Source organism: Saccharothrix luteola, assembly GCF_020859565.1.
GTDB lineage: Bacteria > Actinomycetota > Actinomycetes > Mycobacteriales > Pseudonocardiaceae > Actinosynnema > Actinosynnema luteola.
Window position 1 is genome coordinate 57,672 of sequence record NZ_JAJHUO010000024.1, and the last position, 112,076, is coordinate 169,747.

General features: G+C 72.3%; 108 protein-coding genes and 1 pseudogene (1 of these 109 only partly in view). 52 read left to right on the top strand and 57 right to left on the bottom strand.

All coding sequences use genetic code 11. The features are described from left to right. From deoC to LNK82_RS30825, 5 genes are all read right to left on the bottom strand, one after another. Positions 1-882, bottom strand: partial view of a deoxyribose-phosphate aldolase gene (deoC, locus tag LNK82_RS30805; RefSeq protein ID WP_230570396.1) — the 5' portion only. It extends 84 nt beyond the left edge of the window; the window shows 882 of its 966 coding nt (coding positions 1-882); the start codon lies at positions 880-882; the stop codon falls past the left edge of the window. Between the two features lie 266 nt (positions 883-1,148). Continuing rightward, positions 1,149-1,805 carry a DUF1707 SHOCT-like domain-containing protein gene (locus tag LNK82_RS30810; protein WP_230570397.1) on the bottom strand — a complete coding sequence of 219 codons (657 nt, stop codon included), beginning with the start codon at positions 1,803-1,805 and terminating at the stop codon, positions 1,149-1,151. Between the two features lie 34 nt (positions 1,806-1,839). After that, a complete protein-coding gene (locus LNK82_RS30815; RefSeq protein ID WP_230570398.1) occupies positions 1,840-2,286 on the bottom strand; it encodes a hypothetical protein in 447 nt (148 codons plus the stop codon). Continuing rightward, positions 2,283-2,450 carry a DUF397 domain-containing protein gene (locus LNK82_RS30820; RefSeq protein WP_230570399.1) on the bottom strand — a complete coding sequence of 56 codons (168 nt, stop codon included), beginning with the start codon at positions 2,448-2,450 and terminating at the stop codon, positions 2,283-2,285. The genes LNK82_RS30815 and LNK82_RS30820 overlap by 4 nt, the downstream gene beginning before the upstream one ends. A gap of 17 nt (positions 2,451-2,467) precedes the next feature. Further along, entirely contained in the window at positions 2,468-3,304 is an 837-nt protein-coding gene (locus tag LNK82_RS30825) for a helix-turn-helix domain-containing protein (protein ID WP_230570400.1), read from the bottom strand. 95 nt (positions 3,305-3,399) lie between these two features. On the opposite strand from LNK82_RS30825, the gene LNK82_RS30830 reads away from it, so the two are divergent. After that, positions 3,400-3,588 (top strand): hypothetical protein, encoded by a 189-nt coding sequence (locus tag LNK82_RS30830; protein WP_230570401.1) that lies wholly within the window; start codon positions 3,400-3,402, stop codon positions 3,586-3,588. Here LNK82_RS30830 and LNK82_RS30835 read toward each other — a convergent pair. Beyond that, the gene (locus tag LNK82_RS30835) at positions 3,576-4,559 is read right to left on the bottom strand and encodes a Gfo/Idh/MocA family protein (RefSeq protein WP_230570402.1); all 984 of its coding nucleotides are present in this window, start codon (positions 4,557-4,559) and stop codon (positions 3,576-3,578) included. The two genes, LNK82_RS30830 and LNK82_RS30835, sit on opposite strands and share 13 nt — an antisense overlap. A 1-nt stretch (position 4,560) precedes the next feature. Further along, positions 4,561-9,690: a trypsin-like peptidase domain-containing protein gene (locus LNK82_RS30840; protein WP_230570403.1), complete on the bottom strand. Its 5,130-nt coding sequence runs from the start codon at positions 9,688-9,690 to the stop codon at positions 4,561-4,563. Positions 9,691-9,719: 29 nt separating this feature from the next. Between LNK82_RS30840 and upp the strand changes: the two genes are divergently transcribed. Continuing rightward, a complete protein-coding gene (upp, locus tag LNK82_RS30845) occupies positions 9,720-10,346 on the top strand; it encodes a uracil phosphoribosyltransferase (protein WP_230570404.1) in 627 nt (208 codons plus the stop codon). A 149-nt stretch (positions 10,347-10,495) separates the two neighbouring features. On the opposite strand, the gene LNK82_RS30850 is transcribed toward upp, so the two are convergent. Next, on the bottom strand, positions 10,496-11,335 hold the full coding sequence (locus tag LNK82_RS30850) for an NmrA family NAD(P)-binding protein (protein WP_230570405.1): 840 nt from the start codon (positions 11,333-11,335) through the stop codon (positions 10,496-10,498). Between the two features lie 196 nt (positions 11,336-11,531). On the opposite strand from LNK82_RS30850, the gene LNK82_RS30855 reads away from it, so the two are divergent. Next, positions 11,532-12,842 (top strand): glycoside hydrolase family 18 protein, encoded by a 1,311-nt coding sequence (locus LNK82_RS30855; RefSeq protein WP_230570406.1) that lies wholly within the window; start codon positions 11,532-11,534, stop codon positions 12,840-12,842. Between the two features lie 67 nt (positions 12,843-12,909). Here LNK82_RS30855 and LNK82_RS30860 read toward each other — a convergent pair whose 3' ends face one another. Continuing rightward, positions 12,910-13,506 carry a TetR/AcrR family transcriptional regulator gene (locus tag LNK82_RS30860; RefSeq protein ID WP_230570407.1) on the bottom strand — a complete coding sequence of 199 codons (597 nt, stop codon included), beginning with the start codon at positions 13,504-13,506 and terminating at the stop codon, positions 12,910-12,912. A gap of 75 nt (positions 13,507-13,581) precedes the next feature. On the opposite strand from LNK82_RS30860, the gene LNK82_RS30865 reads away from it, so the two are divergent. From LNK82_RS30865 to LNK82_RS30885, 5 genes are all read left to right on the top strand, one after another. Then, complete coding sequence (locus tag LNK82_RS30865) at positions 13,582-13,788, top strand: type II toxin-antitoxin system VapB family antitoxin (protein ID WP_015105038.1); 207 nt, start codon at positions 13,582-13,584, stop codon at positions 13,786-13,788. Positions 13,789-14,196: 408 nt separating this feature from the next. Beyond that, a complete protein-coding gene (locus tag LNK82_RS30870) occupies positions 14,197-14,580 on the top strand; it encodes a type II toxin-antitoxin system death-on-curing family toxin (RefSeq protein WP_053718933.1) in 384 nt (127 codons plus the stop codon). Between the two features lie 84 nt (positions 14,581-14,664). Further along, on the top strand, positions 14,665-15,048 hold the full coding sequence (locus LNK82_RS30875; protein ID WP_230570408.1) for a MerR family transcriptional regulator: 384 nt from the start codon (positions 14,665-14,667) through the stop codon (positions 15,046-15,048). A 44-nt stretch (positions 15,049-15,092) separates the two neighbouring features. Then, positions 15,093-16,001 (top strand): aldo/keto reductase, encoded by a 909-nt coding sequence (locus LNK82_RS30880; RefSeq protein WP_230570496.1) that lies wholly within the window; start codon positions 15,093-15,095, stop codon positions 15,999-16,001. Positions 16,002-16,069: 68 nt separating this feature from the next. Further along, positions 16,070-16,999 carry an aldo/keto reductase gene (locus LNK82_RS30885; RefSeq protein ID WP_230570497.1) on the top strand — a complete coding sequence of 310 codons (930 nt, stop codon included), beginning with the start codon at positions 16,070-16,072 and terminating at the stop codon, positions 16,997-16,999. A gap of 3 nt (positions 17,000-17,002) precedes the next feature. On the opposite strand, the gene LNK82_RS30890 is transcribed toward LNK82_RS30885, so the two are convergent. Both LNK82_RS30890 and LNK82_RS30895 read right to left on the bottom strand, forming a co-directional pair. Further along, the gene (locus LNK82_RS30890; RefSeq protein WP_230570409.1) at positions 17,003-17,428 is read right to left on the bottom strand and encodes a TM2 domain-containing protein; all 426 of its coding nucleotides are present in this window, start codon (positions 17,426-17,428) and stop codon (positions 17,003-17,005) included. 88 nt (positions 17,429-17,516) lie between these two features. Then, positions 17,517-17,966 carry a flavodoxin family protein gene (locus LNK82_RS30895; RefSeq protein WP_230570410.1) on the bottom strand — a complete coding sequence of 150 codons (450 nt, stop codon included), beginning with the start codon at positions 17,964-17,966 and terminating at the stop codon, positions 17,517-17,519. Between the two features lie 121 nt (positions 17,967-18,087). On the opposite strand from LNK82_RS30895, the gene LNK82_RS30900 reads away from it, so the two are divergent. Further along, a complete protein-coding gene (locus tag LNK82_RS30900) occupies positions 18,088-18,420 on the top strand; it encodes a hypothetical protein (protein WP_230570411.1) in 333 nt (110 codons plus the stop codon). Between the two features lie 4 nt (positions 18,421-18,424). Here LNK82_RS30900 and LNK82_RS30905 read toward each other — a convergent pair whose 3' ends face one another. Beyond that, positions 18,425-20,041: a phospho-sugar mutase gene (locus LNK82_RS30905; RefSeq protein WP_230570412.1), complete on the bottom strand. Its 1,617-nt coding sequence runs from the start codon at positions 20,039-20,041 to the stop codon at positions 18,425-18,427. Further along, the gene (locus LNK82_RS30910) at positions 20,038-20,850 is read right to left on the bottom strand and encodes a purine-nucleoside phosphorylase (RefSeq protein WP_230570413.1); all 813 of its coding nucleotides are present in this window, start codon (positions 20,848-20,850) and stop codon (positions 20,038-20,040) included. Before LNK82_RS30910 ends, LNK82_RS30905 begins: the two co-directional genes overlap by 4 nt. Positions 20,851-21,119: 269 nt before the next feature. On the opposite strand from LNK82_RS30910, the gene LNK82_RS30915 reads away from it, so the two are divergent. After that, positions 21,120-22,331, top strand: a complete 1,212-nt coding sequence (locus LNK82_RS30915) for an MFS transporter (protein WP_230570414.1) — start codon at positions 21,120-21,122, stop codon at positions 22,329-22,331. 41 nt (positions 22,332-22,372) lie between these two features. Here the strand turns inward: LNK82_RS30915 and LNK82_RS30920 are convergent, their stop codons facing one another. Further along, positions 22,373-24,043 (bottom strand): serine/threonine-protein kinase, encoded by a 1,671-nt coding sequence (locus LNK82_RS30920; RefSeq protein ID WP_230570415.1) that lies wholly within the window; start codon positions 24,041-24,043, stop codon positions 22,373-22,375. A gap of 119 nt (positions 24,044-24,162) precedes the next feature. On the opposite strand from LNK82_RS30920, the gene LNK82_RS30925 reads away from it, so the two are divergent. From LNK82_RS30925 to LNK82_RS30950, 6 genes are all read left to right on the top strand, one after another. Further along, on the top strand, positions 24,163-26,130 hold the full coding sequence (locus LNK82_RS30925) for a methylmalonyl-CoA mutase family protein (RefSeq protein WP_230570498.1): 1,968 nt from the start codon (positions 24,163-24,165) through the stop codon (positions 26,128-26,130). Then, entirely contained in the window at positions 26,127-28,322 is a 2,196-nt protein-coding gene (gene scpA, locus LNK82_RS30930) for a methylmalonyl-CoA mutase (protein ID WP_230570416.1), read from the top strand. The genes LNK82_RS30925 and scpA overlap by 4 nt, the downstream gene beginning before the upstream one ends. After that, complete coding sequence (meaB, locus tag LNK82_RS30935) at positions 28,315-29,316, top strand: methylmalonyl Co-A mutase-associated GTPase MeaB (RefSeq protein WP_230570417.1); 1,002 nt, start codon at positions 28,315-28,317, stop codon at positions 29,314-29,316. Before scpA ends, meaB begins: the two co-directional genes overlap by 8 nt. A gap of 104 nt (positions 29,317-29,420) precedes the next feature. Then, positions 29,421-29,744 carry a hypothetical protein gene (locus LNK82_RS30940; RefSeq protein WP_230570418.1) on the top strand — a complete coding sequence of 108 codons (324 nt, stop codon included), beginning with the start codon at positions 29,421-29,423 and terminating at the stop codon, positions 29,742-29,744. 201 nt (positions 29,745-29,945) lie between these two features. Then, entirely contained in the window at positions 29,946-31,112 is a 1,167-nt protein-coding gene (locus LNK82_RS30945) for a M20 family metallopeptidase (RefSeq protein ID WP_372470693.1), read from the top strand. Beyond that, positions 31,109-32,371 (top strand): amidohydrolase, encoded by a 1,263-nt coding sequence (locus LNK82_RS30950; RefSeq protein ID WP_230570420.1) that lies wholly within the window; start codon positions 31,109-31,111, stop codon positions 32,369-32,371. The genes LNK82_RS30945 and LNK82_RS30950 overlap by 4 nt, the downstream gene beginning before the upstream one ends. 40 nt (positions 32,372-32,411) lie before the next feature. Here LNK82_RS30950 and LNK82_RS30955 read toward each other — a convergent pair whose 3' ends face one another. Next, on the bottom strand, positions 32,412-34,142 hold the full coding sequence (locus tag LNK82_RS30955; RefSeq protein ID WP_230570421.1) for a glycerol-3-phosphate dehydrogenase/oxidase: 1,731 nt from the start codon (positions 34,140-34,142) through the stop codon (positions 32,412-32,414). 182 nt (positions 34,143-34,324) lie between these two features. Here LNK82_RS30955 and LNK82_RS30960 point away from each other — a divergent pair, with 182 nt between their 5' ends. After that, positions 34,325-35,065: an MIP/aquaporin family protein gene (locus LNK82_RS30960; RefSeq protein WP_230570422.1), complete on the top strand. Its 741-nt coding sequence runs from the start codon at positions 34,325-34,327 to the stop codon at positions 35,063-35,065. A gap of 14 nt (positions 35,066-35,079) precedes the next feature. Then, the gene (glpK, locus tag LNK82_RS30965) at positions 35,080-36,585 is read left to right on the top strand and encodes a glycerol kinase GlpK (RefSeq protein ID WP_230570423.1); all 1,506 of its coding nucleotides are present in this window, start codon (positions 35,080-35,082) and stop codon (positions 36,583-36,585) included. A 46-nt stretch (positions 36,586-36,631) separates the two neighbouring features. On the opposite strand, the gene LNK82_RS30970 is transcribed toward glpK, so the two are convergent. After that, the gene (locus tag LNK82_RS30970) at positions 36,632-38,035 is read right to left on the bottom strand and encodes an NAD(P)H-quinone dehydrogenase (RefSeq protein WP_230570424.1); all 1,404 of its coding nucleotides are present in this window, start codon (positions 38,033-38,035) and stop codon (positions 36,632-36,634) included. Between the two features lie 136 nt (positions 38,036-38,171). On the opposite strand from LNK82_RS30970, the gene LNK82_RS30975 reads away from it, so the two are divergent. Further along, positions 38,172-38,621, top strand: coding sequence for a gamma-glutamylcyclotransferase family protein (locus LNK82_RS30975; protein ID WP_123745455.1), 450 nt, complete (start codon positions 38,172-38,174; stop codon positions 38,619-38,621). Positions 38,622-38,722: 101 nt separating this feature from the next. Here LNK82_RS30975 and LNK82_RS30980 read toward each other — a convergent pair whose 3' ends face one another. The 9 genes from LNK82_RS30980 to LNK82_RS31020 form a co-directional block, all read right to left on the bottom strand. Further along, positions 38,723-39,640 (bottom strand): DUF559 domain-containing protein, encoded by a 918-nt coding sequence (locus tag LNK82_RS30980; RefSeq protein WP_230570425.1) that lies wholly within the window; start codon positions 39,638-39,640, stop codon positions 38,723-38,725. Between the two features lie 173 nt (positions 39,641-39,813). Beyond that, positions 39,814-40,608 (bottom strand): ESX secretion-associated protein EspG, encoded by a 795-nt coding sequence (locus LNK82_RS30985; protein WP_230570426.1) that lies wholly within the window; start codon positions 40,606-40,608, stop codon positions 39,814-39,816. Continuing rightward, a complete protein-coding gene (locus LNK82_RS30990) occupies positions 40,608-41,915 on the bottom strand; it encodes a PPE domain-containing protein (protein ID WP_230570427.1) in 1,308 nt (435 codons plus the stop codon). Before LNK82_RS30990 ends, LNK82_RS30985 begins: the two co-directional genes overlap by 1 nt. A 28-nt stretch (positions 41,916-41,943) precedes the next feature. Further along, positions 41,944-42,321 carry a transcriptional regulator gene (locus tag LNK82_RS30995; protein ID WP_230570428.1) on the bottom strand — a complete coding sequence of 126 codons (378 nt, stop codon included), beginning with the start codon at positions 42,319-42,321 and terminating at the stop codon, positions 41,944-41,946. 114 nt (positions 42,322-42,435) lie between these two features. Beyond that, positions 42,436-43,023: a DUF3558 domain-containing protein gene (locus LNK82_RS31000; protein WP_230570429.1), complete on the bottom strand. Its 588-nt coding sequence runs from the start codon at positions 43,021-43,023 to the stop codon at positions 42,436-42,438. Positions 43,024-43,029: 6 nt separating this feature from the next. Beyond that, complete coding sequence (locus LNK82_RS31005) at positions 43,030-43,470, bottom strand: GNAT family N-acetyltransferase (protein ID WP_230570430.1); 441 nt, start codon at positions 43,468-43,470, stop codon at positions 43,030-43,032. A gap of 53 nt (positions 43,471-43,523) precedes the next feature. Beyond that, positions 43,524-44,396 carry an HAD family hydrolase gene (locus tag LNK82_RS31010; RefSeq protein ID WP_230570431.1) on the bottom strand — a complete coding sequence of 291 codons (873 nt, stop codon included), beginning with the start codon at positions 44,394-44,396 and terminating at the stop codon, positions 43,524-43,526. After that, positions 44,393-44,782 (bottom strand): DUF1707 SHOCT-like domain-containing protein, encoded by a 390-nt coding sequence (locus tag LNK82_RS31015; protein WP_230570432.1) that lies wholly within the window; start codon positions 44,780-44,782, stop codon positions 44,393-44,395. The genes LNK82_RS31010 and LNK82_RS31015 overlap by 4 nt, the downstream gene beginning before the upstream one ends. A gap of 10 nt (positions 44,783-44,792) precedes the next feature. Next, complete coding sequence (locus tag LNK82_RS31020) at positions 44,793-46,574, bottom strand: acetyl/propionyl/methylcrotonyl-CoA carboxylase subunit alpha (protein WP_230570433.1); 1,782 nt, start codon at positions 46,572-46,574, stop codon at positions 44,793-44,795. A 313-nt stretch (positions 46,575-46,887) separates the two neighbouring features. Here LNK82_RS31020 and LNK82_RS31025 point away from each other — a divergent pair, with 313 nt between their 5' ends. Further along, positions 46,888-47,364 (top strand): hypothetical protein, encoded by a 477-nt coding sequence (locus LNK82_RS31025; protein ID WP_230570434.1) that lies wholly within the window; start codon positions 46,888-46,890, stop codon positions 47,362-47,364. 125 nt (positions 47,365-47,489) lie between these two features. On the opposite strand, the gene LNK82_RS31030 is transcribed toward LNK82_RS31025, so the two are convergent. After that, the gene (locus tag LNK82_RS31030) at positions 47,490-48,812 is read right to left on the bottom strand and encodes a dicarboxylate/amino acid:cation symporter (RefSeq protein WP_230570435.1); all 1,323 of its coding nucleotides are present in this window, start codon (positions 48,810-48,812) and stop codon (positions 47,490-47,492) included. Positions 48,813-48,990: 178 nt separating this feature from the next. Then, positions 48,991-49,599 carry a Maf family protein gene (locus LNK82_RS31035; RefSeq protein WP_230570436.1) on the bottom strand — a complete coding sequence of 203 codons (609 nt, stop codon included), beginning with the start codon at positions 49,597-49,599 and terminating at the stop codon, positions 48,991-48,993. An 85-nt stretch (positions 49,600-49,684) separates the two neighbouring features. On the opposite strand from LNK82_RS31035, the gene LNK82_RS31040 reads away from it, so the two are divergent. After that, positions 49,685-50,086, top strand: coding sequence for a hypothetical protein (locus tag LNK82_RS31040; protein ID WP_230570437.1), 402 nt, complete (start codon positions 49,685-49,687; stop codon positions 50,084-50,086). 15 nt (positions 50,087-50,101) lie between these two features. On the opposite strand, the gene LNK82_RS31045 is transcribed toward LNK82_RS31040, so the two are convergent. Continuing rightward, complete coding sequence (locus LNK82_RS31045) at positions 50,102-50,314, bottom strand: acyl-CoA carboxylase subunit epsilon (protein ID WP_230570438.1); 213 nt, start codon at positions 50,312-50,314, stop codon at positions 50,102-50,104. Next, complete coding sequence (locus LNK82_RS31050) at positions 50,311-51,942, bottom strand: acyl-CoA carboxylase subunit beta (protein WP_230570439.1); 1,632 nt, start codon at positions 51,940-51,942, stop codon at positions 50,311-50,313. Before LNK82_RS31050 ends, LNK82_RS31045 begins: the two co-directional genes overlap by 4 nt. A 220-nt stretch (positions 51,943-52,162) precedes the next feature. Here LNK82_RS31050 and LNK82_RS31055 point away from each other — a divergent pair, with 220 nt between their 5' ends. The 9 genes and pseudogenes from LNK82_RS31055 to LNK82_RS31095 form a co-directional block, all read left to right on the top strand. Beyond that, on the top strand, positions 52,163-52,951 hold the full coding sequence (locus LNK82_RS31055; RefSeq protein WP_230570440.1) for a biotin--[acetyl-CoA-carboxylase] ligase: 789 nt from the start codon (positions 52,163-52,165) through the stop codon (positions 52,949-52,951). A gap of 45 nt (positions 52,952-52,996) precedes the next feature. Then, positions 52,997-53,542 (top strand): PH domain-containing protein, encoded by a 546-nt coding sequence (locus LNK82_RS31060; protein ID WP_230570441.1) that lies wholly within the window; start codon positions 52,997-52,999, stop codon positions 53,540-53,542. After that, positions 53,529-54,458, top strand: coding sequence for a hydroxymethylglutaryl-CoA lyase (locus tag LNK82_RS31065; protein WP_230570442.1), 930 nt, complete (start codon positions 53,529-53,531; stop codon positions 54,456-54,458). The genes LNK82_RS31060 and LNK82_RS31065 overlap by 14 nt, the downstream gene beginning before the upstream one ends. Positions 54,459-54,466: 8 nt before the next feature. Continuing rightward, on the top strand, positions 54,467-55,027 hold the full coding sequence (locus LNK82_RS31070; protein WP_230570443.1) for a GNAT family N-acetyltransferase: 561 nt from the start codon (positions 54,467-54,469) through the stop codon (positions 55,025-55,027). Further along, positions 55,024-55,689, top strand: a complete 666-nt coding sequence (locus LNK82_RS31075) for an adenosylcobinamide amidohydrolase (protein WP_230570444.1) — start codon at positions 55,024-55,026, stop codon at positions 55,687-55,689. The genes LNK82_RS31070 and LNK82_RS31075 overlap by 4 nt, the downstream gene beginning before the upstream one ends. Positions 55,690-55,705: 16 nt before the next feature. After that, entirely contained in the window at positions 55,706-56,185 is a 480-nt protein-coding gene (locus tag LNK82_RS31080) for a YbaB/EbfC family nucleoid-associated protein (protein ID WP_230570445.1), read from the top strand. Continuing rightward, positions 56,182-56,490 carry a WXG100 family type VII secretion target gene (locus LNK82_RS31085; protein WP_230570446.1) on the top strand — a complete coding sequence of 103 codons (309 nt, stop codon included), beginning with the start codon at positions 56,182-56,184 and terminating at the stop codon, positions 56,488-56,490. Before LNK82_RS31080 ends, LNK82_RS31085 begins: the two co-directional genes overlap by 4 nt. 14 nt (positions 56,491-56,504) lie before the next feature. Then, a complete protein-coding gene (locus LNK82_RS31090; RefSeq protein ID WP_230570447.1) occupies positions 56,505-59,222 on the top strand; it encodes a TNT domain-containing protein in 2,718 nt (905 codons plus the stop codon). Continuing rightward, positions 59,219-59,467, top strand: a pseudogene (locus tag LNK82_RS31095) (hypothetical protein); the annotation flags it as partial. The gene LNK82_RS31090 and the pseudogene LNK82_RS31095, both read left to right, overlap by 4 nt. 64 nt (positions 59,468-59,531) lie before the next feature. On the opposite strand, the gene LNK82_RS31100 reads toward LNK82_RS31095, so the two are convergent. Both LNK82_RS31100 and LNK82_RS31105 read right to left on the bottom strand, forming a co-directional pair. Continuing rightward, positions 59,532-60,806: an ATP-binding protein gene (locus tag LNK82_RS31100; RefSeq protein ID WP_230570448.1), complete on the bottom strand. Its 1,275-nt coding sequence runs from the start codon at positions 60,804-60,806 to the stop codon at positions 59,532-59,534. Further along, a complete protein-coding gene (locus LNK82_RS31105; protein WP_230570499.1) occupies positions 60,806-61,471 on the bottom strand; it encodes a response regulator transcription factor in 666 nt (221 codons plus the stop codon). The genes LNK82_RS31100 and LNK82_RS31105 overlap by 1 nt, the downstream gene beginning before the upstream one ends. A 39-nt stretch (positions 61,472-61,510) precedes the next feature. Here LNK82_RS31105 and hisN point away from each other — a divergent pair, with 39 nt between their 5' ends. Next, a complete protein-coding gene (gene hisN, locus LNK82_RS31110) occupies positions 61,511-62,296 on the top strand; it encodes a histidinol-phosphatase (protein WP_230570449.1) in 786 nt (261 codons plus the stop codon). Between the two features lie 7 nt (positions 62,297-62,303). Here hisN and LNK82_RS31115 read toward each other — a convergent pair whose 3' ends face one another. From LNK82_RS31115 to LNK82_RS31125, 3 genes are read right to left on the bottom strand one after another with little or no spacing between them, the layout of a single operon-like run. Further along, complete coding sequence (locus LNK82_RS31115; protein ID WP_230570450.1) at positions 62,304-62,858, bottom strand: GtrA family protein; 555 nt, start codon at positions 62,856-62,858, stop codon at positions 62,304-62,306. A gap of 36 nt (positions 62,859-62,894) precedes the next feature. After that, positions 62,895-63,410 (bottom strand): GtrA family protein, encoded by a 516-nt coding sequence (locus LNK82_RS31120; protein ID WP_230570500.1) that lies wholly within the window; start codon positions 63,408-63,410, stop codon positions 62,895-62,897. Positions 63,411-63,446: 36 nt separating this feature from the next. Next, complete coding sequence (locus LNK82_RS31125) at positions 63,447-65,693, bottom strand: sigma-70 family RNA polymerase sigma factor (RefSeq protein WP_230570451.1); 2,247 nt, start codon at positions 65,691-65,693, stop codon at positions 63,447-63,449. Between the two features lie 228 nt (positions 65,694-65,921). Here LNK82_RS31125 and LNK82_RS31130 point away from each other — a divergent pair, with 228 nt between their 5' ends. Beyond that, positions 65,922-66,647, top strand: a complete 726-nt coding sequence (locus LNK82_RS31130) for a GGDEF domain-containing protein (protein ID WP_230570452.1) — start codon at positions 65,922-65,924, stop codon at positions 66,645-66,647. 158 nt (positions 66,648-66,805) lie between these two features. On the opposite strand, the gene LNK82_RS31135 is transcribed toward LNK82_RS31130, so the two are convergent. Continuing rightward, positions 66,806-67,288, bottom strand: a complete 483-nt coding sequence (locus LNK82_RS31135; protein ID WP_230570453.1) for a ricin-type beta-trefoil lectin domain protein — start codon at positions 67,286-67,288, stop codon at positions 66,806-66,808. A gap of 262 nt (positions 67,289-67,550) precedes the next feature. On the opposite strand from LNK82_RS31135, the gene LNK82_RS31140 reads away from it, so the two are divergent. The 7 genes from LNK82_RS31140 to LNK82_RS31170 all read left to right on the top strand — a co-directional run bounded on the left by LNK82_RS31140 (position 67,551) and on the right by LNK82_RS31170 (position 73,432). Then, positions 67,551-67,994: a GntR family transcriptional regulator gene (locus tag LNK82_RS31140; RefSeq protein WP_230570454.1), complete on the top strand. Its 444-nt coding sequence runs from the start codon at positions 67,551-67,553 to the stop codon at positions 67,992-67,994. Beyond that, positions 67,991-68,863 (top strand): ATP-binding cassette domain-containing protein, encoded by an 873-nt coding sequence (locus LNK82_RS31145; RefSeq protein WP_230570455.1) that lies wholly within the window; start codon positions 67,991-67,993, stop codon positions 68,861-68,863. The genes LNK82_RS31140 and LNK82_RS31145 overlap by 4 nt, the downstream gene beginning before the upstream one ends. Next, positions 68,860-69,840 carry an ABC-2 membrane transporter-related protein gene (locus LNK82_RS31150; RefSeq protein WP_230570456.1) on the top strand — a complete coding sequence of 327 codons (981 nt, stop codon included), beginning with the start codon at positions 68,860-68,862 and terminating at the stop codon, positions 69,838-69,840. The genes LNK82_RS31145 and LNK82_RS31150 overlap by 4 nt, the downstream gene beginning before the upstream one ends. 130 nt (positions 69,841-69,970) lie before the next feature. After that, a complete protein-coding gene (locus tag LNK82_RS31155; protein ID WP_230570457.1) occupies positions 69,971-71,167 on the top strand; it encodes a 5-(carboxyamino)imidazole ribonucleotide synthase in 1,197 nt (398 codons plus the stop codon). Between the two features lie 17 nt (positions 71,168-71,184). Then, positions 71,185-71,670 (top strand): 5-(carboxyamino)imidazole ribonucleotide mutase, encoded by a 486-nt coding sequence (gene purE, locus LNK82_RS31160; RefSeq protein ID WP_230570501.1) that lies wholly within the window; start codon positions 71,185-71,187, stop codon positions 71,668-71,670. Positions 71,671-71,722: 52 nt separating this feature from the next. Next, the gene (locus tag LNK82_RS31165; protein ID WP_230570458.1) at positions 71,723-72,886 is read left to right on the top strand and encodes an acyl-CoA dehydrogenase; all 1,164 of its coding nucleotides are present in this window, start codon (positions 71,723-71,725) and stop codon (positions 72,884-72,886) included. 216 nt (positions 72,887-73,102) lie between these two features. After that, positions 73,103-73,432: a hypothetical protein gene (locus tag LNK82_RS31170; RefSeq protein WP_230570459.1), complete on the top strand. Its 330-nt coding sequence runs from the start codon at positions 73,103-73,105 to the stop codon at positions 73,430-73,432. Between the two features lie 24 nt (positions 73,433-73,456). Here the strand turns inward: LNK82_RS31170 and LNK82_RS31175 are convergent, their stop codons facing one another. The 4 genes from LNK82_RS31175 to LNK82_RS31190 form a co-directional block, all read right to left on the bottom strand. Further along, positions 73,457-73,654 (bottom strand): hypothetical protein, encoded by a 198-nt coding sequence (locus LNK82_RS31175; RefSeq protein ID WP_230570460.1) that lies wholly within the window; start codon positions 73,652-73,654, stop codon positions 73,457-73,459. Positions 73,655-73,663: 9 nt separating this feature from the next. Next, on the bottom strand, positions 73,664-74,725 hold the full coding sequence (locus tag LNK82_RS31180) for a VanZ family protein (protein ID WP_230570502.1): 1,062 nt from the start codon (positions 74,723-74,725) through the stop codon (positions 73,664-73,666). Between the two features lie 111 nt (positions 74,726-74,836). After that, positions 74,837-75,316 (bottom strand): SRPBCC family protein, encoded by a 480-nt coding sequence (locus LNK82_RS31185; RefSeq protein ID WP_230570461.1) that lies wholly within the window; start codon positions 75,314-75,316, stop codon positions 74,837-74,839. Beyond that, positions 75,306-75,644, bottom strand: a complete 339-nt coding sequence (locus LNK82_RS31190) for an ArsR/SmtB family transcription factor (RefSeq protein WP_230570462.1) — start codon at positions 75,642-75,644, stop codon at positions 75,306-75,308. Before LNK82_RS31190 ends, LNK82_RS31185 begins: the two co-directional genes overlap by 11 nt. 143 nt (positions 75,645-75,787) lie before the next feature. Here LNK82_RS31190 and LNK82_RS31195 point away from each other — a divergent pair, with 143 nt between their 5' ends. Further along, the gene (locus LNK82_RS31195) at positions 75,788-76,195 is read left to right on the top strand and encodes a DoxX family protein (protein WP_230570463.1); all 408 of its coding nucleotides are present in this window, start codon (positions 75,788-75,790) and stop codon (positions 76,193-76,195) included. Between the two features lie 2 nt (positions 76,196-76,197). Here the strand turns inward: LNK82_RS31195 and LNK82_RS31200 are convergent, their stop codons facing one another. From LNK82_RS31200 to LNK82_RS31215, 4 genes are all read right to left on the bottom strand, one after another. After that, the gene (locus LNK82_RS31200) at positions 76,198-76,893 is read right to left on the bottom strand and encodes a TIGR03089 family protein (protein WP_230570464.1); all 696 of its coding nucleotides are present in this window, start codon (positions 76,891-76,893) and stop codon (positions 76,198-76,200) included. Between the two features lie 280 nt (positions 76,894-77,173). Then, the gene (locus LNK82_RS31205) at positions 77,174-78,046 is read right to left on the bottom strand and encodes a hypothetical protein (protein ID WP_230570465.1); all 873 of its coding nucleotides are present in this window, start codon (positions 78,044-78,046) and stop codon (positions 77,174-77,176) included. A 69-nt stretch (positions 78,047-78,115) separates the two neighbouring features. Next, positions 78,116-79,306: an LCP family protein gene (locus LNK82_RS31210; protein ID WP_230570466.1), complete on the bottom strand. Its 1,191-nt coding sequence runs from the start codon at positions 79,304-79,306 to the stop codon at positions 78,116-78,118. 84 nt (positions 79,307-79,390) lie between these two features. Next, positions 79,391-80,842: an LCP family protein gene (locus LNK82_RS31215; RefSeq protein ID WP_230570467.1), complete on the bottom strand. Its 1,452-nt coding sequence runs from the start codon at positions 80,840-80,842 to the stop codon at positions 79,391-79,393. A 251-nt stretch (positions 80,843-81,093) separates the two neighbouring features. Between LNK82_RS31215 and rfbB the strand changes: the two genes are divergently transcribed. The 4 genes from rfbB to LNK82_RS31235 are packed head-to-tail and all read left to right on the top strand — an operon-like array spanning position 81,094 to position 84,684. Continuing rightward, complete coding sequence (gene rfbB, locus LNK82_RS31220; RefSeq protein WP_230570468.1) at positions 81,094-82,086, top strand: dTDP-glucose 4,6-dehydratase; 993 nt, start codon at positions 81,094-81,096, stop codon at positions 82,084-82,086. Continuing rightward, complete coding sequence (gene rfbD / locus LNK82_RS31225) at positions 82,086-82,979, top strand: dTDP-4-dehydrorhamnose reductase (RefSeq protein ID WP_230570469.1); 894 nt, start codon at positions 82,086-82,088, stop codon at positions 82,977-82,979. The genes rfbB and rfbD overlap by 1 nt, the downstream gene beginning before the upstream one ends. 56 nt (positions 82,980-83,035) lie before the next feature. Next, positions 83,036-83,773: a hypothetical protein gene (locus tag LNK82_RS31230; protein ID WP_230570470.1), complete on the top strand. Its 738-nt coding sequence runs from the start codon at positions 83,036-83,038 to the stop codon at positions 83,771-83,773. Between the two features lie 44 nt (positions 83,774-83,817). Further along, positions 83,818-84,684, top strand: coding sequence for a GNAT family N-acetyltransferase (locus tag LNK82_RS31235; protein ID WP_230570471.1), 867 nt, complete (start codon positions 83,818-83,820; stop codon positions 84,682-84,684). On the opposite strand, the gene LNK82_RS31240 is transcribed toward LNK82_RS31235, so the two are convergent. From LNK82_RS31240 to LNK82_RS31275, 8 genes are all read right to left on the bottom strand, one after another. After that, positions 84,681-85,121 carry an Imm1 family immunity protein gene (locus LNK82_RS31240; RefSeq protein ID WP_230570472.1) on the bottom strand — a complete coding sequence of 147 codons (441 nt, stop codon included), beginning with the start codon at positions 85,119-85,121 and terminating at the stop codon, positions 84,681-84,683. The genes LNK82_RS31235 and LNK82_RS31240 overlap by 4 nt on opposite strands. Before the next feature lie 237 nt (positions 85,122-85,358). Continuing rightward, a complete protein-coding gene (locus tag LNK82_RS31245; RefSeq protein WP_230570473.1) occupies positions 85,359-85,571 on the bottom strand; it encodes a DUF397 domain-containing protein in 213 nt (70 codons plus the stop codon). Next, on the bottom strand, positions 85,480-85,761 hold the full coding sequence (locus LNK82_RS31250; RefSeq protein WP_308257342.1) for a Scr1 family TA system antitoxin-like transcriptional regulator: 282 nt from the start codon (positions 85,759-85,761) through the stop codon (positions 85,480-85,482). The genes LNK82_RS31245 and LNK82_RS31250 overlap by 92 nt, the downstream gene beginning before the upstream one ends. Before the next feature lie 206 nt (positions 85,762-85,967). Continuing rightward, positions 85,968-87,053, bottom strand: coding sequence for a glycosyltransferase family 4 protein (locus LNK82_RS31255; RefSeq protein ID WP_230570474.1), 1,086 nt, complete (start codon positions 87,051-87,053; stop codon positions 85,968-85,970). Beyond that, the gene (locus LNK82_RS31260) at positions 87,046-89,538 is read right to left on the bottom strand and encodes a glycosyltransferase (RefSeq protein ID WP_230570475.1); all 2,493 of its coding nucleotides are present in this window, start codon (positions 89,536-89,538) and stop codon (positions 87,046-87,048) included. The genes LNK82_RS31255 and LNK82_RS31260 overlap by 8 nt, the downstream gene beginning before the upstream one ends. Positions 89,539-89,585: 47 nt before the next feature. After that, positions 89,586-90,020: a CU044_2847 family protein gene (locus LNK82_RS31265; RefSeq protein ID WP_230570476.1), complete on the bottom strand. Its 435-nt coding sequence runs from the start codon at positions 90,018-90,020 to the stop codon at positions 89,586-89,588. 27 nt (positions 90,021-90,047) lie between these two features. Further along, on the bottom strand, positions 90,048-93,875 hold the full coding sequence (locus LNK82_RS31270; protein WP_230570477.1) for an nSTAND1 domain-containing NTPase: 3,828 nt from the start codon (positions 93,873-93,875) through the stop codon (positions 90,048-90,050). A 12-nt stretch (positions 93,876-93,887) separates the two neighbouring features. Continuing rightward, positions 93,888-94,802, bottom strand: a complete 915-nt coding sequence (locus tag LNK82_RS31275) for a glycosyltransferase family 2 protein (RefSeq protein ID WP_230570504.1) — start codon at positions 94,800-94,802, stop codon at positions 93,888-93,890. Positions 94,803-94,828: 26 nt separating this feature from the next. Between LNK82_RS31275 and LNK82_RS31280 the strand changes: the two genes are divergently transcribed. The 5 genes from LNK82_RS31280 to LNK82_RS31300 all read left to right on the top strand — a co-directional run bounded on the left by LNK82_RS31280 (position 94,829) and on the right by LNK82_RS31300 (position 101,678). Beyond that, positions 94,829-95,866: a glycosyltransferase family 4 protein gene (locus tag LNK82_RS31280; protein ID WP_230570478.1), complete on the top strand. Its 1,038-nt coding sequence runs from the start codon at positions 94,829-94,831 to the stop codon at positions 95,864-95,866. Positions 95,867-95,942: 76 nt separating this feature from the next. Further along, entirely contained in the window at positions 95,943-97,070 is a 1,128-nt protein-coding gene (locus LNK82_RS31285; RefSeq protein ID WP_230570505.1) for a glycosyltransferase family 4 protein, read from the top strand. Positions 97,071-97,155: 85 nt separating this feature from the next. After that, positions 97,156-97,581 carry a DUF4396 domain-containing protein gene (locus LNK82_RS31290; protein ID WP_230570506.1) on the top strand — a complete coding sequence of 142 codons (426 nt, stop codon included), beginning with the start codon at positions 97,156-97,158 and terminating at the stop codon, positions 97,579-97,581. 10 nt (positions 97,582-97,591) lie between these two features. Continuing rightward, the gene (locus tag LNK82_RS31295; protein ID WP_230570479.1) at positions 97,592-98,443 is read left to right on the top strand and encodes a glycosyltransferase; all 852 of its coding nucleotides are present in this window, start codon (positions 97,592-97,594) and stop codon (positions 98,441-98,443) included. A 40-nt stretch (positions 98,444-98,483) separates the two neighbouring features. After that, entirely contained in the window at positions 98,484-101,678 is a 3,195-nt protein-coding gene (locus tag LNK82_RS31300) for an NACHT domain-containing protein (RefSeq protein ID WP_230570480.1), read from the top strand. Here the strand turns inward: LNK82_RS31300 and LNK82_RS31305 are convergent. Together LNK82_RS31305 and manB are read right to left on the bottom strand one after the other, a co-directional pair. Beyond that, positions 101,663-102,553, bottom strand: a complete 891-nt coding sequence (locus LNK82_RS31305) for a DNA-3-methyladenine glycosylase family protein (RefSeq protein ID WP_230570481.1) — start codon at positions 102,551-102,553, stop codon at positions 101,663-101,665. The genes LNK82_RS31300 and LNK82_RS31305 overlap by 16 nt on opposite strands. A gap of 20 nt (positions 102,554-102,573) precedes the next feature. Continuing rightward, a complete protein-coding gene (gene manB, locus LNK82_RS31310; RefSeq protein ID WP_230570482.1) occupies positions 102,574-103,650 on the bottom strand; it encodes a mannose-1-phosphate guanylyltransferase in 1,077 nt (358 codons plus the stop codon). Between the two features lie 158 nt (positions 103,651-103,808). On the opposite strand from manB, the gene LNK82_RS31315 reads away from it, so the two are divergent. Continuing rightward, positions 103,809-104,201 (top strand): hypothetical protein, encoded by a 393-nt coding sequence (locus tag LNK82_RS31315; RefSeq protein WP_230570483.1) that lies wholly within the window; start codon positions 103,809-103,811, stop codon positions 104,199-104,201. Positions 104,202-104,396: 195 nt separating this feature from the next. On the opposite strand, the gene LNK82_RS31320 is transcribed toward LNK82_RS31315, so the two are convergent. The 4 genes from LNK82_RS31320 to LNK82_RS31335 are packed head-to-tail and all read right to left on the bottom strand — an operon-like array spanning position 104,397 to position 108,005. After that, positions 104,397-104,939, bottom strand: a complete 543-nt coding sequence (locus tag LNK82_RS31320; RefSeq protein ID WP_230570484.1) for an NUDIX hydrolase — start codon at positions 104,937-104,939, stop codon at positions 104,397-104,399. Continuing rightward, positions 104,936-106,270, bottom strand: coding sequence for a coenzyme F420-0:L-glutamate ligase (locus LNK82_RS31325; RefSeq protein ID WP_372470694.1), 1,335 nt, complete (start codon positions 106,268-106,270; stop codon positions 104,936-104,938). Before LNK82_RS31325 ends, LNK82_RS31320 begins: the two co-directional genes overlap by 4 nt. Beyond that, entirely contained in the window at positions 106,263-107,228 is a 966-nt protein-coding gene (cofD, locus tag LNK82_RS31330) for a 2-phospho-L-lactate transferase (protein ID WP_230570486.1), read from the bottom strand. Before cofD ends, LNK82_RS31325 begins: the two co-directional genes overlap by 8 nt. A gap of 24 nt (positions 107,229-107,252) precedes the next feature. Next, entirely contained in the window at positions 107,253-108,005 is a 753-nt protein-coding gene (locus LNK82_RS31335; protein ID WP_230570487.1) for a site-2 protease family protein, read from the bottom strand. Between the two features lie 269 nt (positions 108,006-108,274). On the opposite strand from LNK82_RS31335, the gene LNK82_RS31340 reads away from it, so the two are divergent. Together LNK82_RS31340 and LNK82_RS31345 are read left to right on the top strand one after the other, a co-directional pair. Then, complete coding sequence (locus tag LNK82_RS31340) at positions 108,275-108,580, top strand: WhiB family transcriptional regulator (protein ID WP_053723270.1); 306 nt, start codon at positions 108,275-108,277, stop codon at positions 108,578-108,580. Positions 108,581-108,667: 87 nt separating this feature from the next. Beyond that, on the top strand, positions 108,668-111,937 hold the full coding sequence (locus LNK82_RS31345; protein ID WP_230570488.1) for a glycosyltransferase family 2 protein: 3,270 nt from the start codon (positions 108,668-108,670) through the stop codon (positions 111,935-111,937). Positions 111,938-112,076 lie beyond the last annotated feature (139 nt).

Genomic DNA, 112,076 nt, shown 5'->3' on the forward strand with positions numbered 1-112,076 from the left:
GGAGGCACCGAAGCGGAACAGGGTCGGGGTCAGCCACTCCGGTCCCGCGACCTCGTGCACCGCGACCAGGTACTTGATCGCGTCCTTGGTCGTGCGGATGCCGCCGGCGGGCTTCACGCCCCTGAGCTCGCCCGTCCGGGCGTGCCAGTCGCGGACGGCCTGCAGCATCACGTGCGTGACCGGCAGCGTCGCGGCGGGGGACACCTTGCCGGTGGACGTCTTGATGAAGTCGCCGCCCGCGAGCAGGCCGAGCCACGACGCGCGGCGCACGTTGTCGTAGGTCCCGAGCTCGCCGGTCTCCAGGATCACCTTGAGGTGCGCGTCCCCGCAGGCGTGCTTGACCTGCACGATCTCGTCGAACACCTGCCCGTACCGGCCGGACAGGAACGCGCCCCGGTCGATCACCATGTCGATCTCGGTGGCGCCCGCGTCGACGGCGTAGGCGGTGTCCTCCAGCTTGACCTTCAGGCTCGACCGGCCGGACGGGAACGCGGTCGCGACGCTGGCGACGTCGATCCCCGTGCCCCGGAGCTCCTCGACGGCCGTCCCCACCATGTCCGGGTACACGCAGACGGCGGCGACCTTCGGCACGTCCGGGCTGTCCGGGTCGGGCCGCCGGGCCTTCGCCGCGAGCGACCGGACCTTGCCGTGGGTGTCCGCGCCTTCCAGCGTGGTCAGGTCGACCATGCTGATGGCGGTGTCGATGGCCCACATCTTGGCGGCCTTCTTGATGCTGCGGGTGCCCAGACCGGCCGCGCGCTGTTCGACGCCGACCTGGTCCACACCGGGCAGTCCGTGCAGGAACCGGCGCAGCGACGCGTCGTCGCGGACGGCGTCCGCGAGCGCCGGGGGCAGCGACGGCGATGTCGATGGAGCAGCCATGTCCCCGAGTCTAGGCGGACTGGGACGGCCGTCCTAAACGAGCGACTCGGCGTCGATTCGGGAGGCGCGGACCGACTCGTCCGGTGGGTGGTGGAGTCGAATACCTCGAATGGATCGGAATGCCCATTCCATCGGGCGGGTAATTCCGCCGGGTCGATGCGACGGAGGGGAGTGAGAATGGCCGGGGTGAATCGTCGGCAGTGAGGTTCCGCGGTGAAGGGCTCGGCTCACGAGCGCGTTCCTCCGGTGGGCCCCGGTGCCCGCGACTAGCCCTCCAGTTCGCCGTGGTTGCGACCCTTGAGTTTCTTCTTCTTCGGGTTCTTCGGGCGTCGCACCTCGACCGCGCCCATCATCGCGAACCCGGTGATCTTCACGACCGGTCCGCCGGGGATCGTCGGCGCGCCCTTGTGCGTGGAGTCCTCGAACGCGCCCATGAAGCCGATGCCGGTCACGTGGACGGTGACGTCCTCCGGCACGATGATCTCCACCGCGCCCATGAGCGCGTAGGCGTTGATCGTCGTCTCGCCCTGCGCGAAGCGGGCCCGGGTCAGGTCCAGCTCGACACCGCCCATGACCGCCACCGCGGTGTGCGTCGGCGGCACGACCCACTCGCCGCGACGTTCCACGCCGGACCAGAAGGCGACCGAGACCGCGGTGCCGGGCGTGCCGCCGATTCGGGACGCCGGGGCGTTGTGCTGCACCGGCACGGGCATCACGGACGGCGCGGGCACGCCGAGGTCGGCGGTCAGCGGCACCAGGTCGCCGTAGGTCTTGGCCGAGTACACGGCCGCCAGGCGTTCGTCCAGCTCGTGCAGGTCCAGCCGACCCTCGCCGTGCGCCTGCTGGAGCACTCGGGCGACCGTCTCGCGGTCGGCGTCCGAGGCACGCATCTGACGGGGATCCGGCACCAACTCGTCGCTCACACGGGTGAGTCTAGGAGGGCGGTCGTCGGTTTGGTCAGTTTCCCGTCGCGACGAGGACCAGCTCGCCGGAATCCGCGTCCAGGTAGGCCGACACGTGCCACCGCTCGTGGTCGAACGCCGCGTCCAGCGCGTCCCCGGTCAGGAACGGCCCGTCCGGCAACTCCGCGCGCATGCCCTCGACCACGTCGGGCGTCCCGCCCTCGGCCGTCGGCGCGTGGGCGGTCATCAGCTGCTCCGCCGCGGCCGGGTCGAGCGCGACCACCGCGTCGATCCAGTAGGTGGACGGCCCGGGCACGTCGGCGCGCCCGAACGTGCCGGACATCCACCGCGCCCCGGTCGGCGCGCCCAGCACGGGGAAGCGGGAGAGCAGCGGGTCGAGGTCGGTCCGCAACTGGCCGGTCCCGGCCTTCACCGCGGGCTCGGCCCGCGCCTGGCACCCGACCAGCGCCACCGCCGCGACGAGCGCCACGAGCCACTTCACCTCGCGAACGCCGACCAGTCGACCTTGCCGAAGAACAGGACCGGGCCGTCGGGGTTCTTGGAGTCGCGGACGGCGGTGCGGTCGGCGACGCGGGCGACCTCGACGCAGTTGGCCTGGCCACTGCTGCGGTTGCTCTTGCGCCAGTGCGCGTTGGTGAGGTCCATCGGGTGCGCTCCTCGCATCACGTCAACTTGTCGGCGAGCTCGGCCATCAGCCCGACCGACTCCTCGGGGGACAACGTCAAGTCACGCAGCTTCTGCCAGGCAAGCGTAGCGTCGTTCAGGTAGCGCTCCTCCTCGAGAAAAGTGCTGGTGCTCCGGCTCTCCACGTAGACGAGCCCGGGCTGGTCGGCGAACTCCAGGCGAACGAACGGGCCTTCCAAGCCGGGGTGCGCCGCCGCCTCGAACGGCACTACCTGGATCAAGATGTTCGCCCGCCCGGTCAGCGCGGTGAGGTGGCTCAGCTGGGCCCGCATCATGGTGGGATCGCCGAAGTGGCGGCGGAGTGCGCCTTCGTCGATCAGCAGGTGCACCTGTGCGCGCCCCAGCACGACCTGCCTGCCCATGCGCGTGGCCACCAGGGTGTTGACCTCGGCTTCCGACAACCCGTCGTGAGTGCCTCGGATGATGGCGCGGGCGTAGTCGGGGGTCTGGGCGAGACCTGGCACGAGGAGCGGTTCGTAGTTGTAGAGGGCCGTCGCCTCCGCTTCGAAACCGATGAGGTCCTTCCAGTTGCTGGGGAGCTTGCCGTGGATGGCGTGCCAGTTCCGGTGCTCTCCGGCGCGGACCAGGTCGACCAGTTCTTGCCGCAAGGCGGCCGGCGCGCGCAGGTAGCCGAGGATCGCGGCCACCTCGTCGGCGCGGAGCCCCCGCGTCCCCGTCTCCATCCGGCTGATCTTGCTCTCCGAGCAGCCGATCGCGCTTGCCACGTCGGCGCAGCTCAGACCCCTGGCCAAGCGCATCGCGCGCAGTTCCGTCGATACCCGCCGTTGTCGGACGGATGCCCCCTTGCGTGTCATGGCGCGACTGTTCCGCCTTGCCACGTGGGCACGGAAGTCGTGTCACCCGAAGGGGAGCGTTGCGGGACCGCGCGGCAAGGCGCGACCGTTCCGGTGTGGAGAAGACCTGGGAGATCACGGGCGTGACCGGCACCTGGAAGATGACCGTGGTCCTCGACCCCGAGGACACCGACCTACCGCCGCCGCCCGAGAGGGCCGAGCCGGATTTCGACGGGCTGGTCGAGCACTTCCGCACGCTGGTCGACCTGAGCGACGCGCACTGGCGACTGGATCAGCTGGGCTGACGGACCGGCAACCCGGCGGCGCGGTAGATGTCGTCCACGACCCGCATCGTGGCCACCGCGTCGTCCGCCGTCGTCGGGAACGGCTTGCCGTGCAGCACGGCGTCCGCGAACGCCTCCAACTGGTACTCGTACGACGGCCGACGGTCGAACCGCTCGACCCGGCGGTGCCCGTTCACCCTCACGACGAGCCGGTGGCCGAACTGCGGCGCGAACGGGTTGAACACGCGCAGCTCGCCGTTGGCCCCCAAGACCTTCGCCGACAGCCTCAGCAGCGATCGCGACCACATCGACGTGACCACCGTCCCGGTGTGCCCGGCGGGGAACTTCAACTCCGCCCGCATCGCCCGGTCGACGCCGTCGCCCTTCAGCAGCGCCCGCGCCGACTTCACCTCCGGCTCGGCTCCGCCCAGGTAGCGCACGGCGTTCACCGGGTAGCACCCGGCGTCCATCAACGCCCCACCGGCCAACTCCAGCGAGTACCGGATGTCGCCGAACCTCGGCAGCGGGAAGCACATGCGCGCCTCCACGTGCCGCAGTTCGCCCAGCTCCGCGACCACTTCCGCCAACCGCGGCGCCAAGGGGTGATACCGGTAGTGGAACGCCTCCATCACCACCAGCCCGCTGCTCTTCGCCGCCGCCGCGACCTCGGCCGCCTCGTCCGCGTTGGCCGCGAAGGGCTTCTCGCACAACACGTGCTTGCCGGCCGCCAACGCCGCCGTCGTCCACTTCCCGTGCAACCCGTTGGGCAGCGGGACGTAGACGGCGTCCACGTTCGGGTCGTCCAACAACTCCTCGTAGCTCCCGTGCACGCGAGGGATCCCGTGCCGGTCGGCGAAGTGCTGCGCCCGCCCGACGTCGCGCGCCGCCACCGCCGCCACCTCGACCGACGCCACCGACCGCCCCGGTCTCACCAACGCCGCCGGCACGATCCGCGCCGCCCCCAAAACCCCGATCCGCACGTGGTCGGCCATGTCAGGACGTTACCCCCGGGAGCACGTCGTCAACCCCGAGCCGCCTGATGTCCGGGTAGTACGGATCCAACTCCCCGACCTCGAACCGCACCTGCTTCACCGCCCACCACAACCGGTCACCGACGTCGCCGGAGACCTTGTACGACCCGTCGGGCAGCACCACCGCCGTCCCGCCGACGCCGTGCACCAGCACCGCCAGCTCCGCACCGGTCCCGGCGTCCCAGATCCGCGCCGTGCCGTCGTCGGCCGTAGTCGCGATCCGCGAACCGTCCGGCGAGAACGCCACGCTGCGCACGTCACCGGTGTGGCCGGTCAACGTCACCAGGTGCTCACCGGTCTCGCTCCAGATCCGCGCCGTCCCGTCCGAGGACGCCGTGGCGATCCGCCGGCTGTCGCGGGAGAACACCACGTCCAGGACCATGCCGTCGTGCCCTTCCAGCCTCGCCGTCTCGCGCCCGTCGAGGCGCCAGACGCGCGCGGTGCCGTCGGCGGACGCGGTGGCGACGCGGTGGCCGTCGGGCGAGAACGCCACGCCCCACACGTCGCCGGTGTGACGCGCCAACTCCACCCTGCCGGTCATCCTGATGTCCCAGACGTACGTGAGGCCGTCGCGGTGCGCGGTCGCGAAACGGCCGCCGGCCGGGTGCATCGCCACGGCGTTGATCGCCGCGCCGTCGTGCTCGAACCGGGTGAGGGGAACCTGCTCGGGCAGATTCCAGCACGTCACCACGTCGGCAGAGGAGGCGACCAACCGGTGGCCGCCGGTGGACAGGGCAAGCGAGTGGACCACCCCGTCGACGGGGATCAGCTCCTCGCCGGATCCGATGACCTTGATGCCGGACGGGACGGCGAACGCCATCGTCGTGCCCGCCGACGAGAACGCCGCGAGTCGCCTGAACCCCATCTCGCCGTCGAACTCGCTCCGAACCGCGCCCGTCCGCAGGTCCCACACGCGGACCATCCCGTCCACGGACGTAGTGATCAGCGACCGGCCGTCGGGCGAGTACGACGCGGAGCCGACCAGGTGCGGGTCGTCGTTCAACCACTGCGACCGCCTGTCGTCCGGGGTGCGGATGACGGCCAGCCCGTCGTCGGCGGTCACCGCGAAACGCATGCCATCACCGGTCGGCCTGATGTGGGTTACTCGACTCGTACGCGACGAGCTGGCCACGAGGGCTCCGTTGGTGGTGACGATGGAGTACTGGTCGCCCTGAGTGAGAGCGAGCCGACGCTCGTCCAGGAAGACCATCCCGTCGACGCGGCTCAGGTAACTGGGAATGACGGCCAGCTCGTCGCCGGAACGCGCGTCCACGACGGTCAGGTTGGTCGTCGCGCCGTGGGCGACCGTCGCGCCGCTGCGCGAGACGGCCAACCTGGCGCCGGCCACCGGTGCGAACGCCGCGACCAACTTCAGGTTGTCCGTGCGTCGAACCTCCACCTCGCGGCCCGCTCTCGTGACGATCACGCGCCCGTCGGCCGAGGCGACGAGGTCGTGGTGGAACCCCGGCAGCTCGCGCACGACCTCCCCGGACCTCGCGTCCCACAACCGGATCGCACCCTGCGGGCCCTTGGTGACGAAACGATTGCCCCCCGCCACGAAGTAGCCGTGCCCGACCTGGGCCTGCGGCAGTCGGGTGACCAGCTCACCGGTCTCCGCATCCCACATGTACGCCCCGCCGTCCGCTTCCAGCGTGGCGATCAGGCGGCCGTTCTGGGCGTAGGCGACGTCGACGATCGGGTGCGCGCGTCGGCGCCAGACCCGCACCGGCTGGTTGGCGCCCAGGTGTCGCAGCTCCACCACGTGCCGGTGCGCCACCGCGGCCAGGTCGCCGTCCGGTGAGAACGCGACCGCCGCCACGTCCGCACCGAGCGGCGCGAGGGTCGGCGTCGCCGGGTCACGCCCGCTCACCGCCGCCTCCTCCGGCGTCGGTCCGGCGACGCCCAGCAGGGCGGCCCGGCGCCACCGGCTGCCCGTCAGCACGGCACCGGTCAGGTCGCCGCCGACCAGCCGTACGCCGGTCAGGTTCGCGCCGGACAGGTTCGTCCCGGCGAAGTCCTTGCCGTGCAACCGCTGTCCCGACAGATCGGCCTCGCTCAGGTCGGCGCCACGCAGGTCCAGGTGGCCGAAGTCGAACCCTCGCAGGTCCGTGCCGGCCAACGACAGGTGGACCCGCGCCTCCAGCCGCCTCGCCACCTCGGTCGCGTTGTGCTTGGCCGCATCCGGCGCGTCGACATCGGCCAACACCCCGCGCGCCCAGCTCAACGCGGCCTCGTGACCGGCCAGGTCGCACAGGAAGTCGACCATGAGCCGGGACATCTTCCGGTTGACGATCTCCGTGCCGGGCAGCTCGTCCGCCGCCACCTTCGCCACCAGCCACTCCATCACCGACTGGTGGACGAACGCGAACCCGCCCGCCTCGGTCCGCACCAGCAGCGACCCCGACCCGACGGCGTGCGCGGCCTGGTCGATCGAGTACCCGCGCTCGGTCAACCGGGTCAACGTCCGCACCACGGTGTCCTCCAGGTCGGCCTTGTCGATGGTCGTCGCCGTGGTCTGCCACAGCCGCAACGCCAACGCCGTGCACGCCGACAGCCGCTCTGCCCCGTCGAATGACGGCGTCCCGTGCCGGTGCCGTTGCCGGTCCACCTCCTGCACCAGCCAGAAGTCCACCAGCTCCCGGTACAGCTCCGCCGCGCTGATCCGGCCGTGCTGCCGGCGCACCTCGTGCAACCGCTCGTCGTCCAGGTCGGCGATGAACGACAGCATCCTCGGGTTCCGGGACAGGCCCAGCAGGTCGTTGATCGCGCCCAGCAGCTCGAACCGCGCCGCCGCACGGGCCGCGTCACCGCCGTAGTGCCTGGTCAGGAAGTCGCGGATCTGGTCGTCGGTGAAGTCCTCCAGCACCGCGACCCGGCTGGCGGTCAACGCCGACACCCGCCGGCCGAGCGCGTTCAGCACCTGGTCCGTCGACTGGAAGTGCTGGCTGCGGCTCGTCAGCACGACCTTCGCCCGATCGGTCACGGCCTGCAGCAGCGTGGACAGGTAGTCGGCCGCGTTGTCGTAGCCGACGCGCAGCTCGAGCTCGTCGAACCCGTCGAACAGCAGCGCCAGCCGACCGCTGCGGATCATGTACCGCAGCTTGGCCACCTCGACCGCGTCCACGCCCTCGCCCACGAGGTGCTGCGCCAAGAGCTCGTCCAGCGACGGCCCCTTCTCCAGGCTGCGCAGCTCCACCAGCACGGGCAGCAGGCCCGGGTGCTCGGCGGGCAGGGCCCGGGTCAACTGCCGCAGCAGGAACGACTTGCCGCGCCCGAAGTCGCCGAGCACCACCACGAACCGGGCGACGTCCTCGCCGAGCCAGGCGAGCACCCGTCGCAGCAGGTCGTCGCCCTTTTCCTGGGATCCCGCCAAGCCGAACCGCTGCGGCACGTACAGGTCGGCCGGGTAGACCCCGTCACCGGCCAGCCGCCGGGTCTGCCGCTCCGCCAACGACCGCAGGTCCAGCAGTCCCTGGTACTCCACGAAGCTGCGCAGCCGCACACCGCGCCGTCGTGCCGCGGCCACCAGCTCGGGCGCGGCGGGTGGTCCGCTGTAGACCAGCTCGGACGGCACGGCGGGGTCCGCCGCGGCGAAGGAGGCGTGCACGTGGTCGGCGAACGCGTCCACCGCCGCGATGTCCGCCTTCGTGGCCACGCCGACCGGCCACTGCTCGAAACCGCCGCCCGCCCGGGGCTTCGACACCCGGATGTAGTGCGCTTCGGCGCGCGGTGTGACGGTCGCCGTCGGGTGTGCCACGCGGGTGGCTTCCAGCACGCGGTCGAAGAAGGTGTCCACGCTCCTGGCCGACCGGACAGGCGACGCGGTCCACTGGGCGACGCCGTGGGCGGGCACCGCGACGAGCGACCAGGTGGCGGGCTCGTCGCGGAGGCTCGTGAGCGGGAGGTCGACGTCCACCGGGACCTGCACCCCGAGCGGTCCCTGGACCGCGCTCAGCCGCTTGACGGCCCCGTGCCGGAGATCCCGCAGGAGCTCGCCGAACCGCTCGACCTGCCGCTGGCCCAGGCCGAGGCCGTCGCCTCGGTGGGTGATGTCGACGGTCGAGTTGAGGCCCGCGACCACGAGGTCCAGCTCGGGGTAGTCGAACAGGGTCCACGGCTCGTCCGGCGTGAAGCTGAACCGCGCGCCGTGGAACTCCTCGAACGCCGCGGCGAACGGTCCCCACTTCGGCCAGTACGGCGGCTTCGGGATCCGGCCCCACGCCTCCTCCTGCCGGAAGTACGCCTCGCACGCCAACCGGTTCACGTCCCGCGACCCGGGCACGACGACCACCCGTTCGCGTGGCAGCTTCACCGCGTCGGCGAGTTCGGCCAGGAACCGGAAACCGCGCTCGAACTCGTCCGGCCTGCCGTGCTCGGTCAGGTCGCCGGTGAACACCACCAGGTCGGGGCGTGCCTCGGCGAAGTCGGTCGGAGACCAGGTGGCCTGCCCGGAGCCGAAGCGCGTGCCGGCCAGGTGCAGCACGGTCAGCTCATCCGGCCCGCCGGGCAGTTCCTCGCGCAGGCGGTCGGCGGCGATGGCGTAGCTGTCCTGGGAGGCGGCCGTCGCGACGATGCCGACCACCCGGCCCGTGCGGTGGTCCCACACGGGGCTGCCGCTGTACCCGCGTTGGACGGCCAGGGCGGACTCGCTGTCCAGCTGCACGAGCCGTCCGCCGACCCGGCCGCGGACCACGGCACGCGTCCACGCGCCGTCCGGCCGGTTCGCCGGGTAGCCGAACACGTCGACCGTGCTACCGGCGAGCAGGGGCGTGGTGGCCAGCCGCGCGGGCGTGACGCCGCCGGGCAGGTCGAGGTCGAGCGTGGCGATGTCGTCGCCCGGGCTGCCTTCCCGCGGCGGCGGTGGTGTCCAGGTGCGCACGCGTGCCGTGGCCGTTTCGCCGTTCAGCGCGGGGAAGTCGACCTCGACGGTCTCCGCCGGTCGGGCCGCCGAGCGCGGGTCCAGGCCCAGCGCGAGGTTGACGACGTGGGCGCACGTGACGACGTGACGGCCCAGCACGACCCCCGCCCCGACGGTCCGGCCCGCCGCGTCGGTGAAGCGGACGACGGAGCTGGGTAACGAGCCGTCGGGCATCGGTTAGAGGTACCACATACTGTTCGACCATGGACGTCCTCGTTGTCGATCACCCACTGGCCCGGGCGCGGCTGACCACCATGCGCGACGCCCGCACGGACAACGCGGCGTTCCGCGCCGCGCTGCACGAGCTGACCGTGATGCTCGTGTACGAGGCCACGCGCGACCTGCCCGTGGCCGAGGAGCGGGTCCACACGCCCGTCGCCCGGACCACCGGCTACCGCCTGGCGAACCCGCCGCTGCTGGTGCCCGTGCTGCGGGCCGGCCTCGGCATGGCGGACCAGGCGCACAAGCTGATCCCGGACGCGCAGATGGGCTTCGTGGGCCTCGCGCGTGACGAGGAAACCCTCCAGCCGACCCCGTACATGGAGTCGCTGCCCGACTCCCTGGCCGGCCGTCCCGTCTTCGTGCTGGACCCGATGCTGGCCACGGGCGGCTCGATGGCGTACACGATCCGCCTGCTGACCGACCGCGGCGCCACCGACGTGACCGCGATCTGCGCCCTGGCCGCCCCCGAGGGCATCAAGCACCTCGAAGAGTCCGCCAACGCGATCCGCCTGGTCACCGCCAGCATCGACGAACGCCTGAACGACTCGGGCTTCATCGTCCCGGGCCTGGGCGACGCCGGCGACCGCCAATACGGCGCCGTCCACTGACGCCGCGAGAGTCCTACGTTCAGCGGCCGAGAGTCCTACGTCCAGAGGCCCTGAGTTCAACACTCGACCGACCGAGTGGTCTGGCTGAGCGTTGAACTCAGGGTGCGTGAACGTAGGACTCTCGCGCCGCGAACGTAGGACTCTCGCGGTTAGGTCAGGGTGGTGGAGTGGTCGGTGGCCCAGGTGGAGAGGGTGCGGCCCTGGCGGCCCGTGACAGTGGTGAAGTCGGCGGTCACGGTGGCCGGTTCCTCGTTGTGCTGGGCCATGTAGCCGAGCAGGTACTCGGCGACGTCGTAGGGCAGGCCCTCGTCGCAGATCAAGGTGGCACGGGCCTGGCCGTAGGTCAGGCGTTCGAAGCGGATCGGGCGGCCCAGGCCCCGGCTGATGGCCGCGACCTGCTCGACGTGCGTCAGGGCCTCCGGCCCGCTCAACGTGTACGCCTTGCCCGCGTGCCCGTCACGCAGCAACGCGTGCACCGCCACCTCGGCCACGTCGTCCTCGTGCACCGGCGCCCCGACCGACTCCGGGAACGGCGCCCGCACCACCCCCTCCTCCTTGATCGTCCGCGCCCAGATCAGCTTGTTCGCCATGAACTCGCCCGGCCGCACGTGCGTCCACGCCACCCCTGACGCCTCGATCACCCGCTCCACGTCGCGGTGCAGCTCGTAGCTCCCCGGCCGCTCCACGGTCACCGCGCTGCTCGACAGGAACACCACCCGCCGCAGGTCCGGCGCGAGCTCCAGCAACGCCTGGGCGTGCTCCGCCGCGTCGTCCGACTCGATCGCCGCCAGCAGGAACACCGCCGTCACCCCAGCCAACGGCAGCTCGGCCGGCCGCGTCAGATCACCTCCCACCACCTCCACGCCCGCGGGCACCACGGCCCGAGCCGGGTTCCGCGTCAACGCGCGCACCGGCACACCCGCCTCCGCCAACTGCCGCACGACCGCGCCGCCGATCGTTCCGGTCGCCCCGGTGACCAGGATCGTCACAAGCCCTCCCCAGACGGTTACTCAAACTTGAACAGCGCCGAAGCTAGCGCGATCACCACCCACCGCGCACATGCAAAAGTTTGCAACGCACGTGAGGACAATTCGCATTACCGGATTCGGCCGAACGGCCGTAGAGGTGGTCTAGACCTCATCACTACCGTGGTCCAGACCACACCCGGAGCCCGCGAGGAGAAGCATGTCGAGCAGGAGATGGGTGCTCCCGGCCCTCCTGGCCACCGCGATGACCGTGTCGCTCGCGCCGCACGCCGCCGCCCACGGAGGACACGGCGGGCAAGGCGGCCACGGCGGGCACGGGAAGGCCGAGCGCGTCGTCGGCTACTACACCCAGTGGAGCGGCTACGACCGCAACTTCCTGGTGCGCGACCTCGTGGCCAACGGCACCGCACCGCGGCTCACCCACCTCAACTACGCCTTCGGCTTCCTCGACGAGTCCGGCAAGTGCGTCAGCGCCGACCCGTGGGCGGACTACCAGCGGCCCTTCACCGCCGAGCAGAGCGTCGACGGCACGGCGGACGTCGCCGGCCAGCCCCTGTCCGGCAACCTCAACCAGCTCAAGCAGCTCAAGGCCGAGCACCCCGAGCTGCGGATCAACATCTCGCTCGGCGGCTGGACCGGCTCGAAGTACTTCTCCAACGCCGCCCTCACCCCCGAGTCGCGCGCCGCGCACGTCGCCTCGTGCCTGGACCTGTGGCTCAAGGGCAACCTGCCCGGCGCCGCGCCCGGTGCGGCGGCCGGCGTGTTCGACGGCGTCGACCTCGACTGGGAGTGGCCGTCGTCCGAGGCCGCGCCCGGCAACGTCGTGCGGCCCGAGGACAAGCAGAACTTCACCGCGCTGCTCGTCGAGTACCGCAAGCAGCTGGGCAAGCTGACCTGGCGCACCGGCAAGCGCTACGACCTCACCGCGTTCCTGCCCGCCAACCCCGCCCAGGTCGACCGCGGCTTCGAGGTGAAGAAGGTCTTCGAGCTGCTGACGTTCGGCACCATCCAGGGCTACGACTACCACGGCGCGTGGGAGCCGCTGACCAACCAGCAGTCCGCGCTCCGCACGCCCGCCGCCGACCCGACCGCGCCGCCGTTCAGCTCGCAAGTCGCGATCGACCACTACCTGCGCAACGGCGCGCCGAAGAGCAAGGTCGTGATGGGCGTGCCGTTCTACAGCCGGGGCTGGACGGGCGTGCGCGACGAGGGCAACGGCCTGTTCCAGCCCGCCACGGGTCCCGCGCCCGCGACCTACGAGGCCGGGTACGAGGACTACCGGATCCTCAAGGCGCAGCTGGCGAAGTTCACCGTGCACCGGGATGCCAAGGCCGGTCACGCGTGGTTGTTCGACGGCACCACGTTCTGGACCTGGGACGACCCGGTCGAGATGAAGCGCAAGGGTCGCTACGTGGCCGAACGGCGCCTTGGCGGCGCGATGATCTGGTCGCTCGACGGCGACACCGCCGACGGCGAGCTGATCAAGGCGCTCACGAGCGGACTGTCCTGAGCTGGACGGTCCACGGGGTCCGGGGAGGTTTCGCGGCGGCCACCTCCCCGGGCCCCACCCCCGGCCTTCACGCGACGCGCCACCCGTCCGCCTGCGCACGCAGGGCGCGCTCGTAGACGGGGGCGATCTCGACCCCGGGCGGCAGGTTGCCGTTGAGCTCCAGGCTCACCAGGCCGTGCACCGTGCCCCACATGGCCAACGCGATCTGCTCGGGCGGCGGTTCCCGCGTGAACACGCCGGACTCCACCGCGCGGCCGACGTCCCGCACGACCGGCAGGAACGTCTGCACGGCCGCCTCCTTCGTCTCGTCGGACGGCTCGAAGTTCGGCACGACCTTGCTGAACATCACCAGGTAGAACTGCGGGTCGGCCAGCGCGCTCTCCCGGTACGCCAGGCCGATCTGGACCAGGTCCTCCACCGGGTCGTCGGTCTGCGGCACGGTCGCGATCCGTTCACCGAATCGGCGGAACGCCTCCTCGTACACGGCGTTCAACAGCGCCGGCTTGCCGCCGAACAACGAGTACACGGCCGTGGTCGAGGTGTTGACATCCGCCGCGAGCCTGCGCAAGCTCAAAGCGCCCGGGCCTTCGGTGGACAGCAGTTCGCCCGCCCGCTCGAGCAGCCGGCCGCGGAGCGCATCGTCGTGTGTCTTCGGTCGTGGCACCGGGGCATCGTATCGCAACAGTGTTATAATTCGCGGCCTGGCCATCGTGGTATCAAGTTGGTACCGTCATTCTCCATGGCGATGACTCTGCGTCTGAGCGACGAGGAGAACCGGCGGCTCGACGAGCTCGCCGCAGCCGAGGGCCGTTCGAAGCAGGAGGTCGTGCGCTTGGCCTTGGCCGAGCGGTGGGCCAGATTGCAGAAGGAAGAGCAGCTTTCCGAGGTCCTCGGACGCGTGCTCCCCAAGTACCGGGGCCTGCTCGACCGCCTCGGCTCCGCCTGATCGGGGCCGACCCCGTTTGCGGGTTCCCGTACTCAGGGCGCCCGACCGATTACTCAGCGACCACGACGACACACCTTCGGGTGATCGCACCCTGGCGCCCTCGCTGTTCGAACATATGTTCGATACGATCAATCCATGCAGCTCAACCGGTGCGGCATAGGCCGTTCACCCATATACATGTGTGAACGTCCACGGCGGTCCGAAGCGCACCGGTATGGTGCGCCGTTGAAGATCGGGCTGCGTCCAGGTTGCGCTTCGGTGCACAACGCGGCCGACAACATCCTCGCCGCCTCCAGGGCGGGGAGGCGATACGGACCTGAGGGGGTGGGTGGTGGCGCCGGAGACGTCCCGGATGCGGCGTGGCCGCGCCGGAGTCCCCGCCCCTCAGGACAGGGAGCGCGTCAAGCAGTGGTCAACTACCTCGACGCCGGCGACTTGCTCGTGCTGGCGACCGCCGTCACCGGCGGGGATCTGGTCGTGCGCGACTTAGGTCTCCTCGACTCCGCAGCCCACCGCCCCAGGGCCACAGTGCTGGGGGTCGAGGCGTACGACACGCTCTGGCTCAAAGCTTCCGCGTTGCTCGACTCCATCGTCCGCACGCGCCCGTTGGCCGAGGGCAACTGGCGGCTGGGCTGGGTCGCCGCCGTGACGTTGTGCGACATCAACGGCTGGTGGATCGACGCCGAGGAGGACGAAGCCCTCGACCTGGTGCGCGCGCTCGGCCGGGAGCAGATCGACGTGGGCGGCATGGCGGCCCACCTGGAGGCGTGGGGCATGCCCAAGGACGACTGAACGACGGCCCCGACGACGGGCGGCGGCGCCGACACCGCGAATCGGGTTGACCTGGAGTGCACTCCAGCTCCTACGGTCGACACCGTGACTTACTCGATCGCTCAAGCGGCCGAGCGCAGTGGGTTGTCGATCGACACCCTGCGCTACTACGAACGGATCGGCCTGGTCGACCCGCCCGCCCGGGACTCCGGCGGGCGGCGCAGCTACAGCGACGACGACCTCGGCTGGCTGGCGTTCCTGACCCGGCTGCGCACCACCGGCATGCCCATTCGCATGATGCGCGAGTACGCGCAGCTCAGGCACCGCGGCGCGGCCACCGCCGGCCGCCGCAAGCAGATGCTGTTCGAGCACCGCGCCGCCGTCCGCGAGCGCATCGCGGAGCTGCAGTCGTGCCTGGAAGTGCTGGAGTACAAGATCACGCACTACGAGCAGATCGAGCACACCTTCGTCGAGGGGATCACCGCGTGAGGTCGTTGGGCGAACTCCGGGTCGGCAACCAGGGCCTGGGCTGCATGGGCATGAGCCAGTCCTACGGCACGGGGGACGAGGTCGCGTCCGTCGCCACCATCCACCGCGCGCTCGACCTCGGCGTCACGCTCCTCGACACCGCCGACGTCTACGGCGCCGGCGCGAACGAGGAGCTGGTGGGGCGGGCGATCAAGGGCCGCCGCGACGAGGTCGTGCTCGCGACCAAGTTCGGGCTCGGCGACCCGGACCGCAGGCCGCGCGGTGACGCCGCCTACGTCAAGCAGGCCGCCGACGCGTCGCTGGGCCGCTTGGGCGTCGACCACATCGACCTCTACTACCAGCACCGGGTCGACCCGGACGTGCCGATCGAGGAGACCGTCGGCGCGATGGCCGAGCTGGTCGCCGAGGGCAAGGTCCGCCACCTCGGCCTGTCCGAGGCGAGCGCCGCGACGATCCGCCGCGCGCACGCCGTGCACCCGATCAGCGCCCTGCAGAGCGAGTGGTCGCTGTGGACGCGCGACATCGAGGCCGAGGTCGCGCCCACGTGCCGCGAGCTGGGCATCGGCATCGTGCCGTTCTCGCCGCTCGGCCGGGGTTTCCTCACCGGCCGCGTCACGTCCGTCGCCGACCTGGCCGAGGACGACATGCGGCGCGGCCTGCCCCGGTTCGCCGAGGAGAACTTCGCCCGCAACACGGCCATCGTGGACGCGCTGCGCGCGCTGGCCGCCGAACGCGGCGTCACGGCCGGTCAGCTGGCGCTGGCCTGGGTGCACCACCAGGGCGAGCACGTCGTCCCGATCCCGGGCACCAAGCGGGTGAAGTACCTGGAGGAGAACGTCGCCGCCGCCGAGCTGGAGCTGGACGCGGACGAGCTGCGCGCGATCGAGGCCGCCGCACCCGCCGTCGCCGGCGACCGGTACCCGCCGGAGTTCCTCCGGCTGTCGAACAAGTGAGAGGGGAGGCGACCGTGGAGAACCGCCGGTTGGGCGCGCTGGAGGTGAGCGCGCAGGGTCTGGGCTGCATGGGCATGAGCGACTTCTACGGCCCCGGTGACGAGTCCGAGTCGACCGCCACCATCCACCGCGCCCTCGACCTGGGCGTCACGTTCCTCGACACGGCCGACATGTACGGGCCGTTCACCAACGAGGAGCTGGTCGGCCGGGCGATCAGGGACCGCCGTGACGAGGTCGTGCTGGCGACGAAGTTCGCCATCGTCCGCGACCCGGGGCTGCCGCGGTCCCAGTGGAGTCTGCGCGGCGACCCGGAGTACGTCAGGCAGGCCGCCGACGCGTCGTTGCGCCGCCTGGGCACGAACCACATCGACCTGTACTACCAGCACCGGGTCGACCCGAAGGTGCCGATCGAGGACACCGTCGGCGCGATGGCCGAGCTCGTCGAGCAGGGCAAGGTCCGCCACATCGGCCTGTCGGAGGCGGGCGCGGAGACGATCCGGCGCGCGCACGCCGTGCACCCGGTCGCGGCAGTGCAGACCGAGTGGTCGCTGTGGTCGCGCGACATCGAGGACGAGGTCGTGCCCACGTGCCGCGAGCTGGGCATCGGCATCGTCGCGTACTCGCCGCTCGGCCGCGGCTTCCTCACCGGCCGCTACACGTCGAAGGACGACTTCGCGGCCGGTGACTTCCGCCTGGTCGGCCAACCGCGGTTCGCGGACGGGAACTTCGACCGCAACCTCGCGCTGGTGGAGTCGCTGCGCGAGGTTGCACGGGAGCACGACGTGACGGCGGCGCAGATCGCGTTGGCGTGGGTCCACCACCAGGGCGCGGTGCCGATCCCCGGCACCAAGCGGGTGAAGTACGTGGAGGAGAACGCCGCCGCCGCGGACCTCCGGCTGACCGAGGCGCAGCTGGCCCGCATCGCCGCGGCCGTGCCGCCCGACGCGGTCGCGGGCACCCGGTACCCGACCGAGGTGCTGCCCTCGCTCGGCCGCTAGGCGCTACCGGACCACGATGCCGTTGCGCCGGTTGAAGTCCTTCGCGCCCTGCATGGCCAGCACGATCGACACGATCACCAGCACCACCCACACGGGGAACGCGATGATCAGCCCGAGCACCGTCATGGCCAGGAGGATCAACGGGAAGTTCGCCAGCAGGAGGATCACGCCGAGCACCGTCTGCCCCGCGTAGAGGTTGCCGGCCCCGAGCCACAGCAACGACAGCAGCACCGCGACGCCGGGGTTCTTGGCGGTCACCACGCCGCGCACCGGCATCCCGTAGGGCACGGGGTGCGCGGGCGGGTGCGGCGGCGGGGCCTGCGTCGACGGCCACTGCGTCGCACCGCAGACGGCGCAGTTGACGCTCGGCGGCTGCAGGTACGCGCCGCAGGAACCGCACATCGGCGGGGGACCGACCGGTTGGGTCATCGACTTCCTCCACATGTCGTCGCGGCAGTCTGTCGGACGAGGGAGGCGGAGCGTTACCGATCACATCGGAGCGTGATGGATCACCCGATCACAGCAACGTGGCCGCGACCGTGGCGCCCAACTCCCGGCACCGCTCCCGGGCGTCGCCGTCCGGCGCGCCGGTGAGGCACACCGTCTCGACCACCGGCCGCCACTTCAACCCGGTCGTGATGTCCCGCACCGCCTTCACCGCGCCCTCCGTGCCCAGGTTGCCGTGCACGTAGGCCCCGAACGGCCGGCCGCGCGTGGCGTCCAGGCAGGGGTAGTAGATCGTGTCGAAGAAGTGCTTCAACGCGCCGCTGATGTAGCCGATGTTGGCGGGCGTGCCCAGGATGAACCCGTCGGCCTCCAGCACGTCCGTCACCGTCGTGCCCAGCGCCGGCCGCCGCACCACCTCGACACCGTCGAGCTCCGGGTCGTTCGCGCCCTCGACCACCGCCTCGAACAGCTCCTGCATGGCGGGCGACGGCGTGTGGTGGACGATCAGCAGGCGTGGCACGCGGCCCAGGTTGCCGGGATCGGCACGGCGCGGCAACCGCTCGGTAGCATGGCGCCAATCCCAGTGACGGAACCCGCTGGGTCGTCGCGCGTCCTTATGGGTAGTGACACGGGAGGGAGTCATGGAAACTCGCAGCATCGCCACGATGAAGCGGAACCGGCGGATCACCTGGGGCGCGGGGGTCGGGATCGGGGTCGGGTTGATCGGCCTGCCGCTGGTGTTCATCGCCCTGTGGCCGGGTGTCGACCACAGCCCGTGGGACGTGAACACGATGATCCTCGCGACCGGCGTCGCGCTGTGCACCGTCAGCTACATCTCCGGCCGCATCTCGGTCGCCGCCGTCACGCAGCACCGGTCGCGGCCGGTGAGCCCGCCGACCAGGCGGCCTTACCTGGTGGCGGGCGGTGCGCTCGTCGTCGCCGTGCTGTGCCTGCTGCTCGCCCTGGCCTCGTGACCGCTCAGTCCGCGAGCAGCTCGGACACCTGAGCCCGCAGTCCGGCCAACCGGTCCCGAGCGCGCGCCCGGGCGGCCGGCAGGTCGTCGGACACCGGTTCCACGACCTCCAGGTACGCCTTGAGCTTCGGCTCGGTGCCGGACGGCCGCACGACCACCCGCACGCCTTCACGGGTCAGCCTGACCACGTCGGCCTCCGGCAGCAGGTCCTCGAACGCGAACCCCTCCGGCGGCCGGCCGCGCAGCCGGGCCATCAACGCGCCGATCCTGCTCAGGTCGGTGAACCGCAGCGAAACCTGGTCGGTCACGTGCAGGCCGTGGTCGACGGCGAGCTGGTCCAGCGCGTCCAGCAGGGTGCGGCCGGACGCCTTCAACCCGGCCGCCAGGTCGCACGCCACCACGGCCGCCGAGATGCCGTCCTTGTCGTTGACGTACGCGGGGTCGACGCAGTTGCCCAGTGCCTCCTCGTAGGCGAACACCAGGCCGTCGCCCGCGCGCACCAGCCACTTGAACCCGGTCAACGTCTCCGCGTAACGCGCGCCGTGCGCCCGCGCGATCGACTTCAGCAACGAGGACGACACGATCGTGGTGGCCACCAACGGGTCCGCGCTCTCCACAGTGGACAGCACCAGGGAGCCGAGGAGCACGCCGGTCTCGTCGCCGCGCAACATCCGCCACGACCCGTCCCGCTCGCGCACGCCCAGCGCGCACCGGTCGGCGTCGGGGTCCAGGGCGATGGCCAGGTCGGCGTCCTCCGCCGCCGCCAGCGCCAGCAACCGGTCCGCCGCGCCCGGCTCCTCCGGGTTCGGGAACGCCACGGTCGGGAACCCCGGGTCCGGCACGGCCTGCTCGCGCACGACCCGCACGTCGGTGAACCCGGCCCGCCGCAACGCCTCCACCGCCGTCGCGCCGCCGACCCCGTGCATCGGCGTCAACACCACGCGCAGGTCGCGGTGGGCGCCGCGCGGCAGCGACGCGACCCGTTCCAGGTACTCGTCCACCTCGGCGTCCGACACCGGCAGGTAGTCCTCTGACAACGGCACCGACACGGCCGCGGGCACGCCCCGGATCGCCGCCTCGATCTCGCGGTCCTCCGGCGGCACGATCTGCCCGCCACCGGCCAGGTACAGCTTGTAGCCGTTGTCCGCGGGCGGGTTGTGCGACGCGGTGATCTGCACGCCCGCCACCGCGGCGTGCCGCTTGACCAGGAACGCCAGCACCGGCGTCGGCAACGGCCCCGGCAGCACCCGCACGGTGAACCCCGCGCCCGCCAGCACACCGGCCGCCGCCGCCGCGAAGTCCTCCGACCCGTGCCGCGCGTCCCGGCCCACGAACACCGTGCCGACGTGCCCGTGCGCCTTGAGCCACGCGGCGAGGCCGGCCGTGGTGCGGATGACCACGGCCCGGTTCATCCCGTTCGGCCCGGCCCGCACGGGACCGCGCAGCCCCGCCGTGCCGAACGCCAGCGGGCCCGCCATCCGGTCGGCCACCTCGTCGGCCGCGGCGGCGTCACCGCCCATCGCCCGCGCCACGACGGTCTGCAGCTCCAGGCGCGTCGCCGGGTCGGGGTCGTCGGCGATCCAGCGGAACGCGGCGTCGCGCAGGGCCGGGGCGAGGGTCATGCCCGCGTCACCAGCTCGCGCAGCAGCGCGCCCATCCGGCTCGCCGCCGCCTGGCCCGCCTCCAGCACCTCTTCGTGGTTGAGCGGCTCGCCGGTGATGCCTGCGGCCAGGTTCGTCACCAGGGACAGGCCGAACACCTCCACACCCTCCGCGCGTGCCGCGATGGCCTCCAGCACGGTGGACATCCCGACCAGGTCCGCGCCCATCGTGCGCAGCATCCGGATCTCGGCGGGCGTCTCGAAGTGCGGCCCGGGCAGGCCCGCGTAGACGCCGTCCTCCAGCGACGGGTCGATCTCCCGGGCGAGGTCGCGCAGGCGTGGCGAGTAGAGGTCGGTGAGGTCCACGAACCGGGCCCCGACCAGCGGCGACGACGCGGTCAGGTTCAGGTGGTCGCTGATCAGCACCGGCTGGCCGACCGTCATGCCCTGCCGCAGCCCGCCCGCCGCGTTGGTCAGCACGACCGTGCCGACACCCGCCGCGGCGGCCGTGCGCACGCCGTGCACGACCTTGGCCACGCCCTTGCCCTCGTACCCGTGCGTCCGGCCGAGCATGACCAGCACGTGCTTGTCGCCGACGCTCACCGACCGCACCGTGCCGCCGTGGCCGACGGCGGTGGGCGCCTCGAACCCGGGCAGCTCGCCCATGGGCACCTCGGCGTCGGGCTCGCCGATGAGGTCGGCGGCGGGGCGCCACCCCGACCCGAGGACGACGGCGATGTCGTGCCTGCCCACCCCGGTCCGCTCGGCCAACGCCTTGGCCGCGTCGGTGGCCAGGGCCTCAGGGGTGGTGTTCTCATCGATACCGGTCACGGGCGCGAGCCTAATAGCCGCCTCGCGCCGGTGCCCGCAGTGCCGCGGTCCCACTGGCACCGCGACGGGCGGAGCGGTTGACGGGTGGAGCGGTGGGACGTGGCATCCGACCGATCGGCGATCCGCCGTGCCTTGCACGACCTGTGCGGCTCGACCGCGGTCACGTGTGCGCTGCGGAATTCGAAGACCCGAAAGACCACGCCGTTCGCCGAGCGAATGGTCGAGAATCCGCCGGCATCCGGACTGGTGCGTCCGTACGGTCGATTCCTGTGAATGTTCTCCCTGCCGCCAAGAATCCGATCGCCACCCGACCGCGCGGATCCGCGGTGTGGTTCATGTCGCTCGCGGCCGCGCTCGGGACGTCCACCATCTACCCGCTGCAGCCCGCGATCGCGGATGTCGCGGATTCCCTGGGCTCTTCCATCGCCTCGGTCGGAATCGCGCTCGCGTGCGGCCCGGTCGGCTATCTGGTCGGACTCGGCCTGCTCGTTCCGCTGGTGGACCGCTTCTCCCCGAGACGGGTGCTCGCGGCCCAGTTCGGGGTCCTGGCAGTCGCGTTGGCGGCGGGTGCCGCGGTGGGCAGCGCAGTGGTGTTGGGACTGGTGATCGGCGTGATCGGAGCCTGTTCGGCGGTGGGCGCGGGCCTCAGTTCGCTGGCGGGCCGGCTCGCCGCCGAACGTCGACGCGCGACTGTCCTGGGAATCGTCACCGCCGGGATCTCGGCCGGGATCCTCGCCGGCAGGATCGTGGGCGGTCGGCTCGCCGACGAGATCGGCTGGCGCGGGACGCTCCTCGTGTTCGCTGCCGCCTGCGCGCTGGTCGCGCTGTGCTCACTGGCGGTGCTCCCGGCCGCGCGGGGCGGCGTCGGTCACGGCTACCTCGCCACCCTGCGCTCGGTTCCGGGGTTGTTCGCCCGGCACGCGCCGCTCCGGCTCGCGGCAATTCGCGGCGCGCTGTGGTTCTTCGGGTTCTGCGCCGTGTGGTCCGGGCTCGCGGTAGCCCTCTCCGCGCCGCCGCACTCGTACCCGGCCGATCGGATCGGCCTGTACGCGCTGGCCGGCCTCACCGGTGTCCTCGCGACACAGGTCGCCGGCGCCTGGACCGATCGAGTGGGCGCGCGGCGCGTCGTCCTGGCGGGCTTGGCCGTGGCCGGGACCGCCGCGGTCGTCCTCGGCTTCACGCTCGCGAACACCGTCGTGACCCTTGTGTGCCTGGCCCTGTTCGACGCCGGTCTCTTCGCCGCCCAGGTCGCGAATCAGAGCACCGTTCTGTCCATCGACCCGGCGGCGCCCGCGCGTTTCAACAGCGCGTACATGCTGGTGTACTTCGTGGGCGGAAGCCTCGGCACCGCTTTCGGCGCGACCGCCGTCGAATGGTTCGGCTGGCCGATCACCGCCGCGATCACGACCGCCGTCATCGGAATAGCGGCCACGATCACCGCTCTCGCGCGCCAGGGCGCGACCGCGCGTTCGGTTCCGTGATGGAGCGACCGGTATTCGGCGGCGGATGTCGCCGCATTCACCTAGTCGGTCACCCGGAACGTCGGCGCGATCGTGTCGAACAGCCGACTGCGCCCCGTCTCCTCCTGCTCGGTCGGCACGACGACCTCGACCACCCACAGGTCGTTGCCGCGGGGCAGCACCCGCGAGTACCGGCTTCGGCGCAGGTCAGGGCCGGGGGAGACGGTGCCGCGGGTCAGCGGGGTGGCCCGTTCCACGGTCCGGTAGCTGTACTGGACGCCCGGCTCCTTGCCGCCCGGCGGCAGGACGTCGGTCGCTTCCAGGGCCTCGCCGAAGTACTGGTCCTCCGCCCACCGCGACCGCACCAGCCGCAGGTAGTCCTCGATCGTGTTGCGCTCGTAGTAGTCCGGGAACCGCTGCACGGTCACCTCGTACCACCCGTTCGGCGCGACCAGGTGCACCACCGTGCTCGGGCCGAGCCCGTTGTTCGCCCGCTGCTCCAGGAAGCTGGTCCAGTCCGGCCCGACCTCGATGGTGAACTCCGCGCCCTGCTCGCCGTTCGCCGCCGCGGCCGACGCGGTGGTCGGCAGCAGCGGCGGCGTCTCGGTGATCGCGGGCGGTGACGGCGCCTCCTGGGTCGGCGGCGGCAGGAGGGACGCGCCGGCGACCGTCCTGGTCAGGGCGAAGCCCGACACGCTGCCGATCGCGAACAGCACCACCGCCGACAACGCCACCAGCACCGTCAGCCCCGGCCGCCGGGTCAGCTCGCGCGTCGGCGCCTCCGCCACCATGAACGGCAGCGGCCCGGGATCGGCGGCCAGCGGCGTCTCCGGCGGTATCGGCGGCTTGACCGGCGCCGGCCGGACGACCTCCACCACCGGCCGGGTGGCCGACGACGCCGGGAACACGTCGACGCCCGGCTCCGGCAGCAACGGCCGGACCAGCCGCCGCACCTCGGCCAACGTGATCCGCTCGTCCGGCGCCTTCACCATCAGCCCCGCGACCACCGCCTCCAGCGCACCGCAGGCCGACGCCGACGGCACGTCGCCGTGCACCACCTGGTTGATCGTCTGCAGCACGTTCGCGCCCTCGTACGGCTGCTGCCCGGTCATCGCGGCGAACAGCGTCGCGCCCAACGACCACTGGTCCGCCGCGAACGACACCGCTCCGCCCGCCGCCACCTCGGGCGCGATGAACGCGGGCGTCCCCAACGTGATCCCGCGGCTGGTCAGGGTGGCCTCGGCGACGTTGCGCGCGATGCCGAAGTCGGTCAGCTTCACCCGGCCGTCGTCGGCCACCAGCACGTTGCCCGGCTTCACGTCCCGGTGCGTGATCCCGGCCCGGTGCGCGGCCTCCAGCGCGGCGGCCACCGCGTCCGCCACCACCGCGCCCTGCACGTCGGTCAACGGACCGCGCTGCCGCACGACCTCCGCCAACGACGACGACGGCACCAGCTCCATCACCACGTACGGGTCGCCGTCGACCTGCACCACGTCGTACAACGTGACCAGGTTCGGGTGCGCGAGCGCCGCGGCCGAGCGCGCCTCCCGGAGCGTGCGCTCCCGGAGCACCTCGCCCTCGTCGTCCGGCCCGCCCGCCGGGCGCAGGATCTCCTTCACCGCGACGTCCCGCCGCAACACCTCGTCGTGCGCCGCCCAGACGGTGCCCATCGAGCCACGCCCCAGGACGTGCCGCAGGCGGTAGCGGCCGGCGATCAGTCGCTCGGATTCCACTGCGCCATCATCCACACTGGGTCATCATCCACCAGCGTGGAAGACTGGCATCTGCATCGTTCACGGCGGTGAACCTCACATAGCCGCCGAACTACCGGTGAGTAACACTGCGGAGCATGATGGAGCCGTCAGGCGAGTTGGCGTTGGCCGCCGAATTCACCACCCCTGACCGCGACCAGTGGCTGGACCTGGTCCGAGGCGTGCTGCGCAAGTCGGGCGCGGACTTCGGGTCGCTGATCACCACCACCTACGACGGCATCGCCGTGCAGCCGCTCTACACCGCCGCCGACGGGGCGCCGGACGCCGGTTTCCCCGGCCTGGCCCCGTTCACCAGGGGCGGTCGGCCGCAGGGCGCGGTCGAGGGCTGGGACGTCCGCCAGCAGCACCGGGCCGCCGACCGCGAGGCGGTGATGGCAGACCTGGAGAACGGCGTCACGTCGCTGTGGCTCAAGGGGCTCGACCCGGCTGCCTACGACGACGTGCTGGCCGACGTCTACCTGGACCTCGCGCCGGTGGTCGTGGACGCGGGCGCGGACTTCCTCGAAGCCGGGCGGGCCATGCTGCGGGTCTGGGACCAGCGACCCGTGCTCGCCAGTGAGGTGCGGGGCAACGTCGGCGCGGACCCGTTGGGCGTGCAGGCGCGCACGGGGCAGCCCGCCGACCTCGCCGCCCTGACCGACCTGCTCGGCAAGGCGCGTGAGTTCCCCGGGCTGCGCCTGGTCGTCGTGGACGGCCTGCCGTTCCACGAGGCCGGCGGCTCGGACGCGGAGGAGCTGGGCGCGTCCCTCGCGGCCGGCGTGGCGTACCTGCGGCACCTGACCGAGGCCGGGCTGGACGTCGCGGAAGCCGTGCGGCTGCTGGAGTTCCGGTACGCGGCGACCGCCGACCAGTTCCTCACCATCGCCAAGTTCCGGGCCGCCAGGCGGCTGTGGGCGCGGGTCACCGAGGTCGCCGGCGCGCCGAGCCCGCAACTGCAGCACGCGGTCACGTCGCCCGCGATGATGACCCGCCGCGACCCGTGGGTGAACATGCTGCGCACCACCGTGGCGTGCTTCGGCGCCGGCCTCGGCGGCGCGGACGCGGTGACCGTGCTGCCGTTCGACCACGCGATCGGCCTGTCCGACGACTTCGCCCGGCGCATCGCCCGCAACACGCAGTCGCTGCTGCTGGAGGAGTCGAAGCTGGCCGCCGTGATCGACCCGGCGGGCGGCTCCTGGTACGTGGAACGGCTCACCGACGACCTCGCGCGGGCCGCCTGGGCGTGGTTCCGCGAGATCGAGGCCGCCGGCGGGCTGCCCGCGGCGTTCGACCTGGTCGGCGACCGGATCGCGGCCACCTGGGAACGGCGCCGGGCGAACCTGGCCGACCGGACCGACGCGCTGACCGGCGTCAGCGAGTTCCCGAACCTCGGCGAACAACCCGTGACCCGCCCGCCCGCACCCGAAGACCGACCCGCGCCCGGCGTGCCGCCGGCCTCCGAAGACCCGCCCGCACCCGAAGACCCGCCCGCACCCGAAGACCCGCCCGCACCCGAAGGCGCGTCCGCCCCCGCAGGACCCGGCAACGGCCACGCTCCGCAGGAGTCCCCCTCGGGGGATCCCCGGTCTTCATTCTCCCAGAAGGGTCCGACAATCCCGGGGCGCCGAACCCGGCCCCTCCCGCGCATCCGCTACGCCCAGGACTTCGAGGCGCTGCGGGACGCGGCCGACGCGAGCCCCGAACGCCCGAAGGTCTTCCTGGCCACCCTGGGCCCGGTCGCCGCGCACACCGCGCGGGCCTCGTTCGCGGCGAACCTGTTCCAGGCGGGCGGCATCGAGACGCCGGACGCCGGTCCCACCAGCACGGTGGACGACGTGGTCGCGAAGTTCCGCGAGAGCGGCGCCCGGATCGCCTGCCTGTGCGGCAGCGACGCAGGCTACGCCGAACTGGCCGCACCCGTGGCGCGAGCGCTGCGCGAAGCGGGCGCGGAGCGGATCCTGCTGGCCGGCAAGCACCCCGCCGTCGACGTCGACGAGCACGTCTTCACCGGCTGCCCGGCCCTGGAAGTGCTGGAGCGCACGTTCGAATCCCTTGGAGTCCAGCGATGATCCCGAACTTCGCCGACATCGACCTGGGCGAACCCACCACCGCCGGCGACGCCGCGCAGTGGCACGCCGCGCTCCAGGAGGCGACCGGCAAGGGCGCGGACGCGTTGACGTGGGAGACGCCCGAGGGCATCGGCGTCAAACCCGTCTACACCGCCGCCGACACCGAGGGCCTCGACTTCCTCGCGACCTACCCGGGCATCGCGCCGTTCCTGCGCGGCCCGTACCCGACGATGTACGTCAACCAGCCGTGGACGATCCGGCAGTACGCCGGGTTCTCCACCGCCGAGGAGTCCAACGCCTTCTACCGCCGCAACCTCGCGGCCGGCCAGAAGGGCCTCTCCGTCGCCTTCGACCTGGCCACCCACCGCGGCTACGACTCCGACCACCCCCGCGTGGCCGGTGACGTCGGCATGGCGGGCGTGGCCATCGACTCGATCTACGACATGCGCCGGCTGTTCGACGGCATCCCGCTCGACAGGATGAGCGTGTCGATGACCATGAACGGCGCGGTCCTGCCGATCCTGGCGCTGTACGTCGTCGCGGCCGAGGAGCAGGGGGTGGCGCCCGAGCAGCTCGCCGGGACCATCCAGAACGACATCCTCAAGGAGTTCATGGTCCGCAACACCTACATCTACCCGCCGAAGCCGTCCATGCGGATCATCTCGGACATCTTCGCGTTCACCTCGCGGCGGATGCCGAAGTTCAACTCGATCTCCATCTCCGGCTACCACATGCAGGAAGCCGGCGCGACGGCCGACCTGGAGCTGGCCTACACGCTCGCGGACGGCGTGGAGTACCTGAGGGCGGGCCGTGACGCGGGACTGGACGTCGACGCGTTCGCGCCGCGGCTGTCGTTCTTCTGGGCGGTCGGCATGAACTTCTTCATGGAAGTCGCCAAGATGCGGGCCGCCCGGCTGCTGTGGGCGAAGCTGGTCAAGACGTTCGACCCGAAGTCGCCGAAGTCGCTGTCCCTGCGCACGCACTGCCAGACCTCCGGCTGGTCGCTGACCGCGCAGGACGTGTTCAACAACGTCGCGCGCACGTGCGTCGAGGCGATGGCCGCCACGCAGGGGCACACGCAGTCGTTGCACACCAACGCGCTGGACGAGGCGTTGGCGCTGCCGACGGACTTCTCCGCGCGCATCGCCCGCAACACCCAGCTGCTGCTCCAGCAGGAGTCCGGCACCACGCGGGTGATCGACCCGTGGGGCGGCAGCGCGTTCGTCGAGCGCCTCACGCACGACCTGGCGCACCGCGCGTGGTCCCACATCACCGAGGTCGAGGCCGCGGGCGGGATGGCGCAGGCCATCGAGGCGGGCATCCCGAAGCTGCGCATCGAGGAGGCCGCCGCGCGCACCCAGGCGCGCATCGACTCCGGTCGGCAGCCCGTGATCGGCGTGAACAAGTACCAGGTCGAGTTCGACGAGAAGATCGACGTGCTCAAGGTCGACAACGCCGGGGTGCGCGCGCAGCAGCTGGCGAAGCTGGCCCGGTTGCGCGAAGAACGCGACCAGTTCGATGTGGACTCCGCGCTGACCGCGCTGACCGACGCCGCGGGCTCCGACGGCAACCTGCTGGAGCTGGCGATCGCCGCGGCCCGCGCCAAGGCCACCGTCGGGGAGATCAGCGAGGCGCTGGGCAAGGTGTGGGGCAGGCACTCCGCGCAGATCCGCACCATCACCGGCGTCTACCGGGAGGAGGCGGGGTCCGTGTCCAACGTCGTGGCCACCCGCGAGGTGGTGGAGGCGTTCGCCGAGGCCGAAGGGCGTCGGCCGCGCATCCTGGTCGCCAAGATGGGCCAGGACGGGCACGACCGCGGCCAGAAGGTGATCGCGACCGCGTTCGCCGACCTCGGCTTCGACGTGGACGTCGGCCCGCTGTTCCAGACGCCGGAGGAGGTCGCGCGCCAGGCCGTCGAGGCCGACGTGCACATCGTCGGCGTGTCGTCGCTGGCCGCCGGCCACCTCACGCTGGTGCCCGCGCTGCGCTCGGCGTTGGCGGGAATGGGCCGCGAGGACATCATGATCGTGGTCGGCGGCGTGATCCCGCCCCAGGACTTCGACGCGTTGCGCGAGGCGGGCGCGGCGGCGATCTTCCCGCCCGGCACGGTCATCGCCGACGCGGCGGGCGACCTGCTGCGCGGGCTCGCCGAGCAGCTCGGCCACGACGACCTGCCGGGACGAGATGGCTAAGCCCGTCGACGTCGGCGAGTACGCCAAGGGCGTGCTCGCCGGCAACCGGGGCACGCTGGCGCGCGCCATCACGCTGGTCGAGTCCACGCGCCCGGACCACCGCGCGTCGGCGCAGGAGCTGCTGGTCGAGCTGCTGCCGCACTCGGGCAACGCGCACCGCGTGGGCATCACCGGCGTGCCCGGTGTCGGCAAGTCGACGTTCATCGACGCGTTCGGCTCGATGCTGACCGCGCAGGGCCACCGGGTGGCGGTGCTGGCGGTCGACCCGTCGTCCACCCGCACCGGCGGCTCGATCCTGGGCGACAAGACCCGGATGGCCCGGCTCGCGGTCGACGAGGCGGCGTTCATCCGACCGTCGCCGACCTCCGGCACGCTCGGCGGCGTGGCCAGGGCGACCCGCGAGTCGATCGTGCTGGTCGAGGCCGCGGGTTACGACGTGGTGCTGGTCGAGACGGTCGGCGTCGGCCAGTCCGAGGTCGCGGTGGCCAACATGACGGACTGCTCGCTGCTGCTCACCCTCGCCCGCACCGGCGACCAGCTCCAGGGCATCAAGAAGGGCGTGCTCGAGCTGGCCGACGTGATCGCGGTCAACAAGGCCGACGGCCCGCACGAACTGGACGCCCGCAAGGCCGCCCGCGAGCTGGCCGGGGCGCTGCGGCTGCTGCGCCCGCCGGACGCCCGGTGGCACCCGCCTGTGCTGACGTGCAGCGGGCTGGACGGCTCCGGGCTCGACACCGTGTGGCAGCAGGTCGTCAAGCACCGGGAGACGCTGGAGGCGGCCGGTGACCTGGCCGAGCGGCGACGTCGGCAGCAGGTCGACTGGACCTGGGCCATGGTGAACGACCAGCTGCTCACGAGCCTGCGCGCGGCGCCGGGCGTGCGCTCGGTGGTGCCCGAGGTGGAACGGCAGGTGCGCGCCGGCGAGGTGACCGCCACGCTGGCCGCCGAACGCATCCTGGCCGCGTTCCGCGCCGACGCCGAACAGGGCAGGTAGCGGGCACGTTCCGGCCCCGTTCGCTCACAGCACGTGAACGAAAGCCGGTTTGGATGACCACCGACAGTGGTAACCACGAAAGGCGGTGGCTAGGCTTGGCGACCATGTGGCGATCTGTGCTCGCGGTGTGCCTGTTCGTGCTGGCCGGTGTCTTCACCGCGTCGGGCACAGGCGCCGCCGTGACGCCGGCGCCGCACCTCGCGGCCCAGCCCACGGAGACCCTGGCGCCCGGCGGCACCATCCAGCCCGAGGGCACCGTGCCGCCCGGCCCGGACATCAACGCGCCCCAGGAGGAGCAGCCCGCCTCCAGCGGGGAGACGCGCCGGAAGCTGTGGCTCGGCGGTATCGCGGTGCTGCTGTTCGCCCTCGTCTACTGGCGCAACAAGAAGCGCTGGTCGAAGTGGAAGGCCGGCCGCAAGTCCGGGTGATTCCCACTGGCTGGGAAAACGGGGGCGACATGTGGTCGCCGTCTAGCATGGCCTGCGCGAACGCGCACGACGCGCGGGCGTGATCGTCTGATCGGTCTGACCGAACATCGGGCACCGCTCGGCGCATCGCCGCGACCGGTTGCCGGTTGATCAACCAGGGGTGCGACGTGCCCGCCGGACCGTGATGCAGGATGGACGCAAATGGGTACCGACTTCAAGATGAGCACACGCTCCGCCGTCGAGCGGTACTCGAATGCGCTGGTGGACCTCTCCCGCAGCATCCACGCGGAGCCCGAGCAGGCGTTCGCCGAGCACCGCAGCGCGGCCAAGGTCGCCGACCTGCTGGCCGCCGAGGGCTTCGAGGTCGAGCGCGGCGTCGCGGACCTGGAGACGGCGTTCACCGCGTCGTTCGGCTCCGGCGAGCTGGTGCTGGGGCTGTGCGCGGAGTACGACGCGCTGCCCGAGGTCGGCCACGCGTGCGGGCACAACGTCATCGCCGCCGCCTCGGCCGGAGCGGCCCTCGCCCTGCGTGACCTGGCCGACGAGCTCGGCCTCACCGTCCGGGTGATCGGCACCCCGGCGGAGGAGGTCGGCGGCGGCAAGGTGCTGATGCTCGAACGCGGGGTATTCGACGACGTGGCGTTCTCGATGATGGTGCACCCGGCCCCGTACGAGGCCGTGGCCGCGCGATCGCTCGCCATCACCGACGTCGAGGTCCACTACACGGGCAAGCCGTCGCACGCCGCCGCCGCGCCCCACCTGGGTGTGAACGCCGCCGACGCGATCACGGTCGCCCAGGTCGCCATCGGGCTCGCCCGCCAGCACCTGGAGCCGGGCCAGATGGTCAGCGGCATCGTCACGCGCGGCGGCACCGTGCCCAACGTCGTGCCGGCGCGCACGTCGGCGATGTTCGACCTGCGTGCCGACGACCTCGAATCGCTGCGCCGGCTGGAGGAGCGGATGAACCGCTGCTTCGAAGCGGGCGCCGTCGCCACCGGCTGCACCCACGAGGTCGTGAAGGTCTCGCCGGTGTACGCCGAGCTGAGCCCGGACCCCTGGCTCGCGGACGCCTACCGGCGTGCCGCGATCGAGCTGGGCAGGCATCCGTTGAGCCCCGAGGAGGAGCTCAAGGAGAAGATCGGCAGCACCGACATGGGCAACATCACCCGTGCGCTGCCGGCCATCCACCCGACCATCGCCATCGACTGCGGAGACGCGGTGAACCACCAAATCGAGTTCGCGACCGCCTGTGCGTCGGCCTCGGCCGACCGAGCCGTCCTCGACGGGGCGCTCGCACTCGCCTGGACCACAATTTCCGCTGCCACCGACGGTGCGCAGCGCTCTCGACTGCTGGCGGGTGTGGCATGACGGTCCTGGACTCGCGTCTGCCGGAGGAGGGTGCCGAGGTGCTGTTGACCGATCGTGGGGTCAGCATTGCCCCTGTGGATGATCCCGGTGAGGGTCGCGGACCCTCGTGGCTCGACGACTGGCTGGCGGCCAACGCCTCCGAGGTCGTCGCCTGGCGCCGGCACCTCCACGCGCACCCGGAGCTCTCCCGGCACGAGTTCGCCACCACCGAGCTGATCGCCGACGTGCTGCGCTCGGCCGGCCTCAAGCCGCGCATCCTGCCCGGCGGCACCGGCCTGGTCTGCGACGTCGGCTCCGGGCCGCGCTGCGTGGCGCTGCGCGCGGACATCGACGCGCTGCCGCTGCCGGAGAGCACCGGCGCCCCGTACTCGTCCACTGTGGACGGCGTGGCGCACGCGTGCGGGCACGACGCGCACACCACCGTGCTGCTGGGCGCGGCGCTGGCGCTGGCCTCGGCCACCGAGCTGCCCGGACGGGTCCGCCTGGTGTTCCAGCCCGCCGAGGAGGTCATGCCGGGCGGTGCGCTGGACGTGCTGGCGGCGGGCGGTCTCGACGGCGTGGAGCGCATCTTCGGCCTGCACTGCGACCCGCGGCTGGAGGTCGGCCGCGTCGGCACCCGGATCGGTGCGATCACCTCGGCCAGCGACATGCTGGAGCTGCGCCTGACCTCGCCCGGCGGCCACACGTCCCGGCCGCACTTGACGGCGGACCTGGTGCACGCGCTGGGCACCGTGATCACGGGCCTGCCGGGCCTGCTGTCGCGCCGCGTGGACCCCCGTTCGGGCACTGTCCTGGTGTGGGGCGCGGTGCACGCGGGGGAGGCCCCGAACGCCGTGCCGCAGGACGGCGTGCTGCGCGGCACGCTGCGCACCGGCGACCGCGACATCTGGGCCGAGCTGGAGCCGTTGATCAAGGAACTGGTGGGCGCGCTGCTGGCGCCGACCGGCGTCGGCTTCGACCTGCACCACCGGCGCGGCGTCCCACCGGTCGTGAACGACCGGGAGAGCACGATGCTGCTGCGCGCGGGCGTCGAGGCGGCCTTGGGCGAGGACGCGCTGGCCGGCACGGAGCAGTCGTCGGGTGGCGAGGACTTCGGCTGGTACCTGGAGCACGTGCCGGGCTCGTTCGCGCGCCTGGGCGTCTGGGACGGCGTCGGCAAGCAGAAGGACCTCCACCAGCCGGGCTTCGACCTGGACGAACGCGCCCTGCTCGTGGGCGTGCGCGTGATGGTGCACGCGGCCCTGGCGGCCTTGGCCTGACCGCACGGCGGCGCCCGGCTCCGTCCGGGCGCCGCGTCGGTCAGCTCACCGGCTCCACGATCTCCGGCCGGGCCTCCGGCGCGGACGAGCGGACGGCGTCGGCGGCCTGGTCGTCCGGCTCCGCCTGGGACGCCCGCTCGGCGTCGACCCGGGCCGTGTAGACCGACACCTCGTGCGCCACCATGGCGTCGTCCCAGCCGTGCACACCGGCGATCAGGCGGGCCACCGGCAACGCGCACTCCACGCCCCGGTGCGGGTACTCGATCGAGATCCTGGTCCGCCGGGTCAGCACGTCCTCCAGGTGCAACGCGCCCTCGTGCGACGCCGCGTAGACCACCTCCACCTGCAGGTAGTCCGGCGCACCCGGCACTGGCTTGAGCAGCTCCGCGTCCGCCGACCCCAGCACCTCGTGCACCAACGACCCGTAGCGGTCCAGCAAGTGCCTCACCCGGTACGGGTGCAGGCCGTACCGGGTCGCCAACTGGTCCGCCTGGTTCACCAGCGCGTGGTAGCCGTCCGCCCCGATCAGCGGCACCTTGTCCGTGATCGACGGCTGGATCCGCCCCGGCAGGTCGACCGACGCCGCGTCCACCGCGTCGGCGCCCATCACCCGGTACGTCGTGTACTTCCCGCCCGCGATCGCGACCAACCCGGGCGCCACCCGGGCCACCGCGTGCTCGCGCGACAGCTTCGACGTCGACTCGCTCTCACCCGCCAGCAACGGCCGCAGCCCGGCGTACACGCCCTCGATGTCGTCGTGCGTCAACGGCGTCGCCAGCACCGAGTTGACGTGCTCCAGGATGTAGTCGATGTCCGACCGGGTCGCCGCCGGGTGCGCCAGGTCCAGGTTCCAATCGGTGTCGGTCGTTCCCACGATCCAGTGATTCCGCCACGGGATCACGAACAGCACCGACTTCTCCGTGCGCAGGATCAACCCCGACTCGGAGACGATCCGGTCCCGCGGCACGACGATGTGCACGCCCTTCGACGCGCGCACCCGGAACCGGCCGCGACTGCCGGACAGCCGCTGCAGCTCGTCGGTCCACACCCCGGTCGCGTTGATCACCGCGTGCGCCCGCACGGACGTCTCCCGCCCGTCCTCCACGTCGCGCACCCGCACGCCCGACACCCGGTCCGCCTCCCGCAGGAAGCCCACCACCTGCGTGGACGTCCGCACGACCGCCCCGTAGTGCGCCGCCGTGCGGCCGACCATCATGGTGTGCCGCGCGTCGTCCGCCTGCGCGTCGTAGTACCGGATCCCGCCGATCAGCGCCGACGGCTTCAACGCGGGCACGAGCCGCAGCGCGCCGGCCCTGGACAGGTGCTTCTGCCCGGGCACGGACCGCGCGCCGCCCATCGTGTCGTACATCAGCAGCCCGGCCGCGGTGTACGGCCGCTCCCACCCGCGGTGCGTCAGCGGGTACAGGAACGGCACCGGCTTGACCAGGTGCGGGGCCAGGCGGGTGAGCATGAGTTCGCGTTCCCGCAGCGCCTCGCGCACGAGCCCGAACTCCAGCTGCTCCAGGTACCGCAGCCCGCCGTGGAACAGCTTGGACGACCGGCTCGACGTGCCCGAGGCCAGGTCGCGCGCCTCGACCAGCGCCACCCGCAGGCCGCGCGTCGCGGCGTCCAGCGCGGCGCCCACGCCGACCACGCCACCACCGATGATCACCAGGTCGAACGTCTCCGCGCCGAGCCGGTCCCAGGACCGCGAGCGTTCGAGCGGCCCCAGCCGGCCCGCGGTGGAGGGGTACTGCTCGCGCGTGGCCACTGACGCCTCCCTGATGCTCGAACCGACCGGGCGGACCAGGACTGACTCGACCACGTTACCCGCTGGTACGCCACCCGTGGACAACCGATCCGGCCGGAACTAGCGTCAACCACCGTTGTGGGGTGGGCAGCGCCGCCGGACCCGGACCGCGCTGCCTCCTGCCAAGGCGAGGAGGTCGGCGAGTGAGCAGTGGCTCGATCTTCGTGTGGGAAGTGCTGGGCACCGCGATCCTGATCCTGCTGGGTGCGGGTGTCGTCGCCAACGTGGTCCTGAAGGACACGCTGGGCAACGCCGGCGGCTGGCTCCTGATCAACATCGGCTGGGGTTTCGCGGTCTTCGCGGGCGCCAGCATCGCCGCGCCGAGCGGCGCGCACCTCAACCCCGCGGTGACCCTCGGCCTGGCCGTCGCGGACAAGACGCCGTGGGACCAGGTGCCGGTCTACTTCGCCGGTCAGATGATCGGCGCGTTCATCGGCGCCGTGCTCGCGTGGCTGGCCTACAAGGCGCAGTTCGACGCGCACGACGACCCGGCGGGCACGCGCGGCATCTTCTGCACCGGCCCGACCATCCCCAAGGCCGGCTGGAACGTCGTCACCGAGGTGATCGGCACGTTCGTGCTGGTCGCGTGGGTCCTGCTGAGCCCGGCCGCGAAGGGAGCGGCGGACGGCGTGCCGCAGCTGGGCAACTCCGCCCTCGGCTACGCCGGCGTCGCGTTCGTCGTCATCGGCATCGGCGCCTCGCTCGGCGGGCCGACCGGCTACGCCATCAACCCGGCCCGCGACCTCGGGCCGCGCATCGCCTACGCGATCCTGCCCATCCGAGACAAGGGCAGCGCCGAGTGGGGCTACGCCTGGGTGCCGGTGGTCGGACCGCTGGTCGGCGGCCTGCTCGCCGGTCTCCTGTACCTGGTTCTCCCGGTCTGAAAGGACTCCAGCGCATGACGAAGTACGTGGCCGCGATCGACCAGGGCACGACCTCGACCCGGTGCATGATCTTCGACCACTCGGGCCGCGTGGTCTCCGTCGACCAGATGGAGCACGAGCAGATCTTCCCCAAGGCCGGGTGGGTCGAGCACGACGCGAACGAGATCTGGGCCAACACCCGGCAGGTGGCCGCGGGCGCGTTGGCCAAGGCCGACCTGCACACCGCCGACATCGCCGCCGTCGGCATCACCAACCAGCGCGAGACCGCGCTCGTCTGGGACAGGACCACCGGGCAGCCGGTCTACAACGCGATCGTCTGGCAGGACACCCGCACCGACAAGATCTGCCAGGACCTGGCGGCGCTCGGCGGCGGTCAGGAGCGGTACCGGGACAAGACCGGCCTGCCGCTGGCGACGTACTTCTCCGGTCCCAAGATCCGCTGGATCCTGGACAACGTGGAGGGCGCGCGCGAGCGTGCCGAGGCCGGTGACCTGCTGTTCGGCAACATGGACACGTGGGTGCTGTGGAACATGACCGGCGGTGTGGACGGCGGCGTGCACGTCACCGACCCCACCAACGCGTCCCGCACGCTGCTGATGGACCTCGACACGCTGAGCTGGGACGAGGGCATCGCGGCCGACCTGGGCGTGCCGCTGTCGATACTGCCGGAGATCCGGTCTTCGTCCGAGGAGTACGGCAAGGTGCGGGCCCGCGGCGCGCTGGCCGGCGTGCCGATCGCGGGCATCCTCGGCGACCAGCAGGCGGCGACGTTCGGGCAGGCGTGCCTGTCGCCGGGCGAGGCCAAGAACACCTACGGCACCGGCAACTTCGTGCTGCTCAACACGGGCACGGACAAGGTGATGAGCGATAACGGCCTGCTCACCACCGTCTGCTACAAGATCGGCTCGCAGGCGCCGGTGTACGCGCTCGAAGGTTCCATCGCGGTGACGGGCTCGTTGGTGCAGTGGCTGCGCGACAACCTCGGGATGATCACGACGGCCGCCGAGATCGAGGAGCACGCCCGCACGGTGGAGGACAACGGCGGCGCGTACTTCGTGCCCGCGTTCTCCGGCCTGTTCGCGCCGTACTGGCGTTCGGACGCGCGTGGCGCGATCGTCGGCCTGACCCGGTTCGTGAACAAGGGCCACCTGGCCCGCGCGGTGCTGGAGGCGACGGCGTTCCAGACCCGTGAGGTGATCGACGCGATGAACGCCGACTCGGGCGTGCCGCTGAAGGCGTTGAAGGTCGACGGCGGCATGGTCGTGAACGAGCTGCTGATGCAGTTCCAGGCGGACATCCTGGGCGTGCCGGTGATCAGGCCGGTGGTCAACGAGACGACCGCGCTCGGCGCCGCCTACGCGGCGGGGCTGGCGGTCGGGTTCTGGGAGTCGGAGGACGACATCCGGCAGAACTGGGCGCAGGACAAGCAGTGGGACCCGGCCATGGACGACGACACCCGGGCCCGGACCTACGCGCAGTGGAAGAAGGCCGTGACCAGGACCTTCGACTGGGTCGACTAGGTGAGCGGAGGGGCGTCACCCCCGGGCGACGCCCCCCGCTCCCGGCTCAGTCGAGGTCGTCGTGGCGCATGAGCTGGCGACCGGCCTCGGTGATCGAGCCGGTCAGCGACGGGTAGACCGAGAACGTGGTCGCCAGGTCGTCCACCGTGAGCTGGTTCTGCACGGCGAGCGTGATCGACAGGATCAGCTCGCTGGCGTTCGGCGCGACCACGACGCCGCCGATGACGACACCCGTCGCCGGGCGGCAGAACAGCTTCACGAAGCCGCGCCGCAGGCCCTCCATCTTGGCCCGCGGGTTGGTGGCCAGCGGCAGCATGATCGTGCGCGCGGGCACCTCGCCGGAGTCGATCGCCTGCTGGCTGATGCCGACGGATGCGATCTCGGGGTTGGTGAACACGTTCGCCGCGACCGTCTTGAGCCTGATCGGGCTCACGCCCTGGCCCAGCGCGTGCCACATGGCGATGCGGCCCTGCATGGCGGCGACGGACGCGAGCAGCAGCAGGCCCGTGCAGTCGCCGGCCGCGTAGACGCCTGCGATGTTCGTCCGCGACACGCGGTCGACCGGGATGTAGCCGCCGCGGCCGAGTTCGATGCCGATCTTGTCCAGGCCGAGGTCGGCGGTGTTCGGGACGGAGCCGACCGTCATCAGGGCGTGGCTCGCCTTGATCGTGCGACCGTCTTCCAGGTGAATCAGGACGCCGTCGCCGACGTTCTCGACCCGGTCCGCGCGGGCGTGCTTGACGACCGCCGTGCCGCGTTCGGCGAACACGTCCTCCAGCACCACGGCCGCGTCGGCGTCCTCGTGGGGGAGCACCCGATCGCGGCTGGAGACCATGGTCACCTTCACGCCGAGTTCGGTGTACGCGGAGGCGAACTCCACACCGGTGACACCCGATCCGATGACGGCCAGGTGCTCCGGCAACTCGGGGAGGTCGTAGATCTGCCGCCAGGTCAGGATCCGCTTGCCGTCGGGCTCGGCGCCGGGCAACACGCGCGGGGTCGCACCGGTCGCGATGAGCACCACGTCGGCCGGGAGGACTTCCTTCGTGCCGTCCTCGGCGATGGCCACGACCTCGTGCTGGGCGAGGCCGGGCGCGTTGTCGCAGAACTTGCCGACGCCGTTGACGATCCGCACGCCCTCGCGCTGGAGGCGGGCCCGGACGTCGGCGGACTGGGCGAGCGCAAGGCCCTTCACCCGTCCGTGGACGACCGGCAGTTCGACCGCCGCTTCCGCGTTGTCGGTGCGAATGCCCAGCTCACCGGCGTTGCGGAAGGCGCTTCGGCCACCCGCGGAGGCGATGAACGTCTTCGACGGCACGCAGTCGTAGAGCACGCAGGCGCCGCCGAGGCCCTCGCGTTCCACGATGGTCACGTCGGCCCCGTGCTGGGCCGCGACCAGTGCCGCCTCGTAACCTGCGGGGCCACCGCCCATGATGACGATGCGGGTCACGACACGTCCTCCTCGTGGTCTTCGGCGCTGTTTGCGCCGGTTGCAGCCGCTGGTAACCGTACGCGGTCGGGTGTCGGGGTGTGTCGTCCGGTCTTCTGGTACCTCGCGGTGATCGCGAGGTCGCTAGGCTGTCGTCGTGCCGCTCTATGCCGCGTACGGGTCCAACATGGACCCGAACCAGATGATGGAGCGAGCCCCCTACTCCCCGATGGCGGGGACCGGGTGGCTCGCCGGATGGCGTCTGACGTTCGGTGGCGAGGACCTGGGCTGGGAGGGCGCGCTCGCCACCATCGTCGAGGACCCCGACTCGCAGGTGTTCTGCGTGCTCTACGACGTGAGCCCGCGTGACGAGTCCCGCCTCGACCGCTGGGAAGGCGCCCTCGGGCTCTACAAGAAGATCCGCCTGCGCGTCCAGACCCTGGAAGGTTCGGTGACCGCCTGGCTCTACGTCCTGGACGCCTACGAGGGCGGCCTGCCCTCGGCCCGCTACATCGGCGTCGTGGCCGACGCCGCCGAAGCCGCGGGCGCCCCTGACGACTACGTCTCCGACCTCCGCACCCGCCCCTGCCAAGGCATCGGCCCCTGACCCCCGGCGTGTCGAACCTTCAGGTCCCGCGTGTCGAACACTCGGGACCGGCGTGTCGAACGCTCAGGTCCCGAGTGTCGAACGCTCAGGTCCTGTGAGTTCTACGTTCGGAACGCGCGAGCCCTGCGTTCAGGGCTGCCGAGCTCGACACTCAGCTGCCGGAACAGGCGAACGGGGTTCCTCAGGTCCGAAACGTCGGCCCGGAGCACTTTCCAGCCGCGCCGCCGCAAGTCCTCGTCACGGGCTTGGTCGGCTTCGGCTTTGCCGACGTGTGCCGCGTAGCCGTCGTACTCCACGGCCACGCGGTGGTCGGGCCAGGCGAAATCCAGCCGCCAGATCTCCCGGTCGCCCAGATCGCGGACCGAGTACTGCGGCTCGGGCAGCGGGAAGCCCGCTTCGGCGATCATCAGCAGGAGCGTGCTCTCCGGCGGGGACTCGGGCAGGCCCGTGGCCAGGTCCAAGAGGAACACGCCTTGGCGTCGGCCGCGGTAATCACGGCGTGCCGCGATGCGGACGGTGAGGTCGGCCTTGAACGCGGCTCGTTGCTGCGGCGGCAGGGCGCCGAGTGCTTGATCCGCGCAGGCCAGGGCCGTGGAACGGTGGCGTCCCCGGCACAGCAGGTCGGCGAGGGCGTAGTCGAGCACCATGGTGCGCAGACCGTCGATCTCGACCACGTCCGCAGGGTCGTAGCTGTCGTAGTGGACCGCGACGTCAGGGCGTGGTCGGAGTTTGCGCTCGTAGCCCATCATCAGGTGGACGCGATTCGTGTCCGCCGCCGTGCAGCCGTGCAGCCACACCGCCGTGTGGCTCGCCAGCGCGGCGCCTTGCCCAGCCATGAGCAGTGCCGCGGCGGCCCGGGTGTGCAGGCTCGTCATCCGTTCCCGCTGGATGACGACCGTGCGGCAGTAGCTGACCAGCCGGCCGTCCGCGATGGCGTTGCGCAGCGACTTGGCGCCGAGGTGGTTGTGCAGACGGGTGCGCGAGTAGGCCCCGTGGAGGCCTGGAGGTAGGTCGATCATGCATAACCGAGGGGCGGGACTGTCGATCCGTACACGGTTCACCCGACCGTGGGACGCCGCTCGACCTGAGTGTTGAACTCAGGGGTCCTGAGTGTTCGACACGCGGGACCTGGAGGTTCGACACGCGCGTTCTGGAGGTTCGACACGCGGGACCTGAGTGTTCGACACGCCGGTTAGGGGGTGGTCAGGGATTCCAGGTGGTGGATCAGGCGGCGGGTGTCGACGGGGGAGACGGTGCTCCACGGTTGTTGGCCCGGGGTGGCCCGGCGGAGTTGGACGTAGCGGCCGTGGGGGTTGTCGAAGAACGACACGACGTGCTCGTGGCGGACGCGCTTGCCCCACTTGTCACGGCTCGCGCCGCCGAACTGGCCCCGGTTGCCCACGTCGCGGAACATGTCGGCGAGGGTGCGGGCGTCCTCCTGGCGGATGCCGCGCCCCAGCAGGGCCTGGTACAGGTCGTCCGGGGTGTTGGCATGAGCCGCGGCGGCGTCGAGGTCGGCGCTGGGCAGGGTCACGGAGTGGCCCGGACCCGCGGCCAGCGGCGGGAGGACGGAGAGCGCTTCGCGCGGGAGGCCCTCGGCCGACGCCGGGCGCAGGGTCAGCTGGTCGTGCGCGAGGACCGCCAGGACGCCGGACTGCCCCTTGGCCGCGGCCAGCACGCGCACGCTGTGGCCGAGCCACAACCGCCCGTCCACCTCCTGCTGCGGCCGGTTCAGCAGGTGCAGCAGGTCTTCCAGCACCGGGTCCAGCGACACGGGCCGACCCAGGCCGCGGCGGTCCAGGTCTGCCCACGCCCGCTGCTCCAGCTCGGCACGCTCCGCGTGCGTCTTGCCCGGTGACGGCACCTTGAGCACCAGCGGCATGGTCTCCAGCCGCAGGTGCTCCCAGAGCACGTCGAACTCCAGCGCCGAGATCGTCACCGGTTCGCGCAGGTCGTTGCTGCCCAAGTCCAAGCCGAACGTCGTCATCAGTGGGTGGTGCTCTCCCCGATCACCGGAGGCGAGATGATCCCGCCAATGCCGTAGATGTCGTCCGTCTCCCGAAGGTAGTCGGCGGCGTCGTGCGTGGCATCTTCTTCCTCCTCCGCGCCACGAGCCGCACCCAGACCGCCGAACGGGTCGAACGCGGGCTGCGGCGGCGCCGCGACGGTGCGCTTGTGCACGGTGTCGTTGCCGCCGACCTGGCCGCCGGCGCCGAGCATCGAGCCCGTCGACCCGCCTGGCCCCGCCGTCGCCGCGTGCTGCGTGCTGGCCGCGAACGCCCCGATCTCCACCGAGCTCACCGACGTCGTGCCGCTGGGCAGCAACGGCCCACCGCCCGCACCGGGCAGCAACTGCTGGTTGGCGCCCGCGGCGTGCTGCCCGTTCGTCGTGTCGGAGGAGGAAGAGGACGACGACGACGCCTTGCGCCGGTCCTTGTCCTGCTGACCACCCGCACCGCCACCACCGACCACGCCGCCGGGCCCGAACACGCCCGAACCCGACGTCGACGGGGGTAACGCGGCCGACGAAGTCCTGGTGGAACCGGCCGTCCCGGCCGAAGACGTGCCCGTCGACCCGCCGAACGTGGGCTGCGCCGCCGGACGCTGACCCGAGTAGCCGCCACGACCACCGCCGCGACCGCCACGCCACCCGCCCCGACCGCCGCCACGGCCACCGCCACGTCCACCGCGCGGACCGCCGTAACCCCAACCGGGCGCGGACACGCCCGCCGAGTCGTTGCGCACCACCTCGGGCGTGCTGATCACCAACTGCGGCGGCTGGTGGAACTGCCCCAACGTGCTGGTGTTCGACACCGTGCTGGAGGCGTAGGTCGTCATGACCTCGCGCGCCCGCTGCTCGGCCGCGTTGCGCGCCTTCTCCTGCTGCTCGTAGTCCGTCTGCCCGCCGACCAGGTTGGTCAACGCGCTGACGAGCAGGTTCGGCTCCTCCGCGGTCACCTTCACCGGCGGCGGCATGTCCGCGCGCGCCTTGGCGATGTAGTCCGCCTGCAGCTCGGCCGAGATGCGCATCACCTCCGCGCCGGCACGGGCGTCGTCCGCCCACGCGGCCAGCGGGTTGATGCCCGTCCGCGCCTTGTCCGCGGCCGAACCCTCCCAGGACGCGCCGGACCTCAGCACGCCCCGGTGCAGCTCGGCGTTGATCTCGGTCAACGCGGCGGAGACGCCCTGCCACCGCTCCATCGAGGCGTGCGAGGCCTTGGGCCCCGGCCCCGAGTTGATCTGCTCGTACAGCTCTTCGTGGCTGTACCCGCTCCAGCGGTGTCCATCGGGCATGAACGCTCCCCTTGCCTGCGCCGGGCGCTCAGCGGCTGCCCTGCTGTCCCATCAACCCGGTGTTGTCTTCTTCGATGGACTGGTACTGCTGCTCGACCAGGGTGAGCGCGTCCATGGCCGACTTGAGCTGCCGCTGGTAGTTCTCCAACGCGATCAGCGCCGAGTCGCCCGATTCGAGCGACCGCTCGTTGAACCGCTCCGCGGCGTCCTGGCTCACCGGGTCACCCGCCCACGGGCGCACCCTGACCTCGGTGATGGCCTGCTCGATCTGCTCGTCCAGCTTCGACAACGCGCCCGCGAACGCGTTGCGGAGACTGGGGATCGCGCTGGGTTCGACGTTCAACGTGTGCGACAGGGGCGGTGGTGAGCCCGTGTCAGCGCCGTGGCCGTGGTCTTCCGACGGCATGGACAACCTCCCGCCTTCCTCGTTCCCGTCGCGCCATTCCGTTCTCGCGCAAGGTCACTCTAGCCACCCGGTCCGACAGCGGGGAGTGGGTGGAGCGCACATCCCCCGCCTGGATCAGCGCCGTTGCAGCAAACCGGCTACCGCCGCTTCTGCCGCCCGTTGCGCCCCTTGGCACAGAGTGTCTTGCTTCGCCGCTCTTTCGTTACCGCCGTCGCGGAACATCACGTCGAGGAACTGCCCCTCCGCGACGTCCACCTCGACGTTGCACACGTTGTCCATGCCGGGCGTCCGCACGGTCAGGCCGGGGAATCCGGCCACCGTGGTCTGCTCGGCGTGCACCTGGGCGTTCTCGCTGAGCCAAACGCCCACGCCCTCCACTGTGACGAGCGCCAGCCGCACGACGTTCCCGCTGATGTTGCTGCGCATGGTGCACGCCTTCGCGTTGCCGAAGCTCGCTTCCACGTACGCGCTCGGCGGGTTGTCCAGGCTCAGCGCGATGCGCTGTTCGGGTGAGAGCACCGCGCACGGGTCCACGTCGTCCAGCCGCACCTCCTGCGGCCTCGGTGGCAACGACGGCGCGGTGGTCGTCGTGGCGGGCAGCGGTTCGTCGACCCGGCCGTCGGCCTTCTTGTCCGGAACGGGCGTGCAGGAGGCCATCGCCAACGCGCAGAGCGTGGCGGTGAGCAACCGAGCAGCCCTCATGGACACCTACCGTAGCCGGGTCCACACGCCAAGTGGACCCTCGGCTGTGAAGCCGCACTTCGCGGCCACGTGACGGGCCGCGTCGTCCGGGGGTCTGGCGGTGATCAGCGGTAGGTCGAGGAACCCGAAACCGAACCGCAGCACGGCGGCGATCACGTGTGTCGCGATGCCCTTGCCGCGCAGGTCAGGCGTGATCCAGCAGTGCAGCTCGCCGGTGCTGGACAGGGAGGTCTCGCCGACGGCCGTCCCGGTGAGCTGGTCGCACACGGCCCAGGAACAGGATTCGTCGGCGCGCCACTGGTCCGCGCGTTCGGCGATGTGCGCGCCGGCCGCGTCGAGATCGGGGTAGAGGCCACCGCCCACCAACGCCGGCCGGTCGTCGACGCGGTCGTCCGCGCGGAGTTGGCGCAGGTAGAACTCACCCGCGTTGATCTCGACGGCCTCCATGCCGAATGTCCTCGCTCCGCTCGGACGGGCAAGGTCGCCCGGAAGTCGGGAGACTAGTCCGTGACGAACCCGTCGTAGCGCCCGGCCAGTTCTTCGAGCAGGCCGCGGTGGGCGGACGCGGGCCGGTCGTCGGGACCGGTGGTCAACTCCACGACCCAGTCGGCGTCTTCCAGGTCGTCCTCGCCGGCCAGCACGTCCTTGTGCACCGCGCACGGCGACCAGCCGGCCTCGGCCAGTTCCCGCGCGGCTTCCTCCGCGTCGTCGCGGTCGTGCAGGACCAGCAACAACGGACCCGCGGTCCCGGGCGAACCCGTGCCGACGCCGTCGTCCAACAAGCCGCGCGACGCCAGCGCCTCGTGCAACGCGGGGAAGTCCGGCGTGTGCACGGCGTCGATGCCGATCGTCCGCGCCGCCTCCGCGTTCACCGCGTTGTCATCGCAGAACAACGTCCCCGACGGCGAGTGTTGCAGCACCCGCAACGCGCGTCGGAACGCCTCGGGCGACGGCTTGGCCACCCCGAGCCGCGCGGACGACACGACCGCGTCGACCTCGCGGTCCAGCCCCAACGCCGCCAGGTCGCGCGGCAGCCGGTCGGTCGCGTTGGACAGCAACGCCACCCGGCACCGCTTGCGGACCCGCCGCACGAGGTCCAACGCCTCGCCGATCACCTCGCCGGTCCGGGTCCACGCCGCCACCGCGTCCGCCGCGCGTGCCGGCGGGAGCCCTTCGACGACCAGCTGCTCCCGCACGGCCGCGCGCCACTCCTCGTCCGTGGCACGGCCGGCGGTCGCGGGACCGGCCAGGGCGAACGACACCCGCGCCAACGTGCCGCGCGGCAGGCCGAAACCGTCCTCGATCGGCCCGTCCGGCGGGAACCGCCGCAGCACGCCGTCCAGGTCGAGCAGCAGCAGCGACGGCGCGCTCAACGCCTGCCCATCCGGCCGATCAGCAGCATCGCCGCGGGGATCAGCAGGAACACCAACGGCGTCTTGGCCAGGAAGAACAACGCCACGCTGATGATCGCGACCGCCGTGACGGCCGCGCTGCTCACCCGGAACTCGAGCGGGAACCCCCGGCGCGCGGACACCGCCGAACCCGACGGCGGCGGCTCGACCTGCGTGAACCGCGGCCGTGGCGCGGGCAGGTCGCTGAACAGCGCGTACAGGTCGCCGCGGGTCTTCGCGGTGGCGATGCGGGCGGAGCGGTCGCCGTACTCGTCCATGCTCAGCCGCCCCTCGCCGAGGTGCGTGCCGAGCAGTTCGAGCGCGTGCTCACGCTCCGCGTCGCCGATCCGGATGTCCCGCTCGCTCACACGGGTGAGCCTATTCCTTGATCTCGCAGATGACCGTGCCCTGGGTCACCGCCGCGCCCGGCTCGGCGGCCAGCCCGGTGACCACGCCGGACTTGTGCGCGGTGACCGGGTTCTCCATCTTCATGGCCTCCAGCACGACGATCAGCTCACCCGCCTCGACCTGCTGGCCGTCCTCGACCGCGACCTTGACGATCGTGCCCTGCATGGGCGCGGCCACCGCGTCGCCGGAGACCGCCGCGCCGCCCTTGCCGCCGCCCCGCTTGCGCGGCTTGGCCTTCACGCCCGCCTTGGCCGCGCCACCGCCCCCGCCGCCACCGCCGACGAACGCCAGGTCACCGGGCAGCGAGACCTCCAGCCGACGTCCGCCGACCTCGACCACCAGGGTCTGCCGCGGCTCGTCCTCCTCGGCCTCCGCGCCGTCGGTGAACGGCGCGATGGTGTTGTCGAACTCGGTCTCGATCCACCGCGTGTGCACGGTGAAGCCGTCCTCGGAGCCGACGAACGCCGGGTCGCGCACGATCGCGCGGTGGAACGGCAGCACGGTCGCCATGCCCTCCACCACCATCTCGTCCAGCGCGCGCCGGGCCCGCTCCAGGGCCTGCGCCCGGTCCTCGCCGGTGACGATCAGCTTGGCCAGCAACGAGTCGAACTGGCCGCCGATGACCGTGCCGCTCTCCACGCCCGCGTCCACCCGGACACCGGGACCGGACGGCGAGGTGAACGTGGTGACCGTGCCGGGCGCGGGCAGGAAGTTGCGGCCCGCGTCCTCGCCGTTGATCCGGAACTCGATCGAGTGGCCGCGCGGGGTGGGGTCCTCGGTGAACCGCAGCACCTCGCCGGCGGCGATCCGGAACTGCTCGCGCACCAGGTCGAGGCCCGCGGTCTCCTCGCTGACCGGGTGTTCGACCTGAAGACGGGTGTTGACCTCGAGGAACGAGATCGTGCCGTCCACCGCGACCAGGTACTCGACCGTGCCGGCGCCGTGGTAGCCGGCCTCCTTGCAGATGGCGCGCGCCGACCGGTGGATCTCGGCCCGCTGCTCGTCGGTCAGGAACGGCGCGGGCGCCTCCTCGACCAGCTTCTGGTGGCGGCGCTGCAACGAGCAGTCACGCGTGCCGACGACGATGACGTTGCCGTGCTGGTCGGCCAGGACCTGCGCCTCGACGTGCCGCGGCTTGTCCAGGTAGCGCTCGACGAAGCACTCGCCGCGGCCGAACGCCGTGACGGCCTCGCGCACCGCGCTGTCGAACAGCTCGGGGATCTCCTCCAGCGTGCGCGCCACCTTGAGACCACGACCGCCGCCGCCGAACGCCGCCTTGATCGCGACCGGCAGGCCGTGCTCCTCGGCGAACGCGATGATCTCGTCCGGGCCGGAGACCGGGTCCTTGGTGCCGGGGACCAGCGGCGCGCCCGCGCGCATCGCGATGTGCCGCGCGGTGACCTTGTCGCCGAGGTCGCGGATGGCCTGCGGGGTCGGCCCGACCCAGATCAGGCCCGCGTCCAGCACCGCCTGGGCGAAGTCCGCGTTCTCGGACAGGAAGCCGTAGCCGGGGTGGACCGAGTCCGCGCCCGCGCGCTTGGCCACGTCGAGGATCTTGTCGATGGAGAGGTAGCTGTCCCCGGGCGTGCTGCCGCCCAGGGCGAACGCCTCGTCCGCCAACCGGACGAACGGGGCGTCCCGGTCCGGGTCGGCGTACACGGCGACGCTGGTCAGGCCGGCGTCTCGGCAGGCACGGATGACCCGGACGGCGATCTCACCGCGGTTGGCGACGAGGACCTTGCGCAGCGACACGACGTCCTACCTCCTGGCAACGCTGGGACTGGGAGCGGCAATGGTCGTGGAGTTTAGTGACCCGCCAGTACTCGGAGACCGAGAGACAAGTCACGCTTGGGTGGAACAATCGGAAATCGTGACACGCCCGCCCGCCGCCGCGCTTCTGACAGCTTGCGCAGCTGTGCTCATCACCGTTGCGGGACTGGTCATGGCCTGGTCACTGCGGCCCACCGCGGCCACCGACCCGGGCGCCGTGACACCGCAGGACGAATTGCGGTGCGGGACGACGGCGTGCCGTTCGGTGGTGAAACAGGAGGTCGGTGTCGATTCAGTGGAATTGGTCGTCGGCGAGGGCGCGGGCCGGATCCGGACCAGCGGCGCGTCCGGGCCGAACATCTTCGAGCTGACCATCGCGACTTCGGGTGCCCGGATCGACGCGTCGTCGCTGCAGTGCGTGGACGCGGAGGTGGCGGTGTGCCTGGTGCGGGGCGAGGTCGGCGGCGAGGTGCTCGGGGAGGTGCTGGTGCGCCGGTCGGGCGCCTGGTCGCGGGCGCAGGTGCCGTACGTGGCCAGCGGGGCGTACTTGGCGCTGCACGACGTGGACCACGACGCGGTCGCCGATGTGGTGGCCGTGCAGCGGGGGTGCCAGGCGGGCGTGGACTGCGCGCGGTGGTTCGCGCAGGTGTTCTCGCTCGCGGGTGGCGGCGGTGAGCTGGGGTGCACGCCGGTCGTGCGGGCGGCGGAGTCGTTGCCGGGCTGGCCGACCGTGACGCCTGACCCGTCCGACCTGCGCCACTGCGGCGCGTGACCGTCCTGAACGTTGAACTCGGGTGTTCCGAGTGTTCGACACGCGGGCCCTGAGTGTTCGACACACGCGCGTGTCGAACACTCAGGTCCCGCGTGTCCCACGTTCAGGACCCCCGAGTTCTACCGTCAGGCGGGGACCGGGGTCGGGCGGGGGCCCGTCAGCAGGGGCGGGTCGCTCGGGGTGTTGAGGACCTCGTCGTCCAGCAGGCCCTCGGAGCGGGCGACCAGGACCGGGACGGTGATCTGGCCGGTCACGTTGGTGGCCGTGCGGACCATGTCCAGGATCGGGTCGATCGCGTAGACGACGGCGACACCGGTGGCGATGACCTCCGGCGGCATGTTCACCGCGCCCAGGGTCAGCGTCAGCATGGTGAACCAGCCGGTGGTGCCCGCCGTGGCCAGCGCGCCGAACACGGCGACCGCGACGATCGCCACGTACTGCCACACGCCCAGCTGCACGCCGAACAGGTTCGCGATGAACACCGTGGCGATGGCCGGGTACACGGCGGCGCAACCGTCCATCTTCGTGGTCGTGCCCAGCGGCACGGCGAACGACGCGTAGTCGTCGTCCACGCCGAGGTTGGCGGCGGTCTGCCTGCTCAACGGCAGCGTCGCGCCCGACGAGCGGGACACGAAGGCGAACTGGATCGCGGTCCACGCCTTGGCGAAGAACGTCACCGGCGACACCCGGCCGACGAACCGCAGCAGCAGCGGGTACACCACGAACAGCACCAGCAGCGACCCGCCGTACACCGACGCGATCAGCGAGAACAGCGGCTGGACGAACGAGTTGCCGTACGTCGCGAACGCCGTGCCGATCAGGCCGAACACGCCGATCGGCGCGAGCAGCACGATCCAGCCGACGATCTTCTGGATCAGGTCGAACGCCGACCGGGTCAGCGTGACGAACGGCGTGGCCTTCTCGCCCAGCGCGTACGCGGCGAAGCCGACCAGCACCGCGATGAACACGACCTGGAGCACCTCGCCCTCGGTGAAGGCGCTGAACAGGTTGGACGGGATCAGGGTCTCCAGCAACGTGCTCCACGAGCCCGGGTCACGCGCGGCGAGCTTCTCCACCGCCGCCGCGGACGGTTCGACCTGCACGCCCGCGCCCGGCTTGAAGATCAACGCGATGGCCAGGCCGATCAGCACGGCGATCAGGGACGTGATGGCGAACCACAGCAGCGTCTTCCCGCCCAGCCGCGCGGCGCGCGAGCTGCCGAGCCTGCGCAGGCTCGTGATGCCCACCACGATCGCGGTGAACACGAGGGGGATGACGGTGAACTGCAGGAGGCTGGTGAAGACGTCGCCGATGGAACCGAGGGTGGTGGTGAGCCACGCCTGGTCCGTGCTCTTGGCGACGTACCCCGCCAGGGCGCCGAGGACGAGCGCGGCGAGGACGGTGAAGCCGAACACCTTCGGCTTCGTATAACTGCGGACGAACGACACGACTGCTCCGGGTTGGCTGCGCAGGGGTGGACGACGGGGGCGGCGTCAGCCGCGACAGCCCGTGTTGGTCCTGCGCCCGAAGTCGATGTGACGGCGGCGCGTCAGCAGTTCACCCACAGCTCCCCCAACGCGAAAGCCCTTCGAAGAGCTTCCCGGATCAGGGAAAATGTGACAACGGCTACCAGATGTCGGACACCTTGACGTCGACTTGACGCAGCAGCTTGCGCGTGAGCGGCAGGCTGATCCCGATGACGCTGGACGGGTCGCCGTCGATGCGGTCCACGAACCAGCCGCCCAGGCCGTCGAGCGTGAACGCGCCCGCGACCGCCAGCGGCTCCCCGGTCGCGAGGTAGGCCTCCAGCTCGTCGTCGGTCGGGCGGCCGAACCTGACCAGGGTCGTCTCGTGCCCGACGGCGCGCGCCACGACCCGCCCGCCGCTCAGCCGCAGCACGGCGTGCCCGGTCAGCAGGGCGCCGGTGGTGCCGGCCATCTTCTTCCACCGCTCGCGCGCGACCTCGACCGTGCCGGGCTTGCCGTGCACCTCGCCGTCGGCGGTGCGCAGCATCGAGTCGCAGCCGACGATGACCGCGTCGTCGTCCTCGTCCCGGGCGATCGCCTCGGCCTTCGCCGTCGCCAGGGCCGTGACCAGCTCTTCGGGTGTGGGGTCGGCGAGGGAGGCGGCGAGTGCGTCCTCGTCGACGCCGGACACGCGCACGACGGGCTCGACACCGGCGGCACGCAGCACGGCCAGGCGGGCGGGGGACTGGGAGGCGAGGACGAAGCGCACGACGTGCAGCCTAAAGGCCTCGTCGGAACGCCGGTGCGTAGAACTACCGATGCGCGCTGTGACGACGTTCGGCACCCTCGGGGTTGTGCAGCGTTTGGCTCTGGTGGTCCGCCGGACCGACCGGGGTCGTGGCCGGTACCGGTGGCTCGTGGTGGTGCCGGCCGTCCTGATCCTGGTCCTGTCGGCCCGGGTGGTGTCGACGGACCCGGTGGGGTACGGCGTGCCGTTCTGGCCGTTCGCGAACGGCAGCGACCGCGTCGAGTACCAGGTGATGGACCAGGTGACGTCGATCGCGCGGGCGTTGCGGCGGCTCGACGAGGTGCCCTCGGCGGTGGCCGCCGAGGGCGTCGAGGTGCTGGAGGCGCGGGTCGGCGTGGGCGCGGTGTGGATGCGCGTGCGCGTGCACGTGCCGGACGGGTCGCGCTGCCGCGAGGTGTCCGTGCTCGGCGACGGCGCCCAGGTCAACTCACGCCGCGTGAGTTGTTGAGTGCGGTGTGGCGGTTCAACCCGGCAGTGCGGAAGACCGCCATGCGCCCGGGCCGTGCGGCAGTGGTCGCCTGACTTGCCTGGACTTGTCCGACCACGCCGAGCGGCGCGGCTCGTCCTCGACGGGACCGCCGGCCGTTGCCAGGCCGACCACGACCGCCGTCACGGCGGCCAGCTCGACGTCGTCCGGGTTGCCTCGCACCACCCGGAGGTGCGGCGCCGCGCTCACAGCGGGATGTTCCCGTGCTTCTTGGGCGGCAGTGCCTCGCGCTTGTCGCGCAGCACCGCCAGCGCCCTGGCGACGTACGAACGCGTGAAAGAGGGAGGGATCACACTGTCAACATAGCCGCGTTCGGCCGCCACGTAAGGGTTGCAGAGGGTGTCTTCGTATTCTTGCTGCAAACGGGCCCGAAGCGCGTCCACGTCCTCCCCCGAAGCCGCGGCCGCCGTCAACGCCTTGCGGTGCACGATGTTCGCCGCGCCCTGCGCGCCCATGACCGCGATCTGCGCCGTCGGCCACGCCAGGTTGATGTCCGCGCCCAGGTGCTTGGACCCCATCACGTCGTACGCGCCGCCGTAGGCCTTCCGGGTGATCACGGTGACCAGCGGCACGGTCGCCTCGGCGTAGGCGTAGATCAGCTTCGCGCCGCGCCGGATGATGCCGTTCCACTCCTGGTCGGTGCCGGGCAGGAAGCCGGGCACGTCCACGAACGTCAGCACCGGGATGTTGAACGCGTCGCAGGTCCGGACGAACCGCGCCGCCTTCTCCGAGGCGTCGATGTCCAGGCAGCCCGCGAACTGGGTCGGCTGGTTGGCCACGATGCCGACCGAGTGGCCGTCCACCCGGCCGAAGCCGACCAGGATGTTCGGCGCGAACAGCGGCTGGACCTCCAGGAACTCGCCCTCGTCCAGCACCCGGGTGACGACCTCGTGCATGTCGTACGGCTGGTTCGCCGAGTCGGGGATGAGGGTGTCGAGCTCGCGGTCGGAGTCGGTGATCGAGTCCTCGACCGAGCCGTGCACCAGGTCGTCCGGCGCGTCGAAGACGGGCGGCTCGGACATGTTGTTGGCGGGCAGGTAGGACAGCAGCTCCTTGACGTAGGAGATGGCGTCCTCTTCGTTGTCGCCGAGGTAGTGCGCGTTGCCGGACTTGGTGTTGTGCGTGCGCCCGCCGCCGAGCTCCTCGAAGCCGACGTCCTCGCCGGTGACGGTCTTGATCACGTCCGGGCCGGTGATGAACATGTGCGAGGTCTGGTCGACCATGACCACGAAGTCGGTCAACGCGGGCGAGTAGACGTGGCCGCCCGCGTTCGCGCCCATGATCAGCGAGATCTGCGGCACGACGCCGGACGCGGCCACGTTGCGGCGGAAGATCTCGCCGTAGAGGCCGAGCGAGACGACACCCTCCTGGATGCGCGCGCCGCCGCCCTCGTTGATGCCGACGATCGGCCGGCCGGTCTTGATCGCCAGGTCCATGACCTTGACGATCTTCTCGCCGTACACCTCGCCGAGCGAGCCGCCGAAGATCGTGACGTCCTGGCTGAACACGCACACCGGGCGGCCGTCGACGGTGCCGTAGCCGGTCACCACGCCGTCGCCGTAGGGCCGGTTGCGCTCCTGCCCGAAGTTGGTCGAGCGGTGCCGCGCCAGCTCGTCCAGCTCGACGAACGAGCCCGGGTCAAGCAGCAGCTCGATGCGCTCGCGGGCGGTCTTCTTGCCCTTGGCGTGCTGCTTCTCGACCATGCGCGCCGAACCGGCGTGCACGGCCTCCTCGTTGCGCCGGTAGAGGTCGGCGAGCTTCCCGGCCGTGGTGCGGACGTCCGGCTCCTCGCCATCGGGGGTGGTCGCGCTGCTCATAGCGCCGCAGCTTAACCAGCCGGTAACGTCCGCGCGTGGCGTAGTAGCCCAGGTCACTGGACGCCGAAGTTGACCTCCAGCGCGGTGGAGGTTGCAGGCTTGTCCCCGCGGCCCGCCCCACGATCCACACCGCTCCGACAAGCGCGTGGGGCGGGTCGCGACTCCCGACGCGGACCCGCGGACCCTGCGGGCCGGCCGCGTCACTCCTAAGGTGCGAGCCGTGACCTTGGATGCCACCGCCCTCCGCTCCGCTCTCATCGGCCCCTACGCGACGGTCGACGTCGTCGCCGAGACCGGTTCCACGAACCACGACCTGCGTGACGCGGCGAACCGGGGCGCGCACGACCGCACCGCCCTGATCGCCGAACGGCAGACCGCGGGCCAGGGTCGGCGCGGCCGCGGCTGGACGTCGCCCGCCGGCGGCCTTTACGTGAGCGTGCTGTTCCGCCCGACCAACGTGCCGCCGGCGAGGTTGCCGTGGGTGACGCTGCTCGCGGGCGTGGCGCTGGTCCGCACGGCGCGGAGCGTCGGCGTCGAGGCGTCCCTGAAGTGGCCGAACGACCTGCTCATCGGCGACGCCAAGGCGGCGGGCGTGCTGGCCGAGACCAGCGCGGGCGTGGCGCAGGCGGCGGTCGTCGGCATCGGGCTCAACGTGGCGAAGCTGCCCGAGGACGTCGAACCGGGTGCGGGCGGTCTGCGGCCGACCAGCCTCGAGGACCACGCCGGACCGCTGGACCGCACCGAGCTGGCGATCACACTGCTGCGCGAGCTGGCCGCGCTGGAAGACCAGTGGCGGCGGGCGGACGGCGACGAGCCGTCGTTGCGCGACGAGTACCGGCGGCACTGCACCACGCTCGGCAGCCAGGTGCGGGTGGAGCTGGCCAGGGGCGAGTCGCTGGTCGGCACGGCCCGGTACCTGGAGACCGACGGCACTCTGGTGGTGCGCGACCACGCGGGCGCCGACCACTCCGTTTCCGCCGGGGACGTGGTGCACCTCCGGGTACGGTGAGGCGAGCCGCACCCGAGGCGAGCCGAGCCACCGAAAGGGACCGTCGTGGCCTACCCGGACGACCTGCTCAGCACCGGCGAGCACGTCGTGATCCACCGGCACCCGCACTGGAAGACGCTGGTCGTCCCGGTGCTCGTGCTCCTCGTCGCGGTCGGTGTCGGCGCCTACCTCGCGGTGCAGGTGTCCGACTTCGGCTGGGCCTCGATCGCCTGGATCGCGCTCGCGGCGATCGTCGCGGTCCTGGTGGCCTGGCTGACCCTGGCGCCGGTCATCCGCTGGCGCACCACGCACTTCATCATCACCAGCGAGCGCGTGATGTACCGGATCGGCGTGTTCAAGCGCACCGGCCTGGACATCCCGCTCGGCCGCGTCAACAGCGTCCGCTTCGAGCACACCCTGGTGGACCGGCTGCTCGGCTGCGGCACGCTGATCATCGGGTCGGCCTCGGACGAGCCGTTGGAGTTCGACGACATCCCCCGGGTGGAGAAGGTGCACTCGCTGCTCTACCGGGAGATCAACGACAACCCCGCCGATGACAGCACGATCGACGACCACCGGACGGAGGACAGGGTCACAGATGGGCGCGCGTGAAGTCGGTCTGCCGGACACGGTCGGCGCGGGCGGCCTGCCCGACCGCGTGACGATCTGGGAGGTCGGGCCGCGGGACGGGCTGCAGAACGAGTCCGAGGTCGTGCCGGTCGACACCAAGCTGGAGTTCCTGGACCGGCTGGCCGACGCGGGCGGCACGGTGCTGGAGGCCACGAGCTTCGTGCACCCCAAGTGGGTGCCGCAGCTGGCCGACGCCGAGGAGCTGCTGGCCGGCCTGGTCAAGCGCCCCGGCGTGAGCTACCCGGTGCTGGTGCCCAACGAACGCGGGCTGGAGCGGGCGCTGCGGGCGGGCGTGGACCACGTCGCGATCTTCGCCAGCGCCACCGAGACCTTCGCCCGGCGCAACCTGAACCGGTCGCTGGACGAGCAGTTCGCCATGTTCGACCCGGTCGTGTCCCGCGCCAAGGCCGAAGGCCTGGCGGTGCGCGGGTACGTGTCGATGTGCTTCGGCGACCCGTGGGAGGGCGCCGTGCCGCGCGAGCAGGTCGTCGGCGTCGGCAAGCGGCTGCTGGACATGGGCTGCGACCAGCTCTCGCTGGGCGACACGATCGGCGTGGCCACGCCGGGCCAGGTGACCGCGCTGCTGGCCGGTTTCGACGACGTCGACCGGCTCGCCGTGCACTTCCACGACACCTACGGGCAGGCGTTGGCGAACACGCTGGCCGCGATGCAGGCGGGCGTGCGCACGATCGACTCGTCGGCGGGCGGGCTGGGCGGCTGCCCGTACGCCGAGTCCGCGACCGGCAACCTCGCCACCGAGGACCTGGTGTGGATGCTGGACGGGCTGGGCGTGTCGCACGGCGTCGACCTGGACAAGCTCGCCGACACCAGCGCGTGGATGGCCGAACGGCTGGGCCGGCCGAGCCCGTCGCGGGTGGTCCGGGCGCTGCGGGGGTAGCGGTGCGGGTGGTCGAGCTGACACCGCGGACCTGGCCGTCGCTGGAGGAGCTGTTCGGGCCCAACGGCGCGCAGTCCGGGTGCTGGTGCACGTGGTTCCTCCAGACCAACGCCGAGATGCGGGCCAACGGTTCGGCGGGCAACAAGGAGCTGCTGCGCTCCCGCGTCGGGTCCGGCGTGCCGGTCGGGTTGCTGGCGTTCGACGACGACGACGACCGGCCGGTCGGGTGGGTCGCGGTCGCGCCCCGGCTCGGCTACGCCCGGTTGGCGCGCACCAGGGTGGCGGCCCCGGTGGACGACGACCTGACCGACGTGTGGTCGGTGACGTGCTTCTTCATCCACCGCACGGCCCGCCGACGCGGCTTGGGCTCGGTGTTGCTGGAGCACGCCGTCGGGTACGCGCGGGAGCGCGGCGCGCGGTCCGTCGAGGGTTATCCCGTGGACACCGCCGGTGCGAAGAAGGGCTCCGGCGACCTCTACCACGGCACGCTCGGCATGTTCACCGACGCGGGGTTCGAGCTGGTGGACCGCCGGGGCGCGAACCGGGCGCTCGTGCGGCTCGCGACGTGATCGAACGACACCCGGGCGTCCTGGTCTGGCGGCTGCCGAAGCCGCTGCTGGCGATCTCGTCCGGCCCCCACGGCGGCGGGCTCGGCGTGCGGCACTGGGCGCTGAACGCGACCGTGCCCAAGGACTACGCGCGCCTCGACCCGGACGTGCACGTCGCCGAGATCGCGGCCGACCTCGGGTTGACCGGGCCCGGCACCGGGCTGCTCACCGCCGTCGACGTGCGGGACGTGGTGCCGGAGGCCGACGGTGGGGTGCGGTCGTGGGTGACGACCGGGATCGGCGCGCACCCGACGTGGGCCGCCGGACCGCCCGCCGACGGCCTGCCGAGCGTCGGCACGATCAACGCGGTGTGCGTGCTGCCGGTGCGGTTGGCGGACGCGGCCCTGGTCAACGCGGTCGCCACGGTCGCCGAGGCCAAGGCGCAGGCGTTGGGGGAGGCGGGCGTGCCGGGCACCGGGACGGTCACCGACGCGGTCGTGCTGCTGTGCCCGGCGGACGGCCCGGCCGAGCCCTACGGCGGGCCGCGGTCGGTGATCGGCTCGGCGTTGGCCCGAACGGTCCACCGCGCCGTACACACCGGGATTTCGCTGGAACGGGCGGGAACCGGGGTAGGGGTCGTAACGTCCAACGCGCGACCGACGACCATGCCCGGCGACGGCTGAAAGACCGGAGGTGGCCGTGACGACCGATCACCGCGCCCAGGTGGACGAGTTGCTGGCCGACTACCGGCGCAGCCGCGACCAGTTGGCGTCCGTGCAGCGCGACCTGGCCCGGATCTCCGGGTCGGCCACCAGTCCCGACGGCTCGGTGACCGCCGTGGTCGACGCCAAGGGCACGCTCACCGACCTGGAGCTGCGTGACGACGCCTACCGGTTGCGACCGGCGCAGCTCGCCCGGTTGATCGTGGGCACCACGCGGGAAGCCGTCGCCAAGGCCACCGAGGACGCCTACCGGACGCTGACCCCGGTGCTGCCCGCCGGCACCGATCCCGAGGCGTTGTTGCGCGGCACGGCCGACCTTCGGCCAGGAGAGATCGGTGCCGAAGAGATCCAGCCGCAGCCGACCCGGAGGCGTCCCGTCGCCGTCGACGACGAGGACTTCGAGCAGCGCGAGTGGATGACCGACGTCGACGCCAAGGCTTCGAGGAGAACGAGATGACCGGCTTCCAGACCGACCTCGCCCGCCTCGCCGAGGGCGCCGACGACTTCGCCGCCTTCGCCGAGCGCGCCGGGAAGATCGCGGGCGAACTGGGCGGCGTGCTCGGCTCGATCGGCGACTGCTGGGGCGGTGACGCGATCGGGCAGAGCTTCGCGGCGAGCCACGTCCAGCCCTCCGGCGAGGTGCTGGGCGGGTTGACCGGGTTGAGCGCCGGGTTCGGCGGTGTCGGGGAGCGCTTCGCCGAGACGGCCCGGACGTACCGCGAAGTCGAAGAGGGCAACCGCAACGCGCTCGGCGCGATCTGACTCAGGGGGCCGTGATGGGGATCGAGCTGCCGGCCGAGTTGGCCGAGGTCGCCGCCAAGGCGGGGGTGTCGTGGCCCCAGGCCGACGAGGACAAGCTGCGCGCGTCCGCCACCGCGTGGCGCGAGGCGGGCGCGAAGCTCTCCTCGTTGGCGGGCGAGTCCGACGGTTCGGCGGGCAAGGCGCTGGCCGCGATGACCGGGTCGACCGGTGACGCGGCGCGCGGCCACTGGAACAAGTTCACCGCGCCGGACGGCACGCTGAACTCCGTGCTGCGCGGCTGCCACGCGGCGGCCGACCGGTTGGACCACGCGGCCGAGCAGGTCGGCGCGGCCAAGGTCGAGCTGGTCCGCGAGCTGGTGAACCTGGCGAAGAACAACGACGCCGCGCAGCAGGCCGCGAACGCCGGGCACCCGACGGCGTTGCTGGGACTGGAGACGGCGGTGCGCGGCGCGGCGGCGAACGTCGCCCACCTGACCGACACGTTGACCAGCGCGGTCCGGTTGGACAGCGGCGTGCAGATCGGCGGCCACCAGCCACCGGTCGCCGCCAACCCCGGCGTGCACGCGCCCGACGCGGGCCCCGGTCAGGGACCCGGATCCGGTCAGGGACCTGGTTCCGGTCAGCCCCAGGGCGGTCTGCTCGGCGGTGGCCTGCCGGGCGGGCTGCTCGACGCCTTGGTGCCCGGCGGCTCTGAGGCCCCCGGCAACGGTGGCGCCGCCGCTCCGGGCGCCCAGCCGCCCGGGTTGGTCGAGACCCTGCTGCCCACCGGCTCCGGCGCGGCTCCGGGCACCGGCCAGGCGCCCGGTCTGGTCGGCGGCCTGGTCGGCGCGGTGACCGACACGGTGAACGCGGTGACCGAGCCGGTCGTCGACGTCGTGGAGACCGTCGCGCCGCCGCTGGCCGCCGTGGTGGAACCGGTGCTGGACACGGCGGGCGAGGTCGTCCAGGACGTCGGCGGCGCGGTGGACGACACGGTGGGCCGCACCGTCCAGGGCGCGGCGGAGACGGTCCAGAGCGTGGCCGGGACCGTGACCCCCGGCCACGACAACGCGCCCGGCCGACCCGACCACGCGCCCGGCCACGGCAGCGGACCCGGCCACGGCAGCGGACCGGGCAACGGGCCCGGCGGACCCGGCAACGGGCCCGGTCAGGGCAACGCGGTCGGCAACCTGCTCGGCAACGTGGTGAACCCCGTCGTCGGCGCCGCGGGACCGGTCGTGGACGCCGTGACGCGCCCGGAGGGCACGGTCAACCAGTCGTCGGCGGCGGTCCTGGACCGTCCGCTGCTCCCGCACGCCGAAGCGCCGCACGCGACGGCTCAGCCGGCGGCCCCGGCCGCGAACCAGGCCGGACCGCAGGGACCGTCGTTCAGCGGACCGTCCGTCGGTGGCGCACCCGCGGCGGCTCCGGCGGCGGCCGCGGCAGCCGCCGCGCAGAGCCCGGCCGCGAGTGCCGCCGCGAACACCCAGGCCCCGGGCCAGCAGGCAGGTCAGCAGGCGGCCCAGCAGGCGGCGGCGAAGGCCGAGGCGCGTGCCGCTCAAGCCGCCCAACCCCAACCCGGTCAGACCCCGGCAGGCCAGACCCCGGCAGGTCAGGGACCGGGGCAGAGCCAGTCCGGCACCGGTCAGGCCCCCGCAGGCCAGGGCCAGAACCAGGGCCAGGGCGCTCAGGCCAAGGCCGAAGCCGCCCCGAAGGCCGAGGGCCAGGCCAAGGCGGAGGTCCAGCCGAAGGGCGAGGGCCAGGCCAAGGGCGACAGCGCGGCCAAGACCGAGCTCCGGGACGTCCGCCACGACCTCAAGGACGCCCTGGCCGCCGTCGGCCAGCAGGTGAAGGACGGCGACCTCGCGTTCGCGATCGTCCCCGTCCCGCTTGGCGGTCGCGACACCATCGCGCCGCCGCTCGCCGCCGGGGCCACGTCCGCGGTCCTGCCGACCGCGCCGGACGACGCCCCGCCCGCGCCACCGGTCAAGGCCGCGCTGACCGCGCAGCCGACCACCGAAGCGGCGGCGTTGTTCCTGCTGCACATGTTCCCCGGTGGCACGCTCCCGCCGCCCAGCGCGAAGCCCGCGCGCCAGCTGCCGCCGCCGTCGGAGGACGAGACGTTCGCGGCGGGCCTGCGCTTCGAGCCGCAGGGCCACCCCGACGGCCACCTGGTCGACGCCTCCGCCCAGTTCGGCCTGGACCTGCGCGCCGTGAGCCAGGACGCGCTGCGGTCACGGCTCTCGGGCGTGGAGCCGGCCGGTCCGGTGTCGACGGACCCGGTGCCCGCGGGCAACCGGCCGCGCCTGGTCCTCACGCCCGGCGTCGCGCCCGATCCCGTGCTGCTGGACGGCTACGACCCGTTGGCGGGCATGCACGAACGCGACTGGGAGCGCCGGTTCCTGGTCCGCGCCGACCCGCCCGAGTACGCCTGGCCGCCCGGCGAGCTGTTCCCCGAGGGCGGCTACGAGGCGGGCCAGCCCGGCGTGCTCGCGGTCGGCGTCGAGCTGGACCGGTTCGGCGGGCCGGAGGGCCGGGTGCTGTCCCAGCTGGGCACGCCCTACGCCGAGCGCTCGCTGCCGCCCGCGCTGGTGGACGCGGGCTACCACCGCTACCGGGTGGCCAAGGTGCTGCCGGTGTGGTTCACCCTGTCCGCCGAGTGGTTCGGCCAGCCCGGCGGCGGCGCCCGCTTCCGCGCCACCTACCCGGTCGCCGACCTGGTCGCGCTGGGCTACCTGGAGGAGATGGCATGAACGCGGAGTCGATCCAGGGCTGGCTGCTGGCGGTCGGCGTGCCCGCCGAGGTCGTGTCGATCGGCGCGGAGGCCGACAACACGTGGTGCCTGCTGCCGACCGAGGAGGGCGTCGAGGTCTTCTGGCGCGAGCAGGGCAACCGGTACGACTGGGCCGCGTTCACCAGCGAGGACGTCGCCTGCCACTACCTGTTCGGCCGCCTGGTGTGGGCACAGGTCGTGCGCGGCGTGGTCGGCGTGCTGCCCCAGGAGGCCAAGCCCGAGGACGCCAAGCCCGGAGCAGCCGAACCCGCCGAGCCGGAAGCCGCGCCTAGCGGGGCGTGAGGTCGGTCCGCCAGGTCACGCCGACCACGTCCTCGGCCTTCGGCACGGGCAGGAACAGCGCGAACGTCGCCGGCCGGGCGGTCGACAGCTCCAGCCGCCCGCCGTCGGCGTCCACCAGGGCGCGCGCCAGCGCCAGCCCCACGCCGGTGGACCCGCCACCGGACACACCGCGCTCGAAGATGTGGTGCGCCAACTCGTCCGGCACGCCCGCGCCGCCGTCGGCGACCTCCACGACCACCGTGCCGTCGTCACGGCGCGCGGAGACGACGACCTGGCCCTCACCGTGCCGCAGCGCGTTGTCCAGCAGCACGCCGATCGCCTCACGCAGCCGCGCGGGCGTCGCACGCGCCAGCAGACCCTCCGGCACCCTCACCCGCAGCGCGCGCCCGGCCCGCCGCAGCGGCTCGCGCCACTCCTCGGCGATGGCCGTCAGCTCCGCGCCGAGGTCGAGCGGTTCCGCGCCGACCGCACGGGCGGCCCGCGCCGCGGCCAGCATCTCGTTGAGCACCTCGGCCAGCCGTTCGGCCTGCTCCAACGCGGCCCGCGCCTCGGCCGCCATGTCCGGCTCCGGGTGCAGCGCCAACGCCTCCAGCCGCAGCTGCAACGCGGTCAGCCGGCTGCGCAGCTGGTGCGAGACGTCGCCGACCAGCTCGCGTTCCCGCTGCACGAGCTGCGCCAGCGCGCCCGCCGACCGGTCGAGCGCATCGGCCACCAGGTCCAGCTCCGGCACGCCGTGCCGCCGGTCGTCACGCCGGAAGTCGCCCGCGCCCAACCGGGCCGCGCGCGCCGCCACGTGCCGCAACGGCATGGCGAGCTTGCGGGCGGTCACCGTGGCCACCACGGTGCCGGTGCTCACCGACAGGACGACCAGCAGCACCACCAGCGCCGCCACCTGGTACCGCGCGGTGTGCATCGGCGCGGACGACACCTCCAGCCGCACGGTGCCCTGCTGCGCGATCGGCACCTCCACCGACAACGGGTCCGGGCCGGGGCGGTGGCCGAACTCGCGCAACCCGGAGGCCGACGTCACCACGAGGTGGCCGCCCTCCGGCACGCCGACCTCCACCGGCCCGAGGTCGATCTCCCGGCCGCTCGCGATCTGGTCGTCGATCGACGCCGCGATCCGCTGCGCCCGCGCGGCCAGGTCGGTGCGGGCGCCGTCCTCCACCAGCCGCAGCGCCGTGTAGCCCAGGGGCAGGCCGAGGGCGAACCCGGTGACCGCGACGGCGAGCAGGATGGCCCGCAGGATCCGGCTGCGCATCAGTCGGCGGTGTTGAAGCGGAAGCCCACACCGCGCACGGTGGCGATGCGGCGCTCCACCGAGCGCACGTCGCCGAGCTTGCGGCGCAGCCACGACATGTGCATGTCGAGGGTCTTGCTGCTCTTGAGCTCCGGGTCGTTCCAGACCTCGGACAGGATCTCGTCGCGGTGCACCACCTGGCCCGCGCGCTGGATCAGCACGCGCAGCAGCTCGAACTCCTTGTTCGCCAGCTGCACCTCCAGCCCGTCCACGGTGACGCGTCGCGCGGCGAGGTCCATGCGCACGCCGTTGACCTCCAACGTGCCGGGCGCGCGCCGGCGGAGCAGCGCGCGGATGCGGGCCATCAGCTCGGCCAACCGGAACGGCTTGGCCACGTAGTCGTCCGCGCCCGCGTCCAGGCCCACGACGAAGTCGACCTCGTCGGACCGCGCGGTGAGCATCAGCACGGGCAGGCCGCGACCGCCCGCGCGCAGCCGGCGGCACACCTCCAGCCCGTCCATCCCGGGCAGGCCGAGGTCGAGCACCAGCAGGTCGATGCCGCTGTGCGTGGCGGCCTCCAGCGCGCCCAGGCCGTCGGTGACCACCTGCACCTGGTAGCCCTCCCGCTGTAACGCGCGGGACAGCGGTTCGGCGATCGCCGGGTCGTCCTCGGCCAACAAGACCACGCTCACGACACCCAGAGTAGGCGTGGCACGATCCGGTGCGTGTCCGACCACCGCACAGATCTGTCCCTGGCCCTCCGCCTGGCGGACGAGGCCGACAAGATCACCACCGCCCGGTTCCGCTCCCGCGACCTCGTGGTGCGGAGCAAGCCCGACCGCACGCCGGTGACGGACGCCGACGTGGCGGTCGAGGACGCGATCCGCGCGGTGCTCGCGGCGGAGGCGCCGGACGACCAGGTCGCGGGCGAGGAACGCGGCGGCACGGCGGGAGACGGCCGGGCCTGGGTGGTCGACCCGATCGACGGCACCAAGAACTTCCTGCGCGGCGTGCCCGTGTGGGCGACCCTGATCGCGCTGGTCGTGGACGGTGTGCCCGTGGTCGGCGTGGTGAGCGCGCCCGCGTTGGGCCGTCGGTGGTGGGCCGCGACGGGCGGCGGCGCGCACACGTCGGACGCGTCGGGTGTGCGGGCGATCTCCGTGTCGGCGGTGCGCGACCTGTCCGACGCCTACCTGTCCACCACGCACCTGGGCACGTGGGTCGAGCACCACTCGCGCGAGGCCTACCTGGCGCTGGTCGACGCGTGCTGGGAGAACCGGGCGTTCGGCGACTTCTGGCAGCACTGCCTGGTCGCGGAGGGCGCGATCGACGTGGCCGCGGAGCCGATCGTGAACCCGTGGGACGTGGCGCCGTTCCAGGTGCTGGTCACGGAGGCCGGCGGCCGGTTCACCGACCTCGGCGGCGTGGCGCGGTTCGACGGCGGCACCGTGCTGACCAGCAACGGGCACCTGCACGACGCGGCGCTGAAGGTGCTGGCCGAGGGCCGCTGAACGCCGGTCAGGAGTGGCCGAGCGGTCGCTCGTCGTCCTCCGGGCGGTCGTAGGCGCGCGTCACGCGGCGCGGCCGGAAGTCCGCCTCGGGGAAGACCCACTTCTTGTAGCCCCACCAGCGGAACACCATGGCGATCAGGGTGCCGATGACCTGCGCGCTCAGGAAGTCGGCGACCTCCTCGCCGAGCCTGCTCACGTGCGGCTCCTGCAGGTGCAGCAGGTACCGCGACACCCACAGCGGCATCGAGTTGAGCGCGATGCCGATGCCGTTGACGAGGAAGAACAGCGCGGCCTCGTGGCTGCGCTCACGCCCGCCCCTGGTCTTGAACGACCACTCGCGGTTGAGCACGTACGACACGATGGTGGCCACCAGCGTCGCCACGATCTTCGCGGTGACCGGGTTCTCGCTCAGCACGATCGTCTTGAGGCCGAAGAAGATGACCGTGTCGATCACGAAGCAGGTGCCGCCGACCACCGCGAACTTCAGCAGCTCTCTGTGCTTGAGGGCCAGGGAGCGCAGCGGTTCGGGCAGGCGGAGGACGACGCTTTCGACTACGGACACCCCGGCAGTCTACGGAAAGCCGGGTGAAAGGCCTGTTCAGGCGACTTCGCGGGATTCGGTCACGACGTGCAGCGGCTGGACCGACGGCCGCGCGTCCGCCTGGGGGAACACGAACTTCCGCATCGCCCAGAACTTGAAACCCGTGGCCAGGAGCATGCCGATCACCGAGCCGGCGGCGAAGTCGGCGACCTCCGAGTGCAGGTCGAACACGTGCCGCGAGACGTACAGCGGTAGCAGGTTGACGCCGATGCCGATGCCGCTGACCAGGAAGAACAGCGCGGCCTCGTGGCTTCGCTCACGTCCGCCGCGGGTGTGGAACGACCACTCGCGGCTCAGCACGTACGACGAGATGACCGCCACCAGCACCGCGATGGCCTTGGCGGTGACGACCTTGTCCTGCAGCACGGTGAGCTTCAACGCGTACCAGACACCGTTGTCGATCACGAAGGTCGTGCCGCCGACGACGGCGAAACGGATCAGCTCGCGGTGCTTGTTGATCAGGAAGCGGACCGGTTCCGGCAGGAGACCCAAGACCCTGCGCACGAGTGGCAGCACCGGGGCAGGCTACCGACCTCCGTGATCGAACGATCACGAAGGGGTACGGCAGTGGCCGGGGAACGGGTCGTCCCAGCCCGGCGGCAACCACGGTGGCCTCGGCCGACACGGTTCACCGCGGGTGGGCGGCGGCGTGGTCGTGGTCGTCGTCGGAGGGGTGGTCGGCTCGGTGGTGGTCGTGGTCGACGCGGGCGGTTGGGTGGTCGGTGTCGACGGGACGGTCGTCGTCGGGTTCGTGGTCGTCGGCGTGGTCGACCTGGTGGTGGTGGTCGTCGTCGTGGGCGGCGTCGTGCGGGTGGTGGTCGGTGCGGTCGTCTTCGTCGGCGTGCCGGCCGGTGGCCCCGGCTCGTGCGGTTCGCCCGGTCGCAGGGAGATCGGCACCTCGACCTGCTCGGCGGCCGTGCCGAGGGTCGCCGAGACCCGCACCACGCCGTCGCGGTGCGGCGACCCGATCGCCCAGACGGCCAGCCGGAACGACGCGCCGCGCGCCAGCGGCACCTCGCACACCACCCGGTTGCGGGACCGCTCGCAGCCGGGCCACAGCGCGACCAGCGTGATGTGCCCGTCGGACTCCACGACCAGGCGCAGGTCGCCCGCCCGGCCGCCGGTGTTGGTCGCCTTGACGTCCAGCCTCGGGTCCCAGAACCCGTGCTGCCACTTGTGGACCAGCAGTTCCAGGTCGTCGTGCACCGGGCGCACCTCGACGTCGACCGCGATCGCCACGCTCACCGACGTGCCCGCGGTGACCGTGCCGGTGATCCGGCCGGTCGCCGCCTCCGGGTCGGCCAGCACCCGGAACACGAACGTCGCCGAGCCGCCGGGCGCGATGCCCTGCGTGGTGCTGCACGTCACCGCGCCCGTGCCCGCCGGGCAGGCCACGGTCTGGTCGGCCGCGCCGTCGAGCCGGACGAGGCCCCCGCCCGCGAACGACGCGGCGGGGCCTGTGGACCGGACGCCGGGCGGCAGGACGACCGCGGCGCTGGCCGGCTCCGACGCCGACTCACCGGAGTTGCGCACGGTGATCGGCAGGTCGACCGGCTCCTCACCGGGCGTCAGCACGAACCCGCTCGGCACCACCGGCACCAGGTTCGGCGGCGTCGGCCGGGGTTCCGGCTCGGGTTCGGGTTCGGTGGGCGGTGTGGTGGTGGGCGGTGGCGTCGTGGGCGGCGTGGTCGGGGCGGGCGCGGGTGGTGGTTCGGTCGTCGGTGAGGGCTCCGGCGACGGCACGGCGGCGGGCGGCGGCGGAGGGGGCGGTGTCGGCTGGGCCGGTTCGGTCGGCTGCGTGGTGACCACCGGCGCGGCCTGCGCCGCGGGCACCTCCTGCTCGCCGCCGGAGGCCAGGCCGATCGCCACCGCGACCACCAGGGCGGCGGCCGAGACGCCGGCGACGAGGAACTGGCGCGGCGCGGACGCGACCGCTCCGGCCGCACCGCCCGTGCCCGCGGCGGCGGCGACCGTGACCGCCTTGGCGGTGCCCGCGCCGGCCGCGGCGAGGTAGCCGGACGCGCCGAGGCCGAGCACCAGCGGCGCGATGATCCCGCGCAGCGCGCCGTTGACGTCGGCCAGCTCGGCGGCCAGCGCCCGGCAGGAGCCCGTGCACTCGTCCAGGTGAGCCTCGACCTGGGTGGTCTCCCGCTTGGACAGGCCACCGCGCGTCCACGCGCCGAGCCGCTCCACGGTGGCCCGGCAGCGCTCGGTCTCCGTCTCGGCCAGGTGGACCTGCAAGTAGGCCTGCTTGAGGCCCTCGCGGGCCCGGTAGGCCAGCGCGGACACGCCGTTGGCGGTCAGGCCGAGCAGCGGCGCGACCTCGGCGGGCGACTGGCCCTCGATCTCGGTGTGCCACAGCACGGTCTGCCAGCGCTCGGGCAGCCGGGCGAACGCCCTGGCGGCCATCGACCGCTCCAGCCCGGCCACGGCGGTGTCCTTGAACGGCACGCTGGTCGCCTCGGGCGCGACCTCGGCCACGTCGTCCGCCAGTTCGAGCTTGCGGTCCCGGCGCGTCTTGTCGTAGGCGGTGTGGCGCAGCGCGGTGAGCAGGTAGGCGCGGAACGCCGAGTCGGGCCCGCGGCCCGCCCGCAGCGTGTCGAGGACCTTCGCGAAGGCGTCGGAGACCAGGTCGTCGGACTCGGCGGAGGACCTGGCGAGCTGGCGGGCGAGGTTGTAGGCGGCGGACACGTGGCGTTCGTAGAGCTGCCCGTAGGCCTCGATGTCCCCGGCGCGCACGGAGTCGATCAGCTCCGCATCGCTAGGTCCCTGGACTTCGGCAGGAACGGTCGCCACGTGTTCTTCCCTCCTCGCGCGGCGCCAGTGTGACGTACGGAGTCGCACACCGTCACCCAGAACCCCCCGACTGGGTGGACTTAATGCCGTCATGGCTGAGTCGCGGCGACGTCTCGTAGGTGAAACCGACGTCGAGGAGGCATCCGGGTGGGTGTTCGGGAAGCGGTCACACGGCGCTCTGGCGCTGAAGGGTCGCGGGCACTGAGGTCGAGGTGGCGCACCGCCGCCATGGCCGCGGGCTGGGCGTTCCCGGCGGACTGGCCGTTGGCAGAGGTGGACGAGGTGTGCCGGGCCGTGCTGGGCGAGGGGGACGCGGCCGCGGAGCTGCACCGGCTGGGCGCCGCGCGCGCCGAGGCGGGCGCCGGGCTGGCGGAGACGCTGCTCGACCTGGCCGCGCTGCACGCGGTGCTGGCGGAGCCGCCGGGCTCGACGGGCATCGTGTCGCCCAGCGTGGACGCGATCCCGCCGCGGATGCTGCGGTCCACCGCGCTGGGCTGGGGTGACGTGATGAGCAGGCGTGCGGCGGCCTGCGCCGCGGACAACCCGCTGACCGGCCTGGCCACGCCCGCGTACCTGCGCACGAGGCTGCGCGAGGTGTACGCGGAGGCGCGCGCCGTCGGCCGCCAGGACCACGTGCTGGTGTTCGTGTCGATCGACCTGACCCGCACGTCCGGGTGGTCGCGCGTGGTGGCGATGACCTTGCTGGCCGACGCGCTGAAGGAGGTGTTCGACGGTGGCGAGACGGTGGCCTCGCTCGGGTCCTCGGTGGCGTGCGTGCTGCTCCGCCGCGACCGCCACCTGCCTCGGGCCGTGGTCAACCTGCGGGTGCTCGCCGCGGACCGGCTGGCCGTCGACCCCCACGTCGCGCCGACCGGCCCGGTCGAGGTCCGGGTGGAGGAACTGCCCCCGACCTGTGAGGACGCGTTGGCGTTGATCGCCGGTCCCGGCCGCTGAGGACCCGGGCGCCGAACCCCTGTCCGGCGTCCGACAACTGAAGACCCCCTCCCCCCGAAGGAGCCCGGCGCACTGGTTTCCCGGTGCGCCGGGCTCCTGCTTTCAGGCCCCTTCGGGGGGACGCGCCAGTCCGATTCGGGTGACGGGTCCGCCTGTGGCTATTTCTCGATGAGGTGCCACTGCTGGTCGACCCGGTCGTACTCGCACCTCGTGAGGATCAGCGCGTTGTAGGTGCCGTTGTGCGTGGCGCAAAGGTTGGTGCCCCTCAGCTTGAACTGCCAGACGCGCCAATTGTCACGGTCCTGGAGATCCCACTCCTGATTGGGGAACGCGCCGCACTCCCGGCCTGCCAACGTGCCCTCGATCGAGGTCACGCACCATCCGTACTGCTTGTTCCTGACGGTGCCGTCACCGGGCCAGTACCACTGCTGGTTGTCCCCGCCGTGGCGCGGGTGGGCGATGACCGGGTAGTCGGGGTCCCAGGCCCAGTTGGTCTGGTCCCACACGTCGTTGGTCACGGTATCGCTCTGGATCTCGTAGAACGTCTGCTGCGTGTCGGGCTGGGCGGCGTTGGCGAGCGGTGCGACGAGCAACGCCGAGACGGTGGCGACAAAGGTGACGAGGAGCCGTGCGAACTTCATTCACTTTCCTTCCGGTGTCGGGATTCGTGCACGGTCCAGTAAAGGTCTCGGAGGGGATTCCCGAGCGGCGGGAACAACCATCGTGGCGGTAAACGACCCGTCAGGTAGGGGTGCGCGTCGCGCCGGTCACGGACGCGGGAAGTGGCGACACCCCACAGTGCGAGGCGCGGTCGGTCGAGGGGATGACCCGCTTGACAACCTCAGGGCGTTCCTGAACGGTGTGTCAGTGTCTTAGTCGAGTGACACAATCTGGAGGCGCTGGGTGGAGTTCCGCATCGACCGGTCCAGCGGCCTCCCCGCGTACCTCCAGCTCGTGCGCCAGGTCCGGGAAGCGCTGCGCCTGGGCTGGCTGGGGCCGGGGGACCGGCTGCCGACCGTCCGCGACGTCGTCGCGAGGAGTGGTGTGAACGCGAACACGGTGCTCAAGGCCTATCGCGAACTGGAACTGTCCGGCCTGGTCGAGGCACGCCAGGGCTCGGGCACGTTCGTCAAAGCCGGTCTCGGCTCGACCGACCCGCGGGTGATGGACGCGCTGAGAGCGCGGCTCGCCGTGTGGGTCCGCGAGGCGCGTGCGGCGGGGTTGGACGTGGAGGACATCGACGCGCTGGTGCGTTCCGTCCTCACCGCCGACGGAGGAGGCAACCGGACGGCCGCAGACGAGGGCGGCGACCAGGCAACGGCAGGGGATGGGGTGGCGGTCCTGTGAGCATCGCGGTGGAGCCCGCCGACGGGGGCGCGGTCGCGGTCCGGGCGCGGGCGCTGGGCAAGCGCTACCGTGCGAAGTGGGCGTTGCGCGAGTGCACGTTCGAGCTGCCCGCGGGCCGCGTGGCGGCCCTGGTCGGCGCGAACGGCGCCGGCAAGACGACGTTGATGACCGTCCTGGCCGGACTCCTCGACGCCGACGAGGGGTCGGCGGGCGCGGCGGGCCGGGTGGCGTTCGTGTCGCAGGAGAAGCCGGTCTACCGGAACTTCTCGGCGGCGGACATGGTGCGCCTCGGCGCGCGGCTCAACGTCGTCTGGGACGAGGCGCGCGCCCGTCGCTGGCTGGCGCGCTTCGAGATCCCGCTGGACCGGGCGTGCGGCAAGCTGTCCGGCGGCCAGCAGGCCCAGGTGGCGTTCGCGCTGGCCATCGGCTCGCGGCCGGACGTGCTCATGCTGGACGAGCCGCTGGCCAACCTCGACCCGCTGGCCCGCCGCGAGGTGACCGCCGAGCTGCTGGCCGAGGTCGAGGAGACCGGCATGACCGTGCTGCTGTCGACGCACGTCGTGGCCGAGCTGTCCGGCGTCGCCGACTACCTGCTGCTGCTCGCGCACGGCCGCCTGCTGGCCGGCGGTGACCTGGACGAGCTGCTCGGCAGGCACGTCAGCTACACCGGGCCGCGCTCGGACGTGCCGCCCGCGCTGGGCGGGATCGTCGAGGCGCGGCACACCGGCAACCAGTCGACGTTCCTGGTCGAGCTGCCCGAGGGGCAGCCGCGGCCGGTGGTGGCGGGCCCGTGGGTCGAGCGCCCGCCGACGTTGGAGGACTACGTGCTCGCGCAGCTCGAAGCCACCCGGAAGGGGGCCCGCGCATGACCACCACGACGGACACCGCGCCCGTGACCAAGCGTGCCCGCGTCGGGTGGGCGGACTTGGCGTGGCTGACCTGGCGGCAGCACCGGTGGGCGATCGTCGGCTTGGTCGCCGCCGTCGTCGCGGTCGTCGCGGTGGCGCTCTTCCTCGCGTGGCGGATCGACGCCACCGGTGACGTGCAGGGGCTGTTCGGTCGCTGGCGCTTCATCAGCGTGGGCAGCATGGTGATGCTGGCGCCGATGCTGACCGGCTTGGCCGTCGCGGTGTTCTGGGCTGCGCCGGTGCTGGCGCGCGAGTACGAGCAGCGCACGCACCTCGTGGTGTGGAGCCAGGACGTGACCCCGACCCGCTGGCTGGCGGGCAAGGCGGTGGTGCTCGGCGTGCCCGCCGTGGCCCTGGCCGTCGTGGTCGGCCTGGCGTCGAGGACGCTGATCGACAGCATCAACGCCACGGCCTCCCGGCCGGTCTTCACGCCGTTCGCGATGCCGGCGTTCGAGGCGGTGCCGCTGGTCCAGGCCGGGTTCGCGGCGTTCGGCTTCGCGCTCGGACTGGCGCTCGGCGCGGTCACCCGGCGCACGGTGATGTCCATGGGCCTCGCCCTCTGCGCGTTCATCGCGGTGCGCGGTGTCGTGGCGGGTCTGTGGCGGCCGAACTTCCGGGAGCCGTTGCTCAGGGTGGAGCCGTACGAGGCCTACCAGCGGTCGTGGGACGGCCCGGGCGACGGTTCGTGGACGGTGGATTCCGGGTTCTCGGACGCGGCGGGCAACGAGGTCGCGTACCCCTCGGCGTGCTCGAACGCCCAGGACAGCGCGACCTACGCGAAGTGCATGAGCGACAACAACGTGCTGTTCTTCACCGAGTACCACCCGGCGGACCGGCTCGTGCCGTTCCAGCTGTTCGAGTCCGCGATCTTCCTCGTGCTCGCCGCGGGCCTGCTCGCGCTGGCCTTCGCGCGGGTGCGCCGGGCCGCTCGCGTCTGACCGGGGACCTGGCTCGCCGCCTTCGCACGGCGGCGGCCCCGCCGTGGGGGTCCCGCGCGCGTCACCGACCGCGCGGGGCTTCCGCACCCGGTCCGGAGCACCCCGTTTGTGCACGTAGAATCACGAAACCGTGGACTCCCGAACTCGTCTCCCCGTCGTCGGCATGATCGGCGGCGGCCAGCTCGCCCGCATGACGCACCAGGCCGCGATCCCGCTCGGCCAGTCGCTGCGGGTGCTCGCCGAGTCGGACTCCGACCCCGCCGCGCTCGTCGCGCGCGACGTGGAGCTGGGCAAGCACACCGACCTGGACGCGTTGCGCGCGTTCGCCAAGTCGTGCGACGTCGTCACGTTCGACCACGAGCACGTGCCGCAGGAGCACCTGCACGCGCTGGTTGCCGAAGGCGTGAAGGTCTTCCCCGGGCCGGACGCCCTCGTGCACGCGCAGGACAAGCTGGTCATGCGCGAGCGGCTGTCGGCGATGGGCGCGCCCGTGCCGCCGTTCTCCGCCGTGCAGGACGCGTCCGACGTGCTCAAGTTCGGAGGTCGGCACGGCTGGCCGTGCGTGTTGAAGGCGGTGCGCGGCGGCTACGACGGCCGTGGGGTGTGGATGCTGAACACGCCGCAGAGCGCGCAGCGGGTCGTGCCCGAGCTGTTGGCCGCCGGCACGCCGTTGATGGTCGAGCAGTGCGTGCCGATGCGCCGGGAGCTGGCCGCGCTGGTGGCGCGCTCGCCGTTCGGCCAGGGCGCGGTGTGGCCACTCGTGCAGACCGTGCAGCAGGAGGGCATCTGCGTCGAGGTGCTGGCGCCCGCCCCGGACGTGGACCCCGCCCTCGCCGAGCAGGCGCAGGAGCTGGCGCTGCGGATCGCCGCCGAGCTGGGCGTGGTCGGGTTGCTGGCCGTGGAGCTGTTCGAGACCGCCGACGGGCTGGTCGTCAACGAGCTCGCCATGCGCCCGCACAACTCCGGCCACTGGACCATCGAGGGCGCCCGGACCTCGCAGTTCGAGCAGCACCTGCGTGCCGTGCTGGACTACCCGCTCGGCGCGACGGACCTCGCCGCGCCCGCCGTCGTGATGGCGAACGTCCTGGGTGCGGCGGACGCGCCCGAGATGGGGCCGGACGAGCGGTTGCACCACCTGTTCGCCCGGTTCCCCGACGCGCACGTGCACCTGTACGGCAAGGCGGAGCGGCCGGGGCGCAAGATCGGTCACGTGACGCTGCTCGGTGAGCGGATGGACGAGGTGCGGCAGCGGGCGAGGCTCGCGGCGCACTGGCTGTCCGACGGTGTGTGGCTGGACGGGTACGACATCCACGGAGGACAGCAGTGACGCACGTCGGCGTGATCATGGGCAGTGACTCGGACTGGCCGGTGATGAAGGGCGCGGCCGAGGCGCTGGCGGAGTTCGACGTCGCCTACGAGGTGGGCGTGTACTCGGCCCACCGCACCCCGCAGCGGATGCTGGACTACGCCGCCACGGCCGCGTCCCGGGGGTTGCGGGTGATCATCGCCGGTGCCGGCGGGGCCGCGCACCTGCCGGGCATGGTCGCGTCGGCGACCGCGCTGCCGGTGATCGGCGTGCCGGTGCCGTTGAAGTACCTGGACGGGATGGACTCGCTGCTGTCGATCGTGCAGATGCCGGCGGGCGTGCCGGTGGCCACGGTGTCGGTGGGCGGCGCGCGCAACGCCGGGCTGCTGGCCGTGCGGATCCTGGCGGCGGCGGACGAGGAGCTGCGCAAGCGGATGGAGGCGTTCCAGGCGTCGCTCGCCGAGTTGGTGCTGGAGAAGGACGCGGCGCTGCGGGCTGTTGCGGACGGCACAGCGGCGAATTGAGTGAACGCGCGCTAACATCCGGGTAGGACGCCCTACCGGGAGGTAACTTAACGTGGACCCGAGCTTCGGTACCTACCAGCTCGCCGAAGAGCACGAGGCGCTGCGCGAGGCGGTCCGGTCGCTGGCCGACAAGGAGATCGCGCCGCACGCGGCGGACGTGGACGAGCAGGAGCGCTTCCCGGTCGAGGCGTTGAACGCGCTGGTCAAGTCCGGTTTCGCGGCCGTGCACGTGCCCGAGGACTACGACGGCCAGGGCGCGGACTCGGTGGCGACGTGCATCGTGATCGAGGAGGTGGCGCGCGTGTGCGCGTCGTCGTCCCTGATCCCGGCGGTGAACAAGCTGGGCACGATGCCGATCCTGCTGTCGGCGTCGGAGGGGTTGAAGCGGCAGGTGCTGCCGTCCATCGCGTCGGGCGAGGCGATGGCGTCGTACGCGCTGTCCGAGCGGGAGGCCGGTTCGGACACGGCGTCGATGCGCACGCGGGCCAGGCTGGACGGCGACCACTGGGTGTTGAACGGCACGAAGTGCTGGATCACGAACGCCGGTGAGTCGACGTGGTACACGGTCATGGCCGTGACGGACCCGAACGCGCCGAAGAAGTCGCAGGGCATCTCGGCGTTCGTCGTGCACAAGGACGACCCGGGTTTCGTCGTGGGGTCGAAGGAGCGGAAGCTCGGCATCAAGGGCTCGCCGACCCGTGAGATCCACTTCGAGAACTGCACGATCCCCGCGGACCGCATCATCGGCGAACCGGGCACCGGCCTGAAGACGGCGCTGCGCACGCTGGACCACACGCGCCCGACCATCGGCGCGCAGGCCGTGGGCATCGCGCAGGGCGCCCTGGAAGCGGCGGTCGCCTACGTCAAGGACCGCAAGCAGTTCGGCAAGTCGATCTCCGAGTTCCAGGGCGTGCAGTTCATGCTGGCCGACATGGCGATGAAGATCGAAGCCGCCCGGCACATGGTCTACGTGGCCGCGGCGAAGGCCGAGCGGGGTGAGCCGAACATCGGCTTCATCACGGCGGCGGCCAAGTGCTTCGCGTCGGATGTGGCGATGGAGGTCACGACGGACGCCGTGCAGCTGTTCGGGGGCGCCGGCTACACGCGCGACTTCCCGGTGGAGCGGATGATGCGTGACGCGAAGATCACCCAGATCTACGAGGGCACGAACCAGATCCAGCGGGTCGTGATGTCGCGCGCCCTGCTCAACGGCTAGTTCGCGCGGCACGCCGGCTCGACGGCGGCCTGATCTTCGTCGATCAGGCCGCCTTTGTTCTGTCTACGGACATCCGCACGCTCCTCGGTGGATTATCACCGTTGGTAGCGTCGCATTACTCTGATGGTCGAGTGTGTTCGGTGTGGCCTCCCCTTAGCGTTGCGTCCCGGTTCGACGAATCGAGCCGCAGGTAATGCCAAAAGGGGAGCAGGCCTCATGAAGAGCATCAAGACCGCGGTCACCGCACTCGCGCTGGGTGCCGGTCTCACCGTGTCCGGCGGTGTCGCGACGGCCGCTCCGGTCGAGGTCACGGCCGGTGACGTCGGTGTCCAGTGCACCCGGCAGTACGTGCTGACCAGCAATGCGACGCTTCGTCACTCGCCCGGCGGATCCGTCAAGGCGTACGCGTTCGTCGGCGACAAGTTCAACGTGCCCAACCCGTCGGGCAATTGGTACTACGGCAACCTCTACGACCAGTACAACACCCACTTCGGTGATGGTTACATCCTCGCTTCGGCGCTCGCCTACACCGGCATCTGCTTCTGATCGGTGAATTGATCGGGTTCCCTCTCACGGGTTCCAGAACTTCGTGTCCCCCAACGGCGTGTACGTGTCCTCCGGGCCCTGCGGGTGGCGGCCGAAGGACACGTACACGTCGCCGTACCCGGTCGGCACCGAGAACTGCTCCGCCTGGTCCAGTTCCTCCTCGCAGTAGCGGTGGAGGAGGGTGAAGAAGGTTCGGTACTCGTCGTCCGACAGCGGCCCCATGGGGTGAGGCTAAGGGCTGGTCAGGGCGGTTGCGGGGGTTGGGTCGGTCGGAACAGCACGGGTGCCGGCGGCCAGGTCCGGCACGCTCCGCTGGTCCCGGCGCAGGACCGGGATGACGAACGTGCCCAGGACGAAGAACGCCAGCACGGTCGCGTCCACGACGAACGGCCAAGGGGTCGGGGCCAGGGTGAAGTAGGTGATCAGGCCCGTGACGCCCAGGAGTTCGCGCAGGGTGATCCGGAACGGGTTCGCGCGGTGGCCGTCGGCACGCCGGAGTTGATGCCGCAGCAGCCACCCGCCCGGGGTTCGGCCGGTCGCCGACGGCAGGACGACGCGGATCACGACCGTCAGCGCCAGCAGCCACCAGCGGTTGTCGTCGAAGATCAGGTGGGTGACGACGATCAGGATCACCACGTCCACCGCCAGCGCCATCAGGCGACGCGGCACGGTCACCGTGCGAGGTGGGGCCGTCGACGCGTCCGGGTGCGGCACGGCGGGGACGACCAGCGCGACCGGGGCGAGCATCCAGCCGAGCAGCGCACCGGTGGTGTTCGAGATCAGGTCGTCGATGTCCGCGATGCGGTACGGGCACGGGTACGCGCCCAGGTTCCCCGTGTACTGCACGACCTCGACGGCCAGCGAGATCCCCAGCCCGATCACGACCACGGCGAACGCGCCACGCCCGTAGGCCTTCCGCAGCACCACGCCCAGTGGCACGAACAGCGCGACGTTGAACGCCTGCTGCACGAACGCCGTGGACGTGACGACGGCCCCGAGCCCCGAACGCCCGTTCGCCGCCAGGTTGTGGCGCATGTCCGTCACCCACTGGAACGGCGTGGTGGACAGCATCCGCTCGCCGTCGCACACCAGCGCCGACGGGAACGGCAGGAAGATCAGCGCCAACGCCACCAGCCCGTACGCCAGCAGTCCGTACAGCACCACCGCCCGACGCGGCTCCACCCGCCCGAACCGGTAGTAGTGCAACGCGATCAACGGCAGCAGGACGAGCACGCCGACGCCGACGAACGCCGCGAAACCCGTCCGAACCGACTCCAGGTACGAACTCAGCATCTCCACCGATCCGGTCCACCGCTCCCACGACGTAGGTCAACCGCTCAGTAACCCCATCGCGTGAACGCCAAACCCGATCGGGGCACGTTGCCGCCGAACGGACGTGCCGGGTCAGCCCGCCGACGTCAGGTACGTCGCCAGCCGCTCGTAGCTGATCTCGGCGCCGTCCTTCATCCCGGTCTCCAGGGCCCGGTCCCGGTCCGCCTGCGACGGGTACTTCATCGTCTGCACGACCGTCGTGCGCTCACCGTCCGCGATGAACTCGGTGGTGTTCACCGTCGAAGGCCACTCCGGACCCCACGACTCGGTCTGCACCGTCCTCGACCAGGGTGCGACCTCCCGGTACTCCCCGGTCATCGCCATCTCGCTGCCGTCGGCCCGCCGCCACACCATGTGCCACCGCCCGCCCGGCCGCAGGTCGATCTCGCACACGGGCATCGTCCAGCCCTCGGGCCCGAGCATCCAGTGCACGACGTGCTCCGGCTTGGTGAACGCCTCGAACACCAGCTTCTGCGGCGCGTCGAACGTCCTGGTCATGGCTACCTCCACCGCGGACGGCGTGGACCACGAAACGGTGGCGTCAGTCGTCATCTTCCTGCTCCTTCATGCGTTCGAGGTAGGTGTCCAGGCGGCGGTAGCTGTCGTCCCAGAACCGGCGGAAACCCTCGGCCCACTCGCTGACCTCGCGCAACGGCGTCGCGTCGAGGGCGCACGGCCGCCACTGCGCGTCACGGCCCCGCGTGATGAGCCCCGCCCGTTCGAGCACGCGCAGGTGCTTGGACACGGCCGGCCCGCTCATCGCGAACGGCTCGGACAGTTCCTTCACGGTCGCCGCGCCGTCCGCGAGCCGCGCCAGGATGGCCCGCCGCGTCGGGTCGGACAGGGCCGCGAAGGTGATGCTCAGGGGATCGTCCGCCATGGCTACCTAACCACTGGGTTATCTAACTGATTGGTTTTCTACGCCCCTGTCGAGTCGCTGTCAACCTCGGCTGCAGGCCTGGAAGTGGTTGAAAGTTCATATAACGTCGAGGCGTTCGGCAGTCGACGTGAAGGGGAAACGCAATGCTCAAGGACGTGGCAGCGCTCATCGGCCGCATCGGCGTAGGAGTGGTCTTCATCGCCCACGGCTGGCAGAAGGTCGCCGAGTGGGGTCTGGACGGCACCGCCACCGCCTTCGCGGGCATGGGCGTGCCGCTGCCGACGCTGTCCGCCTGGTTCGCCACGATCGTCGAACTCGTCGGCGGCGCGCTGCTGGTCCTCGGCGTGGCGATGCCCGTGGTCGGCGTGCTGCTGGCGGTGAACATGCTCGGCGCGCTGATCCTCGTGCACCTGCCGAACGGGCTGCTCGGCCAGGGCGGCTACGAGCTCGTCCTCGTGCTCGGGGTGGCCGCGATCGCGGTCGGGTTCAACGGCGGGTCGCTGTCCGTGGCGCGGTTGGCCAAGGGGCGGAAGGTCGGGCAACCCGCCTGACGTCAGCCGACCAGGTCCAGGGTCGTCTGCTCACTGGCGCGGCGCGCGGCCAGCAGGTCCGGTGCGGCGTTGCTGCACTGCACCAGCGAACCGCCGCCCGCCAGCACGGCCAGGAAACCGTTCAGCAGGCCGTCCGGCAGGCTCCACTCCACAGTGGACAGCACGCGGGAGGTCGTGGTGATGCCCAAGGTCGCGGCCCGCTGGTGCGCTTCCTCCACCACCTCGTCCACAGTGGACTTCAGCAGGGCGGGCGTGGTGCCGGGGACCGGCTCCCACGGCACGAAGTCGTCGCCGAACACGCGGACGTCGTCGTTGTAGTCCACGGGCGCGCCGCTGCCCAGGCCCATGGGGTGCAACGACGCGACGGCCGTCACCAGGGCTCCGGGCGCTTCGCCGCCGGGCGCCACGACGGCCACCTTCGCGCCCGTCGGGTCGTCCGTCACGGCCGCGCCGCACCACCACGCGCCCAGCAGCACGCCGGCCGTCTGCCAGTGCGCGGGCAGCAGCACGGCCACCGGGTCGCCGGGCTCGACGTCGTGCTCGTCGCGGAGCCAGTTCGCCGTCTTGGCCGCCCAGTTCCGGATGGTGGCGCGCGACAGCTCGACCCGTGTGCCCGCCGCGTCGTCGTAGTGCGTGATCAGGGGACGGCCGGGATTCGCCGCGAACAGGGGCGCGAACAGGGCATCCGTGACGGTCATGCGCCAACCTTGCCACGCCCCGCCACGCCCGCGCCCATCGCCCCGATCCCGCGTGTCGAACGCTCGGGTCCCGCGTGTCGAACGCTCAGGTCCCGCGTGTCGAACGCTCGGGTCGCGCGTGTCGAACGCTCGGGTCGCGCGTGTCGAACGCTCGGGTCGCGCGTGTCGAACGCTCAGAACACAGCGAGCCCGTCCTGAACGTTGAACTCGACGGTCCTGAACGTTCGACACGCGGGTCCTGAACGTTCGACACGCGGGACCTGGAGGTTCGACACGCCGGTTAGTCGGTGGTGAGGATGCGGAGGGCGGCGGCGGTGGCGATGCCGCGCCACTCCAGGGTGGCAGCCGGGCCCGGTGGTTGCCAGGACACCGGCCAGCCGCCGTCCTCGCACTGGGCGGCGGCGAGCGCGGTCAGGTGGGCGGTGATCGCGTCGGCCGGGAAGAGGGAGCGCAGCGGATCGGTCGGCAGCGGTGCGAAGTCGAGCGGGGTCAGGCCGTAGCCCTCGCCGGGGTAGAGGTGGAACAGGCTCAGGTCCTCGACCGACAGCCCGTGCCGACCGGCCCACTCGCGGTCCGGGGTGGTCGCCAGGAAGTGCAGCGCGTTGACCGCCGTGTGCGCGTCGACGTCACCGGACAGGGCCTCGATCCGCACGCGGCAGAACTCGTCGGCGACGTCGAGCCAGGCGGCGGACACACCGGCCTTCCGCAGCCCCGCGACGATGCCCGCCGTCGGGTTGAGGCCGACCGGGAACCGGCCGTCACCCCAGTGCTCGGCACGGGCGTGGTCGGCGATGTCAGGCAGCACGATCGGCAGCCCGCCGTCGGGCGACGTCACCGATTCGAGGTACGGCACCAGGCTCTCGGCGAACCCGGCGACCTCCCGCCGCACCGCGGCGTCGGACCCGGCGGGCGAGTCCAGCACCTGCCCGAGCACCCCGAGCGCGAAGTCGACGGCCAGCGGCTGGCTGTGCGGCGCGCGGACGTCCGGTTCGAGCGCGTGACCCAACCCGCCGTCGGCGTTGCGGTAGCCCGCGAGGACGTCCACGATCGCGAGCGCCGCGGCCGGGTCGGGCCGGGACCACAGGAGGGCGAGCCGTCGTTCGAGCAGCCGGGCGTGCGTGTCCAGGAAGGCGTGTGCGCGGGCGTGGTCCATGCCGACGATGCTGGCACCCGCGCGGACGGCCCGTCTTGAACGAATCGGCCGTCAACCGACGCGGACCGGTCAGTCGACGCAGACCGGGCCGGCCTGGGCGACGCGGTGACGTGGGCCGTCCAGGCTCACCGGGCGGTCGCCGGCGAAGCGCTGAGTGGGCGAAGCGCCGGCAGTCTCGGCGGCCGACGTCGGGGGCGGGGCCGGCGCGGGCGTCTTCTCGCCCAGCAGTTCCGCCACGAACGCCTTCACCTGCGCCGGGTCCACGGTCACGATGCTCTGGCCGCGGTCGTTGCGCGCGCCGACGCCGGTCACCGGGATGGTCGCGAACTCGACGTTCCCGCCCGCCAGCCCGCGCGCCTGACCGGCGAACTTCGCCAGGTCCAGGTTCTCGTCCACCACGATCGACTTGTTCACCGCGTCCAGCAGCCCGGACAGCCGCCCCGGGTCCGCCAACGTCCCCGCCGACAGCAGCTTCGACATCGCCGCCGACATGAACACCTGCTGCCGCGTGATCCGCCCGAGGTCGCCGTTCGGGATGCCCTTGCGCTGCCGCACGAACGCCAGCGCGTCCCCGCCGGCGATCGTCTGCACGCCCGCGCGGAAGTTCGCGCCCGAGTCCGGGTCCGACGTGCCCTGCTTCAGGCACACCTCCACGCCGCCGATCACCTCGGTGAGCAGGTAGAACCCGTAGAGGTTGATCTCCGCGTAGTGGTCGACCCGCACGCCGGTGAGCTCCTGCACCACCTGCACCAACGCCCGCCGCCCGGCCTGGTCGCCCGCCTTGGAGCGCTCGGTCAGGTCGGACATGCCCGACGCCGCCAGCCGCTCCATGGTGAAGAACTTGGTCAGCCCGTACGCCGAGTTGATCTTCTCCTCGCCGATGTCCGGGATCGGCACGTAGGTGTCCCGCGGGATGGACACGGCGTGCGCCTTGCTGCCGTCGTGCGGCACGCGCATCACGATGATCGTGTCCGTGTTGAGGGTGTCCGTCGCCTCCGTGCGCAACTTCCGCAGCACGTGGTCCGGCAGCGGCACGCCCTGGGCGTCGGTGCGGCTGTCGCTGCCGACCAGCAGGATGTCGGTCGCGCCGTCGGCCGCGGGCGGAGCGTTCGGCACGTCCGACAGCACGGTCAGCACGTCCGTCGTGTTCACGCTCTCCTGCACGCGCTGGAGCGTCGACCAGCCGTACCCGGACGCCGCCAGCACGGCCGCGGACAGCAGCGCCACGAGCACGCGTCCGGCGATCACCGCAGCCCTCACCGGCGCTCCTCCTACGAATGGGTGTCCGATCAGGCTAACCACCCTCGGCCGGTCGGACGTCCGGATTCACCGGGAGGTGGTGTGTCAGTTGACGCAGACCACACCGTCGGCGGTGATCGGCGGGGTCGAGCTCGTCGAGGGCGGGCTGTCCGTGCCGGGCACGCCGACCGACGCCGGGTCGGACTGGTCCGGCGGCGCGTAGTCGGCGCCGGCGTACACGAGAACCTGCCCCCTTGGCACGGAGTCGTCCTCGATGGCCTCGACGTTACCGCTCAGGGCGGAGATCACCTTGTCGGCGCTCGCCCGCTCACCCGGCGCGTACCGCACGGACGTCGTCTCCGCGTACGCGCCGGAGTCCGCCCGACCGCGCTTGAAACCCTTCTCCACCAACATGTCCAGCACGCTCGCGGCCAGTCGGTTCACCCCGGCGGCGTTGTAGACGTGCACGGTGATCGCCGAGGGCGGCGGCCCGGACGGCGTCGTGGTCGTCACAGGCGCCTTCGACGGGTTGTCGTCGGTCGCCAGGCCCTTGATGAACTGCCGCACCTGCGCCGGGTCGACCGGCAGCACGTTGCCGTCGCTCCACGTGTCCATCGGGTCGCCCACCGGGATCGTGCGGAACTGGATGTTGCCGCCCACGAGGCCCTGCATCTGGGTGGCGAACTCGGTGATGTTCCACCCCTCGCTCAGCACGACGGACTTCTTCACCGCCGTCACGAGCCGGTCGAGCTGGTCGAAGTCGGTCAGCGTGCCCGTGGAGAGCACCTTGCGGGCCAGCGCGCCGATGAACACCTGCTGCCGCACGATCCGGTCCAGGTCGCCGCCGGGCAGCCCGCCGCGCTGGCGGACGAACGACAGCGCCTTCGCACCCTCGATGGTCTGCCTCCCGGCCGGGAAGTCCGCGCCCGAGTCGCGGTCGCTGGTGGCCTCGTTCAGGCACACCTCCACGCCGCCGAGCGCCTTCGTGACCTCGTAGAAGCTGGCCAGGTTGACCTCGGCGTACCGGTCGACGGTGACGGAGCCGCCCGTCAGCCCTTCGATCGTCTTGATGAGCGTCTTGCGGCCGGCCAGCGTCGACTCCAGCTCGATGCGGGCCTCGTCGGTCACGCCCTTGTCGCGCAGCTCCTGCGCCTTCTCGTTCTTCTGCCTGGCCAGCGCGGAGTTCAGCTTGTGCTTGCCGAACCCGTCCGCGATCTCCACGTACGCGTCACGCGGGAACGAGATGGCCACCGCACGCGTGCCGTCCTGGGGGATGTGCACCAGGATCATCGTGTCGGTGTTCTGCGTGCCGTCCGCCACACCGCCGTTGAGCAGCGCCAACACCTCGTCCGACAGCGGGTTGCCCTGCGCGTCGGTGCGGCTGTCGACCCCGACCAGCAGGATGTCGATCGCGCCGTCGAGCGGCTTGCGGGGCACGCCGTCGGCGTCCTCGGTCACCGACGACGCGATGACGTCGGTCGTCGTGATGTCCTCGTCGATGTCGCTGAGGTAGTACCAGCCGTACCACGTGACGACGAGCACAGCCGCCGAGACCAACGCCAACAACGAACGCGCGGTGATCGCCAGAGCACGCAGCGCAGCCGATCCACCGGCTGTTCCTGGCGGACTGGAGTCCACTGCCTGCCTCCCCCGTGCGCTCAGGCGTGCCTGGTCGACATTAGTGGCGCGGAGCTGGACCGCGCCGGACATTCCTCTTATACGGGAGACGCTGTAACAACCAGGTGGGTTGCACGAAAGGCACTCGTGACAGACTGCGATGAGCAACCGCCTTCAGGAGGACACTGAGCATGCGGGTACTGGTAACGGGTGGGGCCGGGTTCATCGGTTCGCACTACGTGCGGGAGATGGTGGCCGGCGCGTACCCGGCCTACGCCGATGCCGAGGTGGTGGTGCTGGACAAGCTCACCTACGCCGGCAACGAGGCGAACCTGGCGCCGGTCGCGGACAGCCCGAGGCTGACCTTCGTCCGGGGCGACATCTGCGACCGCGAGCTGGTCGCCGACCTGATGGGCCGAACGGACGTGGTGGTGCACTTCGCCGCCGAGTCCCATGTGGACCGCTCGATCTCCGGCTCGGCCGACTTCGTGCTGACGAACGTGCTCGGCACCCAGACGCTGCTGCAGGGCGCGCTGGAGGCCGGCGTGGCGAAGTTCGTGCACGTCTCCACCGACGAGGTCTACGGCACGATCGAAGAGGGTTCCTGGACCGAGGACCACATCCTGGAGCCGAACTCGCCCTACTCGGCGTCCAAGGCGTCGTCGGACCTGCTGGCGCGGTCGTTCCACCGCACCCACGGGCTGCCGGTCAGCATCACGCGGTGCTCGAACAACTACGGTCCGTACCAGTTCCCCGAGAAGGTCATCCCGCTGTTCGTCACCAACCTGGTCGACGGCAAGAAGGTGCCGCTCTACGGCGACGGCCTCAACGTCCGCGACTGGCTGCACGTGGACGACCACTGCCACGGCATCCAGCTCGTGCTGGAGGGCGGGCGAGCCGGTGAGATCTACAACATCGGCGGCGGCACGGAGCTGACGAACCGGGAGCTGACCGAGCGCCTCCTGGAGGCCACGGGGCGTGACTGGGACTCGTTCGTCGAGCCCGTCACCGACCGCAAGGGCCACGACCGGCGCTACTCGGTGGACATCACCAAGATCAGCACCGAGCTGGGCTACGCGCCTCGGGTCGACTTCGCCGAGGGCCTGGCCTCGACCGTGCAGTGGTACCGGGACAACCGGTCGTGGTGGGAGCCGCTCAAGCAGCGCGCGGCGCTGGCCGGCTGATGGCGCTCGCACTCCTGGTGCCCGGTGGCCGCGGCCAGCTCGGGCGGGACCTGGCGACGGCGGCTCCCGGTGACGGCCTCGTGCACGCGCCGTCGTCGGCCGAGCTGGACCTGACCGACGCCTCGGCGGTGGCGGACGCGGTGGCCGTGTTCGCCGCCAGCGCGCGCGACGCGGGGTTCCGCCCGGTGGTCGTGAACGCGGCGGCCTACACGGCCGTGGACCAGGCGGAGACCGACGTCGACCGGGCCACGGAGGTCAACGCGGTCGGGCCGGCGAACCTGGCCACGAGCTGCCGCGAGCACAACGTGCCGCTGCTGCACGTCTCCACGGACTACGTGTTCCCGGGCGACGGCACGCGACCGTACGAGCCGACCGACGAGACCGGCCCGAAGTCGGTCTACGGCCGCACGAAGCTCGACGGCGAACGGAACGTGCTGTCCACTTGGGACCGTTCCTGGATCGTCCGCACCGCGTGGGTCTACGGCGAGCACGGCAACAACTTCGTGAAGACCATGGCCCGCCTGGCAGCCACGAACGACACGCTGTCCGTTGTGGACGATCAGATCGGCTCGCCGACGTGGTCGCTCGACCTGGCGCACGGCCTGCTGGACCTGGCCGCCGCGGTCACGTCCGGCGGCACTCCGGCCCGGGTCCTGCACGCGACCGGCGGCGGCGAGACCACGTGGTGCGGTTTCGCCCGCGCCATCTTCGCCGAACTGGGCCTCGACCCGAACCGCGTGCGCCCCTGCACAACCGCCGACTTCCCCCGCCCCGCCCCGCGCCCGGCTTACTCCGTGCTGTCCAACAAGGCCTGGGCGGACGCTGGGTTGACCCCGTTGCGCCACTGGCAGGAAGCGCTGACGGCGGCCGTGAAGTCGAACGCCGTGCCCTGAACCCGCGCACAACGGACCCGCAGCGCACCCACCTGGGCCCGACCCCGGACCTGAACATGATCACCCTGGCCTCACACCCCACGCTGGCCGACGCCGTCTACGGGATCCCCTACCCACCCGACTCGCCCCGGTTCATGCAGGGCAACCTGGCATCCCTGCTCGTGCGGGGACGTCGGGTCGCCCAACGGTGGCCGCACCTCGTAATCGCACTGCTGGACGGCGACCGCCCGGTGGCCCGCGGGATCATGGTCGGCTACCGGGCCGACCGGGACTCGCGGCCCCGGTTCCCCGACGGCGGGTGGGACCAGGTGGCCGTGTGGGCGGCCGAGGACGTGATGGACGGCGTCGAGGCCGACACCGCGTGCGCGCTGGAGATCGCCGTGCACCCCGACCACCTGGGGCGCGGGCTGTCCACCTCCGTGCTCGCGGCGATGCGCGAGTCGGTCTCGGAAGCCGGGCTGAGTGAGCTCCTGGTGCCCCTCCGACCGCCGGACAAGGCGAGCGCGCCCGACGTGCCGATGGACGAGTACGCGGCCCGCACCCGTGCCGACGGGTTGCCGGAGGACCGGTGGCTGCGGACCCACGTGCGGGCCGGCGGACGGGTCGAGGGCGTCGCCTGGTGCTCGTCCACCGTGCAGGCGCCCCTTCCACGGTGGCGGGAGTGGACCGGGCTGCCGTTCGACCGGGACGAGCCGGTGGTCGTGCCCGGCGCGCTCGCACCGGTGCTCGTGTCGACGTCGCAGAACGTGGCCGTGTACGTCGAGCCGAACATCTGGGTGTCCCACCGGACCTGAAACCGGAGTGCGGCCACCCGGCGCGGTGGTGTGTGATTCGGGGCATGGCGATCGAGTTGGGCACGCCGGCGGCCGACGGGCTGACCGGGGCGGTGGACGCGCTGCGGGAGTGGCAGCACGACGGCGCGCCGATGCAGCTGCACCCCGGCGACCTGGGCTGGTTCTGGCGGTACGGCGCGGAGGCGACGGCGGCGGCCGTCCGGACCTGGAGCCGGGACGGGCGGATCCTCGCCGTCGGGCTGCTGGACGAGCCCGACCTGTTGCGGATGACCATCGCGCCGGACGCCCTCCAGGACGAGGAGCTGGCCCGGCGGTTGGTCGAAGACCTGACCGAGCCGGCACGCGGCGTGCTGGTCCCGGGCAAGGTGTACGTCGAAGCGCCGAAGGGCGTGCTGCTGCAGGATTTGCTGGCCGAGGCCGGCTGGGACACCGACGACCCGTGGACGCCGCTGCGCCGTGACCTGGCGGAGCCGGTGGAGGACCCGGGCGTGCGGGTCGAGGTGATCGGGCCGGACCGGGCGCACGTGCGGGCCGCCGTGCAGCGGGCGTCGTTCAGCGGTTCCACGTTCACCGTCGAGCGCTGGCACGCGATGGCCGCCGGACCCCCTTACGCCGACGCCCGGTGCCTGGTCGCGTACGACGACCGGGACGACGCGGTGGCGGCCGTGACGGTGTGGTCCGCCGGTGCCGGCAGGCCGGGGTTGATCGAGCCGATGGGCGTGCACTCGGACCACCGCGGTCACGGCTACGGCAAGGCGATCACGGTCGCCGCCGCGGCGGCGCTCCGCGAGCTGGGCTCGTCGAGCGTGCTCGTCTGCACCCCGAGCTCCAACGTCGGCGCGGTCGCCACCTACCGATCCGCGGGCTTCCAGGCGCTCCCCGAAGTCCGGGACCGCCGCCGGGACGCTTAGGCGGCCTGCCAGGTGACGTTCCCGGGGCGGTTGGCGGTGGCCAGGAACTCCTTCAGCGCGGTCGCCAGGACTTCCACCGGGACGCCCGCGCCGGCCGGGTAGTCGACGTACTCGGAGCGGTACTCGGGGGAGGCCGGGTCGCCTTCCAGGGTCGAGTAGTCGTGCTCCGGGTCGGCGTAGGTGAGGTAGCCGTAGCCCTGGTGGATGGCGGCGGCCACGTCGTGGTCCGGGATCTTGGTGGTGCCGGGCGCGCCGAGCAGGCCCTCGGTGTCCGTGATGAGCTCGCGGTCCTGGTGCTCGATCACGGCGGGGCCCGCGCCGGGTTCCGCCAGGCGGGTCAGGAGGGCGTCGACGTCCTCCGGCGTGCCGACGGTCATCTCGTCGGCCGCGTCGGCGTCCTGCTCTTTCACGATCGGCCACACAGCCGTGAAGCTCATGGCCGGCATCATCGCAGTGGACGCGCTGAGTGACCACCGGAGGGGTCCGTTGGGCCGTTGGGGTGGAGTAGGTTTATCGCACTGGTTTTGCGCTCAATCAGTGCGAGAACCTTTCCGCCATGTCCGCGCTCGGGCGATCCCCTGAAGCGACCGCGCCTCGTCCTGACGGCGAGCGGCAGCGGTTCTTGCGTCGCGTCTGTGCCGTGACCGGGTCACGGCAGATCTCGTGGAGCGTCCTCAAGCCCGCCCAGGCCGACCGGCAACCGGGGCACTCGTAGCGAGGAACGCCAACCAGGCGGACCGGGGACGGCGAGGGGTTCCGGTGCCCGGCGACTTGCTGTCCCTGATGCCGACGACATCAGCGGAGTGCGCCACCTCGACGCAGTTCGGGTTGCCACCGCTGTAACCCGCCTTGCGCCACGTCCCGAAGGTGAGCTCCGACGCTCCCATTCAAGTCGACGACCAGCACGCGGTTCTGGCGTTTGGTGCGCAATTCCACGCGCTGGTCGAGGACTCCGCCGCCGATGCCGGGATCGGCGGCGCGGATGACCGCGCGGGCGTAGTCCTCGGTTCGGAGCAGGCCCGGGATGAGGTCGATCTCGAAGTCGGACACCGCCACCGCGTCGGTCTCCAGTTCCACGAAGCTTCGAGAGCAGCGTGCGAGCAACCCGGTAGAACCGAATTCCGTCGCTCGGCCTCACCTGTGAACGGCGCGGACCGGCTGCTGAACGTCGTCCGGCGCGAGCTGAAGGTTCTCGAACCGACCGGCTACGAGTGCGACGACTGCCTCGACACGGGCCGGCAGTGGACGCCCATGGCGCGGGGGGCGGCGGGCCTCAGCTCGTGTCACTGCCCCGCGGCACGCCGATAAGCCGTCAGCGTCTTCTCGGCCGTCCGCCGCCACGTGAACTCCGCCGCGTGCGTCCGCCGTGCGGCCTGGTCGGCGGGCGTGGGCGGGGCCTCGACCGCCTCCACCATGGCGGTCGCCAACGCCTCCACGTCACCCACCGGCACGTGCGTCGCGTGCCCACCGGCGACCTCGCGCAACGCCGCGACGTCCGTGCACACCACGGGCACGTTGCAGGCCAACGCCTCCAGCACGGGCAGCCCGAAGCCCTCGTCGCGCGAGGGCAGCACCAACGCCGCCGCACCCGCCACGACACTCCTCAGATCGACATCGTTGAGGTAACCGGTCCGCAGCACCCGGTCGTCGGAGCTGACCACGTGCGGCCCGGCCAGCACCAAGGGCGGCAACGACGGCCGGGCGGCGTGCGCGGTCAGCAACGTCCCCAGTCCCTTGCGCGGCCCACCGGCGCCCACGAACAGCAGGTACTCCGACGGCAACCCCAGCCGGGCGCGCAGCGCGGGCGACGGCGGACGGGCCGCGAACCACGCCGGGTCGACGCCCAGCGGCGTCACCACGATCTTCGACTCGGGCACGCCGAGCCGTTCCATCACGACCTCGGCCACCGCACGGGTCGGCGTGCACACCACGTCGGCCCGCGCGGCCGACTTGTGCACCAGCTCGGGCAACCGCCGATCGGACGGCGGCAGGTCGCCGGGCGTGTCCAGGAACGCCAGGTCGTGGATGGTCGTCACGCCACCCGCCCGCAGCGCCGGCGGCAGGACGAAGTTCGTCGCGTGCATGACGTCCGTCGGCCCGGCCAGGAACTCCACCGGCGGGAACGGCATCCGCAGCCAGAACTGCCGCAGCAGCCGCGCCGACACCGGCAGCCCGCGTGCCACCACGTCGTGCGGCAGCACGGTCCGCAGCGCGCGCCACCCGCGCAACGTGAACGCGACCGCGCGCACGTCGACCTCGTCCAGCATCGACGCCAGCTCCTCGGCCAACGCCGCGGTGTACCGGCCGATCCCGGTCCGCTGCCCGAGCAGAGGGGTGCCGTCGATCAGCACCCGCAACGGCCTAGCCACGGCCGCGCAACTTCTTCAGCACCCGGCCGGTCGCCCGACGGGCCACCTCGCCGGCCCCACCGGCCGTCATGTACTCCTTGACCAGCGCGACGTCCCGCTGCACCTTCTCCAGCCGCCCGAGCGCCCGGTTGGGCACCATGAACGACGAGCCGGTCAGCCGGTCGGCGGCGGGCCGCGGGTTGCGGCAGAACTCGGTCAGCGGCGCGAGCACGTTCTCCCAGGTGTACCGCTCGCGCACGGCGGCGATCCGCTCCGCGCACCCGGCGGCGAAAGCGGTGTCGTACATGACCTTCTCCAGCGCGTCGGCCAACGCGTCCGGGTCCTCCGACGACACCACGACGCCCAGGTCCTCGCGACGCACCAGGTCGGCGAACGAGTCGCCGTCCGTGGTCACGATCGGCAGCCCGGCCCACAGGTAGTCCAGCACCCGCGTGCGGAACGCGAACGTCGTCTCCACGTGCTCGTAGTGCGTGGTCACGCCGGCGTTCGCGTCGAGCAGCCAGTTCTGCCGGTCGTGGTAGGGCACCCAGGTCTCGTTGAAGAACACGTGCGAGCCCACGAGGTCCAGCCGCGCGGCCAACGCGCGGGTCTGCCCGGCGATGTCCATGTCCGGCACCTCGGGGTTGGGGTGCTTCATGCCCAGGAAGACCAGCCGCGCGTCCGACCGGCGCGTCCGCAGCCGGTCCATCGCGTGCAGCAGGGTCAGCGGGTCGAACCAGCTGTAGACGCCACCCGCCCACAGCACGACCTTGTCCGACTCGCCGATGCCCAACGTCGAGCGCAGCCCCGGCCCGGTGCGCTGCGGCGGCTTGCCCGGCAGCCCGAACGGCGCCTCGGCCAGCAGCGAGCGCACGGTGGGGTCGTTGTCGTAGAGCGCGGGTGTGATGCGGCCGATCGCGGTCAGGTGGCCGAGCCAGAAGTGCCGCTGCCGCTCGGAGGCGCACAGGAAGAAGTCGCCGCGCCGCAGCTGGTTGTCGATGATCCGGGTGACGCCGACCAGGTCGAGCGAGCGCTGCTCGTCGGTCGAGTCCTTGCCCTGCTCCAGCAGCTCCAGGTGCATCGGGTCGTAGATGTCGCAGACCACGATCTTCGTGTTGCCCGGCTCCTTGAGGAAGCCGACGTTCTCCAGCACGTGACCCTGGAGCACGACGATGTCGGCCCACTTGGCGTGCTCGACCAGCTCGCGCGGCACGGCGCGGCTCACCGGGAACGACGACTCGGGCGGGTCGCACAGCGCGTTGATCGTGACCAGCCGGACTTCGTGCTCGGCGGAGAGCACGTCGGCCATGTTCCAGGCGCGGATCGCGGGGCCCGCCATGCGGTCGGAGAGCGCGTCGCCGGTGACCACCAGCACCCGGCGCGGCCGGCCGAACACCTCCTCCAGCCCGAACACCTCGACCAGCACGTCGTGCGCGGCCAGGTAGCGGGGCAGGGGGTAGGCGGGCTCCATCGCCTTGCGCATCAGCGGCAGCAGGTCGGTGTCCGTGACGCGGCGCGCGGCCTGCTCGACCTTGCGCGACTCGGCCAGCGACGGCAGCAGCTCCACGAACTGGTCGATCGCCAGGAACCCGGCCAGCGCCTGCCGAGACACGGGTACCGGCGCGCGGTCGTTGGCGGGGTTCTCGGGACGGCGGGTGATCTCCAGCTGGGTGGCGTCCAGCTCGCCGCGCGCGGTGGCCCGGCGGACCGCCAGGGCGAGCGCGGCGGGCAGCGCCTTGGCCAGCGTCTCGTCGGAGAAGTTCTTGTAGAGCGCGGCGAGGGCGTTGCGCTCCAACAGGTACAGCTCACGACTGGTGTCCACGGTGGACATCGAGGCGTGGTGCTTGTGGTAGGTCAGGGACGTGGGCACGTAGCGGACGCGCCAGCCGCGCAGGTTCATCCGCCAGCCGAGGTCGACGTCCTCGTAGAACATGAAGAACCGCTCGTCGAACCCGCCCAGCTCGCGGAACACGGCGGTCCGCGCCACGAGCGCCGAGCCGGTGCCGAAGAGCACGTCGCGCGGCGTGTCGTGGGAGCCGTCGTCGGGTTGGCCCGCGTGCCGCTTGTAGCCCATGCCGAACCACGTGAGGCCGCCGTCAACGAAGTCGATCTCGCGGCCGTCCCAGTCGAGCACCTTGCTGGCCACCGCGCCGACGGTCGGCTCGGCGCGCAGCACCCGCACGGCCTCGCGCAGCCAGCGCGGGTCGGGGCGGGCGTCGTTGTTGAGGAACGCGACCACCGAGCCGCGGGCGGCCCGCACGCCGAGGTTGCAGCCGCCCGCGAAGCCGAGGTTGTCCGGCGCCTCGATGACCTCCGCGCTCGGCGAGGCGGCCCGGATGCGGTCCGCGCTGCCGTCGCCCGAGGCGTTGTCGACCACGATGACCTGGAGTTTCTCCGCCGGGTAGTCGAGGTCGCCGAACAGCGCGCGCAGGCAGGTGACGGTGTCGTCCGCGCCGCGGTAGTTGACGACGACCACCGACACGTCAGGCAGGGTTCCGTGCTCCACGGGCTAACTCTGCCTCATCACGCTCCGCAGCGTTCGGTCAAGGTGTCCTACGCCTCGGAGTCCGACCCGGCGTCGGGCTTGGCGTCGGGCTCGGCGGGCTCGCGGTCGGGTTTCGACTCGTTGTCCTCGGGCGGGGCCTCGGTGGGCAGGTTGTCGCGGTGCCACTCGACGGTGATCTTGATGTGGGCCTCGGCGGAGGACTTGGCGATGGCCAGCGCGGCGCTGGAGCTGACCTTCAGGCCGATCTCCACGGCCACCTTGTCCGGTCGCGGCGACGGCATGCTCCCGATCTTCGCGGCCACCGACCTGGCCACCTTCCTGGCCCGCTCGATGCCGTGCTCCAGCGTCTCCTCGGCGCGCTCGACCGCGTTCCAGCGGCCCGCGCGCACCGGGCCGTCGTACTCCTCGTCCAGCTCGAACGGCACCAGCTCGCCGTCCTCCGTGCGCACCTCGACGTACTCGGCCACCGTGCTCCCTTTCATACCGGGCTTCCCCATCGATTCGGGCTCTCAGCAGACCGGGTCGTCGAACGACCCGGCCGGCGGTTCCCCGTCACCCTCGGACAGCTCGCTGCGCGTCACCACCGCGCACACCGCGGCGCGCCAGGCGCCCGGGTCGCCGGACTCCAGGCCGCCGTACTCGCCGCCCGCGTTCGCGTAGCCCGGCACGGCCGGCACGTCCAGCCGCACGACGGTCTCGTCGCTGCGGCCCAGCAGCGAGGGCAGGCCCCACAGGACGTCCCGGGTCCAAAGCTCCACCTGCACCCCGCCGTCGGCCTGGCCGCCGCCGTCGACGCCGTCGAGGGTGACCTCGACCTCGTCGGTGTCGTCGCCGAACCGCAGCGCCGACACGGTGTAGTCGGCGGGCACGTCGTGCCGGTCCAGCCGTTCTCCTCGGTCGAGGTCCCACACCTCGACGCCGTCGGCCTCCGGCAGGGCCAGCAGGTCGTCCGCCGCGGCGAGCGGCACGACGGGGGAGCGGGTCGGGGAGCCGCCGATCGTGAAGGCGGAGCCGGGCACCTCCGCGCCGTCCGCGATCGTGTGCCGGCGCACCCACTTGTCCGCGCTCACCACGGCCAACTGGTCGTCGCCGACCGCGACGGCGGTGAGCGGCGTCGTGCCGGCCGCGGTGAACGGCTCGCCGACCGGCTCACCGGTCCGGGCCGACCACACGCCCACGTGCTGCCCGCGCACGACCACCAGCCGGTTCGCGTCCAGGAACCGGAGCCACGCGTCGTCCGGTGGGCCGGCGATCTCGCCGAGCGGCGCGAGGTCGGGCAGGTTCCAGAGCGTGATCGCGCCGCCCGGCCCGGACACGGCCAGCGTCGTCGAGTCGAGCGTGACGCCCTCCGCCGGTCGGTCGAGCCGGCCGGTCCGGGTGCGGCTGTCGACGTGCCAGACCTCGACGGCGGACCCGGTCAGCACGACGTGCCTGCCATCGGGGGTGAGCTGGGCGTCGGCCGCGGTGTCCAGCGCCCGTTCCAGGTCGTCCGGTGGCGGTATCCGCAGCACCAGCGCCGCGTGGTCGACGGCCAGCAGCACCCGGTGCGCGCCCGACGGCTCGACCTCGACGTGCGTGACCACGGCGTCGTTGGGCACTTGGGCGACGTAGCGCGGTCCGGTCGGGTCGGTCGCGCCGAACTGGAGCATGGACGGGTTGACGTACGGGTTCTCGTAGACCATCGCGAACGCGCGGCCGTCCGGGCTGAACGCGCCCGACGCGCAGTCCTGCTCGCCCGGCCGCACCTCGGCCGGCACCGCGCCGGTGAACGCGCCCTCCATCACCAGTCGGGGGCCGTCGCACCGGGTCCTGGTCGGCTCCGGGCGTTGCGCCAGGTTCTCGGTGTAGCGCGTCGACAGCTCGCGGGAGCCGGCGGTGGACAGCGCGAGCCCTTTCAGGCCGTGGTCCACGACCACCTCGCCGGAGCCGAGCACGCCGACGAGCCGGACGTCGTGCGGGTCGGCGCCGAGCGGGCCCGGCGCGGTACGCGTGGTCGGTTCGCCCCGCAGGTCGAGCACGTGCAGCTCGGTCGAGCCCTCGGCGGCGTAGGCGACGTAACGGCCGGTCGGGTCGCCGGCCACCAGGTCCGCCTCGGCGTCGACCTCGGCCACCACGTCGCCGGTGCGGGCGTCCAGCACGACCAGCGGGCGGCCCGGGGCGGTGACGACCAGCGCGTCGTCGCCGGTCCACGTGAGGGTTGCGGTCGGCGGGCCCGTGACGGTGACCTCGGTGGTGGTGGCGAGGTCCCAGAGCTCGACGCGGCCGTCCGGCAGCTGTCGGGCGAGCCGGCTGCCGCGGGCGTTGACCACGGAGGTCGGTTCGAGCAGCAGCACGGCGTGGCGCAGGGACCGCGACAGCGAGCGCAGCGCCTGCCTGGTGTGCGGGGTGTCGGACGTGCGGTGCGCCCGGAGGACGTCGAAGACCTCCTGGTCGAAGTCGCTGTCCCGGGCCCTGGTGAGCAGCGCGCCCGCCGCGTTGTCCGCGGACACCGCGTTCTGCTGGCTGATCAACCGCACCACCGCGTAGGTGACGCCGGACGTCAGGACCAGCACCACGACCGCGGTCAGCGCCATGGCCGCGACCGCGACGGCGTAGCCCCGCGCGCTCGCCGCCACGAACTCGTGCTGCCGCCCGGTCAGGTCGTCGCGGCGTCGCGCCGCCAGCTCCCACGCCTGCCGCAAGGCGTTGCCGCGCAACAACAACGCCCGCTCGCGGCGGTCGTGCCAGCGGGTGGCCTGGCGGTCCACCTCGTCCTGCCACAGCCGGAACTCGCGGTCCTCCTCGACCCAGCCTCGCAGCCGGTCCCAGTGTCGCACCAGGGCCTCGTGCACCAGCTCGACGGTGTCCGGCCCGAGCGTGACCAGGCGGGTGCGGGCCAGCTCCAGGGCGATCGGGCCGAGCTCGTCCGGCGGCACGGCCCGCCGCAGGTAGCCGCCGTCCGGGAGCGGGCTGACCAGCTGGGTGAGCACGCGGCGCGCCTCGTCCGGGTCGAACCGCCGCCACACCTGCTCGGCGTACGTGGACACCGCGCCCGCGACGCCGCCCAGGTCCCGGTAGGCCCGGTGGGTGAGCACGCCGCGCTCCTGCCGCTCCCACAGCAGGGTCAGGGTGAACTCCAGCAGCGGCAACGGGTTGCGCTCGCCGTCGAGGTCGTCGAGCAGGGCGTCGGCGAGGCCCTGCTGGAGCACGGGCAGGCCGGGCGCGGCGAGCGGGCCCTCGACGGCTTCGCGCAGCTCGGCGACGCTCGGCGTGCCCAGGGTGGCCGTGCGGCCGGCCAGCCGTGAGCCGAACCGGGGATCGGCCAGGAGGCGGTCGAGCGGTTCGGCCGTGGTCGTGACGACGACGTCCACGCGCGGGGTGCGGTGGTGGGAGTCCGCGATGTCGAGGAGGGTGTCGAGCAGGTCGGCCGACTCGTCCGGGAACCGGGTCAGGGCCTCGTCGAACTGGTCCACCACGAGGGTGAGGCGGCGCAGGTCCTCGCGCACCAGGAGCCGGTTGACGACGTCCTCCGCGCGGTCGGCGTCGAGCTCCTCGACGCCCAGCGCGACCGCCGCCGCGGCCCAGGGCGAACCGGCCGGGCGGATCACCACGGGGTGCGGCAGCCGGGCCGCCAGACCGGCCAGGACCAGGGACGACTTGCCGCAGCCGGACGGGCCGGTGACCACCAGCACGCCGTCGCGGTCCAGCCGCTCGGTCAGCTCTCGGGCGCGTTCGGCGCGGCCGAAGAAGTGCTCGGCGTCCTCGGGCTGGAACGGCTCCAGGCCGCGGAACGGGCTCGGCTGGTTGGCGATCGCGGACAGCTCCGGCCACGCGTCGTGCAGTACCTCGCCGGACAGGGCGTACCCGGCGCGGTGCTCGCGGCGGGCCTCCACGTCCACGACCATGCCGACCACGGCGCCCAGGTCGTCGTCGATGACCGGGCTGCCGCTGAAGCCCCGCAGCATCGGCAGGCCGTGCGCGCGGTCGTCCTCGATGTGGATCCGCCCGCCCGCGATCGGGCCGCGCACCACGCCCTGCGACCACACGCCGTCCGGGCGGCGGTCGGGCACGCCGAACGTGCGCACCCGGTGGTCGCGCAGATCGTTCCCGGCGACCACGCGCACGGCCCGTGCGCCCGACGGGGTGCGGTCGAGGCGGAGGCCGACCAGGTCGACGCCCTCGGGGCGGTGGACCACCTCGGCCCGCGCGCCCACGCCGAGGAGCGGGAAGTCCAGGTCGACCGCCGGGGCGTCACCGACGACGTGCGCGCAGGTCAGGACCAGGTCGGCGGAGACGAGGAAGCCGACCCCGACCGGCTCGTGGTCGCGCAACACCCTGACCAGCGCCCGCTCGACCACCCCGGTGCTCCCTCAACGACCCGCCCACTCCCGCCACACCACGCGCCGGTCCACTGTCGCACGTCGGCTGATCTTCCACCGCTGGATCGCCGTGATCGGCAGCCTCGCCAGCACCTCCAGCAGCACGCGCAGGCGCAGCGGCACGTGGAAGTTGGCCGCGTCGGGCCGGTCGCGGCGGACCGGCAGCAGGGCGGTGATGGCCGCGAACCTGGCCAGTTCCCGCAGGGCCGTGCCCGCGGGCGCGCAGCGCAGGAGCATCAGCAGCCGGTTGCGCTCGTTCCAGCGGTGGAACCGGCGGGAGCCGGGGTCGGTGCTCGCGCCGTGCCGGTGGCGCACGCGGGCCGGGCCGACGGACAGCACCCGGTGCCCGGCCAGCCGGAGCCGCCACGCCGTGTCGGTGTCCTCGTAGTAGCAGAAGAACCCGGCCGGGACGCCGCCCGCGCGCTCCAGCGCGTCCCGCCGCAGCAGCGCCGCGCCGCCGCAGAAGCCGAACACCTCGCGACCGGCCAGGACCAGGTCGGCGCCGTGCCCGTCGGCGGTGAGCCGGACGCCGACCGACTGGGTCGAGCCGTCGGCCAGCAGCATCGACGGTGTCGCGGCGGCGGCGTCGGGCGTGGCGTCCAGGGCGTCTTCGAGCGCGGCGAGCCAGCCGTCGTCGGGTGCCGCGTCGTCGTTGAGCCAGGCCACGTACTCGGTGGTGATCCTCGGCAACGCCGCCGCGATACCGCCCGCGTAACCCCGGTTCACCGGCAGGCGCAGGGTCTCCGGGCGGCTCGGGTGCGCGGCGACGAGGTCGGCGGTGCCGTCGTCGGAGGCGTTGTCGACGACGAGTGTCCGGTGTGGACGTTGACGGGCGAGGGCGTCGAGGCAGGCGGTGATGTGCTCGCGGCCACGCCACGTGACCACGACCACCGTCGTGCTGGGGATCGGCACGGCGTGAGACGGTACGCGACGTGCCCGACCTCGTTGTGCTGACCGAGCAGTTGCTGGCGCCGGTGCCCGGCGGCACCGGCCGGTACACGCGCGAGCTGGCCGCCGCGCTGGCCGCCACCGCGCCCGCCGGGTGGACCGTGACGGGGGTGGTGAGCAGGCACGCGGACACCTCGGCCGCCGTGATCCCCGGTGTGCTGGGTCCGCGCGTGCTGCCGTTGCCCCGACGGGCGCTGATCGCGGCGTGGGAGCGGGGTGTGCCGTACTGGCCGGGCGGCGACTCGGTGCACGCGTTCACGCCGTTCGCGCCGCCGCGCGGGCGGGTGGTGGTGACCGTGCACGACACCGTGCCGTGGACGCACCCGTCGACCTTGACGCCGCGCGGGGTGGCGTGGCACCAGCGCGTGATCAGCCGCGCGGTGGCCCGTGCGGGCGCGATCGTGGTGCCGACGTCGGTCGTCGCGCAGGAGCTGCGGAGGTACGCGCCCGGACCGGCGCCCGTCCACGTGGTGGGCAACGGCGTGACGGAGTTCCCGCCGGAGGAGCCGGTGGACGTGCCGCCCCGGTACGTGCTGGCGATCGGCACCATCGAGCCGCGCAAGGGTTTCGACCTGCTGGTGGCAGCGACCGCCGAGCTGGGCGTGCCGCTGGTCGTGGTCGGGCCGCAGGGGTGGGGCGGGGTGGACCTGCGTGCGCCGCACGTCCACCTGCTGGGACGGTTGACCGACGCCCAACTGGCTTTCGTGCTGCGGCGGGCGGCGGTGCTGGCCGCGCCGAGCCTGGCCGAGGGGTTCGGGCTGCCGGTGGTGGAGGCGATGGCGGCCGGCGTGCCGGTGGTGCACTCGGACGCGCCCGCGCTGGTCGAGGTGGCCGGCGGCGCCGGGGTGGCCGCGCCGCGCGGCGACGGTGCGGCGCTCGTCACAGCACTTCGTGCGGTGCTGTCGGATCCTGGTGCGGCCGAACGCATGATCGCTGCGGGTCTGCTCCGGGCCGAGGCTTTCACCTGGGAAAACGCCGCGCGCTCGGTGTGGGCGATCCACCTCGGGATGTTTCGTCGTTGAATCGTTTGCGCCATTCCCGGTCAACCTGTCGGCCGTCCGCCGTACCCTTCACCGCGTGTCACCCGTCGAACCCAGCGTGCTGATCGACGCCACCGCCGTCCCAGCCGACCGAGGTGGCGTCGGGCGGTACGTGGACTCCCTGGTGGCCGCGCTGGACGCGGACGGCGCACGGCTCAGCGTGGTGTGCCAACCCCGTGACGCGGCGCTCTACACGTCCCTGGCGCCCGACTCGCGGGTCATCCCGGCGGCGGACGCGGTGGCGACCCGGACCGCGCGGCTCACGTGGGAGCAGACGACCCTGCCGAGGCTGGCGAACCGGCTCGGCGTGGCGGTCGTGCACTCGCCGCACTACACCGTGCCGCTGGCGAACCGGGCGGCGTCCGTGGTGACGCTGCACGACGCGACCTTCTTCACCGACCCGGTGCTGCACTCGTCGGTCAAGGCCCGCTTCTTCCGGGCCTGGACCAGGGCGTCGCTGCGGCGGGCCGCGCTGTGCGTCGTGCCGTCGCGGGCGACCGCCGACGAGCTGGCCCGGGTGGCTGGCGCGGACCGGCGGTTGCTGCACATCGCCCAGCACGGCGTGGAGAACGAGCGGTTCCACCCGCCGACGCCCGAGCAGGTGGCCGCGGTCCGCCGGATGCTGTCGCTGGGTGACGCGCCCTACGTGGCGTTCCTGGGCGCCCTGGAGCCGCGGAAGAACGTCCCGGCGCTGATCCGCGGTTTCGCGCAGGCGTGCCGCGACCGGCCGAACCCGCCCGCGCTCGTGCTCGCCGGCCAGCCCGGCTGGGACAGCCAGGTCGAACGGGCGCTGGACGCCGTGCCGCACCGGGTCCGCGTGATCCGGGCCGGTTACCTGCCGTTCTCGTCGCTGGCCGGTTTCCTCGGCGGCGCGGAGCTGGTGGCGTACCCGTCGCTCGGCGAGGGGTTCGGGCTGCCCGTGCTGGAGGCGATGGCCTGCGGCGCGGCCGTGCTGACGACGCGGCGGCTGAGCCTGCCCGAGGTGGGCGGCGACGCGGTGGCGTACTGCGGGGTCGGCGCGGGTGACATCGCGGCGGCCCTCGGCGAGCTGCTGGACGACCCGGCCCGGCGCGCCGAGCTGGCGGCGGCGGCGGTCGTGCGGGCGAAGGACTTCTCCTGGTCCACGTCGGCGGCCCGGCACCGGTTGGCCTACGAGCGCGCGGCGCGTTCGCACCGGCAGCGCTGATCACGGTTCTCCCGATCCCGTCCGTCCACTTGCGCCGTGGATACCCCCTAGGGGTATAGTTGCCGGCATGAAGGCATCCTGGTCAATGGCGGTATCGGCGACACTGCACTGCCTCACGGGCTGTGCCATCGGCGAAGTGCTCGGCATGGTCATCGGCACCGCGATCGGCTTGCCCAACTGGGGCACCGTCGTGCTGGCCGTGGCGTTGGCGTTCTTCTTCGGCTACGCGCTGACCCTGCGCGGCGTGCTGAAGACCGGCCTCGGCTTCGCCGCGGCGCTGAAGGTGGCGCTGGCCGCGGACACCGTGTCCATCGCGGTGATGGAGGTCGTCGACAACGCGATCATGCTGGTGGTGCCGGGCGCGATGGAGGCCGGCGTCTCCAGCCTGCTGTTCTGGGGCGCGCTGGCGTTCTCGTTGGCGGTGGCGTTCGTGCTGACCGTGCCGGTGAACCGGTGGCTCATCTCGCGCGGCAAGGGGCACGCCGTCGTGCACCACGCCCACCACCACTAGGGTGGCCGGCGTGACGCGTTACGGAGATGAGCTGGCGGTGGTGACCGTCACCTACTCGCCCGGTGAGACCCTGGACACCTTCCTGTCCACGTTGTCGACGGCGACCACGCGACCGGTGTCGGTGGTGCTGGCGGACAACGGTTCCACCGACGGTGTGCCCGAACGCGCCGCCGCCGAGCACCCGCACGTGACCCTCGTGCCGACCGGGGGCAACCTCGGCTACGGCGGGGGCGCGAACCGGGGCGTCGCGTCGCTGCCGCCGTCGGTCGGGTGGGTGGTGATCGCCAACCCGGACCTGTCGTGGGGCGTCGGCAGCCTGGACGCGCTGCTGGAAGCCGCCAAGCGGTGGCCCCGCGGCGGCGCGTTCGGCCCGCTGATCCGGGAGCCGTCCGGCGCGGTGTACCCGTCGGCGCGGCTGCTGCCGTCGTTGGGGCGGGGGCTGGGGCACGCGCTGTTCGCGGTCGTGTGGCCGTCGAACCCGTGGTCGCGGGAGTACCGGCAGGCGGCGGCGACGCCGGAGGAGCGGACGGCCGGCTGGCTGTCCGGCTCGTGCCTGCTGCTGCGGCGGGAGGCGTTCGACTCGGTCGACGGCTTCGACCCCCGGTACTTCATGTACTTCGAGGACGTCGACCTGGGCGACCGCCTCGGCCGCGCGGGCTGGCTGAACGTGTACGTGCCGGAGGCGGAGGTCGTGCACATCGGCGGCCACTCGACCCAGCGCGCGTCGAAGCGCATGCTCGCCGCCCACCACTCCAGCGCGTACCGCTACCTGGCCGACCGCCACCGCGGCCCGCAGTGGGCGCCGCTGATGCTGGCCGTGCGCGCCGGCCTGTCGTTGCGGCTTCGCCTGATGACCCGCTGATCGCACCTTGCCGCGGGCCGTTCCCGTGGATGATGTCCCGGTGCGCCGCTCCCTCTCCTACAGCGACGCGGTGAAGCTGCTCGGCGGCGACACCGGTCTCGTGAAGTTCCTGGACCTCGCCTCGGCGGCGGCCGTGCTGCTCACGGGTGGGATAGACCTGCTGGACGCCCGCACGGAGGTCGTGCGGGTGGGCAAGCAGGTGCTGTCCTCGGTGCGCGAGCGGGTGGCCGGCCTGCACCGCGTCGACCGGACCCGATTACTCGAAGCCGCGCACAGCATCCTCGTGGTCACCTCGTTTTTCGAGGCCCTGGACGGGTTGAGGCTGCCGTTCAAGATAACTATCACCACGAACGAGCAGCTGGTCCTCGCCGGCGGCCGGCCCGTGCCAGGGCGCAAGGCGCGCGTCGTCAGCGCGCTGCTGGAGACGACGATCCCCCTGCCGAGCGCCGAACAGCCTCCCGACGTCGTCACCAACGAGCTGTCGGCCTTCTACGGGAACACCGCCTCGAAGCTCGTGGACTTCCTCGCCGGCTTCGAGGCCTGGGGTGACCTCCCCGCGCTCAGACGAGACGAGTTCGTCCTGGAGACGCAGGAGTTGTCGAGCCGGGCCGTGGCCCTCTACCAGGCGCGATACCGGCAACTGGCGGTCGACTGCCCCGAGTTCGCGGTGTGGGCCTCCGGCATCGAGCACGCGGCGACCCGGGCCGAGGTCCGAAACGCGCTGGAGGACATGCGGGGGCTGTTGGCGCAGCTCGCGGGCGCCCAGCCGCCGGACGAACGCCGCACCGGCCTGGCCCGGAGCTGCCGCGCCGAGCTGGACCGGCCGATCGTCGACGGCGAGGTCCCGTCCGGGCTGGTGCTGCCGACGCTGGCCCAGGCGTACGTGTCGCCGCGCTTCAAAGTCGCCGAAGCCGGCACGGCCGACGACGTCAGCGCGGACGCCTGGTGGTCCGACGAGCCGGTCCGCACCGACCTGGACGACTACCTGGCCGGCTACTTCACCTCGTCGCAGGCGACCGCCGCGCCGCTGGTCGTGCTGGGGCAGCCGGGCGCGGGCAAGTCGCTGCTGACCAAGGTGCTCGCCGCGCAGTTGCCCGCCGAGGACTTCCTGCCGATCCGGGTCGTGCTGCGGGACGTGCCGGCCGACGCGACGTTGCAGGACCAGGTCGAGGACGCCATCACGCGGGCCACGGGCGAGCGGCTGACCTGGCCCGACCTGGCCCGCGCGGCGGCGCCCGCCGTTCCGGTGGTGCTCCTGGACGGCTTCGACGAGCTGCTCCAGGCCACCGGCACGAGCAGGTCGGACTACCTGGCGCGGGTCCGCGACTTCCAGCGCCGTGAGTCGGACCAGGGACGTGCGGTGATCGTCGTGGTGACGAGCCGGATCGCGGTCGCGAACCGCGCGCGGTTCGCCGGCTCCACCGTGGTGCTGAAGCTGGAGCCGTTCGGCGAGGACCAGGTCCGCCGCTGGCTGGACGTGTGGAACACCGTCAACCCCGGCGCCGTGCTGTCGCCGGAGGTCGCGCTGCGGTTCGCGGACCTCGCCGGCCAGCCGTTGCTGCTGTTCATGCTGGCGCTCTACAACGCGGACGGGAACGCCCTGCACACCGAAGGGGCGGAACTCGCCAAGGCCCGCCTGTACGAGCGGTTGTTGACCAGGTTCGCCCGCCGTGAGGTCGCCAAGAGCCTGCACGGCGCGTTGGACGACCAGGTCGACCAGGCCGTGGAGGAGGAGCTGGTCAGGCTGTCGGTGGTCGCCTTCGCGATGTTCAACCGCGGCGTGCAGTGGGTCGACGAGACCGAGTTGGACGAGGACCTGAACGCCCTGCTGCACACCGGGGCGCGAGGCGTGCGGGACAAGCTCCGGCTCAGCTCGGCCCAGCTGGCGGTCGGCCGGTTCTTCTTCGTCCACGCCGCCCGTGCCTCGCACGACGGCCAGGTCTCGCGGACCTACGAGTTCCTGCACGCGACGTTCGGCGAGTACCTGGTGGCCCGCCTGGTCCACCGGGTGTCGCTGGACCTGCTGGCCCGGGAGCGCGCGGCCAAGTCGCGCTACGGGCGTCAGGAACCCGGCACGGGGTGGCTCGAGCCCGTGCTGTCCTTCGCGCCGCTCACCACCCGCACGCCCGTGGTCTCGTTCTTGGGGGAGCTGTTCGACGGCACCCCCGAAGCCGACCGCGCGGCGCTGCACGGGCTGTTCACCGACCTGGTCGGCACGGCCCAGCACCGGCCACCGGGCGTCGACCACCCCGAGTACGTCCCGCGCGTCCTGCCGATCGCCGGCCGCATCGCGGCGTACACCGCGAACCTCGTCGTCCTGGCCGTCGTCGTCAGCGGGCGGTTGGCGGACTTCGACCGGGACGAGTGGCAAGCGCTGGCGCTGTTGTGGCAGTCGCAGCTCGACGGGGAGGAGTGGGCCAGGCTGATCGAGGTGCTTCAGATCGAGCGCCTGCGCGTGAACGGCGAGCCGACCATCGCGGTGGGCCCGTCGAAGGGCTGGTTCGACTCGCAAATCGACATGGGGTGGTTGACCGGTCTCGACGCCGACGCGCGGGGCGCTCACCTGCCGCCCTTGCTCGACGAATTGCAGCGGTGGGAGGACTTCCGCCCGACCTGGTCCGGTGGACATGCGCTGCACAACCTCGAACCACTCATAGCCACGATGGAGCGCGCGCTGAATTCGCTGGTGTCGCACGAAGGCGAGTTCCACACCTTCGCGCGCCTGTTGCTCACCGTGCTCACCTCCGAACACCCGTCCGAGCGGGTCGCCGCCTACACGACCGCCTTGTCGTCGCTCGACGACCGGATGTTCCCGCTCGAACCGGGCTACTGGACGCTGCTCTTCACCACCCTGGCCAGGGACGAGGCGGCCACCGTCCCGTTGCTCGACCTGGCGACCCTGTACGGGGCGAGGACCAGGGCGGAGCCGGCGGCGATGATCGCCTGCGCGTTGCGGCTGATGCGGATGACCGGGACGGCTCGCCGCCGCGCGGTCGACCTGATCGCGTACGTGTTCTCCGGCTCCGACGTGCTCGACCTGAGACTGATCGCCGAAGTGCTGGTCTGCTTCACGGAGATGAGCCTGGACACCCGGTTGCTGAACGTGTTCCACGATGTCCGGGGACTGTTCGAGGAGGCCGAGGTCGAGGCGATCGCGCGGTCGGACCGGCAGCTGGCCGTCCGGCTGGAGCGGGCGCTGGCGTCGATCGGTCCGGACGGTCACATGGCGCGGTAGTCGCGGGGTGAGAAGCGGGGGCCCCGGCGCGGTTTGGTGACCCCGGAAGCGAGGATGTAGCGGACGGCGCGGTGGCGTTGAGGCGCGTACGGGGCGAGGAGTTCGGCCATGCCGTCGTCGTCCACCGCCTCGCCGACCAGCGCCCAGCCGACGATCCCGGCCAGGTGGTAGTCGCCGAAGCTGACCGCGTCCGGGTCGCCCCAGGCCCGTTGCGCGACCTCCGCCGCCGTCCAGACGCCGATGCCGGGGACCTTCCGGAGCAGGTCGCGGCCTTCCTCGCCGCCCAGCTCGGACGCGCGCTCCAGCCGGTGCGCCACCTGGGCCGCCGCGATCAGGGCACGGCGACGTCCGCCGTCGACCCCCGCCTTGTGCCACTCCCAGTCGGTGATTCCCAGGATCGCCCGTGGCGTCGGCGGCACCTGGAGGCCGGTCGTGCCGGGCGCGGGCGTGCCGAATCGCCGGGCCAGCTCGCGGTACGACCGGAACGCCTCGATGCCCGTGACCTTCTGCTCCAGGATCGAGGGCAGCAGCGCGTCCCACACGCGGCCCGTCGTGCCGAGCCTGATGCCCGGACGTCGCCGCCGCGTCTCCGCGACCAACGGGTGGTGGCACTCGAACGCGGAGTCGTCGTCACCGGCTCCCAGCAACGCCGGCAGGCCGTCCAGCAGCCACTCCGCGCCCTCGCCCCACGCGTCCGCCTCCACCACGTCGGTGACGCGGACGCGCAGGGTGCCCGGCCCGGTCGGGGTGTTGGCGGCCAGCCACACCCCGTCGGCGCCGACGCGGAACGTGGGGTCGCCCGCGCCCCGCCGCAACGGCATCAGCAGCGCGCCGACGTCCAGCGGGAACGTCGGCGTCCACGTCCTACTCGGCATCACGGGCCATTACACCTCGGCTACACATCGGCGGAGAACCGCACGCCGCCCTCCGGCAGCACGACACCCGGCCACACGCGGGCGCCGTTGATCAGCTCGCACCGCGCGCCGACGACCGCGTCGTCACCGATCACCGCGTCCGACACGACCGCACCGGCCTGCACCAGCGAGTTCGCACCCAGGACGCTGCGCTCCACGCGCGCGCCCTCGCCGACCACCGCGCCGTCGAACAGCACCGAGCCGTCCACCACCGCGCCGGCCGCGACCGTGCAGTTCGCGCCGATCGTCGCGCCGCCCGTGACCACCGCGCTCCCGTCGACCACCGCGCCGTCGAGGATGACCGCGTCACCCTGCAACGTCAGCGCGGCGGTCGGCGCGATGCCGCGCACCAGGTCCGCCGAACCCTGCACGAACGCGGCCGGCGTGCCGAGGTCCAGCCAGTACGACGCGTCCACGTACCCCTGCACGCGCGCGCCCGCCGCCAGGAGCCCCGGGAACGTCTCGCGCTCCACCGACACCGGCCGACCTGCGGGGATGTCCTCGATCACCTCGCGCCGGAACACGTAGCAGCCCGCGTTGATCTGGTTCGTCGGCGGGTTCTCCGTCTTCTCCAGGAACGCCGTGACGCGGCCGTCGTCGTCCGTGGGGACGCAGCCGAACCGGCGCGGGTCGTCCACCCGGACCAGGTGCAGCGTGGCGTCGGCCTCGGCCTTGCGGTGCGTGTCGACGACGGCGCGCAGGTCGACGCCCGACAGGATGTCGCCGTTGAACACCACCACGTCGCGTTCGCGCAGCTTGTGGGCGACGTTGCGGATCGCGCCCGCCGTGTCCAGCGGCACGTCCTCGACCACGTACTCAAGCTCGAGGCCGAGCGCCGTGCCGTCACCGAAGTGCTCCTGGAAGACCTCGGCCTTGTAGGACGTGCCCAGCACGACGTGCGTCATGCCGGCTTCCCGGATCCGCGACAGCAAGTGGGTGAGGAACGGCACCCCGGCGGTCGGCAGCATGGGCTTGGGCGCGGACAGGGTCAGTGGTCGGAGTCGGGTTCCCTTGCCCCCGACCAGAACCACTGCCTCGGCGCCTTGCAGCTCCGACATGCCGTTTTTCCTCCTCCGCTTACTTCCACCTGTAGTTTGCGAATACTCTGGCACGAGCACTCCGGAGGCACGGGCGGTGGTCCGTGTCGACGAGCGTCACCGATCGGCACCGCCGGCGTTCCCCCAGCCGGCCCAAGGCACACGCAGGAGAGATCCGGATGGACCCCCGCGCTCGGGCCGACGCGGCGCTGGCCCGTGCTCGTGCACGTGGCCGCCACGTCGTGACGCCGGACAACATGACGTCTCCCATGGACTCGTCGGCGACCCAGCAGATCCCGCGAGCCATGGTCAACGCGGTCGACCCGCGTGGCGACGACCCGGACTCGACCATGGTCCTGGCGGCGCACGTCGCCGCAGGTCAGCCCGCCCCGCCGCCCCCGCCACCACCTCCGGCGGCACCCGAGCCGGAACCGGAGCAGCGCGTCGCCCCGGGCCCGGTCCCGACCGTCCAACAGGTCCCGACCGCCCGCCCGTCGCTGTCCCAACGCCTCTCGGGCGGCCAACCGCACCACCCCCCAGGCCTCTCCCAACGCCTGAACGGCGACACCTGACCGACCGGCGTGTCGAACCTTCGCGTCCCGCGTGTCGAACGCTCGGGTCCCGCGTGTCGAACGTTCGCGTACCCCGAGTTCAACGTTCGGGACAGCCGGCCGTGTTCTGAGCGTTGAACTCGGGGTACCGGAACGTTCGACACGGTGGTCCTGAGCGTTCGACACGCGGGACCTGGAGGTTCGACACGCGCGGGGTTAGAGGTGGGGGTGGGCGGCGGTGATCATGGGGTGCAGGTCGTCCACGTCCGGTGGCAGGGCGGCCAGCGGCCACCAGCGCAGGTCCAGCGACTCCGAGCTGCGGGTCGGTTCGGCGGACGCCGGGGCGCGGACCAGGAATCGGACGTCGAAGTGACGGGTCGGCTTGCCCAGTGAGCACGTGATCGGGTGCACGTCCAGGTGGATCGGCACCGGCGAGATGCGCAGGCCCGTGATGCCCGACTCCTCCGTCGCCTCACGCAGCGCCGCACCGGCCAACGTCGTGTCCGACGCCTCGCAGTGCCCGCCCAACTGCAGCCAACGGCCCACGCGCGGGTGCAGGGTGAGCAACGTCGCGTCCCCGGCGGACGACACCACCAGGGCCGACGCCGTGATGTGCCCCGGCTCGCACGAGCGCGAGCACGCGTCCTCCCGAGCCGCCAGGAACCCCAGGTACGCCTGCCGCAGCGACTCCTGCGCCCGGTCGGCGGGACGCCACGCGCCCAACGTCGCCACCGCGTCCCCGTGCAGAGCGGAGCTCACAGGTCCAGGTACCTCTCGCCCAGGTCGGGAAGCCCGCGCGGCGTCAGCTCCGCCTCCGGGTGCCCGACCGCCACCGCCCCCAACGGCTCCCAGTCCTCCGGCAGCCCCAACACGTCCCGCACCACGTCCGCGCAGAAGATCGTGGACGACACCCAGCACGACCCGAGCCCCTCGGCGGCCAACGCCACCAGCAGCCCCTGCACCGCCGCGCCACCCGCGATCGTGAACATCGTCCGCTCCGCCGCCGCACGCCGCTCGTCCGGGTACGAGTGCGCCCCCGACCGCACGAGGAACGGCACGACGATCTCCGGCGCGTTCCGCAGGAAGTCACCCCGCCCGACCCGCTTCGCGACCCGCTCCTCCGACCAACCGTCGGCGCGGAGGTCCGCCCGCCACCGGTCGGCCATCGCGTCCAGCAGCACGTCCCGCCGAGCGGTCAGCCGCACGAATCGCACGGGCTGCGTGTGGTGCGGCGCGGGCGCGGTCAACGCCGCCGCCACGGCCCGCCGCACGGCGTCCGCCGACACCGGAGCCGACGAGAACGACCGCACCGAACGACGCAGCAGCACCGCCTCCGAACGCCCCTGCGCCACCGCCTCGTCCGTGCCCAGCCAGAACATGTCGTCCGCCACCGGCCGGGTCAGCTCACGCGCCGTCGACCCGTCGTCGGTGAACGGCAACCCGCGCACGACCGCCACCGGCACCGCGCCGAGCTTGCCCTTCACCAGGTCGGCCGCCGCCGCGATCTCGTCGGCCACCGCGACCTCGGTCACCACGAGGGGGTTCCCGTAGCCGTCGACCGAACCCCCGTACCGGTGCAGCACCGCCAGCCCGGACGACCCGATCGCCGCGTCCGTCTGGCCGACCCGCCACGCCCGGCCCATCGTGTCGGTCACCACGACCGCCACCGACACGCCCAACCGCGCCGCCAACGCACCCCGCAACGCCGCCGCGGACCCGTCCGGGTCGACCGGCAGCAACGCGATCTCGTCGCCGTTCACGTTCGACGCGTCCACGCCGGACGCCGCCTGCACGACCCCGAGCTTGTTCTCGGTGATCAACGTCCGCCCGCGCCGCGCCAGCACGCGCACCGACTCGGCCTCGACCCACTCCCGCCGCACGGCGTCGCGCGCCTCGGGATCGGCCGGCACGGACACCAGCCGACCCTCCACTTTGGACAGAACCTTGGACGTCACGACGACGATGTCGCCGTCCGCCAACCAAGGCGCGGCCGACGCGATGGCGGACGCCAGGTCGTCACCGGGCCGGAACTCCGGCAGCCCCGCCACCGGCAACACCGTGATCGGCGCGGACGCCGCGTGGTCAGCCAACGTCGACACCGGCCAGTTCCAGCGCCGCCCGCGCCATCGCCGCCGTCGCGTCCACATCGGACATCAACAGCGGCACCGCGCGCACCGCCACGCCCGGCACGTCGCACCGGTCGCCGGTGTGCACGAGCCACCCGTCCAGCACGCCCTTGTCCGTGGTCCGGCGCGACCCGTAGTACCGGCCGACGGCCTCGGCGGAGGTCTCCACCCCGATCGCCGACAGGCACGCGTCCGCCATCCCGCGCAGCGGCTTGCCGCCGATGATCGGCGACAGCCCCACCACGCCGGCCTCGGTCTTGCGCAGCGCGTCGCGCATCCCCGGCACGCCGAGGATCGTGTTCACGCTCACCACCGGGTTGGACGGCGCGATCAGCACCGCGTCGGCGTCGCGCACGGCGTCCAGCACGCCGGGGGCGGGCGTCGCCGTCTCCACCCCTACCGACGCGAACGACCGCGCGGGCAGCTGGGCCCGGTGCTTGACCCACCACTCCTGGAAGTGGATCGCCTGCTCGCTCTCGTCCGTGGTCACCACGACGTGGGTCTCGACCCGGTCGTCCGACATCGGCAGCAACCGCACGCCCGGCTGCCAGCGGTGGCACAGCGCCTCCGTCACGGCCGACAGCGGGTAGCCCGCCCGCAGCATCCGGGTGCGCACCAGGTGCGTCGCGATGTCCCGGTCACCGAGGCCGAACCACGTCGGGTCGGCGCCGTAGGCGGCCAACTCCTCCTTGGCCGACCACGTCTCGTTCGCACGTCCCCAGCCGCGCTCCTTGTCGATCCCGTCACCGAGGGTGTACATGCAGGTGTCCAGGTCGGGACAGATCCGCAACCCGTGCATCCACACGTCGTCACCCGTGTTCACCACGGCGGTGATCTCGTGCTCCGGACCGGCCAGCAGGCTCTTCAGCCCGACCAGGAACCGTGCCCCGCCAACCCCGCCAACCAGTACGACGACCTTCACGAGTCGTCATCCTCCCACCGCTCGTCACCGCCAGAACAGGAAGGTGCCCTGCCCGCGCGCGGCCAGCCACCGGTCACCGCCGATCATCTCGAACACCGAGTACCCGGCCTCGAAGAACAACCGGCCGATGGTCGGGAACCCGATCAGCACCGCGAAGAGCACGAACGGCGCCCACATCCGCGCCTTCGCGCCGAACTGCCGAGCCGAGTAGGACATGTACGGCTCGATCGCGCCCCAGCCGTCCAGCCCCGGGATCGGCAGGATGTTGAGCACGAACGCGAGGATCTGCACGGCCGCCAGGTACGACAAAGCGGCGGCCAAACCCGCGGGCGGCGTGAAAAGGATCACCGACAGCGACAGCAGCACCCCGAGGACCAGGTTGCTCAGCGGTCCGGCCAACGACACCATCGACTCCACGCGCTTGTTGCGCAACGCGTGGTGGTTGATCCACACCGCGCCGCCGGGCAGCGGGATTCCGCCGAACGCCAGCAGCACCAGCGGCAGCACGATGCTGAAAACCGGATCGGTGTAGCGGCGGATGTCGAGCGTCAGGTAGCCCTTGGCCTGCACGGCGTAGTCGCCGCCGCGGTAGGCCACGATCGCGTGGCCGAACTCGTGCAGGCACAGCGAAACCGCCCAGCCGCCCAGCACGAACAGCACCGTGCCCGCGGTCACCGCGGCCGTGGAGTCGTCGAACAGGGTCAGCACGGCGCCTGCCACCGTCACCGCGAGCAGGCTGAGGAACAGTGGACTCGGACGCACCGCTGATCGCTTCACGCTTCCAGTGTGGCCTCTCCGGACCGGTGGCTCACAGCCCGTCCGGTAGGCCATCCGCGCAGCCGTTATCGCTGGGCGCACCGCCTCAATCACCGTCTGTGCTGCTAGTCAAGGCTTTTCGCGCCATCTGCGGGAATATCCCCCGTCCTGTGGACTCCGCTTGACCGCGTGTTGTGACACAGGTGTAATCACATCGGTGTCATTCGTCGTTGTGGGGACGGCGAGTGGTGTCCGCCAACCGGGGAGAGCGGAAGGCGAGGAGGCGGACTATGCAGGAATTCGACGGGGGTCGCATCGTGGACGGGGACGTCCCGGCACCGGAGCCGGTCGTACTCGACCTGTTCGACGCGGCCGATGAGCAGGACTGGCAGGAGCGCGCCCTGTGCGCGCAGACCGACCCCGAGGCGTTCTTCCCGGAGAAGGGCGGCTCGACCAGGGAGGCCAAGCGGATCTGCCTCGGTTGCGAGGTGCGCTCCGAATGCCTGGAGTACGCCTTGCAGCACGACGAGCGCTTCGGCATTTGGGGCGGGCTGTCCGAGCGTGAGCGGAGGAAGCTCAAAAAGCGCGCGGTGTGATCGAGGCGCACGGGTGATCGCTTGCGGGTTCGCTCTGGCTTACCGTGGTCGTCCCACGGCGTAGTCGAAGCGACCTAGGAGCGGCACTTGACGAGCGGGGCCACTCCGCGGCTGCGCACCGCGCCCGTGCTGGCGGTGCTGGTGTGCCACGACGGCGACCGGTGGCTGGGCACGGCGCTGTCGTCGCTGCGCCGCCAGCAGCCGCGGCCGCGGCACGTGATCGCGGTCGACACGGGTTCCCTGGACGGCACCGCGAAGCTGCTCGCCGATGCCGCCGTTGGTCCCGATCGGGTGATCGACGGCGTGCTGACGCTGCCCCGCGGCACCGGGTTCGGCGAGGCCGTGCGGGCCGCCGTCGAGCACGCCGTGCAGCGGTGGGGCGATCCGGGCGCGTGGCTGTGGTTGCTGCACGACGACTGCGCGCCGGAACCGGACTGCCTGTCCGCGTTGCTGACCGCGGCCGAGGTGTCGCCGTCGGCGGCCGTGCTCGGTCCGCTGGGCCTGGACTGGGCCGACCCGCGGCTGGTGGTGGAGGCGGGGCTGTCGACCGACGCGTCCGGCCACCGGCAGACCGGCATGGGCCGGGTGGAGCTGGCCGGGTCGTTCCAGCAGAGCACCGAGGCGTTGGCGGTGCCGTCGGCCGGGTCGCTGATCCGCCGCACGGCGTGGGAAGCGCTCGGCGGCTACGACCGCACGATGCCGTTGCTGCGCGACGACATCGACTTCGGCTGGCGCGCCAACCTCGCCGGGCACCTCGTGCTGTCCGTCCCGGTGGCGCGGATGCGGCACGCGCGTGCGGCAGGACGTGGCGCGCGGCGGTTGGACGCGGCGGCGGGACGGCCCGGACCGGCGTTGCGCGGCGTGGACCGGGCGCACGGGCTGCGCACGTTCCTGGTCAACTGCGGCACGGTGTCGTTCGTTCTGGGGCTGCCGCGGATCGCCGTGCTCGCGTTCCTGCGCGCCCTGGGCTTCTTGCTGCTGCGCCGCTTCTCCGACGCGCGCGCGGAGCTGGGCGCGCTGCGGTACCTGCTGAGCGGACGGGCGCGACTGCTGGCCGGGCGTGCCGAGCGACCGGCGCACGGGGTGGTGCGCGGGCTGTTCACCAGCCGGATCACGCGCTCGCGCAACGCGATCCGCGCCGCGTCCGCCGCGCTGGTCCGGCGGCGCGTCGAGGCGGACCTGGCGTTGGGCCGGTTGCCCGAGGACGACTCGCGGCCGGGCGCGTGGTCGCTTCCGTCCGAAGTGGAGCGTCCGGTGGTCGGCCCGGCGGCGCTGCCGGCCGGTGTGCTGTCACGGCGGCGTCCCGTGCGGGCGACCGGTGGGCTGCGCCGGCCCGCGGTGACGGTGCCGGTGGAGGCGTCGACCGGCCCCCGGCCCTCGCCACGTCCGCGGCCTTCGCCCGTGCCGCGCGGGCAGGGTTCGCCGGGTGTGGTGTTCGTGGAGGTGGACCGGGCGCGGGTGCTGTGGTCGTTGGTGCTCGGACCGCCGTTGTTGCTGGTCGTGGGGCTGGCGGTGTTCGGTGTCCTGGCGAACGCGGCGCGGATCGGGCTCGACCTGAGCGGCGGTCGGCTGCTGCCGGTCGGCGACCTGGAGAGCACCTGGTCGTCGTACCTGGCGGCGTGGCACCCGGTGGCGGGTGGGACGACCGCGCCCGCGCCGGCCGCGTTGGCCGTGCTCGGGACGGTCGGCGTGCTGGTGGGGTCGCCCGCGTCCCTGGTGGCGTTGTTGTTCATCGGCGACGCGCCGTTGGCCGGGCTGCTGGCGTACGTGGCGTCACGGCGGATGCCCGTGCGGCGGCCCGTGCGCGCGCTGGTGGCGGCGGCGTACGCGTTGCTGCCGGCGGCGACGGCGGCGGTGAGCCAAGGGCGGCTGGACGTCGTCGTGGTGCACGTGCTCGCGCCGGTGGTGTTCGCCGGTGTGGCGTCCGTGCTGCGCGGTGGGGCGGGCGCGTCGTGGCTGCCGGTGGCGTCGGGGACGGCGCTGGCGTTGGCGGCGGTGGGCGCGTTCTCGCCGTTCGTGCACGCGCTGGTGGCGTTGGCGGCGCTGGTCGGGTTCGTGGTGGTGCCCGGGCGGCACGGTGACGGTCGGCGGCGGGTGGCATCGCTGTTCATGGTCGTGCTGCTGCCGATGGCGTTGCTGCTGCCGTGGCCGGCGGTGGTGTTGCAGAACCCGACCGTCGTGCTGCACGGGGTCGGTGCGTTCGTGCAGTCGCCCGCCGTGGGGCTGGTGGACCTGCTGTCACTGCGGCCGGGCGGGACGGGAGCGGTGCCGTTCGTCGGGTTGCTGGTGGTCGGGTTCGCGCTGGTGGCGGCGGTGCTGCGGCCGTCGCGGTCGATGCTGGCGGGGTTCGCGGTGGTGGTGCTGGGCGGGTTCGCGGTGATCGTGCTGCGGACCGTGCCGGTGGCGCCGCTGCCCGGCGGTGACGCTTCGCACGGGTGGACCGGCGGGCCGTTGGTGCTGGTCGGGTGGGGGTTGCTGTGGGTGGTGCTGTCGGCGTTCCGGCGGGACGTCGGCACGGTGCCGGTGCGACGGGTCGTGTCGGTGGTCGGCGTGCTGTCGTTGGTGGGGCTGGCGTGCGCGGGGTTCGTCGGGCTGCGGTCGGGTGCGTTGACGGCGGACGGCGCGCGGTTGCCGTCGACGTTGGCGCAGGAGCTCCCGCGGACCGGGCGGTCGGTGCTCGTGCTGGGGACGCCGACGCGGCTGGTGGCCGGGCGGTTGCCCGCGTTCGGCGATGACGACCTCGTGCCCGTGCCGACGGCGGTGGCGCGGCTGGAGCGGTGGTCACGTGACCTGACCGGCGGGTCGCCGGCGGCGGCGCGGGTGGCGTTGGCGCAGGCCGCTGCGGCGGGGGTGGCGTTCGTGGTCGCGCCGGACCTGGGCACGGCGCAGCGGGTGCGTGACGGCGTCGGCGACCTGGTGGCCGTGACGCTGGCGATGTCGGACGGGCGGCCGGTGCTGCGGGTGCAGCTGGCGGCGGGCAACGCCGTGCTGCTGTCGCCGGAGCTGGCGCGGCGGGCCCGGACGGGCGGGAACCCGCCGGTGGAGCTGGGCGCGCCCGGTATCGCCCCGGTCGAGGCCGCACCGCCCGACGTGGGCGTTCAGGTGTCCGAGGGGCCGGAGGGGCGGCTGCTCGTGCTGGCGGCGGAGGAGGAGCCGGGCTGGCGGGCGTGGGTGGACGGGCGTGAGGTGACGATCGTGCGGGCGTGGGGGCACCTGGTCGGCGTGACGGTGCCGACCACGGGCTCGGAGGTCCGCGTGGAGGCGTCCTCGACCCTGCGCGAGCTCCTGCTGATGCTCCAGGCCGCCGCCGCCCTCTTCACCGTCCTGACCGCCATCCCCTCGCGCCGCCGCCCCTGAACGTCGAACTCGGGGTACCCGAGCGTTCGACACGCGGGCGCTGAGCGTTGCGTTCGACACGCGGGCGCTGAGCGTTCGACACGCCCGACCTGGCGTTGTTGGGCGGGCGCCCGGGGCAACCCGGCCGGCACCCGGGAGC

Bases quoted from the DNA above. Each gene is read 5' to 3' on its own strand.
- LNK82_RS30865 (WP_015105038.1), top strand. From the start codon at position 13,582: ATGGCGATGACTCTGCGTCTGAGCGACGAGGAGAACCGGCGGCTCGAC.
- LNK82_RS30890 (WP_230570409.1), bottom strand. From the start codon at position 17,428: ATGACCCAACCGGTCGGTCCCCCGCCGATGTGCGGTTCCTGCGGCGCG.
- LNK82_RS30885 (WP_230570497.1), top strand. From the start codon at position 16,070: ATGGGCATGAGCGACTTCTACGGCCCCGGTGACGAGTCCGAGTCGACC.
- LNK82_RS31245 (WP_230570473.1), bottom strand. From the start codon at position 85,571: ATGGGAGCGTCGGAGCTCACCTTCGGGACGTGGCGCAAGGCGGGTTAC.
- LNK82_RS31005 (WP_230570430.1), bottom strand. From the start codon at position 43,470: ATGGAGGCCGTCGAGATCAACGCGGGTGAGTTCTACCTGCGCCAACTC.
- LNK82_RS31100 (WP_230570448.1), bottom strand. From the start codon at position 60,806: ATGCGCAGCCGGATCCTGCGGGCCATCCTGCTCGCCGTCGCGGTCACC.
- LNK82_RS30820 (WP_230570399.1), bottom strand. From the start codon at position 2,450: ATGGACCTCACCAACGCGCACTGGCGCAAGAGCAACCGCAGCAGTGGC.
- glpK (WP_230570423.1), top strand. From the start codon at position 35,080: ATGACGAAGTACGTGGCCGCGATCGACCAGGGCACGACCTCGACCCGG.
- LNK82_RS31175 (WP_230570460.1), bottom strand. From the start codon at position 73,654: ATGGGGCCGCTGTCGGACGACGAGTACCGAACCTTCTTCACCCTCCTC.
- LNK82_RS31205 (WP_230570465.1), bottom strand. From the start codon at position 78,046: ATGGACCACGCCCGCGCACACGCCTTCCTGGACACGCACGCCCGGCTG.
- LNK82_RS30905 (WP_230570412.1), bottom strand. From the start codon at position 20,041: ATGACCCTCGCCCCGGCCCTGCGCGACGCCGCGTTCCGCTGGATCGCC.
- LNK82_RS30995 (WP_230570428.1), bottom strand. From the start codon at position 42,321: ATGCCGTCGGAAGACCACGGCCACGGCGCTGACACGGGCTCACCACCG.
- LNK82_RS30880 (WP_230570496.1), top strand. From the start codon at position 15,093: ATGGGCATGAGCCAGTCCTACGGCACGGGGGACGAGGTCGCGTCCGTC.
- LNK82_RS31065 (WP_230570442.1), top strand. From the start codon at position 53,529: ATGGGCGCGCGTGAAGTCGGTCTGCCGGACACGGTCGGCGCGGGCGGC.
- LNK82_RS30940 (WP_230570418.1), top strand. From the start codon at position 29,421: ATGTGGCGATCTGTGCTCGCGGTGTGCCTGTTCGTGCTGGCCGGTGTC.
- LNK82_RS31200 (WP_230570464.1), bottom strand. From the start codon at position 76,893: ATGACCGTCACGGATGCCCTGTTCGCGCCCCTGTTCGCGGCGAATCCC.
- LNK82_RS30825 (WP_230570400.1), bottom strand. From the start codon at position 3,304: ATGACACGCAAGGGGGCATCCGTCCGACAACGGCGGGTATCGACGGAA.
- LNK82_RS30900 (WP_230570411.1), top strand. From the start codon at position 18,088: ATGGAAACTCGCAGCATCGCCACGATGAAGCGGAACCGGCGGATCACC.
- rfbB (WP_230570468.1), top strand. From the start codon at position 81,094: ATGCGGGTACTGGTAACGGGTGGGGCCGGGTTCATCGGTTCGCACTAC.
- rfbD (WP_230570469.1), top strand. From the start codon at position 82,086: ATGGCGCTCGCACTCCTGGTGCCCGGTGGCCGCGGCCAGCTCGGGCGG.
- upp (WP_230570404.1), top strand. From the start codon at position 9,720: ATGGACGTCCTCGTTGTCGATCACCCACTGGCCCGGGCGCGGCTGACC.
- purE (WP_230570501.1), top strand. From the start codon at position 71,185: ATGGGCAGTGACTCGGACTGGCCGGTGATGAAGGGCGCGGCCGAGGCG.
- LNK82_RS31315 (WP_230570483.1), top strand. From the start codon at position 103,809: ATGGACCCCCGCGCTCGGGCCGACGCGGCGCTGGCCCGTGCTCGTGCA.
- LNK82_RS31240 (WP_230570472.1), bottom strand. From the start codon at position 85,121: ATGAGCTTCACGGCTGTGTGGCCGATCGTGAAAGAGCAGGACGCCGAC.
- LNK82_RS31050 (WP_230570439.1), bottom strand. From the start codon at position 51,942: ATGAGCAGCGCGACCACCCCCGATGGCGAGGAGCCGGACGTCCGCACC.
- LNK82_RS30945 (WP_372470693.1), top strand. From the start codon at position 29,946: ATGGGTACCGACTTCAAGATGAGCACACGCTCCGCCGTCGAGCGGTAC.
- LNK82_RS31180 (WP_230570502.1), bottom strand. From the start codon at position 74,725: ATGCTGAGTTCGTACCTGGAGTCGGTTCGGACGGGTTTCGCGGCGTTC.
- LNK82_RS30855 (WP_230570406.1), top strand. From the start codon at position 11,532: ATGTCGAGCAGGAGATGGGTGCTCCCGGCCCTCCTGGCCACCGCGATG.
- LNK82_RS31185 (WP_230570461.1), bottom strand. From the start codon at position 75,316: ATGACGACTGACGCCACCGTTTCGTGGTCCACGCCGTCCGCGGTGGAG.
- LNK82_RS31290 (WP_230570506.1), top strand. From the start codon at position 97,156: ATGGCGGTATCGGCGACACTGCACTGCCTCACGGGCTGTGCCATCGGC.
- LNK82_RS30840 (WP_230570403.1), bottom strand. From the start codon at position 9,690: ATGCCCGACGGCTCGTTACCCAGCTCCGTCGTCCGCTTCACCGACGCG.
- LNK82_RS31190 (WP_230570462.1), bottom strand. From the start codon at position 75,644: ATGGCGGACGATCCCCTGAGCATCACCTTCGCGGCCCTGTCCGACCCG.
- LNK82_RS30835 (WP_230570402.1), bottom strand. From the start codon at position 4,559: ATGGCCGACCACGTGCGGATCGGGGTTTTGGGGGCGGCGCGGATCGTG.
- LNK82_RS30950 (WP_230570420.1), top strand. From the start codon at position 31,109: ATGACGGTCCTGGACTCGCGTCTGCCGGAGGAGGGTGCCGAGGTGCTG.
- meaB (WP_230570417.1), top strand. From the start codon at position 28,315: ATGGCTAAGCCCGTCGACGTCGGCGAGTACGCCAAGGGCGTGCTCGCC.
- LNK82_RS30985 (WP_230570426.1), bottom strand. From the start codon at position 40,608: ATGACGACGTTCGGCTTGGACTTGGGCAGCAACGACCTGCGCGAACCG.
- LNK82_RS31090 (WP_230570447.1), top strand. From the start codon at position 56,505: ATGGGGATCGAGCTGCCGGCCGAGTTGGCCGAGGTCGCCGCCAAGGCG.
- LNK82_RS31265 (WP_230570476.1), bottom strand. From the start codon at position 90,020: ATGAAAGGGAGCACGGTGGCCGAGTACGTCGAGGTGCGCACGGAGGAC.
- scpA (WP_230570416.1), top strand. From the start codon at position 26,127: ATGATCCCGAACTTCGCCGACATCGACCTGGGCGAACCCACCACCGCC.
- LNK82_RS31150 (WP_230570456.1), top strand. From the start codon at position 68,860: ATGACCACCACGACGGACACCGCGCCCGTGACCAAGCGTGCCCGCGTC.
- LNK82_RS31340 (WP_053723270.1), top strand. From the start codon at position 108,275: ATGCAGGAATTCGACGGGGGTCGCATCGTGGACGGGGACGTCCCGGCA.
- LNK82_RS30990 (WP_230570427.1), bottom strand. From the start codon at position 41,915: ATGCCCGATGGACACCGCTGGAGCGGGTACAGCCACGAAGAGCTGTAC.
- manB (WP_230570482.1), bottom strand. From the start codon at position 103,650: ATGTCGGAGCTGCAAGGCGCCGAGGCAGTGGTTCTGGTCGGGGGCAAG.
- LNK82_RS31195 (WP_230570463.1), top strand. From the start codon at position 75,788: ATGCTCAAGGACGTGGCAGCGCTCATCGGCCGCATCGGCGTAGGAGTG.
- LNK82_RS30925 (WP_230570498.1), top strand. From the start codon at position 24,163: ATGGAGCCGTCAGGCGAGTTGGCGTTGGCCGCCGAATTCACCACCCCT.
- LNK82_RS30980 (WP_230570425.1), bottom strand. From the start codon at position 39,640: ATGATCGACCTACCTCCAGGCCTCCACGGGGCCTACTCGCGCACCCGT.
- LNK82_RS31170 (WP_230570459.1), top strand. From the start codon at position 73,103: ATGAAGAGCATCAAGACCGCGGTCACCGCACTCGCGCTGGGTGCCGGT.
- LNK82_RS31235 (WP_230570471.1), top strand. From the start codon at position 83,818: ATGGCGATCGAGTTGGGCACGCCGGCGGCCGACGGGCTGACCGGGGCG.
- LNK82_RS31085 (WP_230570446.1), top strand. From the start codon at position 56,182: ATGACCGGCTTCCAGACCGACCTCGCCCGCCTCGCCGAGGGCGCCGAC.
- LNK82_RS31135 (WP_230570453.1), bottom strand. From the start codon at position 67,288: ATGAAGTTCGCACGGCTCCTCGTCACCTTTGTCGCCACCGTCTCGGCG.
- LNK82_RS31305 (WP_230570481.1), bottom strand. From the start codon at position 102,553: ATGCCGAGTAGGACGTGGACGCCGACGTTCCCGCTGGACGTCGGCGCG.
- LNK82_RS31000 (WP_230570429.1), bottom strand. From the start codon at position 43,023: ATGAGGGCTGCTCGGTTGCTCACCGCCACGCTCTGCGCGTTGGCGATG.
- LNK82_RS31230 (WP_230570470.1), top strand. From the start codon at position 83,036: ATGATCACCCTGGCCTCACACCCCACGCTGGCCGACGCCGTCTACGGG.
- LNK82_RS31130 (WP_230570452.1), top strand. From the start codon at position 65,922: ATGGCCGCGGGCTGGGCGTTCCCGGCGGACTGGCCGTTGGCAGAGGTG.